This is a genomic window from Streptomyces sp. NPDC051286, assembly GCF_044455345.1.
Classification (GTDB): domain Bacteria; phylum Actinomycetota; class Actinomycetes; order Streptomycetales; family Streptomycetaceae; genus Streptomyces.
Genome location: NZ_JBITER010000027.1, coordinates 1 through 102,440, shown reverse-complemented (window position 1 = coordinate 102,440; position 102,440 = coordinate 1). Strand labels below are relative to the sequence as shown.

Genomic DNA, 102,440 nt, shown 5'->3' with positions numbered 1-102,440 from the left:
ATTCCCAGCCCAGTTGACCCCTTCCTTGCCCTCCCCATGCGCTGTGTGGACGGGCGGCGGCCCCCCGTATTAGGTATTTCCCCCGGGGGGGGGGGGGGCGCCCCCCCCCCCCCCCCCCCCCCCCCCCCCCCCCCCCCCCCCCCGGGCCCCGATCCGGCCCTCGGCCGTCAGACCAGCGAGCCGCCCGGCAGCTCGACCTTCGCTCCGAGCTTCTCCAGCTTCTCCATGAAGTTCTCGTAGCCACGGTTGATCAGATCGATCCCGTGCACCCGCGACGTCCCCTGTGCCGCCAGTGCGGCGATCAGGTACGAGAAACCGCCACGCAGGTCAGGAATGACCAGATCCGCGCCTTCCAGCTTCGTCGGGCCGGAGACGACCGCCGAGTGCAGGAAGTTCCGCTGGCCGAAGCGGCAGTCGGAGCCGCCCAGGCACTCGCGGTAGAGCTGGATGTGCGCGCCCATCTGGTTGAGCGCGGAGGTGAACCCGAGCCGGGACTCGTACACCGTCTCGTGGACGATGGACAGCCCGGTGGCCTGCGTCAGCGCCACGACGAGCGGCTGCTGCCAGTCCGTCTGGAAGCCGGGGTGCACGTCCGTCTCCAGGGCGATGGCGTTCAGCGCGCCGCCCGGGTGCCAGAAGCGGATGCCCTCGTCGTCGATCTCGAAGGCTCCGCCGACCCGGCGGAAGGTGTTGAGGAACGTCATCATCGAGCGCTGCTGTGCGCCCCGTACATAGATGTTGCCCTCGGTCGCCAGCGCCGCGGACGCCCAGGAGGCCGCCTCCAGGCGGTCCGGGATCGCCCGGTGCGTGTACCCGTCGAGCCGGTCGACGCCCGTGATCCGGATGGTCCGGTCGGTGTCCATGGAGATGATCGCGCCCATCTTCTGCAGTACGCAGATGAGGTCCTCGATCTCCGGCTCCACGGCCGCGTTGGACAGCTCGGTGACACCCTCGGCGAGCACCGCCGTCAGCAGCACCTGCTCGGTGGAGCCCACCGACGGGTACGGCAGCCGGATCTTCGTGCCGCGCAGCCGCTGCGGGGCCTCCAGGTACTGGCCGTCGGCCCGCTTCTCGATCGTCGCGCCGAACTGCCGCAGCACGTCGAAGTGGAAGTCGATCGGCCGTCCGCCGATGTCGCAGCCGCCGAGTCCCGGAATGAAAGCGTGGCCCAGCCGGTGCAGCAGCGGGCCGCAGAACAGGATCGGGATGCGCGACGAGCCCGCGTGGGCATCGATGTCAGCGACGTTGGCGCTCTCGACATGGGTGGGGTCCAGGATCAGCTCGCCCGGCTCGTCACCGGGCCGGACCGTCACACCGTGCAACTGCAGCAGCCCCCGCACGACCCGCACATCGCGGATGTCGGGCACATTGCGCAGCCGGCTGGGCCCGCTGCCGAGCAGCGCGGCGACCATTGCCTTCGGCACCAGGTTCTTGGCGCCTCGGACGCGGATCTCGCCCTCCAGCGGGGTTCCGCCGTGGACAAGCAGGACATCGTCTGTGCCGGTCATGAATCTCGCGTTCCGGAGTGGTCGGGCAGGGGGCCAACCGAAAGGGTAATGGCCCTCCACCCCCGGTCCATAAGGCGGCAGGGGGTGTATGAATGTCATGAATCAGCCACAACACGCTCTGCTCGCCGCGCCTCGCAGAGGGTCACCGCCCGTACGTACCTCCCGGGCGGTGCGCTCCCCACGCACTCGTGCGCCCTGAGCTGCGCTCGGACTCCCTCGCCGGACCGGCGCGTCACTTGGTCCCCACGGAGGGCCGAGATGCGGGATCATTTCTGCCATGACCGAGGTGTCCTCGCTCACAGGGCGACTGCTCGTGGCCACACCCGCGCTCGCGGACCCGAATTTCGACCGCGCGGTGGTACTGCTCCTCGACCACGACGAGGAGGGCTCACTCGGCGTCGTCCTGAACCGCCCGACCCCGGTCGGCGTCGGTGACATCCTCGAGTCCTGGGCCGGCCTGACCGGCGAGCCGGACGTCGTCTTCCAGGGTGGTCCGGTCTCCCTCGACTCGGCGCTCGGCGTCGCGGTGATCCCCGGCGACGAGGGGCCGCTCGGCTGGCGCAGGGTGTACGGGGCGATCGGCCTGGTGGACCTGGAGGCGCCGCCGGAACTGCTGGCCGCGGCGCTCGGCTCGCTGCGGATCTTCGCGGGGTACGCGGGCTGGGGCCCCGGGCAGCTGGAGGCGGAGCTGACCGAGGGCGCCTGGTACGTGGTGGAGTCGGAGCCCGGAGACGTCTCCTCGCCGCGTCCGGAACATCTGTGGCGGGCGGTCCTGCGCCGTCAGCGCAGTGAACTCGCCATGATTGCCACCTACCCGGACGACCCTTCGCTCAACTGAACCGCGGGGCTTTCAGTACCCTGGCTGTTATGAGCACTCTTGAGCCCGAGCGCGGGGCAGGTACGGGGACCCTCGTAGAGCCGACACCGCAGGTGTCGAGCGGCGACGGCGACCACGAGCGCTACGCCCATTACGTCCAGAAGGACAAGATCATGGCGAGTGCCCTGGAGGGCACTCCCGTGGTCGCACTGTGCGGAAAGGTCTGGGTGCCGGGGCGCGACCCCAAGAAGTACCCGGTCTGTCCCATGTGCAAGGAGATCTACGAGTCCATGGGCGCCGGTGGCGACAAGGACAAGGGCAAGGGCGGCAAGGACAAGAAGTAGTCCGTCCGCAAGACCGTTCGGGTCGAGCCCCCGGAGCGCGCTGACGCGCGCCCCGGGGGTTTTGCCTACAGCCGTCATCCCCGTGTGCGTGGCGCGGGCTGCACCGGCGCCCGCGCGCGGCACGGGTGAGCGGGCGGGCCCGGTCGAGGTGTCGTCCGCGTACCGTGCGAGAGCCGTGGGCCGAGGGTGCGGCCCTTGATGCCGCTCGCTGATCAACTCCCTGTCGTGGGGGAGGCCGTCCTCCTCGCCGCCCACAAGCTGAACGTCTTTCACTTCCACCTCGCCGACGACCAGGGCTGGCGTGTGGAGATCAAGAGCTTTCCGAAGCTCACCGAGATCGGTTCCTGGCGCACCCGTACCAAGCACGGACACCGGGCGTCAAAGCTGTGGGACGAGACCCCGTACGGCGGCCACTACTCCTCGAGGGCGGCCTCGCGGACGGCGCGGCGGTGTCGTCGTGGCGCGGGTACGCGGGTGGCATCGCCGCAGCCGAGGCCGGGCACGACGTCGTGATGTGCCCGGAGCAGCAGGTCTATCTGGACCACCGTCAGCACGGCGGCCCCGACGAGCCGATGCCCATCGGGTACGTACGCGCCCTGGAGGACGTCTACCGCTTCGAACCCGTACCGCCGGGCCTGACCGACGAGGCGATCCGTCACATCCTGGGCACCCAGGCCAACGTGTGGACCGAGGTCATGCAGAACCGGTCCCGCGTCGACTACCAGGTCTTTCCGCGGCTCGCGGCGTTCGCAGAAGTCGCCTGGTCGGCGCCGCCCGCCTCCGCCGACCGGGACTTCGCCGACTTCGAGCGCCGGATGACCGCGCACTATGCCCGGCTTGACGCGCTCGGCATCGATTACCGCCCGCCGGGAGGCCCGTTGCCGTGGCAGAAACGCCCCGGCATCCTCGGACGTCCGATCGAGGGTGCGCCCCCGAACGTGTGATCCCGCTCGCGAACCGGGACACGGCCGCCGCGGTTCCTGGGACCGTGGTGGCCGGAAGCACTCTCGCCGGCCCTGCCGGAACCGCGCTTCCCTGGAAGGGAATAAGTCGTACAAGGCTTACCGAAGAGTGGCAATTCGCACTCTGTGTATAAGAGGCGCGAAACGGGAGCATCCCCCAGGTCAGGGGCGGATGCGCCCTTCGCGGACCCTCGCGTCGGTCCGATCAGAAGATGTGCCAGAGTTGCCACGTCCGGGCTTTGAGCACGTACCGTACGGCGAAACAAGCGGGACGCCGGGACACCGGGAAGGGGCAGCTGGGTTGACCACGCACGCACCGCAGGCGACGCAGACGGTGATGCTGCCCGCCTCGCTCGACGAGGCCGTGGCGGCACTGGGCGCCATGCCGGCCGCCGTTCCCGTGGCCGGCGGCACGGACTTGATGTCGGCCGTCAACAAGGGGCTGCTGCGCCCCTCCGGACTCGTCGGCCTCGGCCGCATCAGCGAGCTCCGCGGCTGGCACTACCAGGACGGTCACGCACTGCTCGGCGCCGGGCTCACCCACGCACGCATGGGCCGGCCCGACTTCGCCGCACTGATCCCCGCCCTGGCCGCGTCCGCGCGCGCCGCGGGCCCGCCCCAGATCCGTAACGCCGGGACGCTCGGCGGCAACATCGCCACCGCGGCCCCGACCGGCGACGCCCTTCCCGTGCTTGCCGCTCTGGAGGCGGAGCTCGTCATCGCGGGCCCGGGCGGCGCCCGTCGCGAGATTCCCGTCTCGCACCTGCTGGCCGGCCGGGAGATGCTCGAACCCGCGGAGCTGATCGCCTTCATCCGCGTACCGCTGCTGCACGCCCCCCAGGTCTTCTTCAAGGCGACCGGCCGCACCGGCCCCGGCCGCGCCACCGCATCGGTCGCGATCGTCCTCGACCCGGCCCGGCGCGGGGTGCGCTGCGCGGTCGGCGCGATCGCACCGATGCCGCTGCGTCCGCTGGAGGCCGAGCGCTGGATCGCCTCGCTGGTCGACTGGGACGGCGAGCGGGGCCTGGCGCCCGACGCGCTGGCCGCCTTCGGCGAGTACGTCGCCGCCGCCTGCGTCCCGGACCAGCCGCCGCCCGCCGACGGGGGAGAGGCGCCACCGCTGCCCCCCGCCGTACTGCATCTGCGGCGTACGGTCGCCGCGCTCGCCCGACGCGCGCTGGGGAGGGCACTGTCGTGAGCAACAGCAACGCCGACAACAGGAACAACGAGGGCACCGCCGACGAGCACGGCGGCTGGCAGCCGACCGCGCAGGGCGGCGAGTACGACGCCGAGGCGACCGCCTTCGTCCAGCTGCCCCCGGAGGACCTGGCGAACATCCCGCTGGCCGCTCCCGGCCAGGGCTACGTGCCGCCGATGATCGTGCCGCTGACCCCTGCGGCCGGGCTCGACCCGGCGGTGACGGGCAGCTGGGTCGTGCAGACGCGGAGCACGCAGGGCCAGGAGACGGAGCATCAGGCGACGGGCGCGGTGCACTGGCCTGACCCGAACGAACAGCTGCATCAGCAGCACCAGCAGCTTCCGGAGTACCCGCAGCACGAGCAGTACCCGCAGCAGGGCGAGACGTCGGCCTCGACCGGCGAGTGGAACTTCGACGAGGCGACGGTCGCCGAGACCTCCGGCCACACCGGCCAGTGGACGATCCCGGTCGCCGAGGGCGACCTGCCGGAGGAGTCAGGCGAGTTCGCGGCCTCGGCGGCGTCCCAGTGGTACGCGGACCGGACGCCACCGGCCACGCTGCCGGGTGGCGCGCCCGCGCCGTGGGCGACGCAGCCGGAGACTCCCGAGGTTTCCGAGACGGCCGAGACGGCCGAGACGGCCGAGACGGCCGAGATGGCCGAGATGGCCGAGACGGCCGAGATGGCCGAGACGGCCGCGGAGGGCACGGCGGACACCCCGGCGCCGGGCACGGACCTCCCGCAGGCCCCGGCCCCGGACGCCACCGGGTCGGAAACGGCCGAGCCGCTGACGGAGCCCATGGCCGACACCATGGCCACCCCCGAGCAGGCCCTCCCCGCCGACCCCCCTCACGACACCGCCTTCGGCGCCCCCCTCGACACGCCCCCCGACACCCTCAGCGAACACCCGTCCGCCTCCTACGTCCTGCATGTGAACGGCGCCGACCGCCCCGTCACGGACGCCTGGATCGGCGAGTCCCTGCTCTACGTGCTCCGCGAGCGTCTCGGCCTCGCCGGAGCCAAGGACGGCTGCTCGCAGGGCGAGTGCGGTGCCTGCAACGTCCAGGTCGACGGCCGCCTCGTCGCCTCCTGCCTGGTCCCCGCGGCCACCGCGGCGGGCAGCGAGGTCCGTACGGTCGAGGGGCTGGCCGTCGACGGCGAGCCGTCCGACGTGCAGCGCGCCCTGGCCGACTGCGGCGCCGTCCAGTGCGGCTTCTGCATCCCCGGCATGGCCATGACCATCCACGACCTGCTGGAGGGCAACCACGCCCCCAGCGAACTGGAGACCCGCCAGGCGCTCTGCGGCAACCTCTGCCGCTGCTCCGGCTACCGCGGCGTCCTGGACGCCGTGAACGAGGTCATCGCGGGCCGCGAGGCGACCACCGAGGCCACCACGGAGCCCGGCGCCGCCACCGCGTCCGCGGATGCGCATTCCACCGAGGCCCGCATCCCGCACCAGGCGCCGCCCGGTGCCGGTAGTGTCCAGCCCCATCTGCAGGACGGAGGCATGGCGTGAGCAACGACGCAGCCACCGCAACCCACACGGCGCTCACCCTTCCGCCGGTGGACGGCCCCGGCGCCGAGCCGCCCGTACTCGGCATCGGCGCCTCGCTGCCGCCCGCCGACACCCGTGCCAAGACCGAGGGCACGTTCCCGTACGCGGCCGACCTCTGGGCCGAGGGACTGCTCTGGGCGGCCGTGCTCCGTTCCCCGCACCCGCACGCCCGCATCCTGTCCATCGACACCACGGGCGCCGCGGAGATGCCCGGCGTACGTGCGGTCGTCACCCACGAGGACGTCCCCGGCGACGCGGCATACGGACGCCGGGTCGTCGACCGCCCCGTCTTCGCCTCCGAACTGGTCCGCCACCACGGCGAACCGATCGCCGCGGTCGCCGCCGACCACCCCGACACGGCCCGCCTCGCCGCGGCGGCGATCGTCGTCGAGTACGAGGTCCTCGAACCGGTCACCGACCCGGAGAAGGCGTTCGCCGCAGAGCCCCTGCACCCCGACGGCAACCTCATCCGCCACATCCCGCTGCGCTACGGCGACCCGGACGTCACGGGCGACGTCATCGTCGAGGGCCTGTACCGCATCGGCCGCCAGGACCCCGCCCCGATCGGCGCCGAGGCCGGCCTCGCCGTGCCGCGCCCCGACGGCGGTGTGGAGATCTACACCGCCTCCACCGACCCGCACACCGACCGCGACCTCGCCGCCGCCTGCTTCGGCCTCGAACCGGACCGGGTGAAGATCGTCGTCACCGGCGTTCCCGGCGCGACCGGCGACCGTGAGGACCCGGGCTTCCAGCTCCCGCTCGGCCTGCTCGCCCTGCGCACCGGCTGCCCGGTCAAACTGGCCGCCACCCGCGAGGAGTCCTTCCTCGGCCACGCCCACCGCCACCCGACGCTGCTCCGCTACCGCCACCACGCGGACGCGGAAGGCAGGCTGGTCAAGGTCGAGGCACAGATCCTCCTCGACGCGGGCGCGTACGCCGACGCCTCGTCCGAGTCCCTGGCCGCCGCGGTCGCGTTCGCCTGCGGTCCGTACGTCGTCCCGCACGCCTTCATCGAGGGCTGGGCGGTCCGTACGAACAACCCGCCGTCCGGCCATGTGCGCGGCGAGGGCGCCATGCAGGTCTGCGCGGCGTACGAGGGCCAGATGGACAAGCTGGCCACCAAACTCGGCATCGACCCGGCCGAACTCCGCCTCCGTAACTCGCTCTCCACCGGCGACATCCTCCCGACCGGCCAGACGGTGACGTGCCCCGCCCCCGTGGCCGAACTCCTGCATGCGGTCCGGGACTTTCCGCTCCCCGCGCTCCCCAAGGACTCCCCGGAGGACGGCTGGCTGCTTCCCGGCGGCCCGGAGGGCGCAGGTGAACCCGGTGCCGTACGCCGCGGCGTCGGCTACGCACTCGGCATGGTCCACATGCTCGGAGCCGAAGGCGCGGACGAGGTCTCCACCGCCACGGTCAGGGTCCACAACGGTGTCGCCACGGTCATCTGCGCCGCGGTCGAAACCGGCCAGGGCTTCAGCACCCTGGCCCGCCAGGTCGTCCAGGAGACCCTGGGCATCGAAGAGGTCCACGTGGCCGCGGTCGACACCGACCAGCCCCCGGCGGGCCCGTCCACACACGGCCGCCACACCTGGGTCTCCGCCGGAGCGGTGGAACGCGCCGCCAAGATGGTCCGCACCCAGCTCCTCCAGCCCCTGGCCCACAAGTTCGGCATGTCCACCGAGCTGCTCCAGATCACGGACGGCAAGATCACCTCGTACGACGGGGTGCTGTCCACGACGGTCACGGAGGCGATGGACGGCAAGGAACTCTGGGCCACCGCCCAGTGCCGACCCCACCCGACCGAACCCCTGGACGAGTCGGGCCAGGGGGACGCCTTCGTCGGCCTCGCCTTCTGCGCGATCCGCGCCGTGGTGGACGTCGACATCGAACTCGGCTCCGTACGGGTCGTGGAGATGGCGGTCGCCCAGGACGTCGGCCGGATCCTCAACCCGTCCCAGCTGACGGCCCGTATCGAGGCGGGCATCACCCAGGGCGTCGGCGCCGCCCTCACCGAGAACCTCCGCAGCGCCCGCGGCCTGATCCGCCACCCCGACCTCACCGGCTACGCGCTCCCGACAGCCCTGGACGTACCGGACATTCGCATCGTCGAACTCGTCGAAGAACGCGACGTGGTGGCCCCCTTCGGCGCCAAGGCCGCGTCAGCCGTACCCGTGGTGACCTCCCCTGCGGCAGTGGCCGCAGCAGTACGAGCCGCCACCGGCCGCCCGATCAACCGCCTTCCGATCCGACCCCAGGCGGCGGTGGCGGCCCCCAAGTCCTGAGCCCTCCCTGCACGGATGGTGTGCTCCGGGTTGCGGAGGCAACCCGGAGACGTCCCAGGGCGAGTTGGAGCCGGGGGGAGCGGTCGGAGGCGGAGGCGAGGGGCACCCCCGCCGTCGTCGCCCACCACCCCGAAGAGGGCACGATCGCACCGTCCACCGGAGCGATGCGCGTCGCGGTGACGACGCCCGTCAACGGTCCGGCGTCCGCAGACGTATGACAGCCGGCCCCTCGTGCCGCCGGCACGAGGTCCGGTCGCGATCCCACGCGGCTCGTTCACCGAGGCGATACGCGCGGTGCCCGCAGGGATGCGGACCACCCGGGCCCTGTACCAGGCGGCGGGGGAGATGCGGAAGCTGGCGCAGTCGTACGCGTTCTCGGCATCGCAGATGGACAGCCAGGAGAAGCCGGCATTCCCGCCGCCAGGGGTGATCGTGCCGGAGCGAGCAGGTGGCTTCGGCGACGCCGGCGTGTCTGCTGAAGCTCAAGTCGACGCGCGACGGCCGGACCAGCAGCACGACGTACGTGGACTTCGGCAAGGAGAAGACTGTGCCCAGCAGGTGTGAACCCTCCTCCGGGGAGGGCTGGGCTGTGCGAGCCCGTACAGCGGCCCCGTGGAGGAGAAACCGATACGGTTGTCGGGTCGGTGGCCGCATTCTTCGGACAGGCCGGCCAGCAGGGAACTATTTGGGGGAGTTCGTGTCGTTCGACGAGGAATGGGCCCAGCTGCGCGATGCGGCGGCCGCGCGCCGGAGTGCCATGCAGATCAACAGCGTTCCGGCCGAGGGAGGGGGTGGCGGGTCCGCCGATCTGGTGGTCAACCGGGACTCCCTCGGCGCCATCGGGAATTACGCCTACGACCTGCGGGTGCGGTTGTCGAAGCAGGGCGACCACGCCCGGCCCGCCACGTTCGACGCGGCGATCGCGCTGACCAACGGTAACTTCGCGAGCGGTTCGGCGGTGCTCAAGGTGCACGACAACTGGAAGACCCACCTGAAGACGCTGCTGGATTCTTTGGCGCACATTTCGAATCACCTGGATTACACGAAGGCCCAGCACGCGAAAGACGAAGTGAAGGTCGAGGGAGATCTGGCGCCGATCTCCAAGCTCACGGAATACATGAAGTAGGGTCGGGGGACTCCGGGCATGCTCAAGTACGAGGACATAGTCGACGCCCCGGTGGCGAAACTGAAGGCCGCAGCGGACGACTGGGCCAAGATGGCCGGCGACTTGGAGAAGCTGGCCACCGACGCCGCCGACGGGATGAAGGTCAAGTCGGACAAGGCGGAGTGGGAGGGCCTCAACGCGGGGGTCACCAAGGCGTTCGTCACCAAGACGGCCAAGGAGTTCGCGGACGCCGCAGCCGAGGCCAAGGGCGTGAAGATGATCCTCGAAGAGGGTCACGCGGCCATCAAGAAGGCCATGGACGACCTGATCAACATCCGGGACCACGAAGGACCCGCGGCCGGGATCAAGGTGGACGGCGCGGGCAAGGTCAGCGCCCGCCATCCGGTCGAGGACATCCCTCCCGCCCAGCGGGCCCACGACCCCGACTACCCCGAACTGCTGCGGCAGCAGAAGGAGAACATCGCCGCCTGGCAGAAGAAGATCGACCTGATCGTCGAAAACTGCAACGACACCGACGTCTCCTTCAAGAACTCCCTCGAAGCGGACGTCACCGACCGCAAGGACTTCAGCGCCCCGAAGTTCACGAAGATGGACCAGGAGGAGGCCCACCGGGCCGCCGCACTGGCCGCCAAGGGCCGCGACATCACGCACACCGAACTCCAGGCCCTCAACGAACTGCTGAAGGACAACAGTAATTCCGTGGAGTTCTCGAAGTCCTTCTACGAGAAGCTCGGCCCGGAGAAGTCGCTGACGTTCTTCGGACAGCTCTCCACGGACACGTACGAGTACGGCAAGGTGGACAAGCAGCGGCTCAAGGACGTCCAGGAACTCCAGAAGAACCTGGGCCTCAACCTGGCCACCGCCTCCCACGACAAGGAGTTCACCGAGAAGTGGGGGCCCGAGCTGCGCAAGATGGGCACGGAACGCATCCCGCTCGCGAAGCACGACTACAACGGGCCGTTCGGCTACCAGCTGCTCGGCGGGATCATGCGGTACGGGAACTACGACGCGAAGTTTCTCAACCCGATCGCCGAGCACGTGGCGCAGCTGCACCAGAAGGACCCGTACATGTTCGCCGACAACAAGATGGTGAACAGCCCGTTCAAGAACCCGTTCAACCCATCCGGTGTGAACGGGGCGGGCTACGACCCGGCCACCGCCATGCTGGAGGCACTCGGCAACAGCCCGGAGGCGGCGAAGAAGTTCTTCACCGACGAGCCGACCGCGTACAACGAGGACGGCACGGTCAACCACGGTGCCAAGGCCGACCTCGGCAAGGGGATCGACAACTACCTCGACTTCTTCGGGAACGAGAAGTGGGAGTCCTTCCCGGACGTCAACTCCCTCGACCAGGACGAGCTCAAGGCATCGCTCGACCAGATGCCCGACGCCTTGGGTCACGCCCTGGAGGCCGCGACCCTCGGCTACCCGGCCGGGGACCCGGACGCGGGCGTGGTGCGGGACGCGGACAACGCCGCGGTCATGCAGCAGGTCATGGAGAAGTACGGAGCGGACGCCGGCCTGCTCAAGGAGCACGAGGCGATGGCCGACAGCCTGGGCACCATGGGCGCCGGCTACATCGACGACATCAACTGGGCGCTGGAGAAGAACGACGCGAACAGCCCCTTCGCGCCGGGCAAGAACCCGGACGGCCACCTCGACTTCGCGGACACCCAGGACGAGAACGGCCGGAGCGTCGTCCGGGGCTTCCTCAGCACCCTGGGCCAGCACCCGGACGCCTACGCGACGGTGTCGGCGGCGGAGCAGGTCTACACCCGCAGCGTGCTGGAAGGCCAGGTGGGCGCCGACGGGAAGATCGACACCGGCGCGGCCAGGGCGACCGTGCACACGGGTTCCGAGGTGCAGGGCATGCTCGATCAGTCCCGGGCCGACCAGGTCGAGGCCACGAACCTCAAGACCCACGAGGACTACGAGAAGGCGGTGGCCAAGCGGGCGGGGTGGGTCGAATTCGGTGCCGTGGCCGGTGTGGCCGCGGGCGTCGCCTTCCTGCCCGCGACCGCGGCCGTGGGCACGGCGGCGGTCCTCATCCCGCTGGCCACCGACACGGCCGCTGGTGGCCTCGAACAGGTCATCGGCCAGGTGGTCGGCGACATCGCCGACAACTCCGTGGACGAGCACAAGGAGAAGGTCGAGGAGCTCACCCGGGAGGAGAAGACCAAGGTTTACTCTGCGGGCGAGAGCCTGGCCGAGTCCCCGATGGAGGAGTTCATGCGGCAGCACGGCGTGACCCCCGACAGCGAGTTCGGACAGGACCTGAAGGAGTCCATGAGGATCGGCTACGCGACGGGCAACGACCGCGAGAACCAGCAGGGCAACGACCCGGAGACCGGCTGAGCCCGGTGGGAGGGCCGATGACCGGGAGTGCCGATGAACACAGAAGGAGGCAGATGGTGATCAGTCGTAGGACCCGGCGTACGGGCCTCCGCGGGGCGGCCCTGACCGGCTCCCTGCTCCTCGGGGCCGCGGGCTGCTCGGGAGGGGGCGACGGGGCCGTGAAAGAGCCGGACGCGACGGTGGCAGCCGGCGCCCTCTGCGGTGGTTCCGCCGTGTCCCCAGGCGCGGCCGAGGCGCTGAAGACGATCACCGGGTCCTCGCGGTTCGAGGCGTCGGGCGAGACATCCACGGTCGCCCATGCCGCGAAGGAGCTGACTGAGAGGTTCACGTCCTCCGCCACCGGTGACGGGGAGGTCTGCCGCGTGTACACGGCCCGGGACGAGCTCCGTATCACCTGGCAGCTGTTCAGCAGCGCACCCGTGGACGATCCGGCGGCGAAGTTCAGCGTGCTGGACATGGGGGAGCGGGCGCTGGCCGCGCCGGACGGCGCGTTCCTCCGGTTCGCCTGCCGCAGCGGAAAGGTGCCCGGTTCCGGCCTGGCCCATATCGACATCGGCGTCGAGCGTGGGGGCATGCCCAAGGAACCCGAGGGCGACCCCGAGGCACTGAAGGACGCCTACGCGACCGTCGCCCACTCCTTCGCCCTGGCCATGGCGAAGCAACTGGGCTGCGAGAACAACGGAGGGCTGAAGGCGAAACCCTCCCTGGACCCGGTGTGAACCGGCCGCCGGTACAGCGAAACGGCCGCCCCCGCACGGTGGGGGCGGCCGTTTCCGCTTCGGCCTTCCGCCCGCCCGGCGCACCGCCCTGTCGCCCACCGGGGACCGGATCCCCGATGTGCTGAGCGCCGCCGAACCATGACCATGGACGCATTCCGCGGAAGGACCGGCAGCTGACGGTCACCTCCCCTACCCGCGCCCGGCTCACCCCTCCTCCGGCGCCAACTGCGCCATCACCAGCCCGTACAGCAACTCCACGTCCACGAACTCCCCTTGCCATGGTGCCCCGCACCGCCAGCTCAGCGGGTACGTGTTGCCGTCCGGTGCGGGGATTCCCACGTACTGGTCCCGGGCGGCCGGCCCGAAGCACGTGGCACCCGGCGGCCAGTCGTACTCCTTGCTCGACCCGGGCGGGATCAGGAAGTACGTCCACCGGGCGCCCGCGACCTCCCGTACGACCGGGCCCGGTTCGCCTTCGGTGAGCGTCCCGAGGTGCTGCAGCACTGCCTCGCCCCGTACGCCCCGCAACCGGATGGCGTCGAAGTGGATGCCGGTCAGGTGGAGTTGGAGGCCTGCGGCGGGTACCCATTCGGGGCGTTTTTTACTCGTCATGACCCCAAGCGTCCAGGCCGCTGCATAGCGTGACCAGGAGGGCACGGTCCACATCGACGCGATGTGGGGAGGGAGGTGGTGGCTGTGGGGGCGAGTGGTGAGCCGTCGCAGGTCCGGCGGCTCGTGGGCGAACTGATCCGTATCCACCGGGTGCGGGCCGGGCTCACGCAGAAGGACGCGGCGGACCAGCTGTTGATCTCGGAGTCGCTGATGGGCGCGGTCGAGCGGGCGGAGCGCATTCCGTCGCTGGAGCTGCTGGCCGACGCGGACCGGGTGTTCGTCGCGGACGGTGCGCTGAAGGCGTGCATCGAGCTGATCGACGAGGAGAAGTACCCGGCGAAGTTCCTGGACTGGGCGCGGCTGGAGCGGCAGGCGCGGGTCATCAGCGCGTACGAGACGATGCTGATCCCGGGGCTGCTCCAGACGGAGGCGTACGCGTACGCCCTGTACCGGGCGCGCAAACCCGCGTACACCGAGGACGAGATCGTCCGGCACGTCGAGGCTCGGCTGGAACGACAGGCCGTGCTGATGCGCAAGCCTCCGCCCTACGTCGGGTTCGTCGTCGAGGAGTCGATCCTGGGCCGGACGCTCGGTGGCGCTGAGGTGTTGAAGGAGCAGTTGCTGCATCTGCTGGAGTGCATGCGGCGGATGAACCACCTGACGGTGCAGGTGATGCCGTCGGATCAGCACACGCACGCGGGGTTGAACGGGCCGATGCAGTTGATGTGTACGGCGGAAGGCCGCAATCTGGTCTTCGCGGAGAGCCAGGGCGGCGATAGGTTGATCTCCAGGCCGGAGCACGTGGGTGACACGTTCGACCTCTTCGGCATCCTGCGGGCCCAGGCGCTCACCCCCTGGAAGTCGGCTGAGATCATCGAAACGAAGGCGAGGCAACTGTGACCACCGGTCCCGAGCTCTCCTGGTTCACGTCCAGCTACAGCAACAACGAGGGTGGCGCCTGCGTCGAAGTCGCCTACGACTGGCGCAAGTCCAGCTACAGCGGCAACGAGGGCGAAGCCTGCGTCGAGGTCGCCACCTGCCTCCACACCATCCACGTCCGCGACTCGAAGGTCACCGACGGCCCCACCTTCGCCGTCGCCCCGGCCGCCTGGACCGCTTTCCTGGCGGGTGCCGTCGCGGGATGACCTCGGGATTGCTTCGCGCTGCCGCCGACTCCGGCAGCCAGGAGTTCGCCGGAGGCCATCGAGCCGGCCGTGCGGGAGCCTGCCTGCGCTCCACATGGAACAGGCCGAGCGTTCGCAAGTCCCGGTAACTACGGCCCTTTGTGCGAGGCCACGATGCGAGCGGACCAGGTCCCGGGGACGGCCGGACAGCTCCGGCCGCGCCCCAGGACCTGGTCGAACTGTGCGTCGTACGCGGGATGGTCAGCGCACGCCCACCGCGCGGATGAGCTCCTGCTTCACCGAGCCGCCCCGGTCGTCGCTCACGCCCGCCCGCAGCGAGACGGACTTCGCGCCGCTCGGGACGCGCAGCTCACCGTTCCAGGAGGCGTCGCGCGACGAGCTCAGCGCGACGTTCGTCCAGGTCGCCCCCTCGTCGTAGGAGACCTCCAGGGAGCCGCTGTTGAGGACACCGGTGTCCGGCGCGCCCTTCACGTACTCGCCGTAGATCCGTACGGGCACCCGGCTGCCGCCCCGGACGTCGCCGACGAGGTCGGTGTCGAGGTCGAAGCCGAGGTTGATCAGCGGCAGGAAGGTGAACCGGTCGCCCGGGGTCTCCTTGGAGCGGAAGGTCCACTCCGAGTGGCCCTTGGTGCCGAGCCGCCAGCGGGCCGGGTCGAGCGTGGTGTCGGTGACGACCTTGTAGGTGGCCTCCTCTGCGGGGGCGTTCACTACGTAGCCGCCGGAACTCTTCCTGCGGGAGACCCGCTCGCCGTTGACGTACACCTCGGTGTACTGGCTCATCGTCGGGTCGTTGTACACGTCGCCGAAGCCGGTGTGGTCCGGTCCGGAGTCGCCCCAGCCGGGCGTGTTGAAGGTCATGTAGTTTCCGGCGCGCTCCTGACCCCAGCCGAGGCCGGTGCCGAGCCACGGGTGCCAGACCGGCTTGAACCACTCCAGATCGACCTTGCTGCCGCCCCGGTAGGACGGGGTGCCGCCGCGCTCCTCGAGCGAGTCCTCCAGGTCGACGGACTCGTGCCAGCGCTGGCCGGTGCCGGTGGAGACGTACTCGGTGCGCTCGGTCGGGAAGGCGATCCACTCCTTGAAGCCGAAGCCGTACCGGAAGGTGTCCGTGATCGAGAAGCGGAACTCGCCGCCGATCTCCTTCTTGGCCGTCGGCATGTGGTACTTCGAGTGGATGGTGGCGAGTTCGTCCTCGTCGGGCCGGAAGACGAGGTCCGTGCCGATGGCTCCGGGGTGCCCCTCGGAGAGGTCGTAGGTGTACGGGGTGAAGCGGGTGCCCGTCAGGTCGAGCGCCGTCCCGCGGGCCGCGGCGGACGCGATGCTTGCGGCGTCGGCCGCGTTCACGGTGGCGACGGCGAGCGGCCGTTCCGCGCGGTCGGCGGTGCCGAACCACGCCATCAGCCGGCCGGGCTTGTCGTCGGTGACGAACAGGGCCTTGGCGCCCGCGTCCTGGGCGGTCTGGGCGAGCTGCGTGGGGTCGGCGCCCTCGGTGCGGCGGATCAGGACCGCCTTGCCGGTGACGTCCTTGCCGGCGTACTCCGCGGCGGTGCCGGTGCCTGCGTCGACGACGCCGAGGCGGTGGCGGCCTTCGAGGAGGGTGGCGCCGCGCTGCGGGGTGGCGTCGGAGAGCCGGACGCCGTCTGCGGCGGCCTCGAGCAACGGCTTGCCGAGCCGCCAGACCGTGCGGTACTCGAAGGTGCCGGTGGCGGGCTTGGTGGTGGGCGCGGCGAAGACCGAGTCGTACTTCGGCGGGACCAGGACGGCGCCGCCGAAGGAGGCCCCGTTGGCCTTGCGGTCGAACTCCATCAGGAGCTGCCGGGTCTCGGTGCGCTTCTCGACCTCGGCGCGTATCTCACGCAGTTGGCGCCCGTCGAGGGTGATCTCGCGGTCGCGGTCGAGGACGATCTCCGGATCGGTGAGGAAGCCGAGGCCGAGGGAGTCCTTGCCGTGCGAGCCGCGGACGTCGAGGAAGGTGTCGACGGTGTACGTGCCGGGCCTCAGGCGCAGTTGGACGGTGCCGGACTCGCCGACGGCCGCCGGGAACGGGTCTTCGTTCGCGGTCAGCCGCTGCACCCCGAGCCAGGCGGGGGTGGGGGCGCCGTCGCGGTCCTTGACATGGACGGTGAGGTTGTAGCGCTCCTCCTCCTTGACCAGGCCGAGCGCGGTGTGCGCGACGGGTGCGCCGCCGGAGGTGGCGGTGATGCGGCCGGAGCTGGTGCCGACGGGGGCCTTGGTGCCGTCGCCGGTGACGGTGGTCTGCGCGGTGCCGTGGGCCGGGACGGTGAGGGTGCTGTCGGCGAGCGCGGTGGTGCCCTGCGGCATGCCCTCGACGGCCAGGTTCAGTTCGGCGGGCGCGTCGGAGGAGTTGGTGTACGTGACGGTCTTCGTGACGGGCTTGTTCGACTCGTACGGCCAGGAGTAGAAGCCCAGGTCGGCGGAGCCGGTGGCGGTGACGTTCGCGGAGATCGCGGCAGCTACGTCGACCCGGCCCGCGCCGAGGGCGTACGAGGACGCGGTGAGTGTCTTGGAGCTGGACATGAGGGCGTTCTTGAGCTGGGCGCCGGTCCAGTCGGGGTGCCGCTCGGCGAGGAGCGCGGCGACGCCCGCGACATGCGGGGTCGCCATCGACGTACCGCTCTTGGAGGTGTAGAGGCCGCTGCCGCTGACGAGCTGGGAGCGGGCGGCGAGAATGGCGACACCGGGGGCGGAGATGTCGGGCTTGAGGGCCTGGTCGCCGTAGCGGGGGCCCTGGCTGGAGAAGTAGGCGGCGCGGTCGGCGGAGTCGACGGCGCCGACGGTGAGCGCGGAGTCGGCGGCGCCGGGGGAGCCGATGGAGCCCGGGGCGCCGGAGTTGCCGGCGGCGATGACGAAGAGGGCGCCGGTCTCGGCGGAGAGGGTGTTCACCGCCTGGGCCATGGGGTCGGTGCCGTCGCTGGCCTCGCTGGAGCCGAGGCTCATCGAGACGATCTTTGCGTCGATGTCCTTCGCGGCCCATTCCATGCCGGCGATGATCTGCGACTCGGTGCCGGTGCCCTGGTCGCTGAGGACCTTGCCGACGGCGAGGGTGGCGCCGGGGGCGACGCCCTGCTCCTTGCCCGCGGAGCCCGCGCCGCTGCCGCCGACGGTCGAGGCGACATGGGTGCCGTGGCCTTGGCGGTCGGCGACCTCCTGGCCCTCGATGAAAGACCGGCTCTCGGCGACCCGCCCGTCGAGGTCGGGGTGGGAGAGGTCGGCGCCGGTGTCGAGTACGGCGACCTTGACGCCCTTGCCGGTCAGGCCGGCCTCCCAGGCCTTGGGGGTGCCGATCTGGGCGTTGGAGTCGGCCATGTCGGCCTTGACCCGGGCGTCGAGCCAGACCTTCATGGCACCGGCCGAGCGGGCGCCGGGGCGGGCGGAGTCGGTGAACTCGCGCCAGAAGGCTGCTGGTTCGGTTGTTCGTAAGGCCGCGCCGCCGATGCTGGGCAGGGCCCGGACGGTCTTGGTGCCGCGCGGGGCGACGGCGGCGGCGCGGGCACCCTTGCCGTGCGTCACGATCAGTGGCAGATCGCTGGTGATGCCCTGCTCGACGAGGCCGGTGACGTCGAAGAGCCGCCGGTCGAGGACACCGGACTGCAGGTAGGTGCGGGCCTCGTCGGGTATGACGGTGATCCTGCCGTTCACGGTCTCGTTGCGGACGGCCCCGGTGGCGCCCTCGGCTCGGTCGACGGTGACGGTCTTCCGGCCGCCGCCGAGGTCGGTGAGGGTGACGCGGTCACCGGTGATGAGGGTGACGGTGGTGCTCGCGCCCCGGGCCCCGGTGAAGGTGGCCGGTGCGGACGCGGTGTCCGGGGCGGTGTCGGGCGCGGCGGCGGTCTGCCCTGCCGAGAGCAGCACCAGGGAGAGCCCTGCGGCGAGCAGGGCGGCTCTTCCTCCTGCGGAAGGTCTGATCACGACGTACTCCTCGGACGCCCGGGGGAAGGGGTGGTTCCGGGCGTCGCGGTGAGTCTGGGCCGTGGGACGGGAGTTGAAGCCTGTCGGGCGTGGCGGGTATGTGTAATGGCGGCCAACCGCCAGTAGCTGCAGCCCTGTTGGCAACCGTATGCCGGTCGGGCGTCGCAATGAGTCAGGCGTCGCAACGAGTCGGGTGGCGCGCGGATCGGGGCCGGGAGCGGTTACGGGGCCGGGTGGACGGTCGAGGCGTTGGGCCGGGTGCCGCGGGAGGAGATGCCGCGGATCGGGCTCTGGTCGAACACGACCGGGCAGAGCGTGGAGCAGACGGTCGACACGGTCCTCGCGGGGCTGGGGCGGGTGCGGATGGTGGAGAGCTGAACCGATCGCAGCGCCGACACTACAGACCTTATGTTTTATTTAGTGATACTTCCCCTATGGTTGGTACGGTAAGGCACCTTGAGGAGGAGTCAGTCGCATGAGCAATCTTTTCGTCATCGCCTACGACGATCTCGCCACCGCCAACCAGGTCCGGGACAAGCTGCTGTCCATGAACCGCGAGCACCTCGTCGAGTTGGAGGACATCGTCGTCGTCGAGCGGCGTGAGAAGGACGGCAAGATCAAGCTGCATCAGGCCGTCAGCCACGTGGGTGCCGGTGCCGCGGGCGGCGCGCTGTGGGGGAGCGTCATCGGGCTGCTCTTCCTCGTGCCGTTCCTCGGTGCCGCGGTGGGCGCCGCGGCCGGCGCTGCCGGAGGGTCCGCCATCGACACCGGTGTCAACGACGACTTCATGAAGGAACTCAGCACCAATCTCCGGCCCGGCGCCGCCGCCGTCTTCGTGCTCGTCAAGAAGTCCGTCCGCGACAAGGTCGTCCCCGAGATCGTCAAGTTCGGCGGTCAGCTCGTGCAGACCTCGCTCAGCAACGAGGACGAGGCGCACCTGCGGGAAATGATGAAGGAAGGGTTCAAGGCAGAGCCGACGACCGCCTCCTGATCTCCGGACCATACGAGAGAAGGCGACTGCCCGCGCCGCGCGCAGGGTGGTCGCCTTTCGTATGGGGGGACCCGGTGCAGATCAGGTTCCCCGCGGAGGTACGCCGTCCTTGTCGAACTCGGCGAATCCAAGCCGGTACCCGAGGACGTCGCCGACCGCCGCGGGCCGGGCCGCAACGCGACTGCCATGTTCCGTTCACGATCGGCTCCGCGGTCCTACGACCGACGGACGAGTGGCGGACCGTCTCGCGACAGGGGCCACATAAGATCTTGGCCCTTACTCTTGGGCTCATGAGTGCCCTGGAACCACGAGACGCCGGTACCGATGCCGGCACCGCCGTCGAAGCGGCGATACCGGTCCCGCCCGCCGAATCCGAAGGGGTGCTCGGCCGGACCTATCGGGCGCTCAGCATCGGCATCGTCTCCGTCGTCTTCCTGATCGCCTTTGAGGCGACCGCCGTGGGGACCGCGATGCCGGTCGCCGCCCGTGAGTTGCACGGCATCCCGCTCTACGCGTTCGCGTTCTCCGCGTACTTCACCACCAGCCTGTTCGCCATGGTCCTGTCCGGGCAGTGGGCGGACCGGCGCGGGCCGCTGGCGCCGCTCGCCACCGGGATCAGCGCGTTCGGGGCCGGGCTGCTGCTGTCGGGTACGGCGGGCAGCATGTGGATGTTCATCGCCGGGCGGGCCGTGCAGGGGCTCGGCGGCGGGCTGGTGATCGTGGCGTTGTACGTGGTGATCAGCCGGGCCTATCCGGAGCACCTGCGGCCGTCGATCATGGCCGCGTTCGCGGCGAGCTGGGTGATCCCGTCCGTCGTCGGGCCGCTCGCCGCCGGGAGCGTGACCGAGCACCTGGGGTGGCGGTGGGTCTTCATCGGCATCCCCGTGCTCGTGGTGTTCCCGCTGGCGCTCGCGCTGCCCGCGATCCGGCGCCGGGCATCGGGGCCGGCCGATCCGACGGCGCCCGTCGAGCCGTACGACCGGCGCCGCATCCTTCTCGCGCTCGGGATCTCGCTGGGGGCGGCGCTGCTCCAGTACGCCGGGCAGGAGCGGAACTGGTTCGCGCTGCTTCCGGCGGTTGTCGGGTTCGGGCTGCTCGTCCCCGCCGTGCGCGGACTGCTGCCCCCGGGCACGGGCCGGGCGGCGCGCGGGCTGCCCTCGGTGGTGCTGCTGCGCGGGGTCGCGGCCGGGTCGTTCATCGCCGCCGAGTCGTTCGTACCGCTCATGCTGGTGACCCAGCGCGGGCTGAGCCCCACGCTGGCCGGGCTGTCGCTCGCGGCCGGGGGCGGGACCTGGGCGCTCGGTTCGTACGTACAGTCCCGGCCGCGCCTGGAACCGTACCGGGAGCGTCTGATGGTGGGCGGCATGGTGCTGGTCGCCGCTTCGATAGCGGCCGCGCCGTCCGTGCTGATCGACTCGGTGCCGGTCTGGACCGTGGCCGTGGCCTGGGCCTTCGGGTGTTTCGGCATGGGCATGGTGATCGCGTCGACGAGCGTGCTGCTGCTGAAGCTGTCGGCGCCACAGGAGGCGGGGGCGAACTCGGCCGCGCTTCAGATCTCCGACGGGCTGTCGAACGTCCTGCTGCTGGCCGCGGGCGGGGCGGCCTTCACGGCGCTCGGCGGCGGCGCGGTGGGGGCCGTGCACGGGGCGGTGGAGGCGGGGGCCTCGGGGTCTCATCCGGGGGCGTTCGCGGTGGTCTTCCTGCCGATGGCGGGGGTGGCGCTGGTGGGGGCGTGGGTGGCGGCGCGGGTGCGGCCAAAGCCTTAGTGCTGCGTGGTACCACGCGGTACCATCTGTCCATGGCTGGTCTGAATCTGCGGTTCACCGAAGAAGAGCTGGACGCACTGCGTGCGCGCGCCGAGTCGGAGGGGCGGAGCATGCAGTCGTTCGCCCACGACGCGGTGATCATCGCCATAAACGAACACTCGCGCCTCTTCGACCAGGCTGCGGACCACGTGCTGAAGGTGAGTGAGGAGCTCAACCGGAGGCTCGCCTGATGAAGTACCTGACACTTCCCGAGCTGCTCAACCTTGCCGAGCGCCTCGGAGCTGCCGAGGTGCGCGACTACGGGCTGCTCGATTCGGCGCTCGCCCGCCCGCAGGCGAGCGTGTTCGGCCAGGACGCCTATCCGGACGTGTGGCAGAAGGCCGCGGCGCTCATGGAGTCCCTGGCACGCAATCATGCGCTCGTTGACGGAAACAAGCGCATCGCCTGGTATGCCACCTGGGTCTTCCTGTACATCAACGGGCATCGCCTGAGCGCGGACTTCGATGTCGACGAGGCCGAGAAGTTCGTGCTGGATGTGTGCCAGGGGGCGCTCGACATGCCCAGGATCGCGGAACGGCTCCCCGGGTTCGCCGCGTAACACTGCTCTGTGAAGAGGGTCTCAGCGGCGCCGAACCACCGCTCGTTCATACGAGGCTCCGCCCGGCCCCCCGGTAAGGTGGCCCGGTTGTCGTATCGCGTACGAGCCCCTCGCGGCCCGTACGGGCAGCGCCCCACGTACCCGAGAGCCCCGAACCGGAGACCGTGACTACTACCGCCTCCCACCACCTCTCACCCGCCTATCCCGGCCGCGCCCCCTGGGGCACGGCCGGCAAGCTGCGAGCCTGGCAGCAGGGCGCCATGGAGAAGTACATCCAGGAGCAGCCGCGTGACTTCCTCGCGGTCGCCACGCCCGGCGCAGGGAAGACCACCTTCGCGCTGACCCTCGCGTCATGGCTGCTGCACCACCACGTCGTGCAGCAGATCACCGTCGTCGCGCCGACCGAGCACCTGAAGAAGCAGTGGGCGGAGGCGGCCGCCCGGATAGGTATCAAGCTCGACCCCGAGTACAGCGCCGGACCTGTGAGCAAGGAGTACCACGGGGTCGCGGTCACGTACGCCGGTGTCGGTGTCCGCCCGATGCTGCACCGCAACCGGTGCGAGCAGCGCAAGACCCTCGTGATCTTGGACGAGATCCACCACGCCGGTGACTCGAAGTCCTGGGGCGAGGCGTGTCAGGAGGCGTTCGACCCGGCGACCCGGCGGCTCGCGCTGACCGGTACGCCGTTCCGGTCCGACACCAACCCGATCCCGTTCGTCGTGTACGAGGAGGGGAACGACGGGATCCGGCGTTCGTCGGCCGACTACACCTACGGCTACGGGAACGCGCTCGCCGACGGCGTCGTCCGCCCCGTGATCTTCCTCAGCTACAGCGGCAACATGCGCTGGCGCACCAAGGCCGGTGACGAGATCGCCGCGCGGCTCGGCGAGCCGATGACCAAGGACGCCATCGGCCAGGCGTGGCGGACCGCGCTGTCGCCGACCGGGGACTGGATTCCCAATGTGCTGGCCGCCGCCGACAAGCGGCTGACCGAAGTGCGTAAGGGCATTCCGGATGCGGGCGGGCTCGTGATCGCCACGGATCAGGAGTCCGCGCGTGAGTACGCCAAGATCCTCAAGAAGGTCACCGGCGAGAAGGCGACCGTGGTCCTCTCCGACGAGAAGGCCGCGTCGAAGAAGATCGACAAGTTCAGCGAGGACGACTCGCGGTGGATGGTCGCGGTCCGGATGGTGTCGGAGGGCGTCGACGTGCCGCGTCTCGCGGTCGGTGTGTACGCCACCACCATCTCGACCCCGCTCTTCTTCGCCCAGGCCGTCGGGCGCTTCGTGCGGTCGCGCCGGCGCGGCGAGACCGCTTCCGTCTTCGTGCCGACCATCCCGATGCTCCTCGACTTCGCCAACGAGATGGAGGTCGAGCGGGACCACGTCCTCGACAAGCCCAAGAAGGGCAGTGACGAGGAGAACCCGTTCTCCGAGGAGGACAAGCTCCTCGCCGACGCGGAACGCCTGGAGGACGAGGAGACCGAGGACCAGCTGCCGTTCGAGGCGCTGGAGTCCGACGCGGTCTTCGACCGGGTGCTGTACGACGGCGCCGAGTTCGGCATGCAGGCGCACCCGGGCAGCGAGGAGGAGCAGGACTACCTGGGGATTCCCGGGCTGCTCGAACCCGACCAGGTGCAGTTGCTGCTGCAGAAGCGGCAGACTCGGCAGATCGCGCACAGCAGGCAGAAGCCGGCCGGGGAGGCCGATCTGCTGGAGAAGCCGGCGGAGGCCCGGCCGGTGGTCACGCACAAGCAGCTGCTGGGGCTGCGCAAGCAGCTCAACACGATGGTGTCGGCGTACACGCACCAGAGCGGCAAGCCGCACGGTGTGATCCACACCGAGCTGCGGCGGGTCTGCGGAGGGCCGCCGAGCGCGGAGGCGACGGCGGGACAGATCCAGCAGCGGATCAAGAAGGTGCAGGAGTGGGCCACCCGGATGAGGTGAGTCCGCTCGGGTCAGGTGCCGGCCCGGTACGGGGACAGGGATCCTCGTGCCGGGCCGGCGTCGTCCGGTCGCCGGGTCAGGCCGCCGGGGCCGACGGGGTGTGTCCGTGAGCCTCCAGCGAGAGGTCCTGCCAGTCGGCCCAGGTCTTGAGCCGGTCGGTGTAGACCTGCTGGACGATCTGGTTGCCCTGGGCGCCGAAGAACACGCGCAGGGGCGGGTTTTCGGAGTCGACGATCTTGAGGAGTGCCCGGCCTGCGGCAGCCGGGTCGCCGAAGTCGAGCGTCTTCGCGAACGCGGCGAAGCTCTCGCGGAGACCGTCGTAGAGCGGGTCGGCCGGGGCGTGGACGGCGGAGGCGATCGCGTCGGTGGCATACGAGCCGGGCTCGACCAGGGTCACCTTGATGCCAAAACCGGCGACCTCTTGGGCGAGGGATTCGCTCAGGCCTTCGAGGGCCCACTTGGAGGCGCCGTATCCGCCACCGAGCGGAAATGCGGAGACGCCGGCGACCGAGGAGATCTGGACGATGTGCCCTCCGCCCTGCACGCGCAGGTGGGGCAGCGCGGCCTGGACGACCCACACCGCGCCGAACAGGTTGGTCTCCAACTGGTCGCGCAGGTCCTGCTCGGTCAGTTCCTCGACAGCGCCGGACAGGCCGTAGCCTGCGTTGTTCACGATGATGTCGAGGCGGCCGAAGTGCTCCTTGGCCCGCTTCACGCTCTCGTGGACGGCGGCCTTGTCGGTCACGTCCAGCTCAAGCGGGAGCACCGCCTCGCCATAGGCGGCGACCAGCTCATCCAGGTGTTCGGGGTTCCGGGCGGTCGCGGCCACCTGGTCGCCGCGGGACAGGGCGGCCTCGACGAAGTTGCGGCCCAGGCCGCGTGACGAACCGGTGACGAACCAGACCTTGCTCATGATGTTCTTCCGTTCTTTCTGCGGTGACGGGTACAGCCGTGAGGGACAAGGCGAGGTCGATCCCGGGACTGGGCGGCCGGCGGGCAGCTTCGTCCAGGAAGCGGTGCAACTCCCTTACGGTTGTGGGCGGATATACCTCTGTGACGAGACAGCCCGGCGATCTGTGACGTGGATGAATGTGACGGGCGTCTCGCCGTCGCACCGCGGCGCAGACTCCCGGCGCCGCCGATACCGCTGCCCCGCGGCGAAGGTTTGTCAGGTCCGCCGGATCGTGGTGATGTCGAGCTCAAGCGTCACCTTCGCGCTGACCAGAAGCCTGGTCGCGGCATTCCAGTTCACGCCCCAGTGGTTGCGGTCGATCGTGACGCCGCCCTTGAAATTGACCCGAGTGCCGCGCTGGGGGAGGTTCTCGGCGCCGGTCAGCTCGAAGTCCACCGTGACCGGCTTGGTCACACCGCGGATGGTCAGGTCACCGGTGACCCTGAAGCCGGTGTCGGCGAGCTGTTGCACCGTGGTCGAGGTGAAGACGAGGGTGGGGTGGTGGTCCGTGTCCAGGAATGTGCCACACAGGTGGTCGTCACGCCGCTGGTCGCGGGTCTTGATGCTCTTCGCCTGGATCGTGAGCCGGACATTGGACTTCGACGGGTCGTCGCCGTCGAAGTGCGCACCGCCCTCGAACTCATCGAACTGGCCACGCACCCTGGTGGCCATCGCGTGCCGGGCGACGAAGCCGATCCGCGTACGGGTGGTGTCGAGCACGTAGCCGCCGGTCAGATCGCTCAGTGTGGTCATGGTTGACATGCTGGGTCGCTCCTGGTGGGAAAACAGGTGGTTGATCTCTCGGTTCCGGAACGGTCACGACTCGCGGACGGACCCGGGCGCCGGCTGGGATGCCGAGCCCGCCAGCGGGGTGGTGTCGAAGTACCGGACCTCGTAGAGGCGTTCGGTGAACTTCCAGCCGTCCTGGGTGCGCCGGTAGCGGTCGTGGTACAGGGAGTAGTTCAGGTGCGAACTGCCGTCGCGCATGCGCCCGAACTCCGCGACATAGGCACGGCCGACCGCGGTGTCGCCCTCGATCCGGATCGTGCCCGGGTGCACGGTCTGTACGAAGTACTCCCAGTGATCCTGCAGCCTCTCGATCGCGGCGCGGATCTCCGCCCGGCCGACGAACTCGACGGGGATGTGGGGCATCCGCCACGCGCCGTCGTGGGTGAACAGCGACGCGAAGCGGTCGTAGTCGTGCATCATCCCCGCGTCGGTGAACTCGCCGCGCAACGCTTCGATCTCGACGCGATCCGCAAGGGCCTGAAGGTCGGTCATGGCGTCCTGGGGTCTTCCTGTTCGATGGCTGGTGTTCGTCTCAGCAGTACGACGAGACGACCGCCCGGAATGTGAGGTCGACGTACCGCCTCACATTCCGAGGGGGTGGCTCGTCGTACTGGTGTGAACAGATGCGACCAAGGAGAGTCGGAAACACCATGAACACCTTGTCCGAGCCGGAAGTCGGTGGGCTCGATCCGGGCCTGAGCGCGATCATGAGCGAGCGGCATCAGCTGATCGGCGTGGCGTACCGGCTCCTCGGTTCGCTGGCCGATGCCGAGGACGTCGTCCAGGAGACCTACGCACGCTGGTACGCGATGTCCCACGAGCAGCAGGAAGCCATCAACCGTCCCGGTGCCTGGCTGACCAAGGTCGCCAGTCGCATCTGCCTCGACCTGCTCGGCTCGGCACGGGCCAGGCGCGAGAGCTACGTGGGCGAATGGATCCCCGAGCCGCTGCCCGGACGTCCGGAGTGGATCAACGAGAGGCCGGGCGACACCACGGTCGACCCGGCGGAGAGGGTCACCCTCGACGAGTCGGTCCACATGGCCTTCCTCGTCGTCCTCGACTCGATGACCCCGGCCGAGCGCGTCGCGTTCATCCTGCACGACGTCTTCCGCTACTCCTTCGCCGAAGTGGCCCAGGTCGTCGGCCGCACTCCGGCCGCATGCCGCCAGCTGGCCTCCTCGGCCCGCCGGCGCATCCGTGCATCGCAGGCTCCTGAGGCTGCGGCCGATCGGCGTGCCGGCATCGTCCGGGAATTCAAGCGGGCTTGGGAAGCCAAGGACATCGACGCGCTCATCGGCCTCCTCGACCCCGACGCCAGCGCGATCGGCGACGGCGGCGGCCTCGTCCTCGCCGAGTTGCGCCCCGTCGAAGGCGACGGGCAGATCGCGCGCTACCTGGTCGATCTCGTCGGCATGGCCCCCGACCTGACGATTCTGGAGCGCACGGTCAACGCTCAGGCCGGTCTGACGGTGCAGCAGGACGGCGTCACCGTGGCGGTGTTCGCGTTCGACGTCGCAGGCGACCGGATCGCGCACATCTGGGCAGTCCGGAACCCCGAGAAGCTCCGGCCCTGGACGGCGCAGACGGCATAGCCGTCGATCCGGCCGGCGCGGATCGTCCGCGGGATTGCCTCTCGTGTCACAGACGGGCGGGTTGTCTCGTCTCGGTTCTCACAGACAGGTTCTGATCAGAAAGGTGATGATCATGCGGGTGTTCGTGGCAGGGGGGACCGGTGTTCTCGGGCGGCGGCTGGTGCCGCAGCTGGTGGCGCGGGGGCACCAGGTGACGGCGACGACGACGACCGCGACCAAGCTGGGCCTGCTGCAGCGGCTGGGCGCGGACGGTGTCGTCATGGACGGTCTGGACGCGGTATCGGTCGGTGAGGCGGTGGCCCAGGCGCAGCCGGACACGATCGTGCATCAGATGACCGCCATCGCGGGCAAGCCCGACATGAAGCACATGGACCGCTGGTTCGCCACCACCAACCGGCTGCGTACCGAGGGGACGGACCACCTGCTTGCCGCCGCTCAGGCGACCGGCGTGTCCCACGTCGTCGCGCAGGGGTATGCGAACTGCAACGGCATCCGCGAGGGCGGCTGGGTGAAGACCGAGGAGGACCCGCTGGACCTGATGGCAGGTACGTCCGCGGCCCCTGGCATGGCGGCGATCCGCCATGTCGAGGAGAGGGTCGTGGGTGCCGGCGGCGTGGTCCTGCGCTACGGCGGGCTCTACGGGCCGGGCGCCACCGACGACCAGGTCGAGTTGATCCGGAAGCGGCAGTTCCCGCTGGTGGGGCGCGCCACCGGCTACAGCTCATGGGTGCATCTCGATGACGCGGCGAGCGCCACCGTCCTGGCCGTGGAGCAGAAGGCGAGGGGCGTGTTCAACATCGTCGACGACGAGCCGGCCCCGGCCGCCGAGTGGCTGCCGTTCTTGGCGGCGTGTGCGGGGGCGAAGCGGCCGATGCGGGTCCCGGTCTGGCTGGCCCGGCTGCTGGCCGGGCAGGTGGCCGTGGTGATGATGACCGAGGGACGCGCCTTCTCCAACGCCAAGGCCAAGCGGGAACTCGGCTGGGAGCTGCGCTACCCCTCGTGGCGGCAGGGCTTCAAGCGGGAGCTGGCGTGACCCGGGCAGAGGAGTTCGAGGACCTGCGGCCGCTGCTGTTCTCGATCGCCTACCGGATCCTGGGCAGCGTGAGCGAGGCCGAGGACGCGGTCCAGGAGACCTGGCTGCGCTACGAGGGCTCGCCTGCGCAGCCGGTCTCGGTCAGGGCGTTCCTGTCGGCTGTGGTGACCCGGGTCTCGGTCGACGTGCTGCGCTCGGCCCGGGTGCGGCGGGAGAAGTATGTCGGGGCGTGGTTCCCCGAGCCGCTGCTGACCGACCCCTACGAGGATCCGGAGCGCTCCGCGGAGCTGGCCGACTCGGTGTCGATGGCGGCGCTGTTGCTGCTGGAGCGGCTCAGCCCGCTGGAGCGTGCGGTGTTCGTGCTGCGGGAGGTGTTCGGGTTCGGGTATGCGGAGGTCGCGTCGGCGGTGAGGCGTTCGGAGGCGGCGTGCCGCCAGCTCGCGGTGCGCGCCCGCCGCCACATGGACGCCGGGCGCGCCCGGTTCGAGGCCGACCGGAAGGAACGTGAGGCACTCACCGAGCGGTTCTTCGAGGCCTTCCGGGAAGGGGACGTCGACGGGCTGTGCGAACTCCTCGCCGCCGACGTGCAGATGGTCGGCGACAGCGGCGGCAAGGCCCCGCTGTGGGGCACGGGCGTCATCGGCGCCGAGAAGGTGGCCCGGCTGCTCGCCGCGCTCGTCGCACCGTTCGCCCGGATCGGCGGCGTGGTGGAGCTGCATGAGGTGAACGGCCAGCCGGGTGCGATCTTCCGCGACCGGGACGGCAGGGTCATCAACACCTGGACGCTCGACGTCCTCGACGGACAGATCCAGACCATCCGCACGGTGCTCAACCCCGACAAGCTCGGGCACGTGGGTCCGGTGGCGGACGCCTGGTCGGTCCTGCGCGAGGCGTACCAGGCTCGCCGGCCCGCGCACTGACCGCGTACTCCTGGCCGAGCCGGGGTCGGCCGCGCGCCTTGCGCGCAGGTGGTCACGGTAGCGGGGCGACCAGGGTGGGCCGGTACGGGGGGCGATGCGCTGGGCGGTCGGCTCGGGGACGCGGGCGGAGCGCTTGACGGTGTTCAGGGCCACGCCCGGGCGGCGGGAACAGTCGAGCAGGCCCGACGCCCTGGCCGAGGAGCTCGTGGACCTTGTGCCGCGCCCCGGCGGCCTCCGCCCACAACGCTCAACGGAGCAGAGTTGAAATCTTCAACATCCGTTCACCGTGAGTTTGCCATGGATCACGTGGAGCGCCGCAATGGCGTCGGTCGACGTGAACGCGCGTAGATACTCCTGGTCCGGCCGGCGCCGCGCTGACCGGCGCTTACGCTTCCGCGGCACAGCCGCCCTTCCGCGTGCGCCCGGATTCTGAACGAGGTCTTCCGCTGAGCGGACTGGCTCGCTACTGTCCCCGAAAAGTGAACGCCCCGTGGCAGCGCCGCCGCGGAGCGCAGCCGGTGCCTTGGCCGCCGGCGGCCTCTCCGTGCGTCGCCGCTGGGACCGGCGACGCAACATCCGTGAGGGTGCCGCCACTCACCGAAGAGGAGAGGGCGTCGTGACCGCGGAGACCTCCCAGACGCTCGACCGGGGACTGCGTGTCCTCAAGCTGCTCGCCGACACCGACCACGGGCTGACCGTCACCGAGTTGTCCAACAAACTCGGCGTCAACCGCACCGTCGTCTACCGGCTGCTGGCCACACTGGAGCAACACGCCCTGGTGCGCCGCGACTTGGGCGGCAGGGCCAGGGTGGGACTCGGTGTGCTGCGCCTGGGCCGCCAGGTGCATCCGCTGGTACGGGAGGCTGCGCTGCCCGCGCTGCGGTCCCTGGCCGAGGACATCGGAGCCACCGCCCACCTGACGCTGGTCGACGGCAGCGATGCGCTGGCGGTTGCCGTCGTCGAACCGACCTGGACCGACTATCACGTGGCCTACCGGGCCGGCTTCCGTCATCCGCTCGACAAGGGCGCCGCGGGCCGGGCGATCCTGGCCGCACGGGCGAAGCCGGTGCCCGAGCCCGCGTTCACGCTCACGCACGGCGAGCTGGAAGCGGGCGCGAGCGGCGCGGCGGCGGCCCTGATCGGGGTCATGGGCGTGGAGGGCAGCGTGGGGGTGGTGATGCTGGCGGACGCGATACCGGAGCGGGTCGGCCCGCGAGTCGTCGACGCGGCGCGCGAGGTCGCGGACGCGTTGCGGTAGTACCGGGGTCGTCCGGTGGCCGCTTCGTCCTCCGCCGCCGGGCGGGCCGGATCGTGTCCGGGCGGGCTGGGTCCGTGCTCCGGGGCGGCCTGCCGAAGCCGTCCGGAGCCCGAGGACGAACCGGCCGGGCGGGTGGACCACCGGCCGGGGGGCGGGGCCGCCCCTCCCCGGACCGGCCGGGCGGATGAACCCGGCCAGGTTAGATTGGGAGGGTGCTCACTCGTCTCTCGCGCCCCCGCGCCCTCGCCCTGTGCGCCCTGCCCGTAGCCGCCCTCTTCGGCGTCGCCGCCTTCGCGCCGTTGCCGTTCACCGTGGCGCAGCCGGGCACGACCGCGAACGTACTCGGGGACGTCCGGGGCACGTCCGTGATCAGCGTTGAGGGCGCGCCGACCCGCCCCACCAGCGGTCAGCTGCGGATGACGACCATCATCGCGACCGGGCCGACCGCCGACGTCGGCATCGGCGACGTGATCGATGGCTGGCTCCGGACCGACCGGGCGGTCATGCCCCGCGAATCGGTCTACCCGACCGGCGGCTCCGAGAAGGAGATCGAGAAGCACAACCTCGAGGACATGAAGAAGTCGCAGAACTCCGCCGTGGACGCGGCCCTGCGGTACCTCGGCAAGGCGCCCGGATCGGTGGACGTGACCCTGCACCTCGCCGATGTGGGCGGGCCCAGTGCCGGTCTCTTCTTCGCGCTCGGCATCGTCGACAAGCTCGACGGCAACGGTTCCGGCGGGGATCTCACCGGTGGCCGCACTGTTGCCGGCACGGGCACGATCGAGGCGGACGGTACGGTCGGCGCGGTCGGTGGCGTGTCGCTGAAGACCCAGGCCGCCCGGCGCGACGGCGCCACTGTCTTCCTCGTACCGAAGGCCGAGTGCAAGGCGGCGGGCGCCGAACTCCCCAAGGGGCTCAAGCTGATCCCGGTCACCACACTGAAGAGCGCGGTGTCCTCGCTCACGGCCCTGGACAAGGGGGCCAAGGTTCCGAGCTGCTGACGCAGGGCGAGCCGGACAGGCTCTGAGGCCTCCCGCCCGGATCAGGCCGGGCTCGTGGGGTACCCCTGCCTGCGGCGTCGTCGTCGGTCGCCGACGCTCCGCGGCGCGCCGCTCGCTGTTCCGGCCTGATGCAAACGAAAGACGACCGAAGGGCTGTCCCGCTCATCCCTGGTGGGTGCACGACGCAGCCCTTGGAGACGGGCGGTTTCGGCCTTCGCCTCCGTGCGCTCCTGCGCGGGCGGCCGGTCGTCCATCGTGCGCCATACCGGGAAGATCATCGGGCTCACCGTCGCCAGCGTGTAGACCGCACCCAGCGCCAGAAGCGCACCGTCCGCCCCGATGCTCTCCACGAGCAGCCCCGCCAGCAGCCCGCCCACCGGCATCGCCAGCTCGCAGCCCGCGGTGAGCGCCCCGGATACCCGGCTGCGCAGCTGCTGCGGTACGCGTTCGTACGTCATCGTCGTCAGGATCGGGTTCAGGACCCCGCCCGCGAGGCCGCCCAGCAGCATCGTCACCGCGAGCGGCAGCGTCGTGTCCGTCAGCGCGGCAACCACGAACCTCGGTCCGCCGGACAGCACCACGCACACGGTGAACACCGCACGCCGCGAGAACCGGTGTCCCACCGCCCCGTACACCAGCGCGCCCGTCAGCGCGCCTGCCCCGAACAGCGCGATGAGCAGGCCGAGTTGGGGTGCTCCGCCCAGTTCGCGCTCGGCGTGCACCGGGAGCAGTACGGCGCCCCAGCCCTGATCGGTGCCGTTCATGAAGAGCACCATCACCACGACGGCCAGCAGTAGCCGGTTGGAGAACAAGTAGGCGTATCCCTCAATCAGTTCATGGCTGTACGTGCGCAGTGAGGCCGGTGCCGCCACCTTTCGCGGCTCGGCCGCCCGTACCCCTCGTACGCCTGCCGCGATGAGCAGCGCGGACGCGCCGAAGGTGGCCGCGTCCAGCAGCAGCACGGTCTCCGCGCCGACGAGCGCGATCAGCACCCCGGCCAGTGCCGCGCCGGTCATCCTGGCGCCGCGCGAGGCGGCGTCGAAGAGGCTGGCGGCGCGGGTGACCGTGGTTCCGGCGTGTTCGGCGAGGTCCGGCAGCAGGACATAACGCGCGGTGTTGCCGGGAGTGTGGACGAGTCCGTTCAGTGCCATCAGGGCGCAGAGCATCCAGAATTCGAGCGCCCCGGCGTAGTGGAGCAGTGGAATGGTGGCGATGGCGAGTGCGCACACGCTGTCGGTGGCGATGGAGATCCGGCGCCGTCCGATCCGGTCGATGACGGGACCGCCGACGATCGCGGAGATGATGACCGGCAGTGTGGCGCAGAAGGCGACGACGCCGGCCCGGCCGGCGCTGCCCGTGGTCTGCAGGACGAACCACGGGACCCCGATCAGGGTGAGCGAAGTGCCCGCGGTGGATATGCAGTTGGCCGCGAGAAGCGCGGCTAGCGGCTTGCGGTTCCCCCCGGTCATGGCTAAACCGCGCGAGGGGAGGACGTGGCGAGGACGTGCCGGTCCGGCAGGACCCGCAGGCCCAGCTCGACCAGTCCCCAGCCCAGCTGCGTACGCAGGGTCCGGTGCGGTGCCCGCGGCGCCCGGGTCGTACGCGCCAGGCGGAACTCGGCGGCCTGCCGAAGCAGTTCGGTGCTGTGAAGGCGCTGCAGCGTCAGGTGCGTGTCGGGGTGCATGGTGGAGTCCTCTCAGTCGGTGGGGCGAGGGAATATGTGCAGATGGGTGCGGACGGCGGCCGAACCCTCGGTGCCTTCGGGGACCCGGTCGCGGTAGCTGTCGACCAGGTCGTGGATCTTCTCGGCCAGTTCCAGTGAGAGCTCCGGGGTGAGCCGCACCTTGAAGTCGCTGACGTCCCAGCCGCGCAGCCACTCCTCGGGCCATTCGTGCATGGTGCCGAGCCAGGTGTTGAGCTCCTGGGTGTGCGTGGTGGCGACCTCGTGCAGGACGACTCCGATGGCGCCGCGCACCTCCGGGTCGGGGTCGCGGAGGAAGTCCGCACTGCGGTCGAACGCGGTACCCATGTGCACGGCCCGCCACCACCGTTCGCGTCCCTTGCCGAGCGTCGGGTCGTCCTCGACGAAACCGTGCGCGGCAAGTTGCCGCAGGTGGTAGCTGGTGGCGCCGCTGGACTCGCCGAGCCGGTCGCCGAGCTTCGACGCGGTGGCGGGGCCGAACTCCCGGAGGGCGTTGAGCAGGCGGATCCGGAGGGGGTGGGCGAGCGCGCGCAGGGTGCGGACGTCGACGCGGTGGATGTTCGGGTCGAGCGGCTTCTCGCCGCCGGCTTCGTTCGCTGCCATGTCTCGACTGTAGACATGCAAAGGAGCCTTTGCAACGCTTCTTTGCAACATCTTCTTTGTAACTCCGGGAGGCGTCGGCCCCGGCTGCCCGCTACCCCTCCTTGATGAACCCCTCCGCGATCAGCCAGTCCTTCGCCACCTTGTGCGGGTCCTCCCCGTCCACATCCACCTTCGCGTTCAACTGCTGCGCGACCTCGGTCGTCAGCCGCTTGCTGAGCGGGTTCAACAGCTCGGCGATCTCCGGGTACTTGTCGAAGGTCGCGGTGTGGATGACGGGCGCGGCGTTGTAGTTGGGGAAGAAATGCTTGTCGTCCACGAGGACGTCGAGATCCATCGCCTTGATCCGGCCGTCCGTGGTGTACACCTCGCCCAGCAGGCAGGAGTTGGACTTCGAGACCTGGGTGTAGATGATCCCGGCGTCCATCTTCCTGATGTTGGCGGCCGGGATCGACATCCCGTAGGCCTTCTCCATCCCCGGCAGTCCGTCGTCGCGCGAGGCGAACTCGTTCTCCACGCAGAGCGTCACCGCCGCCGGGTCCATCTTCGACAGCGCGGCGACATCGGAGAGCGTCTTCAGATGGTGCTCCGCGTTGTTCTTCTTGCTGATGGCCAGCGCGTAGGTGTTGTCGAGGGTGGACTGCGGCAGCCAGGTCACGCCGTTCTTCCGGTCCTCGTCCCGGACCGCCTCCCACTGCTTCAGCGGGCTGGCGATCGGTTTCGCATGGCCGAGGTACGTGATCCAGGCGGTGCCCGTGTACTCGTACATCGCGGCGGCGTCGCCCTTGATGATGGCCTCGCGTGCGCTGATCGAACCCGGCAGGTTGGTCCGGTCGAGGACCTCGGCACCGGCGGCCTTGAACACCAGGCCGATCATCTGGCCGAGGACGATGTTCTCGCTGAAGTTCTTCGAGGTGACGGTCAGCGAGGCACCGTTCAGTGGCCGCCCCCGGCCGACCGAGCCCGGCACCACGTTGTCCACCATCGGCGAACCGCTCTTCAGCCCGCACCCGGCGAGCGTCACCCCGAGCAGCACCAGGGCCCCGAGGAGACCGGCCGCCCTGAACCCCCGTGCCGCCCCCTTCCCCGCGCTCACGCCCCCACCTCCAGCCCGCGCGGCGTCAGCGCCACCTCGACCAGCGAGGCCAGCCAGTCCACCAGCAGCGCCAGCACCACCGTCAGCACGGAACCGAGCACCAGCACCGGCATCCGCTGCGTCTGGATGCCCGACGTGATCAGGTCCCCCAGCCCGCCGCCACCGACGAACGTCGCCAGCGTCGCCGTGCCGACATTGAGGACCAGCGCCGTCCGTACCCCCGCCAGGATCAGCGGGACGGCGAGCGGCAGTTCGACCTTCGTGAGCGTCCCCATCGCTGACATGCCGATGCCGCGTGAGGCCTCGACCAGATTCGGCTCGATCGCCCTGAGACCGGCCACGGTGTTGGAGAACACCGGCAGCACCGCGTAGATCACCATGCCGATGATCGCGGTCGACGGGCCGATGCCCAGCCAGATCACCAGCAGTGCCAGCAGACCGATCGCCGGGGTCGCCTGGCCGACGTTGGCGAGGGCCGTGACCAGCGGGGCGCCGCGGCGCAGCCTGCGCCGGGTCAGCGCGATCCCCAGCGGAATGGCGATGATCAGCACCCAGAAGGTGGAGATTGCGGTCAGCTTGACGTGCTGCCACCAGCGCAGCTGCACATTACCGCCGGTCAGCGCGTTCTTGGCGATCGAGTCGAGGTGGACGTTGGTGATCCACAGATAGGTGAGGCCGAGGACGACCGCCAGGGCGGCCGGCATCAGCACCAGCTTGCGCCAGGTGATCCGGCGCCGCGGCGCGGCCGGCGGCGCGGGTTCCTCCTCCTCCTCCTCCTCCTCCTCCTCGTCGCGGAAGACGTCCTGGACGTCGCGCTCGTCCGGCAGCCGGGACGACGACGGGCGTTCCCCGGGCCCCGGCGGCACCGACTGGTGGGGATTCATGTCAGGGGGATTCATGCGCCCGCACCTCCCTCCAGCTCCTGCTCGGTCTGATGGGCGCGCAGCTCCTCCAGATCGTGCTGGTGCTCGATGGCGGTGAGCCGGTCGGCCTCCAGGAGCTCATGTACGGAGTTCATCAGGGTCTCCATGTCGACGACCCCGATGAACTCGCCGCGCCGCCCCGTCGCCGCGACCCGTCCGCTGCTGTCGAGCAGTACGGCCTCCAGCGCGTCGTGCAGTGTGGCGTCCAGGGTCACCGTGTCGTGGACCAGCTGCCCGGCGCGCGCCAGCGAGCCCCGGGCCCGCATCAGGTCGCCGCGGCGCAGCCACTTGTACGGGCGGTTCCTGCGGTCCAGCATCAGAAGCTCGTTGTGCGGGCTTCTGCGCAGCTTATTGAAGATCGACTGGAGCGGGTCGTCGACTGTCACCGTGGGGAACTCGGCGATCCCCACATCCCGTACGCGGGTCAGATTGAGCCGCTTCAGCGCCGCGCCCGCGCCGACGAATCCGGAGACGAAATCGTCCGCCGGGTTGGTGAGGATCGCCTCCGGGGTGTCGAACTGCGCGATGTGCGACCGCTCCCGCAGCACGGCGATCCGGTCGCCCAGCTTGATCGCCTCGTCGAAGTCGTGGGTGACGAACACGATCGTCTTGTGCAGCTCGTGCTGCAGCCGGATCAGCTCGTCCTGGAGGTGGTCGCGGGTGATCGGGTCGACGGCGCCGAACGGCTCGTCCATCAGCAGCACCGGCGGATCGGCGGCCAGCGCCCGCGCCACGCCCACCCGCTGCTGTTGACCGCCGGACAGCTGCCGCGGATAGCGCCCGTGGAACTCCCTCGGGTCGAGACCGACCAGATCGAGCATCTCCTCGACCCGGTCCTTCACCTTCGACTTCGACCAGCCGACCATCTTCGGTACGAGGGCGATGTTCTCGGCGACCGTCATGTGCGGGAACAGCCCGGACGACTGGATCGCGTACCCGACCTTGCGGCGCAGCTTCACCGGATCGATGCGGGTGACATCCTCGTCGTTGATCCTGATCCGGCCGGACGTCGGTTCGATCAGCCGGTTGATCATCTTCAGGGTGGTGGACTTCCCGCAGCCGGACGGCCCGACGAAGATCACCGTCTCACCGGCCTTGATGTCCATCGAGACGTTGTCCACGGCCGGGCTCGGACTGCCCGGGTAGAGCTTGGTCAGGTCCTCCAGCTGGATGGTGGCACCGGAGGTGGCGGTGGGCGTCCCGGCTGCCCCGGTGTCGGTCTCAGGCACGGATCCCCCTGGGGATGGTCAGTCGCCCGAGCAGGACGTACGCGGCGTCGAAGAGCAGGGCGAGGATGACGATGCCGAGCGTGCCGGCGAGGACCTGATTGAGCGCGTTGGCGCTGCCCAGTGAGGCGATGCCGCGGAAGATCTCGTTGCCGAGTCCGGGCCCGGAGGCATACGCGGCAATGGCGGCGATCCCCATCAGCATCTGCGTGGAGACGCGGATGCCGGTGAGGATCGGCGGCCAGGCGAGCGGCAGCTCGACCCTGCAGAGCCGGGCGATCCGTGACATCCCGATGCCCTTCGCCGCGTCGACGACGGTCGGGTCGACGCCGCGCAGCCCGACGATGGAGTTGCGGACGACGGGCAGGAGCCCGTACATCGTCAGAGTGATCACGGTGGGCGGGACGCCGAGACCGACCAGCGGGATCAGCAGACCGATCGCGGCGAGGGACGGGATGGTGAGGATGACGGCCGTGGTGGTGACGGCCAGCGAACCGCCCCAGCTGCTGCGGTAGGTGGCGATCCCGATCAGGATGCCGAGCGCGGTGGCGATGACCATGCACTGGAACACGGCGCTGACGTGCTGGTACGCGTCGGTGAGCAGCTGCTGGTGCTGATTGCCCAGATACTCCCAGAAGCTCACACGTCACTCCTCGGCTCAGTCGCTGTCCTCCGCGGCCTGCTCGACGAGCGGGATGATGCGCAGAGGTACCGGGTTCTCCATGACGATCGCGGTGGAGGCCCGGACAATGCCATCAAAACCGACAACCCGGTCGATCACCCGCTGAAGGTCGGCGTTGGACCGGGCGACGAGCCGGCACAGCATGTCGCCGTGCCCGGTGGTGGTGTGCAGCTCCAGAACTTCCGGGACGCCGTCCAAATGGGCCCGCACATCGGCGCCTTGGCCCTGTTTGATCTCCAGGGTGGCGAAGGCGGTGACGGGGTAGCCGAGGGCCGCCGGATCGACATCGGGTCCGAATCCGCGGATGACTCCATTCGCCTGAAGCCGGTCGAGGCGCGCCTGCGCAGTGCCGCGGGCCACCCCGAGCCGGCGCGACGCCTCCAGCACCCCGATCCGGGGCTCGCGCGCAAGCAGCACGATGAGCCGCCCGTCCAGATGATCGATCGCCATACGGGCCCCTCCATGGTCACCATGTACAGATAGTCCGCCCATCCAAGCAAACGTGTGTACAGACTGCTCAGCTAAAACGCGAACTATTGCGCACCTTGCGATGCGGGGAGAGCCTTCCCTTATGACTGAGACGCTGTACAACACCCCTGACACCGCCCGGCAGGCCGACCCCTTCCCGGTCAAGGGAATGGACGCGGTCGTCTTCGCCGTGGGCAATGCCAAGCAGGCCGCGCACTACTACTCGACCGCCTTCGGCATGAAGCTCGTCGCCTACTCCGGACCGGAGAACGGCAGCCGCGAGACCGCCAGTTACGTGCTGACCAACGGTTCGGCACGCTTTGTCCTCACCTCCGTCATCAAGGCATCCACCGACCACGGCCGCTTCCTGGCCGACCATGTCGCGGAGCACGGCGACGGCGTGGTCGACCTGGCCATCGAGGTCCCCGACGCACGGGCGGCATACGCGTACGCCGTCGAGCACGGCGCCCTGGGTCTCACCGAGCCGCACGAGGTCAAGGACGAGCACGGCACGGTGGTGCTCGCCGCGATCGCCACGTACGGCCAGACCCGCCACACCCTCGTCGAGCGCTCCGGCTACGACGGCCCGTACCTCCCCGGCTTCGTGGCCGTGGCCCCGATCGTCGAACCGCCCGCCAAGCGCACCTTCCAGGCCATCGACCACTGCGTCGGCAATGTGGAACTGGGCCGGATGAACGAGTGGGTCGGCTTCTACAACAAGGTCATGGGCTTCACCAACATGAAGGAGTTCGTGGGCGACGACATCGCCACCGAGTACTCCGCCCTCATGTCGAAGGTCGTCGCCGACGGCACGCTGAAGGTGAAGTTCCCGATCAACGAACCGGCGATCGCGAAGAAGAAGTCGCAGATCGACGAGTACCTGGAGTTCTACGGCGGAGCGGGCGTCCAGCACATCGCCCTCGCCACCAACGACATCGTCGCGTCGGTCCGCACGATGCGCGCGGCCGGCATCCAGTTCCTGGACACCCCCGACTCGTACTACGACACCCTTGGCGAATGGGCGGGCGAGACCCGTGTACCGGTCGAGACGCTGCGCGAGCTGAAGATCCTCGTCGACCGCGACGAGGACGGATACCTGCTGCAGATCTTCACCAAGCCGGTCCAGGACCGCCCGACGGTCTTCTTCGAGATGATCGAACGCCACGGCTCGATGGGCTTCGGAAAGGGCAACTTCAAGGCCCTGTTCGAGGCGATCGAGCGCGAGCAGGAGAAGCGCGGCAACCTCTGAGCCCAGGACCTACGTGACGGCGGGGTCTCCGACGGTTCCGGAGACCCCGTCTCCCGTGCCCCCCGCCGGGGTGCCCTGCTGCGCGGACGGTTCCGGGAACTGCTGAGGGGGTTCCGCGGGAGGCGTCGGTTCGGGTGCCGGGGTCACCTCCTGCGGGTGACCCGCCGGGGTCCCGCCCAGCTGGTCCAGGGCCTGCCGGGCCGATGGGGCGTCCAGAGGACTGAAGTGGGGGTTCGTGCGCAGCGCCTCGTCCAGGTGGCGGCGGGCCGGGCCGAGGTTCCCCAGCCTCTGTTCGATCATGCCCAGGTGGTACGCGTACAGGGCCGTCCCACCACCCGTGTTCGCCGCCTGCTGCGCGTATGCCAGCGCACTCTGCGAGTCGCCCGATCTGTACAGTGCCCAGCCCAGCGCGTCCGCCACTGCCGCGCTGTGGTGCTGTCGGTCCCACTCCGCCCGCAGCAGCTCCACCGCCCGCGACGCATCACCGTGGTCGGCCTCGAAGCGGCCGAGGAGGAGAGACTCGTCGACCCCGTGGCCGCTCTCCTGGGTCAGGGTTCTGCGGAGCTTCGTGTACTCGCCCCGGGACTCGTCGCCCAGCCCCAGCGACTCGTACAACTCACCGAGTTCCAGCATGTATGCGGGGCTCGGGAGCCGGGACAGCGCCGCCCGGAAGTCGCGCTGCGCCTCGTGCGTACGGCCCAGGGCCGCGAGCGCCCGCGCCCGGCCCGCGAGCGACGGAGCGTGGGCGCGGTCCGTCCGCAGGGCCGCGCTGTACTGCGCCACCGCCTCCTCGGACTCGCCCCGTTCCCAGGCCAGTTCGCCCAGCCGGAACAGGCAGTCCGTCTTTTCGGCGGGGGTGGCGGCCCGGTTCGCCGCATCCTGCGCGACCGCCAGGGCGTCCTCGCGCCGGCCCGCGTTCCGGTACATCTGCGCCGTCCACGAGAGCGCTGGTACACCCGAGCGCAGCGCCGTGAACTTCTCCACCGCCCGGCCCGCCGCCGCGTACTGGCCGAGCCCGTTGTACGCGTCGATCAGGACCGGGTACGCCGTCCAGTCCTTCGGCCGCCGGGCCCGCACCGTCTCGCCCCACTTCTTCGCCGTGACGAAGTCGTGCCGCGCGTTGGCGAGCGCCGCCAGCCCCACCCAGGCCGCCGTGTTCCCCCGGTCACCCGGCTGTACGTCCAGCGAGCGCCTCAGTGCCTGCTCCGCCCGCCCGTAGTACGCCACGTCCGCGGAACGCCGCCCCCACTCCACGTACGCCGATCCGAGCACCGCCCACGACCGCGCGTCGGACGGATGCGTGCCCACCCAGCTCTGCCGGTTTCCGATCAGCGCCGTCAGATCGGCGAGGGAGGCGGGGGCGCCCGCGTCCGTCGCCGTCAGGGCGCGCATGACCGGTCCCGGCACGGGCGGCGGCGCGGCCTCCTTCTCCTCGTCCGGTACGGACACGACCGCACCCGTGACCAGCACGGCAGCCGCCACCGCACCGACCGCGGCCCGGCGCAGCGTCGTGTGCAACGAGACCGGAGGGAGTTCGGCCGGCGCCGCGGGGTCCGGGGCGGGTGGCGGTTCGGAGCCGGGGAGCGACGACGTCTGCGGTGGGCAGTCGTACGGATCGGATGAAGAGGGCGCGTGATCCGACTGGGGGGACTCCGGAGGCTGCTGCGGCATGACATCCATGCCGATCACTCTGCGTCAGTATGAAGATCGCACCGTGTTGTGCGTAGGCTGCCGCAGACGGGTTCACACCATTGGCCCCGGGTGCGACGCTTGGATCATGGACGATCTTCTCGAACGACTGCGCGCGGGCCTTCCTGCCGAGGCCCTGATCACTGATCCGGACGTCACGGCCTCGTACGCCCACGACATGGCGAGCTTCTGCGACGCGGGCGCTCCGGCCGTGGTGGTGCTGCCGCGCACGGTCGAGCAGGTCCAGCACGTCATGCGCACGGCGACCGCACTGCGCGTGCCGGTCGTCCCGCAGGGTGCCCGCACCGGCCTGTCGGGCGCGGCCAACGCCTCCGACGGCTGCATCGTGCTGTCCCTGGTGAAGATGGACCGGATTCTGGAGATCGACCTGGTCGACCGGATCGCCGTCGTCGAACCGGGCGTCATCAACGCCGTGCTGTCCCGCGCGGTCAACGAACACGGCCTGTACTACCCGCCGGACCCGTCCAGCTGGGAAATGTGCACCATCGGCGGCAACATCGGCACCGCGTCCGGCGGGCTGTGCTGCGTGAAGTACGGCGTCACCGCCGAGTACGTACTCGGCCTCGAGGTCGTCCTCGCCGACGGGCGCCTCCTGACGACCGGCCGCCGGACAGCGAAGGGCGTCGCCGGATACGACCTCACCCGGCTCTTCGTCGGCTCCGAGGGCAGCCTCGGCATCGTCGTCCGCGCCGTGCTCGCCCTGAAGCCGCAGCCGCCGCAGCAGCTCGTCCTCGCCGCCGAATTCCCGTCCGCGACAGCCGCCTGCGACGCCGTGTGCCGGATCATGGCACGCGGCCACACTCCGTCACTCCTCGAACTGATGGACCGTACAACGGTCCAAGCCGTCAACGCGATGGCCCACATGGGTCTCCCCGACTCCACCGAAGCGCTGCTCCTCGCCGCCTTCGACACCCCGGACCCCACCGCCGACCTCGCCGCCGTCGCCGAACTCTGCACCGCCGCCGGTGCCACCCAAGTGGTCCCCGCGGCCGACGCCGCCGAGTCCGAACTCCTCCTCCAGGCCCGACGGATGTCGCTGACCGCTCTGGAGGCCGTCAAGCCGGCCACGATGATCGACGACGTGTGCGTACCGCGCTCCAGGCTCGGCACCATGATCGAGGGGACGGCGGCCATTGCGCAGAAGTACGACCTCACCATCGGCGTCTGCGCCCACGCGGGCGACGGCAACACCCACCCCGTCGTCTGCTTCGACCACACCGACGCCGACGAGTCGCGCCGGGCCCGCGAATCCTTCGACGAGATCATGGCGCTGGGCCTCGAACTCGGCGGCACCATCACCGGCGAACACGGCGTCGGCGTCCTGAAAAAGGAATGGCTGGCCCGCGAACTCGGCGAGGTGAGCGTCGAGATGCACCGGGGCATCAAGGCGGCGTTCGACCCGCTGGGGCTGCTGAACCCCGGCAAGGTCTTCTGATGCCGTCGACGGACCGCGCATCAGACCTCGCCGTCCGTCGACTCGTCCGACGGCCATGGGTCGCTCAGCCACAGGTCGTCGGCCGGCAACGGCGCGAGCAGCTCGGCGAGAGCGGCGTCGATGCCGAGCCGCCCGGTCTCGGTGCCGGGCGGCACCAGCCGCAGCGTCCGCTCCACCCACGCGGCCACGGCCGCGGACGACACTTGCAGCAGCGCATCGCCGTCGGGCGAGCTCAGCGCCACGCAGAGGACGTTGCGCCGCTCCATCTCGGCCGGCCGGATCCGCACGTCTCCCTGCCCACAGGGCCGGCACACGCCCTCGATCAGCAGATCGCGGGCGAACGTCCAGTGCACGGGGAAGTCGGAGTCGATGTGGAAGGTGACGTGCACGGCGTACGGATCCTCCGTGCGGTACGTCAGCCGGGCCGGGACGGGGATGCTCCGCTCCGGCGACAGGACCAGCTTGAGTTCCAGCTCGCGTTCCACAACGGTGTGCATGAGTGCGTCCTTTCGGTGCTTGTGGACCGGTCCCCTGACCGGCCCGCACGTGGAGAGAGCGCCCTGCCCGCCACCTATGACGCGACTTCCGGAAAGAACTTCACCCTGACCGGAAAGTGCCCCAAACGCCGGGACCGGTCCGGGGGTACGCGGCTGTCTGATAGATGTGGTCCGTTGACTTGAGGCTTCGAAGAGATACGGGACCACGGTGATGAGCGCCCCAACCCCGGCACCCGGTGACGACAGGCCCCGCGAGGGGTATTACCCCGACCCGTCCATTCCCGGCTATGTCCGGTACTGGAACGGCACTTCGTGGGTTCCCGGTACGAGCCGTCCCGCGCCCCAGCAGGACGAACCGATGGCCGCGACGCCCTCCGAGGGGGCAGCTCCGGAGCCACAGCCTTCGGCACCGATGCCCGCCCAGGCGTCCGGCCCGACCTACGCGCCGGTGGACGAAACCGGTCCGGTCTTCCTCGACGAGGAGCCGAACGACAGCAACCGACCCGAACCCTCGTCCGCCTGGCAGGCCGACGCCTCCCGGCAGACCGGCTTCGGCGGGGAACGCGACCGGCGGGTGTCCTGGGGCGGCACAGGCGGTACGGGGCAGCCGGGCGGGGCCGGAGCAGCGGGCCGGGTCCCTGCGGACCGGACACCGGGAAACGAGGCCCCTGCCGACCGCGCCCCCGCGGACCCGCGCCTGCCCGGGCCGCAGGACCCCACGGGCGGTGCGCTGCCGGGCATGCGGGGCGGCAACAGCCAGGTCCCCGAGCGAACGGTCGCGATCCGGGCCGGCCGCCCGGCCGAGCCCAAGGGCGGCAGCGGTGAGGCGGGGCATCCGCCTGCCGACGGAACGGTCACGAACCGCCCCGCGGGACAGGGGGGCCGGTCGCCCCGTCCCCGCAACGCAGAACAGGAACCGGCCGACGGGACGATGGCGATCCGCGCGGTTCCCCCCGGCACCAGCGCCCCGCAGCCCTCCGCGGCGGCACCTGCTGCGGCCCTCGCGCCCGCTCAGGCCGCAGCGCCGGCCCCGGCGCCCGCACCCGCCCCGGCCAATCCGCTCACCCAGGGCCCCGGCGGCGGCGCCTCCTCCTGGGCGCAGCAGGCCCACCAGCCGGCCGCGCCCCAGCAGGCCGCCCACCCGCAGCCCCAGCCCTCCCAACAGCAGCAGCTCGGGCGCGAGCAGTCCCAGCAGGCCGTGCCGTCCCCGCAGCGTGTCAGTGCGCAGGCGGCTCAGCCGGACGGCCCCGTCGTGCCCTGGAAGCCCCCGGTCAACGACCACTTCCAGCAGCTCGCACAGGCGCAGGCGGCCGCCCGCCCCGCCGGGCTCGGCAAGCGGTTCGCCGCCCGGCTCGTCGACACGGTCGTGCTGGGCGCGCTCGTCGGCGCGATCGGCTTTCCGCTCGTCTCGCAAGCGCTGGACCACATCGGCGACAAGATCGACGCGGCGAAGCTGTCCGGCCGGACGGTCACCGTCTGGCTGGTGGACTCCACCACGGCCGGGCTGTTCGGCGGGGTGCTCGGTGCGTTCCTGGTGCTCGGCGTGCTGCTGGAGGTCCTGCCGACCGCGAAGTGGGGCCGTACGCTCGGCAAGAAACTCTGCGGTCTGGAGGTACGGGACATCGAGTCCCACGAGACCCCCTCCTTCGGTGCCGCGCTCCGCCGCTGGCTGGTCTACGGCGTGCTTGGTCTGCTGGTCGTCGGCGTGGTCAATGTCCTGTGGTGCCTGTTCGACCGCCCGTGGCGGCAGTGCTGGCACGACAAGGCGGCACACACCTTCGTGGCGGGCTGACGACTACGCCGCGCGGGCGACCCACGCGGCTGACGGCTCATCGGGTGAGCGGCGGCTGCTCCGTGCCCCGTTCCCCCGAACGCACCTGAGAGCCTGTCGGGGCGGCCTCCGACCGGGCGACCGCGGCGTGGCACGCACGCTTCCGGCGCCTTGGAATCGCGCACGCCACGCCGCGTCCGCTCTCCGGTCGGAGGTCACCCGACAGGCTCTGAGCCGTTGCGGGCACCCGTGGGCCGGGGTGCACTGCCCCCATGAGCAACGATCAGCCGACGTCCGGCCAGCCTCCCGAGGACGACCCGTTCCTCAAGAAGCCGCAGGAGCCGCAGCCGCCGTCGTCGGGTTCGCCCTACGACAGCGCTCCGCCGCCGCCTCCTCCGCCGCCGTACGAGCCAGGGCCCTACGGCGGTGGCCCGTACGGCGGCCCGGACCCGCTGGCGGGCATGCCGCCGCTCGGCGAGCCCGGCAAGCGGGTCCTGGCCCGGCTGATCGACTTCCTGATCATCTCGATCCCGCTGTATCTGATCTCGCTGCCGTTCGGCGGCCCGGTCGAGGTGTCGTCGAACAACGCCAACAGCAACTACGACAACTTCAGTAACGCCTTCAACCAGACCTACAGCGCCCGTCAGCTGCTCTGGTCGCTGATCGGGCTCGTGGCCTACGTCGCGTACGACACGTACTTCACGCACAAGGACGGCCGCACCATCGGCAAGCAGCTGCTGAAGCTGCGGGTCGCGATGCTCAATGACGGCCGGGTGCCGGACACCAGTGCCGCGTTCCTGCGGGCCGTGGTGCTGTGGCTGCCGGCGCTGCTGTGCTGCCCGTGCCTGTGGTGGCTGATCAACATCGTGCTGATGTTCACGGACAAGCCGTACCGGCAGGGGCTGCAGGACAAGGCGGCCAAGACGGTGGTGGTGTCGACCGCATAGCCGACGTCCGTAGACGGTCCGCCCGAGCGGCACGCCGCCGGTTGCCAGGTCAGCGGCGCAGGGAGTGCTCGCCCACCCGCTCGGTGGCGCGGGCGGCCGGGATCCTGGCCGGCTGGACGTCGTCGAGCTCGATGTCCTCGGCTGCGCCGACGGTGGAGACGGCGCCGTGGTTCGTGCGAACCACGGTCGCCGTCTTTGCTGTCTTCGCCGCATTCCTTGTTTTCATTCGCAGCGGAAGGGGTACGGTGACGGCCACCAGCAGACCGAGCGCCAGCGCCGCCGTGCCGATGACGGCGATGCCGATGCCCGAACTCGTGCGGGACAGCAGGAGCATGGCGAGCGCCGAGAAGACGACGGTGACCGATCCGTAGGAGAGCTGTGCAGCAGTGGGACGCGGCATGGCGGTATCCGTCCTCGGGACATCGGAAGGGGCAGTCTCTCAACGCGGTCGCACTGTCAACCGACTCTACGACGGTGGATGCCCTGGCGGAACCGGTAGTAAGCGTGACCTAACCCACGGTGCCGGTGCATGGGGGGCGCATTGAGTCATCCAGTGCGTCAAAGGGGGGCATTGGTGCGCCGGTCGACCGTTCGGTGAACGTCCGTATAACGGAACCCCACTCCCGCATAATGCACTTGGCTTGTTCAAGTCAAGGTCTGTCTTTTCTCGTGTAACTCCGGTCGAATGGCGTCACTTGTGACGCGTATCCGCGCGCGGCCTCCTCATCACTCCCAGGCCGCAGCCGCGGGCGCCGGGGAGGACTGCATCAAGTGACCACTAAGAGACGGACGCTCCGTGCCGCAGCGGTTGTCGTGGCCATGGCCGCCACCGCCGCCACGGCGTCGACTTTCGCCACCGCACAGGCGGATGGCAAGGCATCAGGCGTCGGCGTATCCGGCATCGACCGCCGCGACCCGGCGTCGGCCGAGGGCAACGCACACAACCTGAAGGGCCCCTTCAGCGAGCAACAGGATGCACAGCGTCAGGCCGCCCTGGAGCAGGTCGTGTCCGGCGACAAGAAGGTGTCGAACCGCAACGGCTCCAAGGTGGTCAAGCTCGACGACCAGAAGTATGTCGAGCTCGGCCGCGAGAAGACGGACAAGATCTTCACGATCCTGGTGGAGTTCGGCGACAAGGTCGACGACACGACCATGTTCGACCCGGACGGCGACGGCCCCAAGCCGCCCGTCAAGAAGTACGGCGGCACGCCCGGACCGCTGCACAACACGATAGCCAAGCCGGACCCGGCGAAGGACAACAGCACCGCCTGGCAGGCCGACTACAACCAGGCCCACTTCCAGGACCTCTACTTCGGTGAGGGCGCCGGCAAGGACTCGCTGAAGACGTACTACGAGAAGACGTCCTCCGGACGCTACTCGGTCGACGGCCAGGTCTCCGACTGGGTCAAGGTCCCGTACAACGAGGCCCGTTACGGTTCCAACTACTGCGGCTCGTCCAACTGCGCCAACGCCTGGGACATGGTCAGGGACGGTGTGAACGCCTGGGCGGCCGACCAGAAGGCCAAGGGCCGCACGCCGGAGCAGATCAAGGCGGACCTGGCGCAGTACGACCAGTGGGACCGCTACGACTACGACAACGACGGCAACTTCAACGAGCCCGACGGCTACATCGACCACTTCCAGGTCGTGCACGCGGGTGAGGACGAGTCTGCGGGCGGCGGCGCACAGGGCAAGGGCGCCATCTGGGCGCACCGCTGGTACGCGTACGGCAGCAACGCCGGTGCGACCGGCCCGGCCGACAACAAGGCCGGCGGCACCCAGATCGGTGACACCGGCATGTGGGTCGGCGACTACACCGCGCAGCCCGAGAACGGCGGCCTGGGCGTCTTCGCCCACGAGTACGGCCACGACCTCGGTCTGCCGGACCTCTACGACACCACCAACACCGCTGAGAACTCGGTCGGTTTCTGGTCCCTGATGTCGGCCGGTTCCTGGCTCGGCACCGGCAAGAACGCCATCGGTGACCTGCCCGGCGACATGACCGCCTGGGACAAGCTGCAGCTGGGCTGGCTCAACTACGCCTCGGCCAAGGCCGCGACGAACTCGGTCCACAAGCTGGGTGTCTCGGAGTACAACACCAAGGACAAGCAGGCGCTCGTCGTCGAGCTGCCCAAGAAGCCCGTCACCACCGCTGTCACGACGCCCGCGGAGGGCGCCAAGCAGTGGTGGAGCGACATGGGTGACGACCTCAACAACACCCTGTCCCGCTCGGTCGACCTGACCGGCAAGTCCAAGGCGTCCCTGGACCTTTCGGGCTGGTGGGACATCGAGAAGGACTACGACTTCCTCTACACCGAGGTGTCGGAGAACGGCGGCGCCAGCTGGACCGCGATCGACGGCACCGCCGACGGCAAGGCGATCCCGCGCGACGCCAGTGACAAGCCGGCGCTGACCGACGTCTCCGGCACGTACCAGAAGCTGTCGTACTCGCTGGACGCCTACGCGGGCAAGAAGATCGACATCCGCTTCCGTTACACCACCGACGGCGGCGCGGGCGGCGTGGGCTTCGCGGCCGACACCATCGCGGTCAACGCCGACGGCGCCGTGCTCTTCTCGGACAACGCCGAGGGCGACGACAACGGCTGGACCGCCAAGGGCTTCTCCCGGGTCGGTGCGTCGTTCACCAAGGACTACCCGCAGTACTACATCGCGGAGAACCGCCAGTACGTCTCGTACGACAAGACTCTCAAGGTCGGCCCGTACAACTTCGGCTTCCTCAACACCCGTCCTGACTGGGTCGAGCACTACCCGTACCAGAACGGTCTGCTGATCTGGCTCTGGGACCAGTCCCAGAAGGACAACAACGTCTCCACCCACCCGGGCCACGGACTGATCCTGCCGATCGACGCGCACGCCAAGCCGCTGAAGTGGGCCGACGGCACCGTCATCCGCAACAAGATCCAGCCCTTCGACGCCCCGTTCAGCTGGCGGCCGACCGACGCCTTCACGCTGCACAAGGCTGACGTGGCGGTCAAGATCAAGTCCCAGCCGGGTGTCCCGGTCTTCGACGACCACAAGGGCACCTACTGGTACGCGGAGAACGAGACCGGAAGCGTGAAGGTCGCTGACACCAACACCCGGATCACGATCGTCAGCGAGCCGCTCAGCGGCTCGACGGTCACGGTCAAGGTTGGCGCTTCGCACAAGTAGTTCCGCATCACCGCAGGTCAAAGCGTGATCGGCCGTCGCCCTCTAGCGGGCGGCGGCCGATCGTGTTTAGGTGCCTCTTATTCGGATTCTTATTGACACGATGTCTCACGGGGGAGCGTGGAGCATGGCAGGCGGAGGATTCAGCAAGTTGCCGAACGGCAGTGTGGTGGTCGCGATCACCCTGAACGGCCCGGCGGACGGCACGGACCCGGGAATCCCGGTCCGGGTCCTGGTGCACGCGGCGAACCGGGCCCGCGCACTGACCCGCCTGCGCAATGTGGGCCTCCGGGCGGTCTACCTCCGCGGCAACGCGGAACCGCCCACACCCGACGAGATCACGGCGGTACTGCACCACCCGGACGGCCTGCTCTGGCGAGCGAGACCGGCGAACGCCCAGGAACTCTGGCACCCCATCCGGGCACTCCTGCGCCCACCGGTACCGGCCCACCAGTCCTGAGAGCGTGTCGGGTGACCTCCGCCCGATCAGAGGTCGCCCGACAGGCTCTGAGGGCGCCTACGCCCCGCCCTGCCACGTCGAAGCCCGTCCGGCGCTCGAGAACAAGACCCGGGCCGCAAACCGGCCCGGGCATCGAGCGCCCCGCCGACGCAGACAAGCCCGTCCGGCGACCGAGGACGACGCGGCCGCCGGACGACCCCGGCAACAGCCCCGCCGCCCTACACCACCGGCTTGCCGGAGAGCTCCACCCCGGCCTCCCGGAGCTCCTCCAGCGCCCGCCCCGTGCTCGCGGCGGTGACCCCCGCGGTCAGGTCCAGCAGCACATGCGTCGCGAACCCTTCCCGGACCGCATCCAGCGCCGTCGCCCGCACGCAGTGATCCGTGGCGATGCCGACGACGTCGACCTCGGTGACCCTCCGGTCCCGCAGCCACTGCGCGAGCCCCACCCCGTTCTCGTCGACCCCCTCGAAACCGCTGTACGCCGCCGTGTACGCCCCCTTGTCGAACACCGCATCGATCGCGCCGGAAGCGACCGCCGGGGCGAAATTGGGGTGGAAGCCCACCCCCTCCGTGCCGGCGACACAGTGCGCAGGCCAGGTGTGCTCGAAGTCGGGCTGTGCGGAGAAATGGCTGCCCGGGTCGACATGGTGGTCACGGGTGGCGACCACATGGCGGTATCCGGCCTGGGCCTCACCGATCAGGTCGGTGATGGCGGCGGCGACATCCGCGCCCCCCGTCACCGCGAGGCTGCCGCCCTCGCAGAAGTCGTTCTGAACGTCCACGACGATCAACGCGCGGTGCATGGCGGGTGTCCTTCGATGGGGAGAGAAGCGGGGGAGGAGAGCGGAACGGTGAAGTTCGGGGGCCGTAAGAGGAGCTCACAAAAGGGGCCGTAAGAGGAGCTCACACAATGGGAGCCTGATCAGCTCGCTGCGTCTGAAGCGTGCGTGCCAGGCGTCGCGAGCCGGGCGCCCATTGTGTGAGCTCCTCTCAATCGAGCCTAGAGACAAAGACCGCCCTGCGGGAGGGGGTGTATCGCTGTCGGCAGCGATACACCCCCTCCCTGCCGCGGCACGTTCACACGAACTCCGTCGGAATCACCGGCTCCCCCTTGGACAGCTGGATCGCCGACATCGGCAGCCCCCGCCGCGCCGCTATATGCCGCTCCCGCGCCGTGTCCAGCGACTCGCGCGCGATCACCTCACCACCCCTGACCAGCTCGACCAGCAGCTGTCGGTCGGCCAGCCCGTCGGGCACCGGACCGGTGCCGACCACCTCGGCCTCGGCCACTCCGTTCTCGTCCAGCCGCCGCGCGGCCCACTTGCGACCGCCCATCGAGGACTTCGCCCCCAGCGACTTCTTCGCAACCGGCCGAAGCGGTTCAGCGGGATCGGCGGAGCTCGCCCGGGCGACCAGCTTGTAGACCATGGAGCAGGTCGGCTGCCCGCTGCCGGTGACCAGCTGCGTGCCCACGCCGTACGCGTCGACCGGGGCCACGGCCAGCGACGCGATCGCGTATTCGTCCAGGTCCGACGTCACCACGATCTTCGTATCGGTGGCGCCCAGCTCGTCCAGCTGCTGCCGCACCCGGTGCGCGAGGAGCAGCAGGTCTCCGGAGTCGATCCGGACGGCCCCCAGCCCGGTCCCGGCGAACTCGACCGCCGAACGGACCGCCTCGGCGACGTCGTACGTGTCGACCAGCAGCGTCGTCTTCCGGCCCAGCGAGTCGACCTGCGCCCGGAACGCGTCGCGCTCGCTGTCGTGCAGCAGCGTGAACGCGTGCGCGCTCGTCCCGACCGTCGGGATGTGGTAGCGGAACCCGGCCGCCAGATCGGACGTCGCATCGAAGCCGCCGATGTACGCGGCCCGCGCCGACGCCACCGCGGACAGTTCATGGGTGCGTCGTGCACCCATCTCGATCAGTTTGCGCCCGCCCGCCGCCGCCGACATCCGGGAAGCCGCCGCGGCGACGGCCGAGTCGTGATTGAGGATCGACAGGATCACCGTCTCCAGCAGCACGCATTCGGCGAAGGAGCCCTCGACCCGCAGGATCGGCGAGCCCGGGAAGTACACCTCGCCCTCCGGGTAGCCCCAGATGTCGCCGCTGAAGCGGTAGTCCGCCAGCCAGGCGAGCGTCGGCCCGTCGACGATGTTCCGGTCGCGCAGGAAGGTGAGCATCTCGTCGTCGAAGCGGAAGTTCTCCACTGCGTCCAGGACGCGCCCGATGCCCGCGACGACGCCGTAGCGCCGCCCCTCGGGCAGTCGGCGGGTGAACGCCTCGAAGACCGAGTGCCGGTCGGCGGTGCCCGCCTTCAGTGCAGCCTGCACCATCGTGAGCTCGTACTGGTCGGTGAAGAGCGCTGTCGACGGCACACCGACCCGTCGCCCAAGGTCCGCAGAGTTCATGGCTCGGATGCTACCTTTATTTCGTCAGAGTGACGAGATCTAAGCCGTTTGTGCGATGCCCCCTCCCGGGTGGCAGCATGGGGTAGGTGAGTGTCGCCCCTGTAGAGATCGAGCGCCCCGAATCGGCCGAGGAGAACCTTGTCGTCCCCGAGCCCGACGTGCCCTGGGTGACGCTGGTCCACAACGACCCGGTCAACCTCATGAGCTACGTGACCTATGTCTTCCAGGCCTACTTCGGCTACCCCAAGGACAAGGCCCACAAGCTGATGCTCGACGTCCACCAGAAGGGCCGCGCCGTCGTCTCCAGCGGCAGCCGCGAGGAGATGGAGCGCGACGTCCAGGCCATGCACGGTTACGGGCTCTGGGCCACCCTGACCCAGGACCGCAACTAGCCTCCACCTCTGCCCCGCCCGACCCACCATCGGAGATAACCCATGGCCGGCCACTTCGAGGCCACCCCCGGCGGCGGCGCGGCCGTCGCGCTCGACGAGGTGGAGATCGCGATCCTGCGCTCCCTCGCCGTCCAACTGCTGGAACTGATCGGACCCGGCGACCTACCGGCCGACGGTGAGGATCCGCTCGCCGCGCTGTTCGCCGAAGGGCCCAGCGAGCCGCCGACCGACCCGGCCCTGGCCCGCCTCTTCCCGGAGGCGTACGGCGACGAGGACAGCGAACTGCGCGCCGCGTCCGCCGAGTTCCGCCGCTTCACCGAGAACGACCTGCGCACCCGCAAGCGCGACGACGCGCTCACCGTCGTGCGCACCCTCGACGCGCTCCCGTCCGGCGCGGAAGGTGCCGTCCTCACGCTCAGTGCCGACGAATGCCGCAACTGGCTCGGCGCCCTCAACGACCTCCGCCTCACCATCGGCACCCGCCTGGAGGTCTCCGACGAGGACGAGGGCGGTGAGGGCTCGCTCTACCGGCTGCCCGACAGCGATCCGCGCAAGCCGATGGTCATGGCCTACCTCTGGCTGGGCGCGCTCCAGGAGACGCTCGTCGAGACCCTGATGCCGTAGGGGACGTCCGGCAGATCAAGGCCTGGGCCGCGACGCCTGGCGCTTCCCCCCCGCTCGGCTTCGCTCGAACGGGGGAGGCCCCACTCCCGGCGTTGCCGAAACGCCCGTACGGCTCCGCTGTGCGCACGCTCCGGCGCCCCAGGGCCGCCCCGCGGTGATGCACCGCGACTCACCCGCCTTCCCTTGACCGGGTTTATCTCCTCCTTGAGGCCGGGCCGAGGTGTTCGCTCAACGAACACTCAAATCCATATAACGATCCCATCACCTGAATGGCCTTCTTTGTGGCGACTGGGAACGTTTGTCCGCTTTTTCTTGTGGTGTTCATCACGCATTGTCCGGTGGGCCACTGGTGGCTCCGTGATAAATCTTCACGACCACCCGGGGACGCCATCCCTGTTTCCGGGGGCGCTACCACCGGCGGACCGCCGGTCGCACTCCATTCATATCCGGGGGGGATCCGGACCTGATCCGCAGCCATGGGCGCGGATCGGCGTGGAGAAAGGCGCAACACATGACATCGGCGCAGGTCGACAAGGGACAAGGCGGCCCGCAGCAGGCCGCGGAAGCCGCAGATGCCACCACCTCGGGCGAGGGCTACCAGCGCGCCCTCGGCGCCCGCCAGATCCAGATGATCGCGATCGGCGGGGCCATCGGAACCGGCCTCTTCCTCGGCGCGGGCAAAGCCATCGCCAAGGCGGGCCCCAGCCTCATCCTGGCCTATGCCATCGCAGGCCTGGTGATCTTCTTCATCATGCGGGCCCTGGGTGAACTCCTCATGTACCGCCCGGTCTCCGGCTCATTCTCGGAGTACGCCCGCGAATTCGTCGGCCCCTTCGCAGGCTTTGTCACCGGCTGGACCTACTGGCTGTTCTGGGTCGTCACCGGAATCACCGAAGTCACCGCGGCAGCCCAGTACATGACCTTCTGGTTCGACATTCCTCAATGGGTGTCCGCACTGATCTTCACGATCATCCTGTACGGCGTGAACCTGATCTCCGTGAAGCTCTTCGGGGAACTCGAATTCTGGTTCTCGATGGTCAAGGTCACCGCCATCGTCGGCATGATCCTCATCTGTGCCGGAATTCTCACCCTCGGCTTCTCCGACGCCGGGGACACCGCGTCCGTCACCCACCTGTGGGCCGACGGCGGCTTCTTCCCGCACGGCATCAAGGGCACCTTGATGACCCTGCAGATCGTGATGTTCGCCTTCCTCGCCGTCGAACTCGTCGGCGTCACCGCAGGTGAGTCCAAGGACCCGAAGACCGTCCTGCCCAAGGCCATCAACACCGTGCCGTGGCGCATCGCCGTCTTCTACGTCGGCGCCCTCATCATGATCCTCGCCGTCGTCCCGTGGACGGAATTCCAGCCCGGCATCTCGCCGTTCGTCGCCGCCTTCCAGAAGATGGGTCTGGGCATCGGCGCAGGCATCGTCAACTTCGTCGTCCTGACCGCGGCCCTCTCCTCCTGCAACTCCGGCATGTACTCCACCGGCCGCATGCTGCGCGACCTCGCGCTCAACGGACAGGGCCCGACGTTCTTCACCCGGCTGACCAAGAGCGGCACCCCGCTCGTCGGCACCACCTTCTCCGCCGCCCTCATGCTCGTCGGCGTCTGGATCAACTACCAGTGGCCCGGAGACGCCTTCACCTACGTCGTCTCCTTCGCCACCATCTCCGGCATGTGGGCCTGGATCATGATCCTCGTCTGCCAGATCCGCTACCGCCGCCTGGCCGACCGCGGAGTGCTCCCGCAGTCCGCCTTCCGGACCCCCGGCGCCCCGTACACCAGCGTCTTCGCCCTCGCCTTCATCGGCATGGTGATCGTGATGATGGGCATCGACAAGGACGCCAGGATCTCGCTGTACTGCGCCCCGCTCTGGGCCGTGATCCTCGGCGTCTCGTACCTGGTCCTCAAGGCCCGTAACCCCGAGAGCACGGCCTTCGCCAAGCGCTGACCCGACCCGGCCGTCCGGCATACGGACCCCCGCGTACCACTCCTCGGCACGCGGGGGCCGTCTGCTTATCCTGGCGCCATGCTGACCATCACCCAGGAGCTGTACGACCGGATCGTCGCGCACTCCCGCGCGGACCACCCCGACGAGGCGTGCGGCGTGGTCGCGGGCCCGGCCGGAACCGGCCGCGCCGAACGCTTCATCCCCATGCTCAACGCCGCCCGCTCGCCCACGTTCTACGAGTTCGACTCCGCGGACCTGCTGAAGCTCTACCGCGAGATGGACGACCGCGACGAGGAGCCGGTGATCGTCTACCACTCGCACACGGCGACCGAGGCATACCCCTCGCGCACCGACATCACCTACGCCAACGAGCCCGGCGCCCACTACGTGCTCGTCTCCACCGCCGACACCGACGACGCGGGCCCCTTCCAGTTCCGCTCGTACCGCATCGTGGACGGCGTGATCACCGAGGAGGACGTCAAGGTCGTCGAGGCGTACGAACCCGCATGACCTCCAGCGGGCCGGGGCGAATCCCCGTCCCCGGCCCGCCGCGGCTCCCCGCCCCGCCCCCGACGGTCCACCAGGCGAACACTCACCATCCACCAGGTGAGATCACATGCCGGAGTCCGGACCGGGAATCGATACGATGAGCCCATGGTTCCCCATGACGTGAGCGAGAAGACGCCGGGCATGCTGCTCGTCGCGCGCCTGCACGTCGACCTGTGCAGGCTCTCCAGCGCGATCTGTACGAGCCGCCTGCCCGCCGGCCGCAAGGCCTGAGCCGGGCCGCGGCCCCGAACACCGTCCGGACACACCACCCCTGCGCGGGGGCAGAGCCGCGCGCCACCACTCCGCTTTCGACAGGAGCCCACGCCATGGCCATCGAGGTCCGCATCCCGACCATCCTCCGCACCTACACCGACGGCGCCAAGGCCGTCGACGGCACCGGAGAGACCCTCGCCGACCTCTTCACGGACCTCGACAGCCGCTACAACGGCATCCGTGAGCGCATCGTCGACGGCGACCAGCTCCGTCGCTTCGTGAACGTCTACCTCAACGACGAGGACGTCCGCTTCCTCGACGGAATCTCCACCAAGCTCAGCGACGGCGACAGCGTCACCATCCTCCCGGCCGTCGCCGGCGGAGCAGCCGGGGCGAAGCCCCGTCCGGCCGGGGTGGCGGTCGGGCGACGGGCGGGCATGAACTGATGCGGTACGACAGCCCGCTCGCCGCAGTGGGCAACACCCCGCTCGTCCGCCTGCCGCGGCTGTCACCGTCGGACGACGTCCGCATCTGGGCCAAGCTGGAGGACCGCAACCCCACCGGCTCGATCAAGGACCGCCCCGCGCTCCACATGGTCGAACAGGCCGAGAAGGACGGCCGGTTGACCCCCGGCTGCACCATCCTGGAGCCCACCAGCGGCAACACCGGCATCTCGCTCGCCATGGCCGCCAAGCTCAAGGGCTACCGCATCGTCTGCGTCATGCCGGAGAACACCTCGCAGGAACGGCGCGACCTGCTCGCCATGTGGGGCGCCGAGATCATCTCCTCCCCGGCGGCCGGCGGCTCCAACACAGCCGTCCGCGTCGCCAAGGAACTGGCCGCCGAGCACCCCGACTGGGTGATGCTCTACCAGTACGGCAACCCGGACAACGCGGGCGCCCACTACGCCACCACCGGCCCCGAAATCTTCGCCGACCTGCCCTCCATCACCCACTTCGTGGCAGGCCTCGGCACCACGGGCACGCTCATGGGCGTGGGCCGATACCTGCGCGAACAGAAGCCCGACATCCAGATCGTCGCCGCCGAGCCGCGCTACGACGACCTCGTCTACGGGCTCCGCAACCTCGACGAGGGCTTCGTCCCCGAGCTCTACGACGCCTCGGTCCTCACCACCCGCTTCTCCGTCGGCTCCGCCGACGCCGTCACCCGCACCCGCGAACTCCTCCAGCAGGAGGGCATCTTCGCGGGCGTCTCCACCGGCGCCGCACTCCACGCGGCGATCGGAGTCGGTACCAAGGCGGTCAAGGCGGGGGAGCCGGCCGACATCGTCTTCGTCGTCGCCGACGGCGGCTGGAAGTACCTGTCGACGGGCGTCTACACGGCCCCCACGACGGAAGCGGCCATCAAAACGCTGCACGGCCAGCTCTGGGCGTAACACCCTGTGCCGTGACCGGCAGTGTTTGCCCCCTGAGGAGCGTCGTCCAGTGCTGGGCGGCGCGACGGGGCAAAGCTTGCCGGGAGGCTAGTCGTCGCACGCCGTCCCGCCCTCGGCCGCCGGACCCGCTGGAATTCCAGCCCGTCCGGCGGCCGAGGACTTTTCCGACCGTCAGCCGATCCCGCGCACCCGCTCCCACACCGCCGGGTCCACCGTCCCCACCCGCCGCCGGAACCCCTGCACCGCCACATCCCGCAGCTCGTCCGTCTCCAGGAAACTCGCGCGCCCCTGCGCATCCCCGACCGAACCCGGCGGCAGCGCGATCACCCCGGGCCGCTCCTCGTGATGCTTACTGGTGATCTTCGCGACGAGCGCCGCACCGCCCCGCACCGACAGCACCAGACAGGGCCGGTCCTTCGCCCCGGGCCCGTCCTCGTACGGAACCTCCGCCCACCAGATCTCACCTGGTCGCGGCGCCCCCGCCGGCCCGCCACGCGGCCCTTCCCGCCTGCCCGGCGGACGCGTCTGCCCGGCAGAACGCCCACCAGGGCGCTGACGCCCCCGCCCGAGCCGCCCCCGCCCGTCGGCAATCGCGGCAATGAGAGCGAGCAGTACGACCACGGCCAGAGCCGGCCACCAGGACATGTCCATGCCCCGACGGTACCGGCGCCCCCGCCGGCCCGCTCCCCGCACCCCGCCTCGGCACCCGCCCTCCGCTCCCGCTTCCATCGAACCGGTGACAGAGCAGGTGAGTTCGCCCACAACGGCAGGCCCCAGAGGAGCGACCAGATGTTTCGCGCCTTACGCTCAACAAATCGCACGAACCCTCCCCGTTCCCACGTCTCGGAGGTTCACGCTCCATGAAGCTCACCGTCGTCGGCTGCTCCGGCTCGTTCCCGTCCACGGGTTCGGCATGTTCGAGCTACCTCGTAGAGGCCGACGGCTTCAGGCTGCTCCTCGATATGGGCAACGGCGCCCTCGGTGAGCTGCAGCGCCACGTCGGTCTCTACGACCTCGACGCCATCTTCCTCAGCCATCTCCACGTCGATCACTGCATTGACATGTGCGCGTACTTCGTCGTCCGCTACTACCGGCACGACGGAGGACGTCCCGCGTCCATCCCGGTCTACGGCCCCGACGGCACCGAACAGCGACTGACCACCGCCCACGCCGACACCCCGTCCGACCGGTCCATGGGCGAGGTCTTCGACTTCCACACGCTGAAGCCCGGCTCGTTCGACATCGGCCCCTTCTCGGTCCGTACGGAGAAGGTCTGTCACCCCGTCGACGCCTTCGGTATCCGCATCGAGCACGGCGGCCGCACCCTCACATACTCCGGCGACACCGGCACCTGCGAGGCGCTGGACGAACTCGCGGAGGGCGCCGATCTGTTCCTCTGCGAAGCATCGTTCGTCTACGGCAAGGAAGACATCCCGGACCTCCACCTCAACGGCCGCGAAGCAGGCGAGATCGCCGCACGCGCGAAGGTGGGACGGCTCGTCCTCACTCACATCCCGCCGTGGACCGACGCGGACCGCAACCTGGCCGACGCCCGCACGGTCTACCGCGGACCGGCGGAGCTGGCGGTTCCGGGCGCGGTCTACGAGATCTAGAGCGTCGGCGGCTACTTCGCAGTAGCTCATCGATGCACTCAGTGACATGACCGAGGCCCCCGGACCGTGAGGTCCGACGGCCTTCGCCGGCCGGGGGCCGGGCCCGGCCGAAGACCTACTTGACGAGGTCTTTCTCGATCTGCGCCTCCAGTTCGTCGGGCTCGCGCCCGGGGGTCTGGAGGTTGAACCGGGTGATGGCCAACCGGAAGATCACGTAATACACCACTGCGAAGCACAAACCGATCGGAATGATCAACCAGGGCTTCGTGGCCAGGCTCCAGTTGATGACGTAGTCGATCAGACCCGCCGAGAAACTGAAGCCGTCCTTCACCCCGAGCCCCCAGCTCACCGCCATCGAGACACCGGTGAGCACCGCGTGGATCACATACAGAAGGGGGGCGACGAAGAGGAACGAGTACTCGATCGGCTCGGTGATGCCCGTCACGAACGACGTCAGACCGACCGAGAGCATCATGCCGCCGACCGCCTTCCGGCGATGCGGCTTGGCGCAGTGGTAGATCGCCAGCGCCGCAGCCGGGAGCGCGAACATCATGATCGGGAAGAAGCCCGTGGTGAACTGCCCGGCCGTCGGATCGCCCGCCAGGAACCGGTTGATGTCACCGTGCACGACCGTCCCGTCCGGCTTGGTGAAGTCGCCGAACTGGAACCAGACGAACGTGTTCAGGAACTGGTGCAGGCCGACGACCAGCAGCGCGCGGTTGGCAACACCGAAGATGCCGGAGCCCAGCCAGTTCAGGTCCACCAGCCACTTGGAGAAACTGGTCAGACCATCACCGATCGGCGCCCACAGCCAGGCGCACAGGGCGGCGAAGGCCAGACCGACGAACGCCATGATGATCGGCACGAGGCGGCGGCCGTTGAAGAAGCCCAGCCAGTCGACCAGCTTGACCCGGTGGTACCGCTGCCAGAACCACGCCGACATCAGCCCCATCACGATGCCGCCGAACACCCCGGGGTTCTGGTACTGGGCGACCGTCACCTTCGCGTTGCCGGTGACACAGGTGCCGAACCAGGTGCCGCCCGCGGTGAAGGTGGAACCCGGTGGGCAGTCCACCGGGAAGGCGTGCAGCACCGCGTAGTAGACGAGGAAGCCGGTCACCGCCGCGAGCGCCGTCGAACCGTCCGACTTCTTCGCCATGCCGATCGCGACCCCGACGCAGAACAACAACGGCAGTCCGAGACCGGAGTCGAGGAGCGCCCCACCGGCAGCGGCGAAGACCTTCGCGACGTTGTCCCAGCCGAGACCCTCGTCGCCGAACACGTCCGGCTGACCGAGCCGGTTGAGAATGCCGGCCGCCGGCAGCACCGCGATCGGAAGCTGGAGGCTGCGCCCCATCTTCTGGAGGCCCTGGAAGAAGCCGTGCCACCACATCTTCCGTGGTGCTGTGGCGCTGCTCGAGCTCATCGGCATCCTCCCGGAACAGGCCACGTCTGGCGGTCGTCGCAAAGTGGTATAGACCAGTTGCGGTGCGGTCCGTGACCCGCCCGGAGGACAGAGCACCGGTGATCGTCATCATTGGTGATGATCAGGTTGCTCGCTCGTGAAGTTGGTCCAACCGTGCGTTACCGTGACAAAACGGACCCGCGATGGGTCGGCACCGGACGTGAAGAACCAGGGAGAACCACATGGCCAGCAAGGCTGAGAAGATCGTCGCCGGGCTCGGCGGGATCGACAACATCGAAGAAATCGAAGGCTGCATCACCCGCCTCCGCACCGAGGTCATCGACCCGAGCAAGGTCGACGAAGCCGCGCTCAAGGCCGCCGGCGCCCACGGCGTCGTCAAGATGGGCACCGCGATCCAGGTCGTCATCGGCACCGACGCCGACCCCATCGCCGCCGACATCGAAGACATGATGTGACGACCACTCGCGGAGCCGGCCCGGCTCCGCACCCCCGGGCCCCGAACCCAGCAGAACGGGGCCTGCGGCACACCCCCACCAGCCCCCTCCGCACCCCCCACCCGGCCCCCGGTACACCCCGGCCGGCGCCCACGGCCCAGCCGATAGGCTCGACGCCATGTCTCGTATCGACGGCCGCACCCCCGAAGAGCTCCGCCCCATCACCATCGAACGCGGATGGAGCAAGCACGCCGAAGGCTCAGTCCTCATCTCCTTCGGCGACACCAAGGTCTTCTGCACCGCCTCCTTCACCGAAGGCGTCCCGCGCTGGCGCAAGGGCAGCGGCGAAGGCTGGGTCACCGCCGAATACTCCATGCTGCCCCGCTCCACCAACACCCGCGGCGACCGCGAAGCCGTACGCGGCAAGATCGGCGGCCGCACCCACGAGATCAGCCGCCTCATCGGCCGGTCCCTGCGCGCCGTGATCGACTACAAGGCACTCGGCGAGAACACCGTCGTCCTCGACTGCGACGTCCTCCAGGCCGACGGCGGCACCCGCACCGCCGCCATCACCGGCGCATACGTCGCCCTCGCCGACGCCATCACCTGGGCCCAGCACAAGAAGCTCATCAAGCACGGCCGCAAGCCGCTGACCGGCACCGTCTCCGCCGTCAGCGTCGGCATCGTCGACGGCACGCCGCTCCTCGACCTCTGCTACGAGGAGGACGTCCGCGCCGAGACCGACATGAACGTCGTCTGCACCGGCGACGGCCGCTTCGTCGAGGTCCAGGGCACCGCCGAGGCCGAGCCCTTCGACCGCAAGGAACTGAACGAGCTCCTCGACCTCGCCACCAGCGGATGCGTCGACCTCCGCGCCATCCAGCAGGCGGCCCTCGCCCGCACGCTCGGCGAGTAAAGAAGCAACCAAGTACGCACCACAGAGCGTCGTTACGCGTACGGACGCACGGGTCGAACCGTGCGTCCGTCCGCGTATCCGCACCCGGGGAGGAACCGCACCATGGCCAAGGCCACCCGCCACCGCCGCATCACCGTCGCGCTGACCCTGACCGCTCTCACCCTCACCGCCACGGCCGGCTGCGGCGCCGTCGACAAGGCCCTCGACTGCGTCCGTACCGCCGACGCCATAGCCACCAGCGTCGACAACCTCCAGCAGGCCGTCTCCAACGCCGCGAACGACCCCACCCAGGCATCCGAGGCCCTCGACGAGATAGACAAGGAACTCGGCAACCTCGGCGACAAGACGGACAACGCCGACCTCTCCAAGGCCGTCGACGACCTCCAGGCCGGCGTCAAGAACGTCCGCGACGCCATCGACAAGGGCGACGCCACCCCGGACATCACCCCGGTCACCGACGCCGCCAAGGAGATCGGCAACGTCTGCACCTCATAGCAGACCCCGCCCGGCACCCCGCGATAATCGGCACATGACCCGCCTGATCCTCGCCACCCGCAACGCCGGGAAAATCACCGAACTCCACGCGATCCTCGCCGACGCAGGGCTCACCCACGAACTCGTCGGCGCGGACGCTTACCCCGAGATCCCCGACGTCAAGGAGACCGGCGTCACCTTCGCCGAGAACGCCCTCCTCAAGGCCCACGCCCTGGCCCAGGCCACCGGCCACCCCGCGATCGCCGACGACTCCGGCCTCTGCGTCGACGTACTTGGCGGCGCCCCCGGCATCTTCTCGGCCCGCTGGGCCGGCACCCACGGCAACGACCGCGCCAACCTGGACCTGCTGCTGGCCCAGCTCTCCGACATCGACGACGCCCACCGCGCCGCCCACTTCGCCTGCGCGGCGGCCCTCGCCCTCCCGGACGGCACGGAACGCGTGGTCGAGGGCCGCCTTCTGGGCACCCTCCGCCACACCCCGGCCGGCACGAACGGCTTCGGCTACGACCCGATCCTGCAGCCGGAGGGCATGACCCGGACCTGCGCGGAACTGACTTCGGCGGAGAAGAACGCGATCAGCCACCGGGGGAAGGCGTTCCGGGCGCTGGTGCCGGTGGTGCGGGAGCTGGTGGGGTAACGCCCGCTGGTGCGGCGAGGCCCGGCCCGCAAGAGCTGCGAGCCGGGCCTTCGATTCCATCGTCAGTGCGGCCGGTGGGATTCGAACCCACACAGGATTTCTCCCAGATGCCCCTAAAACACCCGCCGATACCAGTTTGGCTACGGCCGCTTATCCGGATCCATCGTAGCGGGCCGGGGCCTCTTGTGGCGCAGAGAGGTCGCTACGTGGAGATGCGCGGCTCGCTCTTCCGGTTGCGGCACCATGTGTCGGTGAGGGCGTGGCAGTTAGGGCACAAATAGCGGAGATTTCCGGCCCGGTTGTCGAGCCAATCGCCGCTGATGTGGTCGATCTGAAGCGTGATGGGCTGCCCCTGCCATTCGCCCGGATTGCCGCAAGAGTCGCATCGGTACGGGATGCCGACCTCTTGCAGGGCGCGGTGCAGCCTTGCTCGGTTTGCGCGCGATGACCCCTGCGGCATGACCACAAGCGTTGTCGATGCGATCGACTTCGGCTCATCCGCGCGGGTCGAGTCTGAGGCCCAGGGCCGACGCTTGAAGTGGCTCGTGTCCAGCTTGAGTTGGAGCACCTTGCGTCGTACGCGCCGATGGTTCGTATCGTTCACCTCAAGGCCGAGCGAACGCATGACGTCTGCGTAGCTGGCGGCCCTCGGTACGGCGGCACGCAGGGCGTCTTCCGGGATCGCCAGGCGAGCGTTGCGGAAGTGCGAGGTGTCGATCCCGTGTCTGCGGAGCATCCCTGCCACGGCACTGCGCGACTGGCTGTCGTCGCGCACCCCGAGCTCTCGTGCCACTCCGCGAATGCTCTCGGCTGACGTGGCGGCCGTCCGTAGTTCCTCCGGGGTGAACAAAAGGCCCAGCTGGGGGCGGCCCATGCCGGGGAAGTGGCTGACGTCGATTCCCGCGGCCGCGATGCGGCGGCTTATGTGGGATAACGTGCCGGACGCCGGAGTCGCGCCCAGTTTGTTGACGACCTCGCGCAGCGACGATGAGGTGGCGACGGCCGCTGCGATGGCCTCGTCGGTGTACTTACGCCAGGGGCTGCGTTTCTTGAAGTGGCTGGTGTCGAGGCCGTACCCGGCAACCTTCTCTTGGAGAACGCGGCGCTGGCCGCCGTTCGTCTTGAGGCCGAGTCGACGCATCAGGTCCATCCAGTTGGAAGAGCCGGCTACGGCGTCTGCCAGCGTTCCTCGGTCATACGCCTCAGACATGGCGCCTCCGTGCGGCGGTGCCTGGAGGGCAACTCCTCCCGCCTATGCGGTGCCTGCTCAGCTCTCGCGTGTATCGAACCGCCATCGTTCGCCTCCGTTCCCGACCGCACGTTCGTGGTCTCGTACGGAGTAACGAGCCGTTTATCGGAGAGCAACGTCCGGCATCCGAAAAAATATGGAACGGCCCGTACCGCTTCAGTCGAAGCGGCCGGGCCGTTCCCGGTAAACCGATGGGGAGTGGAAATGTGGCGCCCGTCACAGGGGCATGGCGTCGGTCAGATGCCGAGGTCCTTGATGATTTTGGCGACGTGGCCGGTGGCCCTGACGTTGTAGAGGGCGCGCTCGACCTTGCCTTCTTCGTCGACGACGACGGTGGAGCGGATGACGCCCGTCACCGTTTTGCCGTAGGAGTTCTTCTCGCCGAACGCGCCGTACGCCTCAAGGGTTTCCTTGGAGGGGTCGCCGACAAGCGTGACCTTGAGGTTTTCCTTCTCGCGGAACTTGGCGAGCTTCTCGGGCTTGTCGGGGGAGACGCCGATGACGTCGTATCCGGCGCCGGCCAGGAGTTCCAGGTTGTCGGTGAAGTCGCAGGCCTGCTTGGTGCAGCCGGGGGTGAGGGCGGCCGGGTAGAAGTAGACGATGACTTTGCGTCCCTTGTGGTCGGCGAGCGAGATGTCGTTGCCGTCGGCGTCGGGGAGGGTGAAGGCGGGGGCGGTGTCGCCGGGCTGGAGTCGCTCGCTCATGGTTCTCCTCAGGGGCGTGTGGGGTGTACGGGACCGAGCGTAATAGGGGTGCCGTCGGGTGCGCGGACGGCTGAGCTGACAGACTGGCGATGAAGGTTTACCGGACGAGGACCACGGAGGCGGCGCAGTGTCGGATGCAAGGACCCCTGCGCAGATCGAGGCGGACATCATCAGCAGGCGTGAGCAGCTTGCGGTGGTGCTCGATGAGATCGGGGTGCGGATGCACCCGAAGACGATCATCGGTGATGCGAAGGCCAAGGCTGCCGAGGCCGTGGACCGGACGGCTGGGCGGGCGTTCGTCGCGGTGAATCGGACGGTGTCGGACGTGAAGGCGCAGTTTGTGTCGGAGGATGGCGCGCCGCGTCTGGAGCGGGTGGTTCCGGCGGCGTTGCTGGCGGTCGGCGTGGTGGGGCTGCTTGTGGTGTCGCGGCGCAAGAAGCGCTGAGAAGGCTGACCCCGGGGGCGTGCGGGAGGGCCGCGGGCAGGTAGGTTTCGGGTCGTGAGCGAGAACACCGACGACAAGCTGCCCATTCGCATGCTGCATGACCGCGTGCTGGTCCGGTCCGATACGCCTGAGGGTGAGCGGCGTTCGGGCGGCGGCATTCTGATTCCGGCGACGGCTGCGGTGGGGCGCCGGCTGGCCTGGGCTGTCGTGGTTGCGGTCGGCCAGAATGTGCGGACGGTGGAGCCGGGCGACCGGGTGCTGTATGACCCGGAGGACCGTGCCGAGGTCGAGGTGCGGGGTGTGGCGTACGTGCTGATGCGGGAGCGGGATCTGCATGCGGTGGCGGCGGACCGGTTCGAGGGTTCGGTGGATGCGACCGGGCTGTATCTGTAGCCCCGTAGCTCTGTTGTTTGCGAGATGTGTGGCGTGAGGCCTGGTGACACCCGTCACCAGGCCTTTTGCATGTTCTTTGCTATGTTGGTGGGACCCCGACGAGACGCGCCGTACCGGGTTTCCGCAAAGACGACGCACCTGTGATTGTCCGTGTGTCTGTGGTGTTCGGAGGTGCCGTCGTGGCGTGGGTTCTGCTGGTTGTTGCCGGTCTGCTGGAAGTGGCCTGGTCGATCGGGATGAAGTACACGGAGGGGTTCACTCGGTTGTGGCCGAGTGTGTTCACCGGGTTCGGGATCGTGGCCAGCATGGTGCTGTTGTCGCAGGCGGCGAAGTCGTTGCCGATCGGTACGGCGTACGGCGTGTGGGTCGGTATCGGTGCGGCGGGGGCGGCGGTGCTCGGCATGGTGGTGCTGGGTGAGCCGGTGACCGCCGCCCGGATTTTCTTCGTGTCTCTGTTGCTGGTGGCTGTGGTGGGGCTGAAGGCGACGTCGGGGCACTGAGCCCGGTAGGTCACTCGTTCGGGGGCGGGTGGGCGCCGTCGGCGTCCTGCGGGAAGAGTTCTTCGATGCCGCCGTTGTCATTGCCGAGGATGTCCGCGCTGCCGTCGGCCGGGGGGCCGGGGGGCGGTGCCGAGGTGGCGGGGCCGCTGCCGGCGGGGTTGGTGGGCGGGGTGCTGGGCGGGCTGCTCGGCGGTGGGCCGGACGGTGTCTCGGGCGGGGTTCCGGTGTTGGTGGGGCCGGTGCCTTCGCCGGTGGGCAGGGCGGGTTCGCCGGCGCCTCTTTCGAGTTCGAGGTCGAATCCCTCGATGCTGCTGCCGCTGAGTGCGGCGCCGGTGTACTGGGCCCAGGTCTGGGCGGGGGCGCCTGCGCCGCTGACGCGGGACAGGCCGAGTGCTCCGTAGAGCGGTTTCTGTACGCCGGTGTCGGGGTCCTGGCCCATGACGGCGATGACGGTCGCGAGGTTCGGGGTGTAGCCGGCGAACCAGGCGGCCTTGTCCTCCTCGGCGGTGCCGGTCTTGCCGGCGGCGGGGCGGCCGGCGCCCTGGGCGGCGGTTCCCGATCCGTTTTCGACGACGCTCTGCAGGATCGAGGTGGTGGTGTCGGCGGCTTCGCGGCTGACGGTTTGCTCGGTGTGACGGCCGGGGAGTGCGAGTTCCTCGGCGTCTTTGCTGATCTTGTCGACGAGGGTGTAGGTGCCGTGCCTGCCGTGGTTGGCGAGTGTCGCGTACGCCTGGGTCATGTCGAGGACGCTGGCGGTGGCGGTGCCGAGTGCGATGGACGGCGAGGCGGTCAGGTCGGGGGTGTTCTTGGGGATGCCGAGGCCGATGGCGGTGTCTTTGACGCTGCCGGGGCCGACGTCCTCGGCCATCTGCGCGTAGACGGCGTTGACGGACTTGTCGGTGGCGGCTCGGACGGTGATGGGTCCGTAGCTGATGTCGTCCTCGTTGGCGGGGGCGTATCCGGTGGGTCCGTTCGGGCCCCGCACCATGCGTCGGTTGGTGCCGTCGTAGATGGTGTTGGGGTTGATGCGCCGGCCGTGCTGGGTGGTGGACCGGTTGGCGACGGCGGAGGTGAAGACGAACGGTTTGAAGGTGGAGCCGACCTGGTAGTCGCGGCGGGTGGCGTTGTTGACGTACTGCTTGGTGTAGTCGATGCCGCCGTACATGGCGACGACCCGGCCGTTCGAGGGGTCGATGGAGGCGCCGCCGACGCGGACGTTGCGGTCGGCCGGGCGCTCCGTGCTCGTCATCGACATCACGTTGTCGTTGACGGCTTTGACCAGGGCGTCCTGTTTCTTCTTCTCCAGTGTGGTGGTGATGCGGTAGCCGCCGGTGGCGAGTGTGTCCTCGTCGATGATCTTGTGGGTGGTGAGGTAGTCCTTGACGGCCTGGACGATGTAGCCGCGCTGTCCGGAGAGTCCGGTGGAGGTCTTCACCTTGTTGGGCGCGGGGAACCGCAGGGTGGCGCGTTCGGATGCGCTGAGCCAGTTCTCCTTGACCATGCCGTCGAGTACGTAGTTCCAGCGGGCGACGGCCGCGGCCTTGTTCTCGGGGTGGACGACGATGTCGTATGCGCTGGGGGCGTTGAGCAGGGAGGCGAGGTAGGCGCCTTCGGCGGTGGTGATGTGGCCGATGTCCTTGCCGTAGTACGCCTGGGCCGCGGCCTGGATGCCGTAGGCGTTGCGGCCGAAGTAGCTGGTGTTGAGGTAGCCCTCGAAGATCTGGTTCTTGCTCACTTCGCGGTTGAGCTTGATGGCGATGAAGAACTCCTTGGCCTTGCGCATGAGGGTCTGTTCCTGGCCGAGGTAGTAGTTCTTCACGAACTGCTGGGTGATGGTGGAGCCGCCCTGTTTGCCCTTGCCGGTGAGGGTGTTCCAGCCGGCGCGGAACATGGCCGTGATGTCGACGGCGCGTTCGGAGTAGAAGTTCCGGTCCTCGGCGGCGAGGACGGCGTGCTGGGCGCTGAGGGGGACCTGGGCGAGCTGGATGTTCTGCCGGTTGATCTCGCCGTCGCGGGCGATGAAGCTGCCGTCCTTGTAGAGGTAGACGTTGGACTGTGCGGTGGCGGTGGGGTTGGCGTGCGGGATGCCGACGAGCTGGTATCCGGCGATGAATCCGCCGATCAGGATCAGGGCGATGACGAGGAGCGTGGCGAGCGTCACCCGCCAGGTGGGGACGGTGCGGCGCCAGCCGGTGCGTTTGGGGCGGTTCCTGCTTCCTTTTTTCTTCCCGCCGGGGGCGGCTGGGCCTGTGGGGGCGCCGGTGCCGGCAGAGGGGTTCCTCGGGGCCCAGTTCCTGTTGCCGGGCCCCCCGCTCTGCTGCTGTGGCTCGTCGCTCATATCGGTGGAGACTCCTCGGCTGCGGTCAATTCCCTCATAGTGCCCTTTTCTGTGGAATAAGCCCCGGATCGACCCCGGGTCGACCTGTGATCGCTCCCGGATCGGCCGCCGAAATGCGGTCGCGGTGGCTGTTCCCGCTGCACTAAGGTCGTGCGCTTTGGTGTCCAACGCGGTTGGGCGCACGAGTGCGAACGAGCGTGGAGGTGATGGGGATGCGGTTGTACGCGGTGGTTGCGGCGGGCGGGTTCCGGCGCCATGCCACCTATCGGATCGCGACGGCGGCGGGGGTGTTCACCAACACCGTCTTCGGTTTCATCCTGGCGTACACCTATACGGCGCTGTGGGACGAGCGTCCGCACCTCGGCGGCTACGACCTGTCCCAGGCGCTGACGTATGTGTGGCTGGGGCAGGCGCTGCTGGCGACCTCCGCGATGATGGGCGGCGGTTTCGAGGACGAGTTGGTCGAGCGGATCCGTACCGGCGATGTGGCGGTCGACCTCTACCGGCCGGTCGATCTTCAACTGTGGTGGCTGGCCGGCGACTTGGGGCGGGCCGCGTTTCAGTTGCTGGCGCGTGGCGTCGTGCCGATGGTGCTGGGGGCGCTGGCGTTCCCACTGGCTCTGCCCGGCTCGCCGGGGGTCTGGTTCGCGTTCCTGGTTTCGGTGGCGCTCGGGGTCGTGGTCAGTTTCGCTCTGCGCTATCTGGTGGCGCTCTCCGCGTTCTGGCTGATGGACGGGGCGGGTGCCGCGCAGGTCGCGTTCCTGGCGGGGCTTTTCTTCTCAGGGATGCTGCTTCCGCTGACGTTGTTCCCGGGGGCGCTGGGCGAGGTGGCGCGGGTGTTGCCGTGGTCGGCGCTGCTCCAGGTGCCGGCCGATGTGTTCCTCGGGAAGCACACGGGGTGGGGGCTGGTGGAGGCGTTCGCTTTCCAGGGCGGCTGGGCGCTGGCGTTGTTGCTGGCGGGGCGGTTGGTGCAGTCGGTGGCGACGCGGAGGGTGGTGGTTCAGGGTGGCTGAGGTCGCCGAGGTTTCGAGGGCCGTCGAGGTTCCCGACGCGGTGTTCGTCGAGCGGTCGAGGCTGGTCGAAGGGGTTCGTGCGTACGGGCTGATCGTCGCGATGTGGCTGCGGTCGACGATGGCGTACCGTGCCTCGTTCGCCATGACGGCGTTCGGGAACTTCGCGGCGACGGGCTTCGACTTCGTTGCGATCCTGCTGATGTTCGCGCACGTCGACGAGTTGGGTGGATACACGCTGCCGGAGATCGCCCTGCTGTACGGGGCTTCGGGCACCGCGTTCGGGCTGGCCGATCTGGTGCTGGGGTCGATGGACCGGCTGGGCCGCCGGGTTCGGGACGGCACGCTGGACACGCTGCTGGTGCGCCCGGTTCCGGTGCTGGCCCAGGTGGCGGCGGACCGGTTCGCACTGCGCAGGCTGGGGCGGATCACGCAGGGGCTGCTGGTGCTCGGTTACGGGCTGGTGGTGCTGGACATCGCGTGGACGCCGCTGAAGGTGGTGATGATCCCGCTGATGCTGCTGAGCGGGGCGGCGGTCTTCGGTGCGGTGTTCGTGGGCGGGGCGGCGTTCCAGTTCTTCGCGCAGGACGCGGCGGAGGTGCAGAACTCCTTCACGTACGGCGGGAACACGCTGCTGCAGTACCCGCCGACGGTCTTCGCGAAGGACCTGGTGCGCGGGGTGACGTTCGTGGTGCCGCTGGCCTTCGTGAACTGGCTTCCCGCGTTGTATGTGCTGGGCCGGGAGTACCCGCTGGGGCTGCCGGAGTGGGTGGCGTTCCTGCCGCCGGTGGTGGCGGGGGTGTGCTGGGTGCTTGCGGGGGCGGCGTGGCGGGCGGGGCTGCGCTCGTACCGGAGCACGGGCAACTGAGGACGAGCGGAGCGAGGACGGGGCATGGTTACGGGTACGGGTTTCATTGAGCTCGACGGTGTCGAGAAGGTCTTCGAGGTGCGCCGCAGGACGGGTTTTCTGCGCAGCGAGCGGCGTGAGGTCCGCGCGGTCGACGGGATCGGCTTCCGGGTGGAGCGCGGCGAGATGGTCGGCTATATCGGTCCGAACGGCGCGGGCAAGTCGACCACGATCAAGATGCTGACGGGCATCCTCACTCCGAGCGGCGGGCGGTTGCGGGTCGCGGGCATCGACCCTTCCAGGGAGCGTACGAGGCTGGCGCACCGGATCGGTGTGGTCTTCGGCCAGCGCACCACGCTCTGGTGGGACCTGCCGCTGCGTGACTCGTACCGGCTGGTGCACCGGATGTACCGGGTCCCCGACGCCCGGTTCCGGGAGAACCTGGACCGCTGTGTCGAACTCCTCGATCTGGGCGCGCTGTTGGATGTGCCGGTGCGGCAGCTGTCGCTCGGGCAGCGTATGCGCGGCGACATCGCGGCGGCACTGCTGCACGACCCGGAGGTGCTGTATCTGGATGAGCCGACGATCGGTCTGGATGTGGTATCCAAGGCCAAGGTCCGTGGATTTCTTCGGGACTTGAATGCCGAGCGGGGTACGACGGTGCTGCTCACCACGCACGATCTGACGGATATCGAGCAGCTCTGCCGGCGGGTGATGGTGATCGACCACGGCCGCCTGATGTACGACGGTGCGCTGGCTGGACTGCATGAGGTGGGCGAGAGCGAGCGCACGCTGGTCGTGGACCTGGATCGTGAACTCCCGCCGATCCGACTGGAGTCGGAGCCTTCGGTGCGTACCGTGAAGGTGGAGGGGCCGAGGCAGTGGCTGGCCTTTCCGGCGTCGGGTTCGGCGGCTCCGCTGGTGGCGCGGATCGCCGCGGAGTATCCGCTGGTGGATCTGTCGGTGCGGGAGCCGGACATCGAGGCCGTGATCGCGAAGATGTACGCGTCGGCCGAGGCGCGAGTGCCGTGACCGGCAGTGTGTGCCCCATGAGCTGGGCGGTGTGACGGGGCAGAGCGTGCCGGGAGGGGCAATGGATCCGAGGCGCGTTGGGATCCGAAGTGCGTGGGGTCCCGAAGCGCGTTGGATCGGTGACGTGAGCGGGCGTGTTCAATAGGCTGTGCGGTATGACGAGCGAACTTCCGGACATGCGTGCTTCCGATGCCGAGCGTGAGCGTGTTGCCGAGGTCCTGCGCGACGCGGTGGCCGAGGGCCGCCTGCAGATGCAGGAGTTCGAGCAGCGGCTCGATGCGGCCTACAAGGCGCGTACGCATGGGGAGTTGGAGCTGCTCGTCCGCGATCTTCCGGCACCGGGCGGGGCGGTGGCACCGGTGGGTGCGGGCGGGGCGCCCGCACACACGGGTTCGGCGGGTACCGACTGGGCGGAACGCATCGGCGGCCCTGCCACGTCGAAGGGTGCGTTCGCCGTCTGGGGCGGGTTCCGGCGCAAGGGCAGGTGGACGGTGGGCCGGAAGTTCACCGCGTTCACGATGTGGGGCGGCGGCGAGATCGATCTGCGTGAGGCCCGTTTCGAGGACCGAGAGGTCGTCATCCGCTGCTTCACGATCATGGGTGGGATGCAGGTGACGGTCCCGCCGGAGCTGAATGTCAGGGTCAGCGGCATCGGCATCTTGGGCGGCTTCGGCGACCGGGCGACGGGCGAGGGCACCCCCTCGCCGGGTTCGCCGCAGGTGCGGATCACCGGGCTCGCGTTGATGGGCGGGGTCGGTGTGGTGCTCAAGCGGACGAAGGCGGACAGGGAGCGTGCCCAGCTGAAGAAGAGGCCCGGCGGCGAATGAGTCCGTCCGGAACGTGAGGTCGCGGCGGACGTATCGCCCGCCGCGTCGCCTTCTCAGAGCTGGTCGGACGCCGGAGCCTCCTGCTGCAGGCTCCGCAGGTCCACCTGCCGGCCCAGCTGCAGATATCCGGCGTCGTTGAGATGGAGATGGTCGCCGCAGTCGTACGCCGGGCGGAGCCGGCCGGGTCGGTGCGGGTCGCGTGCCACCCGGTCGAAGTCGACGACCTCGTCGAAGACGCCGCCTGCCCGGATCAGTTCGTTGACCCGCGTCCGTACGGCGTCCTGCGCGGGTGTCCAGGTGCGGAACCCCTGGTACGGCATCAGAGTTGCCCCGACGACCCGCAGCCCGCGCGCGTGGGCGCGTTCCGTCATGGCCTTCAGTCCGTCCACGATGCGCTGCGGGTCCTGCTCCTGCGGGAACTGCTGCACGTCGTTGATGCCGAGGGTCATGATGACGGTCTTCACGCCGGCGACGCCCAGGACATCGCGGTCGAAGCGGGCGAGCGCCCGCTGGCCGCGGCCCTGGCCGTCGCGCAGGATGCGGTTGCCTGCGATGCCCTGGTTGACGACCGCGTAGCGCCCGCGCAGCCGGTCGGCGAGGACGTCGGGCCAGCGGCCGTTGGCGTCGAGGGCGGAGCCGGTGCCCGCGGTGAGCGAGTCGCCGATGGCGACGACTGCTCCGGCGGAGGAGGCGTTGCGGACGTCCACTGCGGTGAGGTAGCGCCACACGTTGGTCCGCCGGGTACCGCGCTCGTCCGCGAGGTACGAGGTCTGGTGGCTGTTCGGGTGGATGGTGACGGGTCCCTCGGCGGTGGGCGTGCGGAGGGTGACGACGAGATCGGAGTCGGCGTCGACGGGGACGACGACCGGGTCGCTGACGACCTGCCCGCCCGCCGGGACGGTGACGGAGGGGGCGCCCCGGAAGGAGACGGGACGGGTGTTCACCGTGGCACGGTCGACGAGCAGGGGACGCGTACCGAAGAGGTTGGAGAGGGTGATGCGGGCCGCGTCGCCGCCGATGCTGGTGTGGACGACGTTACGGATGGTGCGCTGGGGGAGGTCGTGTCCGGGGTACGGGTCCGCCACCCCGGCCACGGGCGCCCCGGCCCAGGTGGCGACCCAGACGCCGGTGGAGTGGGCGGGCGCGGCGGACGGACGGGCCGCCGGCTGCGCGCCGACCCGTTGCGACCCGGCACCGGAGAACAGCGTGGACCCGGCGTACGCCATGAACGCGGCAAGCGCGGTGGTGCCCGCCACGAGGGCGATGAGCAGGGCGGCTCCCTGGCGCCTGGGCATGGGCGGGGTGTCTCCTCGTGGTGATGGGGGCTGGTCTCATGATGGGGCACAGTGCCGGGAACTCGACATGCGGCCCGGGAGTACGTCAGGTAGGGACAATGCGTACGGGGCGCCGGGGGCGATGCGTACGCGGACGCGGACGGGTGGAGCGGATGGAACGGATCGAACGGACCAGGTCGGGCGAGCCGGGCGGCGGACCGGCCGAGCGCGCGCAGGCACGTGGCGGCGCGGGCGGGAGTTCCGGCACCGCAGCCTCCGCTCCCGCACGCCACGCCCCTCTCGCCTCCTTCGCGTACACGGCCGCGGACGAGGAGAAGCGGCGTGGTGTGCGCCGTATGAAGACCACGGCCACCGGCCTCCTTCTGCTCGTCGCGCTCGTGTACGTCCTCGCCACCTGGGCGAAGAGCGCGGGTGTGGGCGGCTGGCCGGGCTTCGTCGCCGCGGCCGCCGAGGCGGGGATGGTGGGTGCGCTGGCCGACTGGTTCGCCGTCACGGCGCTGTTCAAGCGCCCGCTCGGCCTGCCGATCCCGCACACCGCCATCATCCCGACCAAGAAGGATCAGCTCGGGGCCTCTCTGGGTTCCTTCGTCGGGGAGAATTTCCTGTCGGGTGATGTCGTGCGCGGCCGGATCGAGGCGTTGGGCATCGGCGGCCGGCTCGGTGTCTGGCTGGCGGAGCCGGACCACGCCGACCGGGTCACCGCGGAGCTGGCGACCGCGCTGCGCGGCGCGCTGACGGTCCTGCGGGACGCGGACGTGCAGGCCGTGGTGGCTGAGGCGATCACCCGGCGGGCGAACGCGGCGGAGGTCGGCCCCGGCCTCGGGAAGATGCTGGAGAAGATCGTCGCCGACGGCGGCCACCGCCGGGTCGTGGACCTGATCTGTGTACGTGCGCACGACTGGCTGGTGCTGCACGGCGACTCCGTGATGGACGCGGTGCAGGGCGGGGCGCCGGGGTGGACGCCGCGGTTCGTCGACAAGCGGGTGGGGGAGCGGGTCTACAAGGAGCTGCTGCGTTTCGTGACGGAGATGCGGGACATGCCGGGGCATCCGGCGCGCGCCGCGATCGACACGTTCCTGACGGACTTCGCGGCCGACCTCCAGACCGACTCGGACACCCGGGCGCGGGTGGAGCGGCTGAAGACGGAGATCCTGGGGCGCGGCGAGGTCCAGGAGGTCATCGCGTCGGCCTGGTCGTCGGTACGCACGATGATCATCGCGGCGGCGGAGGACGAGCAGAGCGAGCTGCGGCTGCGGGCGCGCGCCTCGCTGTTGACGTTCGGCGCGCGGCTGGCGACGGACGGGCGGATGCAGGCGAAGCTGGAGGGCTGGCTGGAGGATGCGGCGGTGTATGTCGTCACGAGGTACCGCACGGAGATCACCTCGCTGATCAGTGACACGGTCGCGAGCTGGGACGCGGACCAGACCTCGAAGAAGATCGAGGCGCACATCGGCCGTGACCTGCAGTTCATCCGGATCAACGGCACGGTGGTGGGTGCGCTGGCGGGCCTGCTGATCTACACGGTGTCGCAGGCGTTCGGCGCGTAGTCACCGGGCGCGGCGGGCGGCCGGCCGCGCCCCGGCGGGGGGTGCCGCAGCCGGGTCAGCGTGCGGGTGTGTCTGTTCTGCGCGCGGCTGTTCGGTCACGGCAGCGAGCTGACTACCGCCGGGGTATTACGCTGCGGATATGAGTGACGTGTACGCCGTGGACTTCGCCCCCGGACGGCCGGCGGGTGGTCTCTGACGGCACGCCAAGAGGTGCACGCCGAACTCCTGCCTGAGCTGGATTCGCTCGCGGAGCGACTCGCGTGGAATTCCAGCACCGAGGGATTGATCGGGCAAATCCGCTTCTACGAGGCGTTGCGATGCGCCCCGTCTGCCCATTCCGAGACCTCTGCACGCGACCCGTCCGGATTCTCGCTTTGCATTCAACGCAGCCTTTCAACCGACCTGAGAGGGGCCCGCATCGCGCGCGTGCGCCCGCTCCGGTGAGGGTCCCAGGTGCGTACCCGTCCTGTCGTACGGGCACGCACCCGGCCTCTTACGCGGGGGAGTGCTCTTGAATACGGACGCCGGCGAGCCCGCGTTCAGTGTGCTGCGGGCCTGACGGGAAGAAAACTTCTCAGGCGGCGCGGCGGGTGACCGCCCACGACGCGGCGGCGACGGTGCCCGCCACGGTGAAGACGGCGGGCCAGGCGCCGACCTTCTTGGCCAGCGGGTGCGATCCGGCGAACGCGCCGACGTAGGCCGTGGTCAGTGCGACGGCCGCACGCGGTCCGGCCTGCCGGTTCCATTCGTACGCGGCGACCGTGCCCGCTGCGGCGAGCGCGACCCCGCCGAGTGGCCGCTTCTTGGTCCATCGCGCGACCGCGTACCCGCCAACGAGTCCGCTCGCCGCCACTGCCGCTGTAGGAACCTTTGCCATCGCCGCCACCTTCGCCTTCTCGTGTCGTGGCTCTTGCTGTGGCTTCCGAGGCTAACGCGGTTGGCGGACACCCGGCTCCCCAGGGGGTGCACAAGCGTTTACCCTAGGAGGTGAACGTCTGTGCACCCCTGGCGTCCACCGCCACCGCCGAGCACCCCACGGAGATCGCATGCCCGCGGACACATCTGCCCCCGACGGGGCAGCCGCCCGGACGCCGACCCCGCACCACCCCCGTTTCGCCGTGGGCGTCCTCGCCTTCTGCGGGGTCGTGGTCGCGATCATGCAGACGATCGTCGTCCCGCTTCTGCCGCACGTCCCGGCCCTCACCGGCGCGACCCCGGCTGCCGCGAGCTGGCTGGTCACCGTCACCCTTCTCACCGGCGCCGTCTTCACACCCGTGCTGGGCCGGGTCGGCGACATGTACGGCAAGCGGCGGGTGCTCGTCGCCTCGCTCGCGGTGCTGGTCATCGGTTCGGTGCTGTGCGCGGTCAGCTCCCACATCGGCGTACTGATCACCGGCCGCGCCCTCCAGGGCGCCGCGCTCGCCGTCGTACCGCTGGGCATCAGCATCCTGCGCGACGAACTCCCGCCCGAGCGTGTCCTCTCCGCGGTCGCCCTGATGAGTTCGACGCTCGGCATCGGTGCGGCCGTCGGGCTGCCGGTCGCCGCGCTCGTCGTCGAGCACTTCGACTGGCACACCATGTTCTGGGTGTCGGGAGTGATCGGCCTCATCGACATCGTGCTGGTGCTCTGCTGCGTGCCCGAGTCCCCGCTGCGCTCGCGCGGCCGTTTCGACGCCGTCGGCGCGCTCGGGCTGTCCGCCGCCCTGGTCTGTCTGCTGCTCGCGGTGACACAGGGCGCCGAGTGGGGCTGGACGTCGACCCGCACGGTCGGACTGCTCGTCGCCGCCGTCGTGGTGGCGCTGCTCTGGGGCGCGTATGAGCTCCGCGTGACGACGCCCATGGTCGACCTGCGGGTCTCGGCCCGCCCGGCCGTCCTGCTGACCAACGTCGCAGCTCTGCTGATCGGCTTCGCCTTCTACGCGAACTCGCTGGTCACCGCGCAGATGGTGCAGGAGCCGAAGGCGACCGGTTACGGGCTCGGCGCCTCGCTCGTCGTCAGCGGACTGTGCCTGCTGCCCGGCGGCGTGTCGATGGTGGCGCTCTCGCCGGTCTCGGCACGGATCTCCGCGGCGTACGGACCGAAGGTCAGTCTGACGCTGGCGGCCGGAATCATCGCCGTCGGCTACGTGGTGCGGTACTTCACCAGCCACAGCCTGTGGCTGATCATCGCCGGCGCGACGGTCGTCGCGTCGGGCACGGCCATCGCGTACTCGGCGCTGCCCGCGCTGGTGATGCGCGGGGTCCCGCCGGGCGAGACGGGCGCGGCCAACGGTCTCAACACGCTGATGAGATCGATCGGTCAGGCGTTCTGCAGCGCGACGGTGGCCGCCGTCCTGGCCAACCTCACGTTCCGGGCGGGCGGCCGGACGGCTCCGACGCTCCACGCGTATCAGCTGGTCTTCCTGATCGCGGCGGGCGCGGCGCTGCTGGCGCTGACGGTCACCCTGTTCCTGCCCGGCGGGCGCACGGCCGGGGCGGGTACGGTCGGAGAGAGCCGCGACGACCGCAAGGGCGGTGCGCGGACGATCACCATCGAGGAGGGCGCATGACCGGCAGCCAGGCCACCGCTCCGGCTCCGGACCCCATCGACCCCGGCACGGGCCGGGACGCGATTCTGCGGGCGGCCCGGCGGGCGTTCACCCAGCGCCCGTACGCGGATGTGACCATCCGGGGGATCGCCGCCGACGCGGGAGTCAGCCCCTCCCTGGTGGTCAAGCACTTCGGCCGCAAGGAAGAACTCTTCAACACGGTCGCCGACTTCGGCCCGGCCGCCGAGGAACTCTTCGACGCGCCGCTGGACGAGCTCGGCCGTCACATGGTGATCACGCTCGTGCGCCGTCGCCGCGAACAGCAGACGGACCTGCTCCTGCGCGTCGTGTTCTCCCTCGGCAACCAGGACGAACGCTCGCTGCTGCGCGACCGCTTCCACGAGCAGGTCACCGAGGCACTGACCGCCCGCCTCCCCGGCCACGAACGCGCCCTGCGCGCCGAACTGATCGCCGGTCACCTCCTCGGCCTCGGCGCCACCCTGAGCCTGCACCGCGAGGGCGCGGGCGCGCTGGCTACCCCCGAACACCTCGCGGACCTGTACGCGCCGGCGCTGCAGACCCTGATCACGGGCTGAGAGCGGCACGATCCGCGGGTGCGGGTGCGGGTGCGGGTGCGGGTGCGGGTGCGGGTGCGTGGTCGCCGGCACGCGGGACGCGACGGGCGGCCGAACGGACCGCGCGAACTACGCGTGCGGAATGAGGAGTTCAGGGCCCGCTTGGTGCGACTGGCCGTGAGGTATGGTCTGCGCCAACCGACGAGGGGGCCTCATGTCTGTCCGTACGTTCGCACGCACTGCTGCTGCGCTGCCGCTTCCCCTGCTCCTGGGCGCGTTCCTGGTGGGCTGCAGCAGCGCCCACACAACGGAGGGACCCGGCGACGACGTCCCGTACGTGGCGCCATCGGCCAACGCGGCAGCCGCGTCCAAGGCGGCCGAGGCTGGGGAAGCGGACGCCGAGGCGTCAGCCGCCGCGGAGGACGCCGCCGCATCCGAAGTACTCGCGACCAAGCCCGCACCGGTCCGTGACGCCTTCGCCACGCTACAGGCCACCCTGGGTGAGACCTGCACCCCGGGCGCGGGCGACTGCGGCTATGTCCTGGGCCGGGTCAACGACCAACTGGTGGGCCTGGAAGCGTCGATGAAGGCGTACCCGAACGGCCCCGGACGCTTCAAGGAGCCCGTGGCGTGGGTGGCCGCGCTGCGCACGTCCCTGAACGGCGACACCTCCACGGCCAATCTGGAGAAGCACCGATCCGAGCTGCTCGGCACGCGCGACCGCATCAACACCTGGATGCAGGGCCACCCGGAGGACTACCGCTGACGGTGCCGCGTCGTCCACGCCGTGACGCGATTCCTCGGCTCCGCTGGGCCATTGCCGTACACCGGTCGGCTCGTCGGCCTCCGGGACCCGGCCCGCCGTTCGCGTGCGGAGCGCACCGCCGCCGTCAGGCAGGACGTGGAGCCCGCCGGTCCTTACGCTGTGCCAGCTCCTCGTCATCGACCAGGGTCAGCATGGGCTGACCCGGCGCGCACAGCATCGTCACGAGGAATCGGCTCCGGGTGTCCGTCCGGTTGTTTCCGTCCTGATAGTGGATGACGTCGCCGCCCGGCTCCCAGAATGTTTCCCCGGCCTTGATCACGCGCTCCGGCTCGCCTTCGAGCTCGAAGAGCATCTCCCCCTCCAGCATGTAGCCGAAAGCCGGGCCCGAGTGCCGGTGCGGAGGTGTGCCGGGGTCGCCCGGAGGAAATTCGATGAGAACGGTCATCGCCTCGACACCCTCCGGGATGTACGGCGGCTTTGCCGTCTGCAGCACGGTCAGCGCGGTCTTCCACGCTTCGGATCGTGGTTCCTGCTCGGTGTTCGCCTGCTCGGTACTCGACATGATGAAGCCTCCAGTGGTGCATGACGGTCTGTGGAGCCGCCCGGGCCGGACAGCGAGCTTCGATCACCGCCGTAGGGAATGGCGGCCCATGCGGCTCGGACGAGGCGGAGAGCTTGGTGTCGTTCCTGCCTTCCGCGCCTGTTCGGCAGCTACGACCGATGCCCTCGCGATGTGCGGCATCGCCGCCCTTCGGCCCGCGTGGTCACCGGTGCTGCTGAGCGGTCGATTGCTCCTTCCGTCGGCCCATGTGCCGGACGGAACTCGAAGCTGCCGGGGTAGAGCATCAAAACGCCCGATGACGGCGGCGTCGGTCAGCCGGACCCCGGCGTGCATGGTCAGTCTTGCATCGGCTCGGACATGACGCCTGTTGTCCGCTGCGGCACGGGGTCTCGGCCCTGGGTGCGTGTGGCGTCAGACGTGGCACCTAGTGGTGCCACGTGGCACCACTAGGTGCGCCAGAGAGGTCGAGACTCCATGTGGCACCGCATTGACGCAACTCGATGTCGACACGTTTCCGCAGGTCAGAGTCGTTGGGCGAGCCATGGCCCGCAATCGTTCCCCTCGCGGGCTTGCGTGTGGCGCCATGGTGGTGCCACTATGACGTCATGGACCTCACGCCGTATGTCGACAACCTCCGCCGCGAACTCGCGGTGGCCGCCGAAGCCGGCGGCGAAGAAGCCCGCGAGCTGGCCGAGCGGCTCACCGCTCCCCTGGAGTCGGCGACCCGCCTGACGATGCTCAATGTGCTCTCCGCCGCGATGGACGAGATCACCCGTGAACTCGCCCCCGGGTCGGTCGACGTACGACTGCGCGGGCTCGACCCCGACTTCGTCGTGACGCGGCCGGCGGGCGACGAGGCGTACGAGGACAGGAGCGGGCCCACCGAGCCGCTCAAGTCCCCGGCCCCGGCACCCGCCGACGGCGACGAAGGCGGCACCGCCCGCGTCAATCTGCGCCTGCCCGCCCACCTCAAGGCGCGCGCCGAGGAGGCCGCGAGCCGCGAGGGCCTGTCGGTCAACGCGTGGCTGGTACGAGCCGTGTCGGCCGCGGTCGACGGCGGCACCCAGTCACGTACGGCGGAGAAGACCCGCACCACCCGCACGGTCGGACAGAGCTTCACGGGCTGGGTGCGCTAGCCGCGCCCCGCCCGCCCCCACTTCACCCGCACCACGTCCCACCAGCAGGGACGCCACGAAGACCCAAGAGGACGGGACAGCCATGCCTTCTTTCGACACTCCCCAGCCGATCTCGGTCACCGCCAACGTGGCCGCCGGTTCCATCCAGTTCTCCGCGAGCGACCGCCTCGACACAGTCGTCGAGGTGCGGCCCCGCGACCCGAAGAAGGACAAGGACGTGCGGGTCGCCGAGCAGACCGAGGTCACCTACGCGAGCGGCGTGCTGACCATCAGAACACCCAAGGGGCGCTACCTCGTCGGGCCCACCGGCAGCGTCGACGTGACGGTCGAACTGCCCACCGGCTCGCGCGTCGACACGACCGGCTCCTGGACCCAGGTGCTCGGCGAGGGCCGGCTCGGCGAGGTCCGCGTGAAGACGTCGTCGGGTGACGTCCGCCTGGATGCGACGGGTCCGCTGCAGCTGACCGCGTCGCACGGCTCGATCACCGTGGACCAGGTCGAGGGTCTGGCCGAGATCACCACCAGTTCCGGCAGCCTGCGCGTCGGTGTGGTGGACGGCCCGGCCGTCCTGAAGAACTCGCACGGCACCACGACCGTCGGCGCCGCGATCGGCGAGCTGCGGGTGAGCGGAGCCAACGGCGACATCGACATCCAGCGCGCCGAGGGCTCCGTCACCGCGACCACCGCGCACGGCACCCTGCGCGTGGGCGACGTGGCCCGTGGCACCGTCCAGTTGGAGACCTCCTACGGCGCCATCGAGGTCGGCGTCCGCGAGGGCACGGCCGCCTGGCTCGACGTCAGCTCGGGCAACGGGCAGGTGCGCAACGCGCTCGCCGCGTCCGAGAGCCCCGACAAGACCGAGGACACCGTCGAGGTCAAGGCCCGCACCCGCTACGGCAACATCGACATCCGCCGCGCCCGGGCCTGACCGGCCCCTCAACGGCCAGGTGCGCAACGCCGCCGCTGCGTCCGAGAGTCCGGACAAGTCCGAGGACACCGTCGAGGTCATGGCCCGCACTCGCTACGGCAACATCGACATCCGCCGCGCGGGCCTGACCCGCCCCATCTCCTTTCCTTACAGCCAAGGCCACTTCACCGCTCACCACTCCTTCGAATGGGAGGGCCCCATGCCTTCTTCTGTCATGCCCACGCCCAGGCCGGGCAACGGCCAGCAGCCGCCCGCCGCCGTCTCCGCAGCCGATCTGCGCAAGTCGTACGGCGACAAGACCGTCCTCGACGGCATCGACCTCGTCGTCCCGGCCGGGACCGTGTTCGCGCTGCTCGGCCCGAACGGCGCCGGCAAGACCACCGCAGTGAAGATCCTGTCCACGCTCATCGCGGCCGACGGCGGGCAGGCGCAGGTAGCGGGCCACGACCTTGCCACCCACCCGCAGGCGGTGCGGGCCGCGATCGGTGTCACCGGGCAGTTCTCCGCCGTCGACGGGCTGATCACCGGCGAGGAGAACATGCTCCTCATGGCGGACCTGCACCATCTGTCCAAGCGTGAGGGGCGGCGCGTCGCCGCCGAGCTGCTCGAGCGGTTCGACCTCACCGAGGCCGCAAAGAAGCCCGCCTCCACCTACTCCGGCGGGATGAAGCGCCGCCTGGACATCGCCATGACCCTGGTCGGCAACCCGCGGATCATCTTCCTCGACGAGCCGACCACCGGCCTCGACCCGCGCGCCCGCCACAACATGTGGCAGATCATCCGCGAACTCGTCTCCGGCGGCGTCACCGTCTTCCTCACCACTCAGTACCTGGAGGAGGCCGACGAGCTCGCCGACCGCATCGCGCTGCTGAACGGCGGCAAGATCGTCGCCGAGGGGAGTGCCGACGAGCTGAAGCGGCTGATCCCCGGCGGGCACGTCCGGATCCGGTTCTCCGATCCGACGGTGTACCAGTCGGCCGCCTCCGCGCTGCGCGAGGCCACCCGGGATGACGAGGCTTTGGCGCTGCAGATCCCCAGCGACGGCAGCCAGCGCGAGCTGCGCTCGATCCTCGACTGGCTGGACTCGGCCGGCATCGAGGCGGACGAGCTGACCGTGCACACCCCCGACCTCGACGACGTGTTCTTCGCCCTGACCGGCTCCAGCGTGCCCAGCCAGAACAACCAGTCCAAGGAGGATGTCCGATGAGCTCCCTCTCCCTCGCCGTGCGCGACTCGTCGACGATGTTGCGGCGGAATCTGCTGCACGCGCGGCGCTACCCGTCCATGACCCTGAACCTGCTGCTCACGCCGGTCATGCTGCTGCTGCTCTTCGTCTACATCTTCGGCGACGTGATGAGCGCGGGCATCGGCGGCGGCGGTGCGGACCGCTCCGAGTACATCGCGTATCTCGTCCCGGGCCTCGTGCTGATGACCATCGGCAGCACCACGATCGGCACCGCGGTCTCCGTCTCCAACGACATGACCGAGGGCATCATCGCCCGCTTCCGCACCATGGCGATCCACCGCGGCTCCGTGCTCATCGGACACGTCGTCGGCAGCGTGCTGCAGTCGATCATCAGCGTGGTCCTCGTCGGCGCCGTCGCCGTGGCCATCGGCTTCCGCTCCACCGATGCCACCGTCCTGGAGTGGCTCGCGGCGTTCGGACTGCTCGTGCTCTTCGCCACGGCGCTCACCTGGATCGCGGTCGGCATGGGCCTGATCAGCCCGAACGCCGAGGCCGCCAGCAACAACGCCCTGCCGCTGATCTTCCTGCCGCTCATCTCCAGCACCTTCGTCCCGGTCGACGCGATGCCGGGCTGGTTCCAGCCGATCGCCGAGTACCAGCCGTTCACCCCGGCCATCGAGACCCTGCGCGGGCTGCTGCTCGGCACCGAGATCGGGAACAACGGGTGGCTGGCCGTGGTCTGGTGCCTGGGGCTGGCCGTGCTCGGCTACGTCTGGTCCAAGTCGGTGTTCAACCGCGACCCGAAGTAGGGGTCAGCAGCCTGCGGGCCGCAGCCGGCAACTCGTCCCGCTCCAGGGCGGTGTACTCCGACATCACGTCGGCGTACGCCGCCCCGTCGGCGTCCTCCGCCGCCTGCCCTACCGCGCCGCCGACATCGCCGGCGCGTCACATCACTGAGGGGCAAAGCTTGCCGGGAGGGGCACTGGCTAGCCGGCACGCGCACCGGTACAGCGCACCAACGGCCTGCAGCACGGCGGGATCCGGTCATCCGCGAGGCTCATTCGTTCCTCCCCCGGGGGAGGGAGGCGGATGGTTCGTGCGTGGGACGCGACAGCTGCGGGTGCGGGGGAGTCTTGATTGTCAGCAACGTGGAACCGGAGGTCACGGTGGTTGTTCCTACGAAATCGCGGACGCCTACCGGCTCCAGGCCGCCGGCGGAGGACGCGGCGTGGACGGTGTGGTCGTGGCGCTGGCCCCTGTGGGCGCCGTATGCCGCCGCGGCGTGGGGCGTGTTGTTCGCCGCAGTCCAGGTCACGTGGGCCGCATCGGGCACCACCGTGCCCTGGTCGCCTGACGTTGCGTATGCGCCGACGGTCCAGCTGTTCCTGGCCGCCCTCGCCGTACTTGCTGCCGGAGCCTGCCTCGCCACCACCCGGCCGCTCGCCAGGCGTGGCCGAGTGACAGTGGCGGCGTCGCTGATTCTGACGGTCCCGGTGTTCGTCATGGGGATGGCCGGCCTGCCGGCGTACTTCGTGATGCTGGCGTCGTTCTCCGGGGTGGAGAGCGCCACCGGCCTGGCGCATACGCTGTTGAGCGCGGTGGGCGCCGCTCTTCTGATCCTTGTCGCCCTGTCGTACCGCCGACGGCTGCGTGGCAGATGCCCGCGGTGTGGACACGCCCACCCAGGGACTTCCTACGGTCCGCTCGCCCACCCCGGCCCCGCCCTCGCGTCGAAGCGGACCAGGCGCACGGTCTACCTGCTGATGTGCGGGCTTCTGCCGTGGGCGGGGGTCAAGACCATCTGGACGCTGGGTGGCGATGCGATCGGCGTGACGGCGCAGGGGTGGCGGGAGGCGAACGAGGGCGCGTCGGGGGTCTCGAAGGCCCTCGCATCGGTGGGAATCGACGTCACCGTGCTGGCCGGGGCTGCCGCGGTCTTCCTGCTCCTGGGGCTGCTGTACCCGTGGGGGCAGGTCTTCCCCCGCTGGACCCTGTTCCTCTCCGGGCGGCGGGTTCCGCGTCTACTGCCCTTGCTGCCGGCCTGGTTGTGCGCGGTCGGCCTGTCCGTGTATGGGGTTGCCCTGGTGGTCTACGCCCCGCTCATTGCCGTCGGAGTGCTGCCGAAGCTGAAACCGTCTGGGGCGTTCACCACCAGTTCCGGGATTACCTGCATGGTCCTGTTCGGTGGTCTTGCCTTTGGCGGTCTGGGCTTCGGCCTCATCGCGGCCGCCCGTTCCTATTCCGCCCGGACCCGGCCCATCTGCGCCAGTGCTGCCACTCCGGTAGCGACACCGTAGGCATAGCGATCGAGCCTGTCACTTAGAGTCATGCCCATGACCAGCCCTGAACTCGAAGAACGCCTGGCAGCGCTGGAGAAGAGCCAGGAGCGCGTGGCCGTGGACCTGGCACGTCTGGAGAACGCCGTACGCGGCCTGAGGCGACCGAGCTTCTCGTTCGTCATCCGGGTGGCCATCAGCCTCATCGTGCTGTGGGTGGCGCTGCAGCTCGTGCTGATGGTTGCTCTGATGCTGGGCTCGGCGATCTTCAACCAGGGTGGCCGGTCGGCGATCGGGGCGATTGCCCTGATCGTGATCGTGGCGGTGGCCGTGATCGTCACGGTCAAGGCAGTGCGCAACCGCAGAGCTTCCGCTTTCCGCTGACCAGGAGGCTGCCCGGAAAATCGCCCCGGCGCGAGCGCGAGGCGACACGAACCGGGGCGTCCGGAACAGGGAACGTGATCAGACGATCAGGACCTGAATCAGGATCAGCTGAACACGACAGAACGGAGCTTCAGCCGCTTGGAGGCGTGACCGCCGAAGGGCCGAAGGGTGAAGAAGGCACCCTCGCAGTCGGGGCCGGTGAAGACGGTGGCGGTGGAGTCGGTGAAGTTCCAGGGAGAGTCTGCGGGGTTCGACGAGCCCGGGTCGGCGACCTCGGGCAGCGTGATGCACTCGCGGCTCGCCGGGTCGATCAGGCCGGCGTATTGCGGGGTGCCGTCGAGCCCGGTGAACCGGTAGAGGAAGTCTCCGGAGGCCGCGTCGGCCGAGGTCGGCAGAGTCACGACGAGCGCGAGAGCGCCGAGGGCGGCAGCCACGGTGGTACGAAGACGCATGAAGGGCACTCCTTGAGCGGTGCGGGGGAACACGTACCGCACCAGCGTGCTTTGGTGACCTGCGCCTATGACGGAAAGAACGGGTTCAGTCACTCAGAAGTGGGCTGCTGAATCGGTTTGCCGACGCCCAGGTGGATCACTTTGCCAGACCTTCCACGTGGTGAGCCCGTACGAGGTCCTGGATCCCACGAGGTGAGGCCGGAAAAGCGAAGGCGCCCACGGTCCGCGGCTTCCTAAGCTCGCCCCATGCCACGCTCAGAACTGCAACGAATCAACGCCTTCCTCTCGGCCTTCGCCCGCCGCCAGGCCGCGCGGACCATCGGTCTCCCGGGCGGATTCGCCGCCCTCGACGACACCTTCGCGCACTCGCACGCGAACAACCAGGTCGTCATCGACGGGCCTGTCGCCCCCGAGGCGCTGCCCGGCATCGCGGACGAGGCGCTGGGACATCTGCCGTTCCGACTGCTCTTCGTCCTCGACGACGAGACGGGGAGGGCGTGCGCGGAGCCGCTGATCCGCGCCGGATACACCCACACCATCGAGCTGATCATGGCGCACACGGGCCCGCTGCCGGCCGGAGGTCACGCGGAGGAGGTCGACCTCGACGCGATCCGTGCGCCGCTCACCCGGCGCTGGCGCGGCTTCCTCCCGGACGCCGACGACGCGGTCGTACGCCACCTCGTCGACCGCCGCGAGGCCCGCTGCCGCGGCGCCGACGCCGTGCATTTCATAGCGGCCCGTACGGACGAAGGCGAGGTCGCCTCGTGGGCGGATCTCTATCTGGACCCGGCAACCGGCATGGCCCAGATCGAGGACCTGATGACCTCCGAGACCCACCTCGGCCGCGGCCATGCCGACGCAGTCCTTGCCACGGCTCTGCGCATGGCCACCGACGCGGGCTGCGGTACACGGTTCCTGCTCGCAGACGCGGGCGACTGGCCACGCCATTGGTACGAGCGCCGCGGCTTCTCGGTCATCGGGCAGTCGCACTGCTTCGAACGCGGCTGAGAGCCTGTCGGGCGGCTTCGGACGGCGCCCGCTGTCGAATTGATCCTTGATCGCCCACAGCCGCCGGTCCGCCGGTGGTCACAGCGCCCGGTGGCGGCCTCGGCGCGGCGACGGTCCCGTCGAGGACCCCGTATCCCAAGGGCGAGCCGGATGACACCGGTCGGCACAGACGGTGAAGAGACCGGCTGTGCCGACGACCCGTGCCGCACTGCTTCGGCCGGCGGACGGCCGATGTCAGGGCTTGATCGGCTTCACCTTCGTGTCGACGCCGTTCACCCGCACGGTGACGTTCCCCCGGTTCCGCGCCCGGTCGGCCACGATCCCGTAGGACGTGACCTTCCCGTCGCGCCACTCACAGCGGACCTCGTAGCCGCCGCGGGCGCGGAGCCCGGTGAAGGAACCCTTGGCCTTCCATTCGTCCGGCAGGGCGGGCAGCAGGTGGATGACGCCGTCGTGGCTCTGCAGGAGCATCTCCACCACGGCGCCCGAGATGCCGAAGTTGCCGTCCATCTGGAAGGGCGGGTGGTTGCAGAACATGTTGGGCAGCGTGTTGTAGGCCAGCAGTCCGCGCAGCATGATCTGGGCGCGGTGCCCGTCACCGAGGCGGGCGAAGAGGGCTGCCCGCCAGGGCCAGGTCCACGAGCGGCGGCTGTCGCCCGACACCGTCGCGGCCGTGAACGGGACGCCTTCCTTCTCGCCGCACCGTGCCTTGAGCGAGACGAGGGCGGCGGCTGCGAAGTCGGCCGTCTTCGGGGTGATTTGGCGGCCCGGGTAGACCGCGAAGAGGTGCGAGGTGTGGCGGTGGATGTCGGTGGGGCTGTCGATGTCCTTCTGCCACTCCTGCAGCTGACCCCACCGGCCGATCTTGTTCGGCGCGAGGCGCGCCTGCATGTCCACGACCTTGGCCCGGTAGTCGGCATCCGCCTCGAGCGCCGCCTCGCAGTCGAGGTAGTTCTGGAACAGGTCCCAGATGATCTGCTGGTCGTACATGACGCCGTCCTCGCGCGGCCCATGCTCGGGGGACCAGCCGTCCGGCGAGACGAGGAGTCCGTCCTCGCGCTCCTTGAGGCGGTCCTCCCAGAACTCGCAGATCTCCTTGATCATCGGGTAGGCGACGGTTCGGAGGTAGACCAGGTCCTGGGTGAACGCCCAGTGTTCGTAAAGGTGTTGCGCGTACCAGGCGCTCGCGACGGTGTTCCACTCCCATGAGTTGCCGCCGAAGATGCTCTGGCTGGTGCGGGCGGTCCAGCCGCGCGTGTCCTTGCCGAAGGCGTTGCGGGTCGCCACGCGGCTGGGCACCGCCACCTGCTTGATGAACCCGACGAGTGCCTCGTGGCACTCCGGCAGGTTCGTCGTCTCGGCTCCCCAGTAGTTCATCTGGACATTGATGTTGGTGTGGTAGTCGGAGGCCCACGCCGGCGTGTTGCTGTCGTTCCAGAGGCCCTGGAGGTTGGCGGGCAGACCCTTCGGGCGCGAGGAACTGATCAGCAGGTATCGGCCGAAGTCGAACATCGTCTGCTCGAGGGTCGGGTCCTCCCCGCCCGCCGCGTAACGTGCCAGCCGGGCGTTGGTCGGCAGGGCGACGACCGCGTCGTCGGAGGTGCCCCAGGCGACGGAGACGCGGTTCATGAGGGCGCGTATCTCGGCGGTGTGCTCGTCGCGCATCTCGTCGTAGGACCGGGCGGCCGCCTTGCCGAGCGCCGCGGCGACGACTGGTTCCGGATCGGCTCCGCGCCACCCGGCGGCGGCGTCGAGCTTGTAGTCGGTGCGGGCATCGAGGAGCAGGGTCAGGGTCGTGCAGCCGGTGAACTTCAGCACCGACCCGTCGGTGCTGAAGTCGCCGTCGGTGTGTGCGACTTGGACGGTGGACGCGTGCTTGAGGCCGTTGCCCATGACACCGCTGAAGGCGATCCGCCGGGCGTCGGCGTCGACGGTCGTCGGGGCCTGATCCTGTCCGGACGTCAGCGAGATCGCTCCGGAGAGTCCCCGGTCGCTGTCCGACGTGTACCGGAAGACCATGACGTCCGCGGACCGGCTGGCGAAGGCCTCCCGCAGGACGCGCCGCCCCGGCTCACCGAAACGGGTGACATGGACACCCTCGAAGAAGTCCAGGGCGCGCTGGTAGTCGACGAATGTGGACTGCATGCGCGTGTCGAACCCCTTGCCTTCCAGCACGACCTCCCCGATCTGGAAGCCGGTGGACGAATCGCCGGGGGTGAACGTGAGCCGGTAGGTGCGGTAGGCCGTGCTGTTGGTGATCCGGAAGGTCCGGGTCTCGCCGCGGCCGGCGAAGGGTGCGCCGGGGTTCTGCGTGTCGAGGGTCACCCAGGCCTGCCCGTCCTGCGACGCCTCGAGCGCCCATCGCCGGGGGTCGTCCTGCGGGCGGTCCGGGGCCGCCCGCAGCGTGTACGAGGTGACGGCGGTTGCGGTGGGCAGGTCGACCTGCCAGACGACCGCCGGTGCGACGGCGTCGACCCGCCAGACCCTGGCCGGATCGCGGTCCACCGAACTCGAGATGTCCCTGGCCCGGGACCCGGTCCCGGAACCGGATCCCTCGGAGTGCCCGCTGGGCGACGACAGATACATCGAACCGGCGCCGCCGAGGTCGACGCCGGACAGACCGATCTCGCTCACCTGGAAGTGGCTGACCCCTGCTTTGGGAACGAAGTCGAACCGGTAGAAGCGGTAGGCCGCGGTGTCGGCACAGGTGAAGTCCTTCGTCTGGAAACGGCTTTCGAAGGGCGTCGCCAGAGTGCGGCTGTCCAGTGTGGTCCACGTGGTGCCGTCGGGGGAACCGGAGAGCGTCCACTCCTGCGGGTCGCGCTGCGGCACGTCGTTGGCACTCGTCAGACGGTAGGACGCGACTTCGACAGGCTCGGGGAGCTCGACCTGCCACTGCACCTTCGTGCCGGGCGCCTCGATGCACCACTTGGTGCTCGAGTTACCGTCGTACGTCTTGTCGACGCCCTCGGTCGAGGAGGTGCGGTACGGTCCCCCCGGGGCCGTGACCTTCGCACGGCAACCGAAGGTGACGACGACATCACCGAAGTTCCGGTACGAGCCGAAGCCGGTCATGCCGGTGTCGAAAGCGTCGTCCGGCTGGCCCGCGAGGGCGTTGTCATAGTTGTTGACACCACCCCAGAGACTCTGCTCGTTGAACTGGACGCGCTCCTCGGAGGGGTTGGCGAAGAGCATGGCGCCGAGCCGGCCGTTGCCGATCGGCAGGGCCTGCGACTGCCAGTCCACGGCGGGGATCGAATACTTCAGCGCCTTGCGCGACAGGGTCGGCCACTGGACGGACGCCGGTGCGGCGGCCCCGGCGGCAACGGCCTGTCCCACAGGGGATCCCCCGGCCAGCTGAGTGATCAGCGGTGTGAGGGCGAGGGCACCGCCGAACTTGAGGATGCTTCGTCTCTGCGGATGGGGTTCATTCGTCACGAGAGACCTCCTGGCCCATTGATCGGTTCTTTAATGGAGGGGTGGGGGGGATGCGTCGACGTATGTCGAGGGCGAGGCCATTTCACCGGACGACAGATCGGATGTCTAGAGTGTGCGGCACTGAACCTGGTGATCCTGGCCGCGAGCGAGCGGGGTGAGTGGTTCTGCGCCGAAGCCGCGGCCCGCGAGCTATGCAGAGCCGGGGAGTTCGAGCGAGCCCGCAGAGTAATGGAGCCGTTCGTCGCGGCAGGCTGGCGGCCCGGCCGTCTGGGCAACGGCTGAGATCCTGCTTCAGTGGGGTCGCACGGAGGAAGCGCTGGAGCTGGTCCGCCCGGATGAGACCGGCCGCCAGTCGGACCACGTGTGCCGCAACTTCGCCGAGCTCCTGGTCAAGGCCGGGCGAGTGGACAGGCGATCGACGTATTCCCGCCCCACCTCGGCGGCGTTCAGCGCGGAATGACCCAGTCCGGCACCCAGGTCCCGGCGGCGTCGTGGCCAGCCGTTGTGGCGGCGAGGTGGGCGCGGAGGGTGGCCAGCGCCGGGTGGGGGTTGTCGCGGTGCCACAGGAGCGAGTGCGGGTAGACGGGCGTCGGGTCGGTCACCGGGATGCGGCGCAGGCCGTGGCCGGCGGGCCAGACGAGGCGGGTCTGCTCGCTCATGAAGGTGGCCAGGGCCGGGGTGTCGGCGACGGTGTCGAGGAGCGCGTCGGAGCCGAAGTTGGGGCCGGTCGCCTCGATGGTGAGGCCGAACTCGGCGACGAGGTCGTCGTAGTAGGCGGCCCACTCGGTACCGGGGACGATGCCGGGCATCCAGATCCGGTGCCCGGCGAGCTGGGCGACGGTCACCGACCGGGCGCCCGCCAGAGCGTGGGCGGGGCCGGTGAGAAGCTGAAGCGGCTCGTCGAGCACCCGGACGGACTCGATGTCCTCGGGAAAGGGCCGACCAGGCATGGCGACGGCGCGGAAGGACGCGTCGATCGCACCGGAGCGGATGGCGGTGACGGCCGTCTCGACGTCGAACAGCATCACCACGTCGAGGTCGATCTCGGGGTGGGCGCGGTGGAAGCCCCGCATCAGGCCCGACGCCGCGCCGCGCGAGTTGATCACGTCGACGCGCAGCGGACGGCGGCTGGTGTGCACGGACGCGACCGCGCGCTCGGCGACGCGCAGCAGCTCGCGTGCGTGGGGCAGGAACGCCTGCCCGTCGATGGTGAGCTCGGCACCGCGCGGCGTGCGGGTGAACAGCCGCACGCCGAGGTCGCGCTCCAGTCCGGCGATGCGCTTGGAGACAGCCTGCTGGGTGATCGACAGGTCGGCGGCGGCTTTCTGGAACTGGCCCGCTTCCGCGACGGCGACGAAGGTACGTACGGCTTCGAGATCCACGCCGACCTACCTTAGTGAACAACGGATAGTTGTGAATAGTTGGCGAGACGGTTGTTTGACCTGCTGTTGTCCTGCCCGCTTAGCTCCCATTGGTCAACGTCGGTTTGTTCAGGTGGGACAAGGGGAGCGCGCTGAGCATGGTGGGCAGGAGACGGTTGGGCCGGCAGTTCGGCTGGCTGTGGGCGGCATATGCGGTGAGCGCCTATGGGTCCGGGCTGGGGTTCGGGGCATTGCCCCTGATCGCCGTGCTGGCTTTGCATGCCGGCCCCGCTGAGGTGTCCGCGCTGTCCGCGGTGGGGCCTGCGGTGGGCGCGCTGATCGCGGTGCCGCTCGCGCCGTGGGTGGAGTTTCGGCGCAAGCGCCCGGTCATGATCGCGATGGACCTGACCCGGTTTGTGGCCATGGCGACGATCCCGGTCGCCTATGCCTTCGGTCGGCTCAGTTTCGTCCAGCTGCTCGTGATCTCGACCCTGGTCGCCGCGGCCAAGATCGCGTTCAACGCGGCCGGCGGCGCCTACCTCAAGGCCCTCGTCCGGCCGGACGACCTGCTCGTGGCCAACGCGCGGTTCGAGTCCACGAACTGGAGCTCCATCGCGGTCGGGCCACCGCTGGGCGGGGCGGCGATCGGCCTGTTCGGGCCGGTCACCACCGTGGTGGCCGACGCGCTCAGCTACCTGCTCTCCGCGCTGGGCATCACCGCGATTCACGGCAGAGAAGAAGCGCCGCAACCAACCGGCAAAAGCCCGGTCAGGGCGGGCGCACTGCTCGACGGCTGGCGACACATCATGGGCCACCCCGGTCTGCGGCCGCTCTACCTCAACAACATGCTCGTCTCCGGTCTGATCATGGCCACCGAGCCGCTGCTGGCCGTGCTCCTGCTTCGCCAGCTCGGGTTCCCACCCTGGCAGTACGGCCTCGCCTTCGCCGCCCCCTGTCTCGGCGGACTCATCGGCTCCCGGCTGGCCCGCCGTGTCGTGGCCCGCTACGGCCGGCACCGGGTCTTCCGGACCGTCGGCACCCTGCGCGCCATCTGGCTGATCGGCCTGCCCTTCGTCCGTCCCGGCGTCGTCGGCCTCGTCACCGTGATGGCCGTCGAGCTGGCGATCATCGTCAACATGAGCCTGTACACCCCGGTGCTTGCCACCTACCGGCTCGAACACACCCCCAAGCATCTCGTCGCCCGCACCCTGTCGGCCTGGTCGATCGGCCAGCAGGCGTCCATCGCCGTCTTCACCGCGCTCGGCGGGCTGCTCGCCGATGTCACCAGCCCACGCACCGCTCTCACGGTCGCGGGACTGCTCATCCTGACCACCCCGCTCCTGCTTCCCCGACACGACCACACGCCGCAGCACGAGCCGGAACCGGCCCGTAACCACTCATGACACCCCGCAACCCGCCGCTGTAACCCGCCAGTTGCAGCTGGCCCGCCGACGCGCGTCCGCGTCGACCAGGCACACCACCAGCAGGGAGAACACCCGCGTGAGCACTGCCCCCGCACTCGACCCCACGCACACCGCTCTTCTCGTGATGGACTACCAGCCCGCGATTCTGACTGCGCTGCCCGAAGGCGGGGACTGCGAAGCCCTGCTCGGTCGCATGGAAGGGGCCATCGCTGACGTTCGTGCAAACGGCGGCACCATCGCCTATGTACGCGTCGGCTTCACCGAGGCCGACTGGGACGCGATCCCGGGCACCAACACGTCCTTCGCCCCGCTGGCCCAACACCGCGTCATGCACCACGAGGACCCTGCCGCTGCCATCCACGAGCGCCTGGCTCCCCAGGACGGCGACATCATCGTGCGCAAGATCCGCTACGGCGGCATGTCCACCACCGACCTCGACCAGCAGCTGCGCGAGCGCGGCATTAACACTCTGGTCGTCTCCGGCATCAGTACCAGCGGCGTCGTCCTGTCCACCGTCATGGACGCGGCCGACCGCGACTACCAGCTCTACGTCCTGTCCGACGGCGTCGCCGACCCGGACACCGAAGTCCACAACGTCCTGCTCCATCAGGTGTTCCCCTCGCGGGCCCACATCATCGACACCGTCGAGCTGCACGCCCTGCTCCGGGCTGACTGACTCGAACCACGAGCCGATCCCACCCACGGCCGCCGCATCCACCCGGTGTGGTGACCGCCCGCACCCCAGCGCCGGCCCGGCAGCAGCCCGGAGCCGGCGGCCCGGCTGGAGTACGGGTGAGAGGTCAAGAACCGTCGCGTCCTCGCCGAGGCAACGCGTCCTCGCCGAGGCAATGGGCAGGCCCGCGCCGGGAGGGCTCAGGTTCCGGGCTGCGCGGTGTGGGCCGCGGCGGCCTCCGCTGTGCGGCGACGTGACTCGCCCTCCTGGGCGAGCCGCCGGAGCAGGGCGAGGACCGGTTCGAGGAGCAGGGTGAGAATCGCGGCCCGTTCGGCGAGTGCCATCCGGTCCTCGATGCCGTCGAGCTGGTCGTTGGTGATTTCGACTGTTCCGGCGAGGACGTCGGACGCGGCTTCGGACGCTGATGTGACGTACGCCTCGCTTCTCGGGTGCGTTTCCTGACATGGCGCTGTAACGATCAGCCCGTTCGGCCCACTACCCAACGACAGAACACTCCAGGAGAGACAGGAGGTGCGGCAGTGCCCGACTACGACGCGGATCGTTTCACCGCCATCTACGACGGTTGTCGGCAACGCGTGTGGGCTTACGTGGTCAGCCGTGCGGGACGGCAGGTCGCCGACGAGGTGGTGAACGAGACGTTCACCGTGGCCTGGCGCAAGCTGGACGACGTCCCCGAGTTGCCGCTGCCATGGCTGCTCGGGGTCGCCCGCAACATCCTGCGGGACAGCATCCGGGCGGAGGCCAGGCGCGCGTCATTCGCCGCCGAGCTGCGCTCCTGGGCGGAACCCATCGAGGCGGACATTGCCGAGGAGGTGTCCGAGCGAAGCGCGCTGCTCACTGCGCTGGCCACGCTGCCGGAGGACGATCGGGAACTGCTGATCCTCTCCGGATGGCAGGGCCTGACCCCGGCACAGGCAGCCGCGGTGGTCGGCTGCTCACCCATCACGCTGCGGGTCCGTCTGCACCGGGCGCGCAGACGTCTCACCCAGGCCGCGTCGGCCTCCCCGCTCACGGAGGAAGCCGCAGCCGCGCGGCGTGTGTCCACCCGGGTCCGGATCACCGTAGGAAAGGAAGCCCGGTGAAGAACGACATCCTGCACCGTCTGACGGCCGCCCGCCCCGCCCACCTCGACCCCAGCCGCCCCACGCCGTCGCCGGTTCGGGAAGAGGAGCTCGCAACGGTCATGACCCGTCCGCGCGCGACGCGCAAGGCTCGTACCACCCCCCAGCCGCGGAGGGTGGGCCGCCCTCTCGTCTCGGGTCTCGCCCTGGCCACGGCGATGGCGGTGGCGGCTCTGGTGATCACTGACACCGCGCCGGAGAAGCCAGGAACTGCGCCCTCCGCGACGTTGGGCTCCGGCAGCCGGGTCCTTCTCGCTGCCGCCTCCCACGTTGAGCAGCAACCGGCCGGCTCTGGCACGTACTGGTACGTGGAGGAACACATCGGTTCCCTCCGCAAGGTTCCCGGCAAGAAGTACACCGTCGACGTCCGCACCGAGCAGCGGTACTGGACGGCCGCCGCCGAGAACAAGCAGTGGTCGCAGCTCCGGGACCTGGGGGCCCGTCCCGCCACCAAGACCGACGAGGCGGCGTGGAAGGCCGGCGGTTCCCCCACATCGTGGAACCTGAAGGGTGAGACCTTCACCTACGCCGGCAAGGGCGAGGTCCAACACGACGCCCCTGGCGGAACCGCGGACACCGTCAATATGGGCGACCTCCCCCTCCGCCTCCTGGCCACGCTCCCCACCGATGAACAGGCCCTCCGTAAGCGCCTTTTCGCCCTGGCCGACAAGGACTACAACGCCCCCGAGAAAATCCTCGACCGGATCGTCGTCGACACAGCCGTCCAACTCGCCACGACCCTCCCGTCCACCCCGGCCCTGCGCGCCGCCGCCTACCGCCTTCTCGCCGCCGAACCCGGCGTGCGCTCCCTCGGCGACGTCAAGGACCACACCGGCCGCACCGGCTACGCCGTCGCCCTCCCCAGCCCCTACGAGCCCGCCCCCGAACTTCGCCTGATCTTCGACAAGTCCACGGGCATGCCGCTCGGCACCGAGACGGTCGCCACCCGGGGCGGTGACGGTGTGAGCAAGGGCGAGCTGCTGGACTACACGACGATCACGTCGATGAAGTGGACCGAGGCGGCACCGCCGTTCGACACCGACACCAAGGACCCGGGCCCGATTTCCGCTCCGGTCGACGAGGCGGATGCCGAGGCGGTTCGCTGAGGCGGTTTTCGCCTGCGCGTCCGTCGGGGTCGTGCGGGACCCCACGGGCACTGGTGCCCGTGGGGTCGCTGAGAGGGCTCAGGCTCCGGACTGCGCGGTGTGGGCCGCGGCGGCCTCCGCTGTGCGGCGACGTGCCTCGCCCTCCTGGGCGAGCCGCCGGAGCAGGGCGAGGACCGGTTCGAGGAGCAGGGTGAGAATCGCGGCCCGTTCGGCGAGCGCCATCCGGTCCTCGATGCCGTCGAGCTGGTCGAGGTCCAGCTGCGCCACGGCGGCGGCCAGCCTGGCGTACGGGAGGAGGTCGTCCACGCCGAAGTCCACTCCGAGGCGGCTGAGCTCTCGCAGGCTCGCGGCCAGCGCGAGGCGGTGGGGCGAGGCTTCCGATATGTCCCAGTCCATGGCCTCCATGAGGCTGTCGACGCGCTTTGTCAGTTCCTCGGCGCCGGCCGCCTCGGTGGCATCGGCTGGGGTACGCAGGGCGTAGTGGATGACGCCGAGCATGCCGCGCGGATCATCATGCGGTTGGTCGATCTCGGCGAGCACGTCACGGGCAGCGGCGATGGACAACCCGCCCAGCGTGGTCAGCGCCCGGATCAGCCGCAGGCGCTGAACATGCTCCTCGCCGTATTCCGCCAGGGTGGCCCCCATCGCGCGGCCCGCGGGCATCAGCCCCTCCCGCAGGTAGTACTTGATGCTTGCGACCGGCACCCCCGACCGTCGGCTCAGTTCCGAGATCCTCATGCGCTCCCTCGATTTCCGTGCTGTGACCAGTATCGCTGCCTCTCGGTTCGACAGCCGGCGCTGGATAGTGTGAGTATCTAGTCATTGGATAGTGAAGGTGTCCAGCGTGGGCCCGCCGGTCCGAGGGCTGGACCGTCTTCTGCCGCACGTCTTACGCGCACCGCGGCGCAACATCGCATCTGGAGCAGACTTGCCGGTCTCATGTCATACAAGCGTTATTTGTCATGAAAGTGCCTCCATGGCGCTCCTTCCCGAGGGGAGGCGCCATGTCTGAGTCGATGCATCCTCATCGAGCGCCCGGACGAAAGGTGCTGCGCCGGCGGAGCCTGTGGATCCCGTCTGCGCTGATCCTCGGCCTGCTGTCCTTCGTGCTCTCGCTCCTGTACATGGGTGCGAACAACAACCCGACCGGCTACACGCACGATCTGCCGATCGCGCTGGTGAACGCCGACGAGGGCGTGAACGCGGGCGGGAAGCAGATCAACCTGGGTGATCAGATCACCGCGAAGATCGCCCAATCCCCGGACCTGAAGGGGAAGGTCGCCTGGAAGCAGGTCAGCCGGAGCGAGGCCGAGGAGCTGCTGGGGAAGGACAAGGCGTACGGCGCCCTGGTGATCCCCGAGAACTTCTCGGCATCCGTGGCCGCGCTGGCCGTCCCCCAGCAGCAGGACCCGAAGCGCCCCACCCTGCAGGTGCTGACCAACCCCGCCTCGGGAAGCTTCGGCTCCTCCATGGCCTCCGAGATCAACCGGCAGGTGGCTCACACCACTTCCACCGAGCTGGGCAAGCAGCTGAGCCAGCAGGCGAAGCTGCAGGCAGCCCATGCGGCGAAGGCCGAGCAGAGCGGACACGCGAAGCCGAAGGCGGCCCATGCGGCGAAGGCCGAGCAGCCGAGCACGGCCGAGCGGCTGCTGATCGCCGACCCGATCACGGTGACGGTCCAGGAGGGCCATGAGATCGGCACCCACAGCGGACTCGGGCTGAGCGCGTTCTTCTACACCCTGGTGCTCGTCCTGGGCGGCATGCTGGGCGCCAATGTGATCCACACCCAGCTGGACGCCATGCTGGGGTACGCGGCCAGCGACTACGGCCCCTTCCGCCGTGTGAAGCCCGCGGAGCACATCAGCCGTACGCGTCACTTCGCCATCGGGTGCGGGCTCATGGCCGGCCTGTCGCTGGTGACGTCCGCCCTGGCACTGGTGGCGGCCGTGGGTATCGTCGGCATCGACGCCTCGCACCTGGCGCTCCTGTGGATCTACGGGGCCTGCGCCACCACCGCGATGGGCATCACCGCGCTGGCTCTGCTCGCGGTCTTCGGGATGCCCGGCCAGCTGGTGTCCATGCTGGTGCTGGTCGGCTTTGCCATTCCGTCGGCGGGCGCCACGATCCCGTTGGAAGCCCTTCCGGACTTCTACCGTTTCCTCGCCGAGTTCGAGCCCTTCCGACAGGTGGTCGACGGTGTCAGGTCCATCCTCTACTTCGGCGCACAGGCCGATGCCGGGCTCGGCCGTGGCTGGACCATGATCGCCGTGGGCTTCGTGGTGGCGCTGCTGTTCGGCTTCGGCATGACCCGCTTCTACGACCGCAGGGGCCTGCACCGATCCCCGATCAAGGTGCTGGAGCCCCAGTCTGCCCCGACCGTTTGACCGGCACGCGACCCCGTCAGCTAAGCCGGAACCCGCGCGTGGGACCGCCGCAGCCATCAACTGGCATGCAGGTTTCGACTTACCAACGTTCAGGATTCCGGGATCCTGCACGCTTCTGTACGGACCCGCCGGAAGCTCTTGTGCCCACTGCGCCCGGTGTGGCTCATGCACTCCACGTCGACACTCGCGGAGCCTGTCGAGGGTTCCGCGGCCCAGTCGCACCAGAGACATTCGGCCTCGTACGTGATGTCCGTGTCGGGGTGCTCGGTGATGCGGTGGAGCACGTAGCGGTACGCAGCTCGCGCACGGGCGGCCGTCACGTGTGCTCCCCGTGGTGTCGCCGCAGCTCAACATTACAGTCGGCGACCGTCGACCGGTTGCCCACACCGGCAGCTTCCTCGCGTTCCCGTGCGAGTGCACTGCACACATCGCAGCCCTGATCGCCCGGGCGTGCGACGGTGCCCGGCCACACACCTCACTCCCAGGGAACCCTCCCGGTGGAGAGGCCGTTCAGCTGCTGGGCTGACGGACCCGGGCAGGCCGGAGGCGACTCGCGACCGCCTCCCGTACGGTCGTCTCACGTCCGAACCCCGCTGAGTTTCTGTACGTCCGGGTCAGCCAGCGGCGTCTGTCGCGCACCGGCGCGGTCCAGGCCCAGCCGGAGAGCCATGGCAAGCAATGCAGCGACAGCGAATCCGACCCCGGTCCAAGCAAGTTGACGTGCGCCGTACTCAGCCATGACCCACCCCCCGACTGTGGTTCCGACGGTGATGCCGAGGTTCGAGAACGAGATGAAGAGACTGTTGCCGAACTCGGGCGCTTCGACGGCGTCCCTCCCCAGCCAGCTCTGGCTCACGATGAGCCCGCCCGAGTGCACGGCCCCCCAGACCAGTACGGCCAGGACCATCGGCGCGAACAGCGGGCCCACGGCGTACAGGAAGACGTAGACGAGCAGACACAGAACCGGATAGGCGACCACCGTACGCATCAGGTTGCGCCGCAACAGGCTGCCGAAGGCGAGGTTCCCGAGGATCATCACGATGCCGAACGCCATCAGCATGGCGCTGACCCAGGTGCCGTCCATGTGCGTGACCTGGCCCAGGTACTCGGCGAAGTAGCCGTAGACCGAGAACATCGCCGCGAAGACGAGGACGACCGACGCGATGGTCAGCCACATCCGGGACCGCTTGAGAACGCTCAACTGGGCACCGTAGGCCACTCGTTGTCCGACAGGCGTCGGCGGTACGAATCGCAGGATGCCGAGGAAGGCGATCAGGTTGACGAGCGCGCCGAACCAGAACGCCGACGCCAGGGACACATGCTCGGCGAGGTACGAGGTCAGCGGCACGCCGAAGGCGAAGCCGACGGTGACTCCGCCGAACACGGTCGTCGTGGCCCGGGTCGCGTCCTTCGCGGGGACCAGCCGTGTGGCGGTCGCGAGCGCGACCGCGAAGAACACCGGATGGAAGAGGGCGGGAACGACGCGGAAGGCCAGCATCACCTCGTACTGCGTGGTGAGCGCGTAGACGGCGTTGGAGACGGCGAACACCGCGATTGCGGCAGCGAGCACCTTCTTGCGGTCGACGCCGGAGGCGAGCAGTGTTGTGAACGGCCCGGACACGGCGATGACCAGGGCAAAGACCCCGACGAGCCACCCCGCCGCGGACGGCGTGACACCGAGCTCGGCCGAGACCTGGGGGAGTACGCCGACCATGCCCATCTCGGTGGTGATGATCCCGAAAACGCCCAGGGCGAGCACCAGGACGGTGAGGGAGGTCCTTCTCATCGCAACCTTTCATCAAATCTAGAAAAGTAGATGCATTGAGTTGCAGGGGAGGGTGCGTGTGGGAATCGGGTGGGCTACAGCTCGTCGCGGACGTGCGCGGCGAACTCCTCGATCACCGGCTCATTGCGCCGGTAGTACGTCCACTTGCCGATGCGTTCCGAGGTGAGCAGCCCCGCGTCCTTCAGGGTCTGCAGGTATCCGGACACCACTGACTGCGCCAGCCCGGCACGCTTCTGGATGTCGCCGACGCACACCCCGATATGGAAGCCGAGCCCCTGCTGCCGGTAGGAGTCCTCGTCGAAGTACTTCTCCGGCTCCCTCAGCCACTGCATGAACTGCAGGCGCGCCGGATTGGCGAGCGCCTTGTGTACGGCCAGGGGATCCACTGGTCCACCTCTCCACGGGAACGCATCTAGCTTTCGCGATATGTAGTGGCAAGTCAAATCGATGTTCCACCAGGTCGGCGAGGACTACCTGTGCGATGTCATCCACGCCTTCAACGAGCGGGGCTTCGGGGCGCTGCCGGTACGTCAGGGAGCGATGGCGAGTTGGCTGATCAGCCCCTCATGCAGGGCGAACCACCGGCACAGCTCGGTCCGGATCGCCTGACCGGCACCGAGGGCCGCGACGTGAAGTCCCGTTCACGTGGTGGGAGATGGCGGCAGTGCGGTACGGTGACGAAACCATCACGCTCTGTGTGTTCACGCGCACACAGAGCGGCCCCCGGCGGTGCGCCAACACCGACCGAGGGCCTTCATCACCAGTGGACAGGACCCACCGGAAATGCTGCGTCATGTTATCGCCCCGTCTCGGCGCTTCACGAAGGCATCGCACGATGTCGTGCGCCATCCGCGTCTGAGCAGTGACGCGAAGATCCTGCTCCTGTACGTCCAGGGCCTTCCGGAAGAGACCCCCTGCAAGCCCCTGAGCGAACTCGCCCAGAAGCTGGGCATCAAGGGCCGCGCGTACCAGAAGGCGAAGGAACAACTGGTCGCGCACGGGTACATACACGAGTGGCGAACCCAGGGCGGTCGAGGCCGCTGGATCACCGAGCAACTGGTCGCGAACAACCCTCTGACGAGTGAGCAGGCAGAACACCTACGAGGGGCCCCACCCGCCGCCCTGCCACCGAGTGCGCAGTTTCCGACGGTCGGCGAGCCGACCGCCCGGAGGGTCGGTGGCTATGAACCGGTAGAAGACCACAGTGATAAGACCACTCCCCACCCACCCTCCGAAGCCGGGCCAACGACGGAACCGGATCCCGAACCCACGGCGGGGCCGGCTGATTCCCTCCAACTGGCCCGCGCGGAACGGGTTCTGCTCTCGCTGCGCCACACCCGCCGCGAACTGCACCTGGGAATACGCGAGGCCCGCGCACTGGCCGTGGAGGCGGTCAAGTGGCTGGAGCGCGGGCTGAGCGAGTCCGACCTGCGACAGGCACTGCTCGCCGAACGTCCTGAAGGCGGCGTGCGCTCAGCGGTCGGCTTCCTGCGCTACCGCCTCATCCAGAAGCTCCCCGAGGCCCCGGTCCTGCCCTCGCCGCCTCAGCTCCCGTCGGCCGCTGCCCTGGTCGTCTGCTCCTCGCCCGGTGAGGAACACGTCTTCCGCCCCCTGGGAGACGAGACGGAATGCGCCCCGTGCCGCCAGTCCGCCGCGTACGCGACCTTCTACGGCACCCCCGCGCCGGATCCCGATCACATCCCGTGGCGGGAACGGTTCGCGAAGATCAACGGGACATCGGCGGCCCTGCCGGCTGAGGGCTGATCTCGCCCGTCGCGGGGACTGCGACCATCGGGGCTCACCGAACGACCACGGCAAACGATGTACGGACCCGCCAGAAGCTCTTGTGCCCACTGCGGCCGGTGTGGCTCATGCACTCCACGTCGACACTCGCGGAGTCTGTCGAGGGTTCTGCGGCCCAGTCATACCAGTGGCTACGGTCATGAGAACGAGCCCTGGCCCAAATTGTGTGGAGCGGTTGCTCTCCGTCGCAGTACTGCCTCGGACAGGCGATCAGTCGGTGAAATCACCGGTCTCGGACGGTCCACGTGGTGCGCCGTGGTCGACGAGGCGGAGGAGCTGTGGGTCTAGCGTGTCGGAAGCTGCCAGTAGCCTCAGGCACCATGGGCATTCAGATCGATGTAGTGGCGGGTTACCCGATCAACGATGAGGTGGAGAGGGTGCTCGGGTTGGCCGAGGCGGTCGGCGAGCCCGTCACTGTCACGTTCTTGTGGGAGGGGCGTGAAGAGGCGGAACGCGCGGTGCTGGTGCCCGCGGCCACGCTGGCGCTCTGGGAGCACTGGGCCCCCACCGGCTACCCGACGGGTGACGCTGGGGACGAGAACCGGGCTGTGGCGGAGGAGCCGGAACTGGCCCACCCAGCGGAATTCGGCGCGTTCACGCTCTTTCGTCGTCGCGTAGGAGGGCGTACGGCGGTTGCTCGCAAAGGTGTGGTGGTCGCCGAGCTCCTGGACCCCGAAGAGGCGCACTGGCTCCAAGAGAAGGCCCGCGATGTCCGCCAGGGCTTCATGGATCCGAAGCAGAAGGCGGCGTTCGAGGAGTTCCTTGCCCGGCAGGCATCCCTTGATGAGCAGTGACGCGCCGACTCATTCGCCCCCGCCTCTGCGGTCACGTAATTCCCCAGCTGCTCGGTTCCCTTCCTGACAGCCTCGACTGAGGCACCGGGGTTCTCCGGTTAGCCTGGATGGGCGAGACAGGAGCATCCCCCGGCATGACCAGCACCACCAAT

General features: G+C 69.5%; 100 protein-coding genes, 1 tRNA gene, 2 pseudogenes and 1 riboswitch. Of the genes and pseudogenes, 66 read left to right on the top strand and 37 right to left on the bottom strand.

Going from position 1 to position 102,440, the window contains the following annotated elements; genetic code table 11:
* Positions 1-167 precede the first annotated feature (167 nt).
* Entirely contained in the window at positions 168-1,508 is a 1,341-nt protein-coding gene (murA, locus tag ACIBB8_RS25400; protein WP_358857661.1) for a UDP-N-acetylglucosamine 1-carboxyvinyltransferase, read from the bottom strand.
* A gap of 277 nt (positions 1,509-1,785) precedes the next feature.
* Here murA and ACIBB8_RS25395 point away from each other — a divergent pair, with 277 nt between their 5' ends.
* From ACIBB8_RS25395 to ACIBB8_RS25355, 9 genes and pseudogenes are all read left to right on the top strand, one after another.
* Positions 1,786-2,346 (top strand): YqgE/AlgH family protein, encoded by a 561-nt coding sequence (locus ACIBB8_RS25395; RefSeq protein WP_358857662.1) that lies wholly within the window; start codon positions 1,786-1,788, stop codon positions 2,344-2,346.
* Positions 2,347-2,375: 29 nt separating this feature from the next.
* Positions 2,376-2,669, top strand: a complete 294-nt coding sequence (locus ACIBB8_RS25390) for a DUF3039 domain-containing protein (protein WP_063756076.1) — start codon at positions 2,376-2,378, stop codon at positions 2,667-2,669.
* A 240-nt stretch (positions 2,670-2,909) separates the two neighbouring features.
* Positions 2,910-3,613: pseudogene (locus ACIBB8_RS25385) on the top strand (family 20 glycosylhydrolase); the annotation flags it as partial.
* A gap of 319 nt (positions 3,614-3,932) precedes the next feature.
* Positions 3,933-4,829, top strand: coding sequence for an FAD binding domain-containing protein (locus ACIBB8_RS25380; protein ID WP_398955760.1), 897 nt, complete (start codon positions 3,933-3,935; stop codon positions 4,827-4,829).
* Positions 4,826-6,343 (top strand): 2Fe-2S iron-sulfur cluster-binding protein, encoded by a 1,518-nt coding sequence (locus ACIBB8_RS25375; RefSeq protein WP_398955758.1) that lies wholly within the window; start codon positions 4,826-4,828, stop codon positions 6,341-6,343. The genes ACIBB8_RS25380 and ACIBB8_RS25375 overlap by 4 nt, the downstream gene beginning before the upstream one ends.
* On the top strand, positions 6,340-8,667 hold the full coding sequence (locus tag ACIBB8_RS25370) for a xanthine dehydrogenase family protein molybdopterin-binding subunit (protein WP_398955756.1): 2,328 nt from the start codon (positions 6,340-6,342) through the stop codon (positions 8,665-8,667). Before ACIBB8_RS25375 ends, ACIBB8_RS25370 begins: the two co-directional genes overlap by 4 nt.
* A gap of 697 nt (positions 8,668-9,364) precedes the next feature.
* Positions 9,365-9,793: a hypothetical protein gene (locus ACIBB8_RS25365; protein WP_398955755.1), complete on the top strand. Its 429-nt coding sequence runs from the start codon at positions 9,365-9,367 to the stop codon at positions 9,791-9,793.
* A gap of 18 nt (positions 9,794-9,811) precedes the next feature.
* The gene (locus tag ACIBB8_RS25360) at positions 9,812-12,148 is read left to right on the top strand and encodes a hypothetical protein (RefSeq protein WP_398955753.1); all 2,337 of its coding nucleotides are present in this window, start codon (positions 9,812-9,814) and stop codon (positions 12,146-12,148) included.
* A gap of 53 nt (positions 12,149-12,201) precedes the next feature.
* Positions 12,202-12,867, top strand: coding sequence for a hypothetical protein (locus tag ACIBB8_RS25355; RefSeq protein ID WP_398955751.1), 666 nt, complete (start codon positions 12,202-12,204; stop codon positions 12,865-12,867).
* Between the two features lie 204 nt (positions 12,868-13,071).
* Here ACIBB8_RS25355 and ACIBB8_RS25350 read toward each other — a convergent pair whose 3' ends face one another.
* A complete protein-coding gene (locus ACIBB8_RS25350; protein ID WP_398955750.1) occupies positions 13,072-13,479 on the bottom strand; it encodes a hypothetical protein in 408 nt (135 codons plus the stop codon).
* Positions 13,480-13,557: 78 nt separating this feature from the next.
* On the opposite strand from ACIBB8_RS25350, the gene ACIBB8_RS25345 reads away from it, so the two are divergent.
* Positions 13,558-14,379 (top strand): Scr1 family TA system antitoxin-like transcriptional regulator, encoded by an 822-nt coding sequence (locus ACIBB8_RS25345; RefSeq protein WP_398955747.1) that lies wholly within the window; start codon positions 13,558-13,560, stop codon positions 14,377-14,379.
* Positions 14,376-14,624, top strand: a complete 249-nt coding sequence (locus ACIBB8_RS25340; RefSeq protein WP_366692576.1) for a DUF397 domain-containing protein — start codon at positions 14,376-14,378, stop codon at positions 14,622-14,624. Before ACIBB8_RS25345 ends, ACIBB8_RS25340 begins: the two co-directional genes overlap by 4 nt.
* Positions 14,625-14,864: 240 nt before the next feature.
* On the opposite strand, the gene ACIBB8_RS25335 is transcribed toward ACIBB8_RS25340, so the two are convergent.
* On the bottom strand, positions 14,865-18,554 hold the full coding sequence (locus ACIBB8_RS25335) for a S8 family serine peptidase (protein ID WP_398955744.1): 3,690 nt from the start codon (positions 18,552-18,554) through the stop codon (positions 14,865-14,867).
* 249 nt (positions 18,555-18,803) lie between these two features.
* Between ACIBB8_RS25335 and ACIBB8_RS25330 the strand changes: the two genes are divergently transcribed.
* From ACIBB8_RS25330 to ACIBB8_RS25305, 6 genes are all read left to right on the top strand, one after another.
* Positions 18,804-18,932 carry a hypothetical protein gene (locus ACIBB8_RS25330; RefSeq protein ID WP_398955741.1) on the top strand — a complete coding sequence of 43 codons (129 nt, stop codon included), beginning with the start codon at positions 18,804-18,806 and terminating at the stop codon, positions 18,930-18,932.
* 97 nt (positions 18,933-19,029) lie between these two features.
* Positions 19,030-19,545 carry a DUF1269 domain-containing protein gene (locus ACIBB8_RS25325; RefSeq protein WP_366692579.1) on the top strand — a complete coding sequence of 172 codons (516 nt, stop codon included), beginning with the start codon at positions 19,030-19,032 and terminating at the stop codon, positions 19,543-19,545.
* Between the two features lie 290 nt (positions 19,546-19,835).
* Positions 19,836-21,311 (top strand): MFS transporter, encoded by a 1,476-nt coding sequence (locus ACIBB8_RS25320; RefSeq protein ID WP_398955739.1) that lies wholly within the window; start codon positions 19,836-19,838, stop codon positions 21,309-21,311.
* A 32-nt stretch (positions 21,312-21,343) separates the two neighbouring features.
* A complete protein-coding gene (locus ACIBB8_RS25315) occupies positions 21,344-21,541 on the top strand; it encodes an Arc family DNA-binding protein (RefSeq protein WP_398955737.1) in 198 nt (65 codons plus the stop codon).
* Positions 21,541-21,909, top strand: coding sequence for a type II toxin-antitoxin system death-on-curing family toxin (locus ACIBB8_RS25310; protein WP_398955735.1), 369 nt, complete (start codon positions 21,541-21,543; stop codon positions 21,907-21,909). Before ACIBB8_RS25315 ends, ACIBB8_RS25310 begins: the two co-directional genes overlap by 1 nt.
* Before the next feature lie 164 nt (positions 21,910-22,073).
* Positions 22,074-23,855 carry a DEAD/DEAH box helicase gene (locus tag ACIBB8_RS25305; RefSeq protein WP_266985115.1) on the top strand — a complete coding sequence of 594 codons (1,782 nt, stop codon included), beginning with the start codon at positions 22,074-22,076 and terminating at the stop codon, positions 23,853-23,855.
* A gap of 76 nt (positions 23,856-23,931) precedes the next feature.
* Here the strand turns inward: ACIBB8_RS25305 and ACIBB8_RS25300 are convergent, their stop codons facing one another.
* The 3 genes from ACIBB8_RS25300 to ACIBB8_RS25290 all read right to left on the bottom strand — a co-directional run bounded on the left by ACIBB8_RS25300 (position 23,932) and on the right by ACIBB8_RS25290 (position 26,088).
* Positions 23,932-24,768, bottom strand: a complete 837-nt coding sequence (locus ACIBB8_RS25300; protein WP_398955731.1) for an SDR family NAD(P)-dependent oxidoreductase — start codon at positions 24,766-24,768, stop codon at positions 23,932-23,934.
* 255 nt (positions 24,769-25,023) lie between these two features.
* The gene (locus ACIBB8_RS25295; protein WP_398955729.1) at positions 25,024-25,560 is read right to left on the bottom strand and encodes a YceI family protein; all 537 of its coding nucleotides are present in this window, start codon (positions 25,558-25,560) and stop codon (positions 25,024-25,026) included.
* Between the two features lie 63 nt (positions 25,561-25,623).
* Positions 25,624-26,088 (bottom strand): nuclear transport factor 2 family protein, encoded by a 465-nt coding sequence (locus tag ACIBB8_RS25290; protein ID WP_398955726.1) that lies wholly within the window; start codon positions 26,086-26,088, stop codon positions 25,624-25,626.
* Between the two features lie 158 nt (positions 26,089-26,246).
* On the opposite strand from ACIBB8_RS25290, the gene sigJ reads away from it, so the two are divergent.
* The 3 genes from sigJ (at position 26,247) to ACIBB8_RS25275 (ending at position 29,141) form a co-directional block, all read left to right on the top strand.
* Positions 26,247-27,188, top strand: coding sequence for an RNA polymerase sigma factor SigJ (gene sigJ / locus ACIBB8_RS25285; RefSeq protein ID WP_398955724.1), 942 nt, complete (start codon positions 26,247-26,249; stop codon positions 27,186-27,188).
* A gap of 106 nt (positions 27,189-27,294) precedes the next feature.
* Positions 27,295-28,221, top strand: coding sequence for an NAD-dependent epimerase/dehydratase family protein (locus tag ACIBB8_RS25280; RefSeq protein ID WP_398955772.1), 927 nt, complete (start codon positions 27,295-27,297; stop codon positions 28,219-28,221).
* A complete protein-coding gene (locus tag ACIBB8_RS25275) occupies positions 28,218-29,141 on the top strand; it encodes an RNA polymerase sigma-70 factor (RefSeq protein WP_398955722.1) in 924 nt (307 codons plus the stop codon). The genes ACIBB8_RS25280 and ACIBB8_RS25275 overlap by 4 nt, the downstream gene beginning before the upstream one ends.
* 12 nt (positions 29,142-29,153) lie before the next feature.
* On the opposite strand, the pseudogene ACIBB8_RS25270 reads toward ACIBB8_RS25275, so the two are convergent.
* Positions 29,154-29,358 (bottom strand): annotated as a pseudogene (locus ACIBB8_RS25270) (ISL3 family transposase); the annotation flags it as partial.
* Positions 29,359-29,757: 399 nt separating this feature from the next.
* Here ACIBB8_RS25270 and ACIBB8_RS25265 point away from each other — a divergent pair.
* Together ACIBB8_RS25265 and ACIBB8_RS25260 are read left to right on the top strand one after the other, a co-directional pair.
* A complete protein-coding gene (locus ACIBB8_RS25265; RefSeq protein ID WP_398955720.1) occupies positions 29,758-30,399 on the top strand; it encodes an IclR family transcriptional regulator in 642 nt (213 codons plus the stop codon).
* A gap of 212 nt (positions 30,400-30,611) precedes the next feature.
* On the top strand, positions 30,612-31,400 hold the full coding sequence (locus ACIBB8_RS25260) for a S16 family serine protease (RefSeq protein ID WP_398955718.1): 789 nt from the start codon (positions 30,612-30,614) through the stop codon (positions 31,398-31,400).
* 41 nt (positions 31,401-31,441) lie between these two features.
* On the opposite strand, the gene ACIBB8_RS25255 is transcribed toward ACIBB8_RS25260, so the two are convergent.
* From ACIBB8_RS25255 to ACIBB8_RS25220, 8 genes are all read right to left on the bottom strand, one after another.
* Positions 31,442-32,869 (bottom strand): MFS transporter, encoded by a 1,428-nt coding sequence (locus tag ACIBB8_RS25255; RefSeq protein ID WP_398955717.1) that lies wholly within the window; start codon positions 32,867-32,869, stop codon positions 31,442-31,444.
* A 2-nt stretch (positions 32,870-32,871) separates the two neighbouring features.
* Entirely contained in the window at positions 32,872-33,084 is a 213-nt protein-coding gene (locus ACIBB8_RS25250; protein ID WP_398955715.1) for a hypothetical protein, read from the bottom strand.
* A 12-nt stretch (positions 33,085-33,096) separates the two neighbouring features.
* Positions 33,097-33,705 carry an ArsR/SmtB family transcription factor gene (locus tag ACIBB8_RS25245; RefSeq protein ID WP_398955713.1) on the bottom strand — a complete coding sequence of 203 codons (609 nt, stop codon included), beginning with the start codon at positions 33,703-33,705 and terminating at the stop codon, positions 33,097-33,099.
* Between the two features lie 91 nt (positions 33,706-33,796).
* Positions 33,797-34,741 (bottom strand): glycine betaine ABC transporter substrate-binding protein, encoded by a 945-nt coding sequence (locus ACIBB8_RS25240; protein WP_398955770.1) that lies wholly within the window; start codon positions 34,739-34,741, stop codon positions 33,797-33,799.
* A gap of 53 nt (positions 34,742-34,794) precedes the next feature.
* Entirely contained in the window at positions 34,795-35,682 is an 888-nt protein-coding gene (locus ACIBB8_RS25235) for an ABC transporter permease (RefSeq protein ID WP_398955768.1), read from the bottom strand.
* A gap of 11 nt (positions 35,683-35,693) precedes the next feature.
* Positions 35,694-36,950, bottom strand: a complete 1,257-nt coding sequence (locus ACIBB8_RS25230; RefSeq protein ID WP_398955711.1) for an ABC transporter ATP-binding protein — start codon at positions 36,948-36,950, stop codon at positions 35,694-35,696.
* A complete protein-coding gene (locus ACIBB8_RS25225) occupies positions 36,943-37,590 on the bottom strand; it encodes an ABC transporter permease (protein WP_398955709.1) in 648 nt (215 codons plus the stop codon). Before ACIBB8_RS25225 ends, ACIBB8_RS25230 begins: the two co-directional genes overlap by 8 nt.
* A gap of 15 nt (positions 37,591-37,605) precedes the next feature.
* Positions 37,606-38,079 carry an Lrp/AsnC family transcriptional regulator gene (locus ACIBB8_RS25220; RefSeq protein ID WP_398955707.1) on the bottom strand — a complete coding sequence of 158 codons (474 nt, stop codon included), beginning with the start codon at positions 38,077-38,079 and terminating at the stop codon, positions 37,606-37,608.
* A 121-nt stretch (positions 38,080-38,200) separates the two neighbouring features.
* Between ACIBB8_RS25220 and hppD the strand changes: the two genes are divergently transcribed.
* A complete protein-coding gene (hppD, locus tag ACIBB8_RS25215; RefSeq protein WP_398955705.1) occupies positions 38,201-39,346 on the top strand; it encodes a 4-hydroxyphenylpyruvate dioxygenase in 1,146 nt (381 codons plus the stop codon).
* 9 nt (positions 39,347-39,355) lie between these two features.
* On the opposite strand, the gene ACIBB8_RS25210 is transcribed toward hppD, so the two are convergent.
* Positions 39,356-41,026: a tetratricopeptide repeat protein gene (locus ACIBB8_RS25210; RefSeq protein ID WP_398955703.1), complete on the bottom strand. Its 1,671-nt coding sequence runs from the start codon at positions 41,024-41,026 to the stop codon at positions 39,356-39,358.
* A 97-nt stretch (positions 41,027-41,123) separates the two neighbouring features.
* On the opposite strand from ACIBB8_RS25210, the gene ACIBB8_RS25205 reads away from it, so the two are divergent.
* The gene (locus tag ACIBB8_RS25205) at positions 41,124-42,491 is read left to right on the top strand and encodes an FAD-binding oxidoreductase (RefSeq protein ID WP_398955701.1); all 1,368 of its coding nucleotides are present in this window, start codon (positions 41,124-41,126) and stop codon (positions 42,489-42,491) included.
* 20 nt (positions 42,492-42,511) lie between these two features.
* On the opposite strand, the gene ACIBB8_RS25200 is transcribed toward ACIBB8_RS25205, so the two are convergent.
* Complete coding sequence (locus tag ACIBB8_RS25200) at positions 42,512-42,988, bottom strand: SsgA family sporulation/cell division regulator (RefSeq protein WP_398955699.1); 477 nt, start codon at positions 42,986-42,988, stop codon at positions 42,512-42,514.
* Positions 42,989-43,199: 211 nt separating this feature from the next.
* On the opposite strand from ACIBB8_RS25200, the gene ACIBB8_RS25195 reads away from it, so the two are divergent.
* Both ACIBB8_RS25195 and ACIBB8_RS25190 read left to right on the top strand, forming a co-directional pair.
* Positions 43,200-44,780 carry an RDD family protein gene (locus tag ACIBB8_RS25195; protein WP_398955697.1) on the top strand — a complete coding sequence of 527 codons (1,581 nt, stop codon included), beginning with the start codon at positions 43,200-43,202 and terminating at the stop codon, positions 44,778-44,780.
* Positions 44,781-45,031: 251 nt separating this feature from the next.
* On the top strand, positions 45,032-45,706 hold the full coding sequence (locus ACIBB8_RS25190) for an RDD family protein (protein ID WP_398955695.1): 675 nt from the start codon (positions 45,032-45,034) through the stop codon (positions 45,704-45,706).
* Between the two features lie 49 nt (positions 45,707-45,755).
* Here ACIBB8_RS25190 and ACIBB8_RS25185 read toward each other — a convergent pair whose 3' ends face one another.
* The gene (locus tag ACIBB8_RS25185) at positions 45,756-46,106 is read right to left on the bottom strand and encodes a hypothetical protein (protein ID WP_398955693.1); all 351 of its coding nucleotides are present in this window, start codon (positions 46,104-46,106) and stop codon (positions 45,756-45,758) included.
* Between the two features lie 371 nt (positions 46,107-46,477).
* Between ACIBB8_RS25185 and ACIBB8_RS25180 the strand changes: the two genes are divergently transcribed.
* Both ACIBB8_RS25180 and ACIBB8_RS25175 read left to right on the top strand, forming a co-directional pair.
* Positions 46,478-48,877 carry an immune inhibitor A domain-containing protein gene (locus ACIBB8_RS25180; RefSeq protein ID WP_398955691.1) on the top strand — a complete coding sequence of 800 codons (2,400 nt, stop codon included), beginning with the start codon at positions 46,478-46,480 and terminating at the stop codon, positions 48,875-48,877.
* Positions 48,878-49,001: 124 nt separating this feature from the next.
* Complete coding sequence (locus ACIBB8_RS25175) at positions 49,002-49,334, top strand: hypothetical protein (protein WP_398955689.1); 333 nt, start codon at positions 49,002-49,004, stop codon at positions 49,332-49,334.
* A gap of 218 nt (positions 49,335-49,552) precedes the next feature.
* Here ACIBB8_RS25175 and ACIBB8_RS25170 read toward each other — a convergent pair whose 3' ends face one another.
* Positions 49,553-50,137 carry an isochorismatase family protein gene (locus ACIBB8_RS25170; protein ID WP_398955688.1) on the bottom strand — a complete coding sequence of 195 codons (585 nt, stop codon included), beginning with the start codon at positions 50,135-50,137 and terminating at the stop codon, positions 49,553-49,555.
* A gap of 274 nt (positions 50,138-50,411) precedes the next feature.
* A complete protein-coding gene (locus tag ACIBB8_RS25165; protein ID WP_398955686.1) occupies positions 50,412-51,740 on the bottom strand; it encodes a nicotinate phosphoribosyltransferase in 1,329 nt (442 codons plus the stop codon).
* Between the two features lie 86 nt (positions 51,741-51,826).
* Here ACIBB8_RS25165 and clpS point away from each other — a divergent pair, with 86 nt between their 5' ends.
* The 7 genes from clpS to ACIBB8_RS25130 all read left to right on the top strand — a co-directional run bounded on the left by clpS (position 51,827) and on the right by ACIBB8_RS25130 (position 56,868).
* Positions 51,827-52,132, top strand: coding sequence for an ATP-dependent Clp protease adapter ClpS (gene clpS, locus ACIBB8_RS25160; RefSeq protein ID WP_398955684.1), 306 nt, complete (start codon positions 51,827-51,829; stop codon positions 52,130-52,132).
* Between the two features lie 42 nt (positions 52,133-52,174).
* Positions 52,175-52,756, top strand: a complete 582-nt coding sequence (locus tag ACIBB8_RS25155) for a DUF2017 domain-containing protein (RefSeq protein ID WP_398955681.1) — start codon at positions 52,175-52,177, stop codon at positions 52,754-52,756.
* Between the two features lie 511 nt (positions 52,757-53,267).
* Positions 53,268-54,710 carry an amino acid permease gene (locus ACIBB8_RS25150; protein ID WP_398955679.1) on the top strand — a complete coding sequence of 481 codons (1,443 nt, stop codon included), beginning with the start codon at positions 53,268-53,270 and terminating at the stop codon, positions 54,708-54,710.
* A gap of 78 nt (positions 54,711-54,788) precedes the next feature.
* A complete protein-coding gene (locus tag ACIBB8_RS25145; RefSeq protein ID WP_398955677.1) occupies positions 54,789-55,220 on the top strand; it encodes a Mov34/MPN/PAD-1 family protein in 432 nt (143 codons plus the stop codon).
* Positions 55,221-55,364: 144 nt separating this feature from the next.
* A complete protein-coding gene (locus ACIBB8_RS25140; protein WP_398955675.1) occupies positions 55,365-55,490 on the top strand; it encodes a putative leader peptide in 126 nt (41 codons plus the stop codon).
* Between the two features lie 95 nt (positions 55,491-55,585).
* Entirely contained in the window at positions 55,586-55,918 is a 333-nt protein-coding gene (locus ACIBB8_RS25135) for a MoaD/ThiS family protein (protein WP_366695422.1), read from the top strand.
* Positions 55,918-56,868, top strand: a complete 951-nt coding sequence (locus ACIBB8_RS25130; protein ID WP_398955673.1) for a PLP-dependent cysteine synthase family protein — start codon at positions 55,918-55,920, stop codon at positions 56,866-56,868. The genes ACIBB8_RS25135 and ACIBB8_RS25130 overlap by 1 nt, the downstream gene beginning before the upstream one ends.
* 171 nt (positions 56,869-57,039) lie before the next feature.
* On the opposite strand, the gene ACIBB8_RS25125 is transcribed toward ACIBB8_RS25130, so the two are convergent.
* Positions 57,040-57,519 (bottom strand): type II toxin-antitoxin system PemK/MazF family toxin, encoded by a 480-nt coding sequence (locus ACIBB8_RS25125; RefSeq protein ID WP_398955671.1) that lies wholly within the window; start codon positions 57,517-57,519, stop codon positions 57,040-57,042.
* Between the two features lie 209 nt (positions 57,520-57,728).
* Here ACIBB8_RS25125 and ACIBB8_RS25120 point away from each other — a divergent pair, with 209 nt between their 5' ends.
* Positions 57,729-58,481 carry an MBL fold metallo-hydrolase gene (locus ACIBB8_RS25120; RefSeq protein WP_398955669.1) on the top strand — a complete coding sequence of 251 codons (753 nt, stop codon included), beginning with the start codon at positions 57,729-57,731 and terminating at the stop codon, positions 58,479-58,481.
* A gap of 115 nt (positions 58,482-58,596) precedes the next feature.
* Here the strand turns inward: ACIBB8_RS25120 and ACIBB8_RS25115 are convergent, their stop codons facing one another.
* Entirely contained in the window at positions 58,597-59,907 is a 1,311-nt protein-coding gene (locus tag ACIBB8_RS25115; protein WP_398955667.1) for a PTS transporter subunit EIIC, read from the bottom strand.
* Between the two features lie 221 nt (positions 59,908-60,128).
* Here ACIBB8_RS25115 and ACIBB8_RS25110 point away from each other — a divergent pair, with 221 nt between their 5' ends.
* The 4 genes from ACIBB8_RS25110 (at position 60,129) to rdgB (ending at position 62,389) form a co-directional block, all read left to right on the top strand.
* Positions 60,129-60,362, top strand: coding sequence for a glucose PTS transporter subunit EIIB (locus tag ACIBB8_RS25110; protein WP_037692518.1), 234 nt, complete (start codon positions 60,129-60,131; stop codon positions 60,360-60,362).
* 157 nt (positions 60,363-60,519) lie between these two features.
* The gene (gene rph, locus ACIBB8_RS25105) at positions 60,520-61,257 is read left to right on the top strand and encodes a ribonuclease PH (RefSeq protein WP_398955665.1); all 738 of its coding nucleotides are present in this window, start codon (positions 60,520-60,522) and stop codon (positions 61,255-61,257) included.
* A gap of 102 nt (positions 61,258-61,359) precedes the next feature.
* Positions 61,360-61,752: a hypothetical protein gene (locus ACIBB8_RS25100; RefSeq protein ID WP_398955662.1), complete on the top strand. Its 393-nt coding sequence runs from the start codon at positions 61,360-61,362 to the stop codon at positions 61,750-61,752.
* A gap of 34 nt (positions 61,753-61,786) precedes the next feature.
* Positions 61,787-62,389, top strand: coding sequence for an RdgB/HAM1 family non-canonical purine NTP pyrophosphatase (gene rdgB / locus ACIBB8_RS25095; RefSeq protein WP_398955660.1), 603 nt, complete (start codon positions 61,787-61,789; stop codon positions 62,387-62,389).
* A gap of 66 nt (positions 62,390-62,455) precedes the next feature.
* Here rdgB and ACIBB8_RS25090 read toward each other — a convergent pair.
* From ACIBB8_RS25090 to bcp, 3 genes are all read right to left on the bottom strand, one after another.
* Positions 62,456-62,539 (bottom strand) — tRNA-Leu (locus ACIBB8_RS25090).
* Between the two features lie 52 nt (positions 62,540-62,591).
* Positions 62,592-63,599, bottom strand: coding sequence for an HNH endonuclease signature motif containing protein (locus tag ACIBB8_RS25085; protein WP_398955658.1), 1,008 nt, complete (start codon positions 63,597-63,599; stop codon positions 62,592-62,594).
* Between the two features lie 275 nt (positions 63,600-63,874).
* A complete protein-coding gene (gene bcp, locus ACIBB8_RS25080; protein WP_398955656.1) occupies positions 63,875-64,342 on the bottom strand; it encodes a thioredoxin-dependent thiol peroxidase in 468 nt (155 codons plus the stop codon).
* A 127-nt stretch (positions 64,343-64,469) separates the two neighbouring features.
* Between bcp and ACIBB8_RS25075 the strand changes: the two genes are divergently transcribed.
* The 3 genes from ACIBB8_RS25075 to ACIBB8_RS25065 all read left to right on the top strand — a co-directional run bounded on the left by ACIBB8_RS25075 (position 64,470) and on the right by ACIBB8_RS25065 (position 65,680).
* On the top strand, positions 64,470-64,787 hold the full coding sequence (locus ACIBB8_RS25075; RefSeq protein WP_398955654.1) for a DUF3618 domain-containing protein: 318 nt from the start codon (positions 64,470-64,472) through the stop codon (positions 64,785-64,787).
* A gap of 54 nt (positions 64,788-64,841) precedes the next feature.
* Positions 64,842-65,180: a GroES family chaperonin gene (locus ACIBB8_RS25070; RefSeq protein WP_398955652.1), complete on the top strand. Its 339-nt coding sequence runs from the start codon at positions 64,842-64,844 to the stop codon at positions 65,178-65,180.
* Positions 65,181-65,252: 72 nt separating this feature from the next.
* Positions 65,253-65,319: riboswitch (guanidine-III (ykkC-III) riboswitch) on the top strand.
* Between the two features lie 40 nt (positions 65,320-65,359).
* Positions 65,360-65,680, top strand: coding sequence for a multidrug efflux SMR transporter (locus tag ACIBB8_RS25065; RefSeq protein ID WP_366692174.1), 321 nt, complete (start codon positions 65,360-65,362; stop codon positions 65,678-65,680).
* 10 nt (positions 65,681-65,690) lie between these two features.
* Here ACIBB8_RS25065 and ACIBB8_RS25060 read toward each other — a convergent pair whose 3' ends face one another.
* On the bottom strand, positions 65,691-68,018 hold the full coding sequence (locus ACIBB8_RS25060; protein WP_398955650.1) for a transglycosylase domain-containing protein: 2,328 nt from the start codon (positions 68,016-68,018) through the stop codon (positions 65,691-65,693).
* Between the two features lie 212 nt (positions 68,019-68,230).
* Here ACIBB8_RS25060 and ACIBB8_RS25055 point away from each other — a divergent pair, with 212 nt between their 5' ends.
* The 4 genes from ACIBB8_RS25055 to ACIBB8_RS25040 all read left to right on the top strand — a co-directional run bounded on the left by ACIBB8_RS25055 (position 68,231) and on the right by ACIBB8_RS25040 (position 71,734).
* A complete protein-coding gene (locus ACIBB8_RS25055) occupies positions 68,231-69,031 on the top strand; it encodes an ABC transporter permease (RefSeq protein ID WP_398955648.1) in 801 nt (266 codons plus the stop codon).
* Positions 69,024-69,896 (top strand): ABC transporter permease, encoded by an 873-nt coding sequence (locus tag ACIBB8_RS25050; RefSeq protein ID WP_398955646.1) that lies wholly within the window; start codon positions 69,024-69,026, stop codon positions 69,894-69,896. Before ACIBB8_RS25055 ends, ACIBB8_RS25050 begins: the two co-directional genes overlap by 8 nt.
* A gap of 24 nt (positions 69,897-69,920) precedes the next feature.
* Complete coding sequence (locus ACIBB8_RS25045; RefSeq protein ID WP_398955644.1) at positions 69,921-70,907, top strand: ATP-binding cassette domain-containing protein; 987 nt, start codon at positions 69,921-69,923, stop codon at positions 70,905-70,907.
* Positions 70,908-71,083: 176 nt separating this feature from the next.
* Positions 71,084-71,734, top strand: a complete 651-nt coding sequence (locus ACIBB8_RS25040) for a DUF1707 domain-containing protein (protein WP_398955766.1) — start codon at positions 71,084-71,086, stop codon at positions 71,732-71,734.
* Between the two features lie 53 nt (positions 71,735-71,787).
* On the opposite strand, the gene ACIBB8_RS25035 is transcribed toward ACIBB8_RS25040, so the two are convergent.
* Positions 71,788-73,029, bottom strand: coding sequence for an SGNH/GDSL hydrolase family protein (locus tag ACIBB8_RS25035; protein WP_398955642.1), 1,242 nt, complete (start codon positions 73,027-73,029; stop codon positions 71,788-71,790).
* Positions 73,030-73,181: 152 nt separating this feature from the next.
* Between ACIBB8_RS25035 and ACIBB8_RS25030 the strand changes: the two genes are divergently transcribed.
* Complete coding sequence (locus tag ACIBB8_RS25030) at positions 73,182-74,576, top strand: DUF445 domain-containing protein (RefSeq protein ID WP_398955640.1); 1,395 nt, start codon at positions 73,182-73,184, stop codon at positions 74,574-74,576.
* 574 nt (positions 74,577-75,150) lie between these two features.
* Here the strand turns inward: ACIBB8_RS25030 and ACIBB8_RS25025 are convergent.
* On the bottom strand, positions 75,151-75,453 hold the full coding sequence (locus ACIBB8_RS25025; protein ID WP_398955638.1) for a hypothetical protein: 303 nt from the start codon (positions 75,451-75,453) through the stop codon (positions 75,151-75,153).
* Positions 75,454-75,622: 169 nt separating this feature from the next.
* Between ACIBB8_RS25025 and ACIBB8_RS25020 the strand changes: the two genes are divergently transcribed.
* The 3 genes from ACIBB8_RS25020 to ACIBB8_RS25010 all read left to right on the top strand — a co-directional run bounded on the left by ACIBB8_RS25020 (position 75,623) and on the right by ACIBB8_RS25010 (position 78,445).
* Positions 75,623-77,125, top strand: a complete 1,503-nt coding sequence (locus tag ACIBB8_RS25020) for an MFS transporter (protein WP_398955636.1) — start codon at positions 75,623-75,625, stop codon at positions 77,123-77,125.
* Entirely contained in the window at positions 77,122-77,700 is a 579-nt protein-coding gene (locus ACIBB8_RS25015; protein ID WP_398955634.1) for a TetR family transcriptional regulator, read from the top strand. The genes ACIBB8_RS25020 and ACIBB8_RS25015 overlap by 4 nt, the downstream gene beginning before the upstream one ends.
* A gap of 193 nt (positions 77,701-77,893) precedes the next feature.
* On the top strand, positions 77,894-78,445 hold the full coding sequence (locus ACIBB8_RS25010) for a hypothetical protein (RefSeq protein ID WP_398955632.1): 552 nt from the start codon (positions 77,894-77,896) through the stop codon (positions 78,443-78,445).
* Positions 78,446-78,569: 124 nt separating this feature from the next.
* On the opposite strand, the gene ACIBB8_RS25005 is transcribed toward ACIBB8_RS25010, so the two are convergent.
* Positions 78,570-79,007 (bottom strand): cupin domain-containing protein, encoded by a 438-nt coding sequence (locus ACIBB8_RS25005; RefSeq protein ID WP_398955630.1) that lies wholly within the window; start codon positions 79,005-79,007, stop codon positions 78,570-78,572.
* A 605-nt stretch (positions 79,008-79,612) separates the two neighbouring features.
* On the opposite strand from ACIBB8_RS25005, the gene ACIBB8_RS25000 reads away from it, so the two are divergent.
* The 6 genes from ACIBB8_RS25000 to ACIBB8_RS24975 all read left to right on the top strand — a co-directional run bounded on the left by ACIBB8_RS25000 (position 79,613) and on the right by ACIBB8_RS24975 (position 84,917).
* Entirely contained in the window at positions 79,613-80,143 is a 531-nt protein-coding gene (locus ACIBB8_RS25000; protein ID WP_398955628.1) for a toxin-antitoxin system HicB family antitoxin, read from the top strand.
* Between the two features lie 82 nt (positions 80,144-80,225).
* Positions 80,226-81,071 (top strand): DUF4097 family beta strand repeat-containing protein, encoded by an 846-nt coding sequence (locus ACIBB8_RS24995; RefSeq protein WP_398955626.1) that lies wholly within the window; start codon positions 80,226-80,228, stop codon positions 81,069-81,071.
* A gap of 199 nt (positions 81,072-81,270) precedes the next feature.
* Positions 81,271-82,278, top strand: a complete 1,008-nt coding sequence (locus ACIBB8_RS24990) for an ATP-binding cassette domain-containing protein (RefSeq protein WP_398955764.1) — start codon at positions 81,271-81,273, stop codon at positions 82,276-82,278.
* Positions 82,275-83,066 carry an ABC transporter permease gene (locus ACIBB8_RS24985; protein WP_398955624.1) on the top strand — a complete coding sequence of 264 codons (792 nt, stop codon included), beginning with the start codon at positions 82,275-82,277 and terminating at the stop codon, positions 83,064-83,066. The genes ACIBB8_RS24990 and ACIBB8_RS24985 overlap by 4 nt, the downstream gene beginning before the upstream one ends.
* Positions 83,067-83,546: 480 nt before the next feature.
* Complete coding sequence (locus tag ACIBB8_RS24980) at positions 83,547-84,554, top strand: hypothetical protein (protein ID WP_398955621.1); 1,008 nt, start codon at positions 83,547-83,549, stop codon at positions 84,552-84,554.
* Between the two features lie 30 nt (positions 84,555-84,584).
* Positions 84,585-84,917 (top strand): hypothetical protein, encoded by a 333-nt coding sequence (locus ACIBB8_RS24975; RefSeq protein ID WP_398955619.1) that lies wholly within the window; start codon positions 84,585-84,587, stop codon positions 84,915-84,917.
* Positions 84,918-85,021: 104 nt separating this feature from the next.
* Here the strand turns inward: ACIBB8_RS24975 and ACIBB8_RS24970 are convergent, their stop codons facing one another.
* Positions 85,022-85,369, bottom strand: coding sequence for a hypothetical protein (locus ACIBB8_RS24970; RefSeq protein WP_398955617.1), 348 nt, complete (start codon positions 85,367-85,369; stop codon positions 85,022-85,024).
* Positions 85,370-85,615: 246 nt separating this feature from the next.
* On the opposite strand from ACIBB8_RS24970, the gene ACIBB8_RS24965 reads away from it, so the two are divergent.
* Positions 85,616-86,377, top strand: coding sequence for a GNAT family N-acetyltransferase (locus ACIBB8_RS24965; RefSeq protein ID WP_398955614.1), 762 nt, complete (start codon positions 85,616-85,618; stop codon positions 86,375-86,377).
* A gap of 234 nt (positions 86,378-86,611) precedes the next feature.
* On the opposite strand, the gene ACIBB8_RS24960 is transcribed toward ACIBB8_RS24965, so the two are convergent.
* Together ACIBB8_RS24960 and ACIBB8_RS24955 are read right to left on the bottom strand one after the other, a co-directional pair.
* Positions 86,612-89,815 (bottom strand): glycosyl hydrolase family 95 catalytic domain-containing protein, encoded by a 3,204-nt coding sequence (locus tag ACIBB8_RS24960; RefSeq protein ID WP_398955612.1) that lies wholly within the window; start codon positions 89,813-89,815, stop codon positions 86,612-86,614.
* 446 nt (positions 89,816-90,261) lie between these two features.
* Positions 90,262-91,197, bottom strand: coding sequence for a LysR family transcriptional regulator (locus ACIBB8_RS24955; protein ID WP_398955610.1), 936 nt, complete (start codon positions 91,195-91,197; stop codon positions 90,262-90,264).
* Between the two features lie 137 nt (positions 91,198-91,334).
* On the opposite strand from ACIBB8_RS24955, the gene ACIBB8_RS24950 reads away from it, so the two are divergent.
* Complete coding sequence (locus ACIBB8_RS24950) at positions 91,335-92,579, top strand: MFS transporter (RefSeq protein ID WP_398955608.1); 1,245 nt, start codon at positions 91,335-91,337, stop codon at positions 92,577-92,579.
* A 97-nt stretch (positions 92,580-92,676) separates the two neighbouring features.
* A complete protein-coding gene (locus ACIBB8_RS24945; RefSeq protein WP_398955606.1) occupies positions 92,677-93,276 on the top strand; it encodes a cysteine hydrolase family protein in 600 nt (199 codons plus the stop codon).
* 197 nt (positions 93,277-93,473) lie between these two features.
* On the opposite strand, the gene ACIBB8_RS24940 is transcribed toward ACIBB8_RS24945, so the two are convergent.
* Positions 93,474-93,776: a hypothetical protein gene (locus ACIBB8_RS24940; protein WP_398955604.1), complete on the bottom strand. Its 303-nt coding sequence runs from the start codon at positions 93,774-93,776 to the stop codon at positions 93,474-93,476.
* Between the two features lie 36 nt (positions 93,777-93,812).
* On the opposite strand from ACIBB8_RS24940, the gene ACIBB8_RS24935 reads away from it, so the two are divergent.
* Positions 93,813-94,376 carry an RNA polymerase sigma factor gene (locus tag ACIBB8_RS24935; RefSeq protein ID WP_398955603.1) on the top strand — a complete coding sequence of 188 codons (564 nt, stop codon included), beginning with the start codon at positions 93,813-93,815 and terminating at the stop codon, positions 94,374-94,376.
* Positions 94,373-95,521, top strand: a complete 1,149-nt coding sequence (locus ACIBB8_RS24930) for a CU044_5270 family protein (RefSeq protein WP_398955601.1) — start codon at positions 94,373-94,375, stop codon at positions 95,519-95,521. The genes ACIBB8_RS24935 and ACIBB8_RS24930 overlap by 4 nt, the downstream gene beginning before the upstream one ends.
* Before the next feature lie 78 nt (positions 95,522-95,599).
* On the opposite strand, the gene ACIBB8_RS24925 is transcribed toward ACIBB8_RS24930, so the two are convergent.
* A complete protein-coding gene (locus ACIBB8_RS24925) occupies positions 95,600-96,259 on the bottom strand; it encodes a MerR family transcriptional regulator (RefSeq protein ID WP_398955599.1) in 660 nt (219 codons plus the stop codon).
* Between the two features lie 266 nt (positions 96,260-96,525).
* Here ACIBB8_RS24925 and ACIBB8_RS24920 point away from each other — a divergent pair, with 266 nt between their 5' ends.
* Entirely contained in the window at positions 96,526-97,905 is a 1,380-nt protein-coding gene (locus ACIBB8_RS24920; RefSeq protein WP_398955597.1) for a YhgE/Pip family protein, read from the top strand.
* A gap of 89 nt (positions 97,906-97,994) precedes the next feature.
* On the opposite strand, the gene ACIBB8_RS24915 is transcribed toward ACIBB8_RS24920, so the two are convergent.
* The 3 genes from ACIBB8_RS24915 to ACIBB8_RS24905 all read right to left on the bottom strand — a co-directional run bounded on the left by ACIBB8_RS24915 (position 97,995) and on the right by ACIBB8_RS24905 (position 100,077).
* The gene (locus ACIBB8_RS24915; protein WP_398955595.1) at positions 97,995-98,225 is read right to left on the bottom strand and encodes a hypothetical protein; all 231 of its coding nucleotides are present in this window, start codon (positions 98,223-98,225) and stop codon (positions 97,995-97,997) included.
* A 257-nt stretch (positions 98,226-98,482) separates the two neighbouring features.
* Positions 98,483-99,691, bottom strand: coding sequence for an MFS transporter (locus ACIBB8_RS24910; protein ID WP_398955593.1), 1,209 nt, complete (start codon positions 99,689-99,691; stop codon positions 98,483-98,485).
* Positions 99,692-99,765: 74 nt separating this feature from the next.
* Positions 99,766-100,077, bottom strand: a complete 312-nt coding sequence (locus tag ACIBB8_RS24905) for an ArsR/SmtB family transcription factor (protein ID WP_398955591.1) — start codon at positions 100,075-100,077, stop codon at positions 99,766-99,768.
* A 61-nt stretch (positions 100,078-100,138) separates the two neighbouring features.
* On the opposite strand from ACIBB8_RS24905, the gene ACIBB8_RS24900 reads away from it, so the two are divergent.
* From ACIBB8_RS24900 to ACIBB8_RS24890, 3 genes are all read left to right on the top strand, one after another.
* Complete coding sequence (locus ACIBB8_RS24900) at positions 100,139-100,300, top strand: hypothetical protein (RefSeq protein ID WP_398955589.1); 162 nt, start codon at positions 100,139-100,141, stop codon at positions 100,298-100,300.
* Positions 100,301-100,474: 174 nt separating this feature from the next.
* A complete protein-coding gene (locus ACIBB8_RS24895) occupies positions 100,475-101,455 on the top strand; it encodes a hypothetical protein (RefSeq protein WP_398955587.1) in 981 nt (326 codons plus the stop codon).
* Between the two features lie 359 nt (positions 101,456-101,814).
* Positions 101,815-102,288, top strand: a complete 474-nt coding sequence (locus ACIBB8_RS24890) for a hypothetical protein (protein WP_398955585.1) — start codon at positions 101,815-101,817, stop codon at positions 102,286-102,288.
* Positions 102,289-102,440: the final 152 nt, after the last annotated feature.

What these genes read in the sequence shown, in the direction of transcription:
- ACIBB8_RS25190 (WP_398955695.1), top strand. Translation starts at nt 45,032, where the DNA reads ATGAGCAACGATCAGCCGACGTCCGGCCAGCCTCCCGAGGACGACCCG.
- rdgB (WP_398955660.1), top strand. Translation starts at nt 61,787, where the DNA reads ATGACCCGCCTGATCCTCGCCACCCGCAACGCCGGGAAAATCACCGAA.
- ACIBB8_RS25300 (WP_398955731.1), bottom strand. Translation starts at nt 24,768, where the DNA reads ATGAGCAAGGTCTGGTTCGTCACCGGTTCGTCACGCGGCCTGGGCCGC.
- sigJ (WP_398955724.1), top strand. Translation starts at nt 26,247, where the DNA reads ATGAACACCTTGTCCGAGCCGGAAGTCGGTGGGCTCGATCCGGGCCTG.
- ACIBB8_RS25315 (WP_398955737.1), top strand. Translation starts at nt 21,344, where the DNA reads ATGGCTGGTCTGAATCTGCGGTTCACCGAAGAAGAGCTGGACGCACTG.
- ACIBB8_RS25085 (WP_398955658.1), bottom strand. Translation starts at nt 63,599, where the DNA reads ATGTCTGAGGCGTATGACCGAGGAACGCTGGCAGACGCCGTAGCCGGC.
- ACIBB8_RS25135 (WP_366695422.1), top strand. Translation starts at nt 55,586, where the DNA reads ATGGCCATCGAGGTCCGCATCCCGACCATCCTCCGCACCTACACCGAC.
- ACIBB8_RS25170 (WP_398955688.1), bottom strand. Translation starts at nt 50,137, where the DNA reads ATGCACCGCGCGTTGATCGTCGTGGACGTTCAGAACGACTTCTGCGAG.
- ACIBB8_RS25115 (WP_398955667.1), bottom strand. Translation starts at nt 59,907, where the DNA reads ATGAGCTCGAGCAGCGCCACAGCACCACGGAAGATGTGGTGGCACGGC.
- ACIBB8_RS25040 (WP_398955766.1), top strand. Translation starts at nt 71,084, where the DNA reads ATGCGTGCTTCCGATGCCGAGCGTGAGCGTGTTGCCGAGGTCCTGCGC.
- ACIBB8_RS25145 (WP_398955677.1), top strand. Translation starts at nt 54,789, where the DNA reads ATGCTGACCATCACCCAGGAGCTGTACGACCGGATCGTCGCGCACTCC.
- ACIBB8_RS25185 (WP_398955693.1), bottom strand. Translation starts at nt 46,106, where the DNA reads ATGCCGCGTCCCACTGCTGCACAGCTCTCCTACGGATCGGTCACCGTC.
- ACIBB8_RS24925 (WP_398955599.1), bottom strand. Translation starts at nt 96,259, where the DNA reads ATGAGGATCTCGGAACTGAGCCGACGGTCGGGGGTGCCGGTCGCAAGC.
- ACIBB8_RS25030 (WP_398955640.1), top strand. Translation starts at nt 73,182, where the DNA reads ATGGAACGGATCGAACGGACCAGGTCGGGCGAGCCGGGCGGCGGACCG.
- ACIBB8_RS24920 (WP_398955597.1), top strand. Translation starts at nt 96,526, where the DNA reads ATGTCTGAGTCGATGCATCCTCATCGAGCGCCCGGACGAAAGGTGCTG.
- ACIBB8_RS25000 (WP_398955628.1), top strand. Translation starts at nt 79,613, where the DNA reads ATGGACCTCACGCCGTATGTCGACAACCTCCGCCGCGAACTCGCGGTG.
- ACIBB8_RS25200 (WP_398955699.1), bottom strand. Translation starts at nt 42,988, where the DNA reads ATGCACACCGTTGTGGAACGCGAGCTGGAACTCAAGCTGGTCCTGTCG.
- ACIBB8_RS24910 (WP_398955593.1), bottom strand. Translation starts at nt 99,691, where the DNA reads ATGAGAAGGACCTCCCTCACCGTCCTGGTGCTCGCCCTGGGCGTTTTC.
- ACIBB8_RS25355 (WP_398955751.1), top strand. Translation starts at nt 12,202, where the DNA reads ATGGTGATCAGTCGTAGGACCCGGCGTACGGGCCTCCGCGGGGCGGCC.
- ACIBB8_RS25005 (WP_398955630.1), bottom strand. Translation starts at nt 79,007, where the DNA reads ATGTCGAGTACCGAGCAGGCGAACACCGAGCAGGAACCACGATCCGAA.
- ACIBB8_RS25045 (WP_398955644.1), top strand. Translation starts at nt 69,921, where the DNA reads ATGGTTACGGGTACGGGTTTCATTGAGCTCGACGGTGTCGAGAAGGTC.
- ACIBB8_RS25125 (WP_398955671.1), bottom strand. Translation starts at nt 57,519, where the DNA reads ATGGACATGTCCTGGTGGCCGGCTCTGGCCGTGGTCGTACTGCTCGCT.
- ACIBB8_RS25110 (WP_037692518.1), top strand. Translation starts at nt 60,129, where the DNA reads ATGGCCAGCAAGGCTGAGAAGATCGTCGCCGGGCTCGGCGGGATCGAC.
- ACIBB8_RS25155 (WP_398955681.1), top strand. Translation starts at nt 52,175, where the DNA reads ATGGCCGGCCACTTCGAGGCCACCCCCGGCGGCGGCGCGGCCGTCGCG.
- ACIBB8_RS25020 (WP_398955636.1), top strand. Translation starts at nt 75,623, where the DNA reads ATGCCCGCGGACACATCTGCCCCCGACGGGGCAGCCGCCCGGACGCCG.
- murA (WP_358857661.1), bottom strand. Translation starts at nt 1,508, where the DNA reads ATGACCGGCACAGACGATGTCCTGCTTGTCCACGGCGGAACCCCGCTG.
- ACIBB8_RS25210 (WP_398955703.1), bottom strand. Translation starts at nt 41,026, where the DNA reads ATGGATGTCATGCCGCAGCAGCCTCCGGAGTCCCCCCAGTCGGATCAC.
- ACIBB8_RS25390 (WP_063756076.1), top strand. Translation starts at nt 2,376, where the DNA reads ATGAGCACTCTTGAGCCCGAGCGCGGGGCAGGTACGGGGACCCTCGTA.
- ACIBB8_RS25010 (WP_398955632.1), top strand. Translation starts at nt 77,894, where the DNA reads ATGTCTGTCCGTACGTTCGCACGCACTGCTGCTGCGCTGCCGCTTCCC.
- ACIBB8_RS24890 (WP_398955585.1), top strand. Translation starts at nt 101,815, where the DNA reads ATGGGCATTCAGATCGATGTAGTGGCGGGTTACCCGATCAACGATGAG.
- ACIBB8_RS24900 (WP_398955589.1), top strand. Translation starts at nt 100,139, where the DNA reads ATGTTCCACCAGGTCGGCGAGGACTACCTGTGCGATGTCATCCACGCC.
- ACIBB8_RS25350 (WP_398955750.1), bottom strand. Translation starts at nt 13,479, where the DNA reads ATGACGAGTAAAAAACGCCCCGAATGGGTACCCGCCGCAGGCCTCCAA.
- ACIBB8_RS24975 (WP_398955619.1), top strand. Translation starts at nt 84,585, where the DNA reads ATGCCCATGACCAGCCCTGAACTCGAAGAACGCCTGGCAGCGCTGGAG.
- ACIBB8_RS25055 (WP_398955648.1), top strand. Translation starts at nt 68,231, where the DNA reads ATGCGGTTGTACGCGGTGGTTGCGGCGGGCGGGTTCCGGCGCCATGCC.
- ACIBB8_RS25280 (WP_398955772.1), top strand. Translation starts at nt 27,295, where the DNA reads ATGATCATGCGGGTGTTCGTGGCAGGGGGGACCGGTGTTCTCGGGCGG.
- ACIBB8_RS24965 (WP_398955614.1), top strand. Translation starts at nt 85,616, where the DNA reads ATGCCACGCTCAGAACTGCAACGAATCAACGCCTTCCTCTCGGCCTTC.
- ACIBB8_RS25150 (WP_398955679.1), top strand. Translation starts at nt 53,268, where the DNA reads ATGACATCGGCGCAGGTCGACAAGGGACAAGGCGGCCCGCAGCAGGCC.
- ACIBB8_RS24995 (WP_398955626.1), top strand. Translation starts at nt 80,226, where the DNA reads ATGCCTTCTTTCGACACTCCCCAGCCGATCTCGGTCACCGCCAACGTG.
- ACIBB8_RS25310 (WP_398955735.1), top strand. Translation starts at nt 21,541, where the DNA reads ATGAAGTACCTGACACTTCCCGAGCTGCTCAACCTTGCCGAGCGCCTC.
- ACIBB8_RS25320 (WP_398955739.1), top strand. Translation starts at nt 19,836, where the DNA reads ATGAGTGCCCTGGAACCACGAGACGCCGGTACCGATGCCGGCACCGCC.
- ACIBB8_RS25120 (WP_398955669.1), top strand. Translation starts at nt 57,729, where the DNA reads ATGAAGCTCACCGTCGTCGGCTGCTCCGGCTCGTTCCCGTCCACGGGT.
- ACIBB8_RS25100 (WP_398955662.1), top strand. Translation starts at nt 61,360, where the DNA reads ATGGCCAAGGCCACCCGCCACCGCCGCATCACCGTCGCGCTGACCCTG.
- ACIBB8_RS24895 (WP_398955587.1), top strand. Translation starts at nt 100,475, where the DNA reads ATGCTGCGTCATGTTATCGCCCCGTCTCGGCGCTTCACGAAGGCATCG.
- ACIBB8_RS25235 (WP_398955768.1), bottom strand. Translation starts at nt 35,682, where the DNA reads ATGAATCCCCACCAGTCGGTGCCGCCGGGGCCCGGGGAACGCCCGTCG.
- ACIBB8_RS25175 (WP_398955689.1), top strand. Translation starts at nt 49,002, where the DNA reads ATGGCAGGCGGAGGATTCAGCAAGTTGCCGAACGGCAGTGTGGTGGTC.
- ACIBB8_RS25295 (WP_398955729.1), bottom strand. Translation starts at nt 25,560, where the DNA reads ATGACCACACTGAGCGATCTGACCGGCGGCTACGTGCTCGACACCACC.
- ACIBB8_RS24950 (WP_398955608.1), top strand. Translation starts at nt 91,335, where the DNA reads ATGGTGGGCAGGAGACGGTTGGGCCGGCAGTTCGGCTGGCTGTGGGCG.
- ACIBB8_RS25060 (WP_398955650.1), bottom strand. Translation starts at nt 68,018, where the DNA reads ATGAGCGACGAGCCACAGCAGCAGAGCGGGGGGCCCGGCAACAGGAAC.
- ACIBB8_RS25140 (WP_398955675.1), top strand. Translation starts at nt 55,365, where the DNA reads ATGGTTCCCCATGACGTGAGCGAGAAGACGCCGGGCATGCTGCTCGTC.
- ACIBB8_RS25195 (WP_398955697.1), top strand. Translation starts at nt 43,200, where the DNA reads ATGAGCGCCCCAACCCCGGCACCCGGTGACGACAGGCCCCGCGAGGGG.
- ACIBB8_RS25130 (WP_398955673.1), top strand. Translation starts at nt 55,918, where the DNA reads ATGCGGTACGACAGCCCGCTCGCCGCAGTGGGCAACACCCCGCTCGTC.
- ACIBB8_RS25015 (WP_398955634.1), top strand. Translation starts at nt 77,122, where the DNA reads ATGACCGGCAGCCAGGCCACCGCTCCGGCTCCGGACCCCATCGACCCC.
- ACIBB8_RS25325 (WP_366692579.1), top strand. Translation starts at nt 19,030, where the DNA reads ATGAGCAATCTTTTCGTCATCGCCTACGACGATCTCGCCACCGCCAAC.
- ACIBB8_RS25255 (WP_398955717.1), bottom strand. Translation starts at nt 32,869, where the DNA reads ATGACCGGGGGGAACCGCAAGCCGCTAGCCGCGCTTCTCGCGGCCAAC.
- ACIBB8_RS24985 (WP_398955624.1), top strand. Translation starts at nt 82,275, where the DNA reads ATGAGCTCCCTCTCCCTCGCCGTGCGCGACTCGTCGACGATGTTGCGG.
- ACIBB8_RS25360 (WP_398955753.1), top strand. Translation starts at nt 9,812, where the DNA reads ATGCTCAAGTACGAGGACATAGTCGACGCCCCGGTGGCGAAACTGAAG.
- ACIBB8_RS25245 (WP_398955713.1), bottom strand. Translation starts at nt 33,705, where the DNA reads ATGGCAGCGAACGAAGCCGGCGGCGAGAAGCCGCTCGACCCGAACATC.
- ACIBB8_RS25205 (WP_398955701.1), top strand. Translation starts at nt 41,124, where the DNA reads ATGGACGATCTTCTCGAACGACTGCGCGCGGGCCTTCCTGCCGAGGCC.
- ACIBB8_RS25025 (WP_398955638.1), bottom strand. Translation starts at nt 75,453, where the DNA reads ATGGCAAAGGTTCCTACAGCGGCAGTGGCGGCGAGCGGACTCGTTGGC.
- ACIBB8_RS25290 (WP_398955726.1), bottom strand. Translation starts at nt 26,088, where the DNA reads ATGACCGACCTTCAGGCCCTTGCGGATCGCGTCGAGATCGAAGCGTTG.
- hppD (WP_398955705.1), top strand. Translation starts at nt 38,201, where the DNA reads ATGACTGAGACGCTGTACAACACCCCTGACACCGCCCGGCAGGCCGAC.
- ACIBB8_RS25250 (WP_398955715.1), bottom strand. Translation starts at nt 33,084, where the DNA reads ATGCACCCCGACACGCACCTGACGCTGCAGCGCCTTCACAGCACCGAA.
- bcp (WP_398955656.1), bottom strand. Translation starts at nt 64,342, where the DNA reads ATGAGCGAGCGACTCCAGCCCGGCGACACCGCCCCCGCCTTCACCCTC.
- ACIBB8_RS25035 (WP_398955642.1), bottom strand. Translation starts at nt 73,029, where the DNA reads ATGCCCAGGCGCCAGGGAGCCGCCCTGCTCATCGCCCTCGTGGCGGGC.
- ACIBB8_RS24970 (WP_398955617.1), bottom strand. Translation starts at nt 85,369, where the DNA reads ATGCGTCTTCGTACCACCGTGGCTGCCGCCCTCGGCGCTCTCGCGCTC.
- ACIBB8_RS25165 (WP_398955686.1), bottom strand. Translation starts at nt 51,740, where the DNA reads ATGAACTCTGCGGACCTTGGGCGACGGGTCGGTGTGCCGTCGACAGCG.
- ACIBB8_RS25220 (WP_398955707.1), bottom strand. Translation starts at nt 38,079, where the DNA reads ATGGCGATCGATCATCTGGACGGGCGGCTCATCGTGCTGCTTGCGCGC.
- ACIBB8_RS24990 (WP_398955764.1), top strand. Translation starts at nt 81,271, where the DNA reads ATGCCTTCTTCTGTCATGCCCACGCCCAGGCCGGGCAACGGCCAGCAG.
- ACIBB8_RS25395 (WP_358857662.1), top strand. Translation starts at nt 1,786, where the DNA reads ATGACCGAGGTGTCCTCGCTCACAGGGCGACTGCTCGTGGCCACACCC.
- rph (WP_398955665.1), top strand. Translation starts at nt 60,520, where the DNA reads ATGTCTCGTATCGACGGCCGCACCCCCGAAGAGCTCCGCCCCATCACC.